Origin of the sequence: Crocosphaera sp. UHCC 0190, assembly GCF_034932065.1 — a bacterium.
Classification (GTDB): domain Bacteria; phylum Cyanobacteriota; class Cyanobacteriia; order Cyanobacteriales; family Microcystaceae; genus UHCC-0190.
In genome coordinates, this window is the sequence record NZ_JAYGHP010000003.1 from 171,782 (window position 1) to 284,413 (window position 112,632).

129 protein-coding genes, 2 tRNA genes and 2 pseudogenes (2 of these 133 only partly in view) are annotated in these 112,632 nt (G+C 39.4%); 85 read left to right on the forward strand and 48 right to left on the reverse strand.

All coding sequences use genetic code 11. The annotated features are described in order from the left end of the window. From VB715_RS06285 to VB715_RS06300, 4 genes are all read right to left on the reverse strand, one after another. Positions 1-1,048 carry the 5' portion of a polysaccharide pyruvyl transferase family protein gene (locus VB715_RS06285; protein ID WP_323300343.1) on the reverse strand. Its footprint begins 185 nt before the window's first position, so the window shows 1,048 of its 1,233 coding nt (coding positions 1-1,048); its start codon is at positions 1,046-1,048; its stop codon lies beyond the left edge, outside the window. A gap of 42 nt (positions 1,049-1,090) precedes the next feature. Beyond that, positions 1,091-2,578, reverse strand: coding sequence for a Coenzyme F420 hydrogenase/dehydrogenase, beta subunit C-terminal domain (locus tag VB715_RS06290; protein ID WP_323300344.1), 1,488 nt, complete (start codon positions 2,576-2,578; stop codon positions 1,091-1,093). Between the two features lie 36 nt (positions 2,579-2,614). Further along, on the reverse strand, positions 2,615-3,538 hold the full coding sequence (locus tag VB715_RS06295; RefSeq protein ID WP_323300345.1) for a class I SAM-dependent methyltransferase: 924 nt from the start codon (positions 3,536-3,538) through the stop codon (positions 2,615-2,617). A 107-nt stretch (positions 3,539-3,645) separates the two neighbouring features. After that, complete coding sequence (locus VB715_RS06300) at positions 3,646-4,857, reverse strand: ABC transporter ATP-binding protein (RefSeq protein WP_323300346.1); 1,212 nt, start codon at positions 4,855-4,857, stop codon at positions 3,646-3,648. Positions 4,858-5,070: 213 nt separating this feature from the next. Here VB715_RS06300 and VB715_RS06305 point away from each other — a divergent pair, with 213 nt between their 5' ends. Continuing rightward, positions 5,071-5,745, forward strand: a complete 675-nt coding sequence (locus VB715_RS06305; protein WP_323300347.1) for an acylneuraminate cytidylyltransferase family protein — start codon at positions 5,071-5,073, stop codon at positions 5,743-5,745. Positions 5,746-5,749: 4 nt separating this feature from the next. Beyond that, positions 5,750-6,997, forward strand: coding sequence for a lipid-A-disaccharide synthase-related protein (locus VB715_RS06310; protein WP_323300348.1), 1,248 nt, complete (start codon positions 5,750-5,752; stop codon positions 6,995-6,997). On the opposite strand, the gene VB715_RS06315 is transcribed toward VB715_RS06310, so the two are convergent. Then, entirely contained in the window at positions 6,981-8,144 is a 1,164-nt protein-coding gene (locus VB715_RS06315) for an NDP-sugar synthase (protein WP_323300349.1), read from the reverse strand. The genes VB715_RS06310 and VB715_RS06315 overlap by 17 nt on opposite strands. A gap of 88 nt (positions 8,145-8,232) precedes the next feature. Further along, positions 8,233-9,018 carry a segregation/condensation protein A gene (locus VB715_RS06320; protein WP_323300350.1) on the reverse strand — a complete coding sequence of 262 codons (786 nt, stop codon included), beginning with the start codon at positions 9,016-9,018 and terminating at the stop codon, positions 8,233-8,235. Between the two features lie 305 nt (positions 9,019-9,323). On the opposite strand from VB715_RS06320, the gene VB715_RS06325 reads away from it, so the two are divergent. Then, the gene (locus VB715_RS06325; protein ID WP_323300351.1) at positions 9,324-10,091 is read left to right on the forward strand and encodes a DUF642 domain-containing protein; all 768 of its coding nucleotides are present in this window, start codon (positions 9,324-9,326) and stop codon (positions 10,089-10,091) included. Positions 10,092-10,197: 106 nt separating this feature from the next. On the opposite strand, the gene VB715_RS06330 is transcribed toward VB715_RS06325, so the two are convergent. Further along, positions 10,198-10,578 (reverse strand): DUF4359 domain-containing protein, encoded by a 381-nt coding sequence (locus VB715_RS06330; RefSeq protein ID WP_323300352.1) that lies wholly within the window; start codon positions 10,576-10,578, stop codon positions 10,198-10,200. A gap of 109 nt (positions 10,579-10,687) precedes the next feature. Between VB715_RS06330 and VB715_RS06335 the strand changes: the two genes are divergently transcribed. Together VB715_RS06335 and psb29 are read left to right on the forward strand one after the other, a co-directional pair. Then, positions 10,688-10,760 (forward strand) — tRNA-His (locus VB715_RS06335). 200 nt (positions 10,761-10,960) lie between these two features. Then, positions 10,961-11,674 (forward strand): photosystem II biogenesis protein Psp29, encoded by a 714-nt coding sequence (gene psb29, locus VB715_RS06340; protein WP_323300353.1) that lies wholly within the window; start codon positions 10,961-10,963, stop codon positions 11,672-11,674. Between the two features lie 425 nt (positions 11,675-12,099). On the opposite strand, the gene nblB is transcribed toward psb29, so the two are convergent. Both nblB and VB715_RS06350 read right to left on the reverse strand, forming a co-directional pair. Next, entirely contained in the window at positions 12,100-12,759 is a 660-nt protein-coding gene (gene nblB / locus VB715_RS06345; RefSeq protein ID WP_323300354.1) for a phycobilisome degradation protein NblB, read from the reverse strand. Positions 12,760-12,796: 37 nt separating this feature from the next. Further along, on the reverse strand, positions 12,797-14,068 hold the full coding sequence (locus VB715_RS06350) for a cyclic nucleotide-binding domain-containing protein (protein WP_323300355.1): 1,272 nt from the start codon (positions 14,066-14,068) through the stop codon (positions 12,797-12,799). 163 nt (positions 14,069-14,231) lie between these two features. Between VB715_RS06350 and crcB the strand changes: the two genes are divergently transcribed. The 31 genes from crcB (at position 14,232) to VB715_RS06505 (ending at position 38,902) form a co-directional block, all read left to right on the forward strand. Beyond that, positions 14,232-14,609, forward strand: coding sequence for a fluoride efflux transporter CrcB (gene crcB, locus VB715_RS06355; protein WP_323300356.1), 378 nt, complete (start codon positions 14,232-14,234; stop codon positions 14,607-14,609). Between the two features lie 154 nt (positions 14,610-14,763). Further along, a complete protein-coding gene (locus VB715_RS06360) occupies positions 14,764-16,371 on the forward strand; it encodes a radical SAM protein (RefSeq protein WP_323300357.1) in 1,608 nt (535 codons plus the stop codon). 389 nt (positions 16,372-16,760) lie between these two features. Continuing rightward, positions 16,761-16,916 carry a hypothetical protein gene (locus VB715_RS06365; protein ID WP_323291634.1) on the forward strand — a complete coding sequence of 52 codons (156 nt, stop codon included), beginning with the start codon at positions 16,761-16,763 and terminating at the stop codon, positions 16,914-16,916. Between the two features lie 185 nt (positions 16,917-17,101). Continuing rightward, positions 17,102-17,953: a cyanophycinase gene (locus tag VB715_RS06370; protein WP_323300358.1), complete on the forward strand. Its 852-nt coding sequence runs from the start codon at positions 17,102-17,104 to the stop codon at positions 17,951-17,953. 89 nt (positions 17,954-18,042) lie between these two features. Then, complete coding sequence (locus tag VB715_RS06375; RefSeq protein WP_323300359.1) at positions 18,043-18,225, forward strand: CsbD family protein; 183 nt, start codon at positions 18,043-18,045, stop codon at positions 18,223-18,225. Positions 18,226-18,340: 115 nt separating this feature from the next. Then, a complete protein-coding gene (locus tag VB715_RS06380; RefSeq protein ID WP_323300360.1) occupies positions 18,341-18,757 on the forward strand; it encodes a YggT family protein in 417 nt (138 codons plus the stop codon). A gap of 107 nt (positions 18,758-18,864) precedes the next feature. Further along, positions 18,865-19,917, forward strand: coding sequence for a BON domain-containing protein (locus VB715_RS06385; RefSeq protein ID WP_323300361.1), 1,053 nt, complete (start codon positions 18,865-18,867; stop codon positions 19,915-19,917). 170 nt (positions 19,918-20,087) lie between these two features. Next, positions 20,088-20,867, forward strand: a complete 780-nt coding sequence (locus VB715_RS06390; protein ID WP_323300362.1) for a sterol desaturase family protein — start codon at positions 20,088-20,090, stop codon at positions 20,865-20,867. 649 nt (positions 20,868-21,516) lie between these two features. After that, positions 21,517-21,699 (forward strand): CsbD family protein, encoded by a 183-nt coding sequence (locus VB715_RS06395; RefSeq protein WP_323300363.1) that lies wholly within the window; start codon positions 21,517-21,519, stop codon positions 21,697-21,699. A 135-nt stretch (positions 21,700-21,834) separates the two neighbouring features. Beyond that, positions 21,835-22,743 (forward strand): hypothetical protein, encoded by a 909-nt coding sequence (locus VB715_RS06400; RefSeq protein ID WP_323300364.1) that lies wholly within the window; start codon positions 21,835-21,837, stop codon positions 22,741-22,743. Between the two features lie 68 nt (positions 22,744-22,811). Then, positions 22,812-23,000, forward strand: a complete 189-nt coding sequence (locus VB715_RS06405; protein ID WP_323300365.1) for a YqaE/Pmp3 family membrane protein — start codon at positions 22,812-22,814, stop codon at positions 22,998-23,000. A 55-nt stretch (positions 23,001-23,055) separates the two neighbouring features. Next, a complete protein-coding gene (locus VB715_RS06410) occupies positions 23,056-23,454 on the forward strand; it encodes a phage holin family protein (protein ID WP_323300366.1) in 399 nt (132 codons plus the stop codon). A gap of 38 nt (positions 23,455-23,492) precedes the next feature. Then, positions 23,493-23,675 (forward strand): hypothetical protein, encoded by a 183-nt coding sequence (locus VB715_RS06415; RefSeq protein WP_323300367.1) that lies wholly within the window; start codon positions 23,493-23,495, stop codon positions 23,673-23,675. A 33-nt stretch (positions 23,676-23,708) separates the two neighbouring features. Then, positions 23,709-25,112, forward strand: coding sequence for a PRC-barrel domain-containing protein (locus tag VB715_RS06420; RefSeq protein WP_323300368.1), 1,404 nt, complete (start codon positions 23,709-23,711; stop codon positions 25,110-25,112). A gap of 68 nt (positions 25,113-25,180) precedes the next feature. Next, entirely contained in the window at positions 25,181-25,888 is a 708-nt protein-coding gene (locus VB715_RS06425) for a general stress protein (RefSeq protein WP_323300369.1), read from the forward strand. A 66-nt stretch (positions 25,889-25,954) separates the two neighbouring features. Next, entirely contained in the window at positions 25,955-26,362 is a 408-nt protein-coding gene (locus tag VB715_RS06430; RefSeq protein WP_323300370.1) for a BON domain-containing protein, read from the forward strand. Between the two features lie 45 nt (positions 26,363-26,407). Beyond that, on the forward strand, positions 26,408-26,908 hold the full coding sequence (locus VB715_RS06435) for a CsbD family protein (RefSeq protein ID WP_323300371.1): 501 nt from the start codon (positions 26,408-26,410) through the stop codon (positions 26,906-26,908). Between the two features lie 33 nt (positions 26,909-26,941). Beyond that, entirely contained in the window at positions 26,942-27,097 is a 156-nt protein-coding gene (locus VB715_RS06440) for a lmo0937 family membrane protein (RefSeq protein WP_323300372.1), read from the forward strand. A gap of 110 nt (positions 27,098-27,207) precedes the next feature. After that, positions 27,208-27,735 carry a rhodanese-like domain-containing protein gene (locus VB715_RS06445; RefSeq protein ID WP_323300373.1) on the forward strand — a complete coding sequence of 176 codons (528 nt, stop codon included), beginning with the start codon at positions 27,208-27,210 and terminating at the stop codon, positions 27,733-27,735. A gap of 16 nt (positions 27,736-27,751) precedes the next feature. Continuing rightward, a complete protein-coding gene (petC, locus tag VB715_RS06450) occupies positions 27,752-28,288 on the forward strand; it encodes a cytochrome b6-f complex iron-sulfur subunit (RefSeq protein ID WP_323300374.1) in 537 nt (178 codons plus the stop codon). Between the two features lie 154 nt (positions 28,289-28,442). Continuing rightward, positions 28,443-28,595 (forward strand): lmo0937 family membrane protein, encoded by a 153-nt coding sequence (locus tag VB715_RS06455; RefSeq protein ID WP_323300375.1) that lies wholly within the window; start codon positions 28,443-28,445, stop codon positions 28,593-28,595. 127 nt (positions 28,596-28,722) lie between these two features. Beyond that, the gene (locus VB715_RS06460; RefSeq protein ID WP_323300376.1) at positions 28,723-30,375 is read left to right on the forward strand and encodes an alpha-amylase family glycosyl hydrolase; all 1,653 of its coding nucleotides are present in this window, start codon (positions 28,723-28,725) and stop codon (positions 30,373-30,375) included. Positions 30,376-31,086: 711 nt separating this feature from the next. Continuing rightward, entirely contained in the window at positions 31,087-31,497 is a 411-nt protein-coding gene (locus tag VB715_RS06465; RefSeq protein ID WP_323300377.1) for a CsbD family protein, read from the forward strand. A 201-nt stretch (positions 31,498-31,698) separates the two neighbouring features. Further along, positions 31,699-32,196: a signal transduction histidine kinase (STHK), LytS gene (locus tag VB715_RS06470; RefSeq protein ID WP_323300378.1), complete on the forward strand. Its 498-nt coding sequence runs from the start codon at positions 31,699-31,701 to the stop codon at positions 32,194-32,196. Between the two features lie 42 nt (positions 32,197-32,238). Continuing rightward, entirely contained in the window at positions 32,239-32,703 is a 465-nt protein-coding gene (locus VB715_RS06475; RefSeq protein ID WP_323300379.1) for a BON domain-containing protein, read from the forward strand. 190 nt (positions 32,704-32,893) lie between these two features. Continuing rightward, complete coding sequence (locus VB715_RS06480) at positions 32,894-33,394, forward strand: CsbD family protein (protein ID WP_323300380.1); 501 nt, start codon at positions 32,894-32,896, stop codon at positions 33,392-33,394. A 40-nt stretch (positions 33,395-33,434) separates the two neighbouring features. After that, complete coding sequence (locus VB715_RS06485; protein WP_323300381.1) at positions 33,435-33,590, forward strand: lmo0937 family membrane protein; 156 nt, start codon at positions 33,435-33,437, stop codon at positions 33,588-33,590. 163 nt (positions 33,591-33,753) lie between these two features. Beyond that, positions 33,754-34,134 (forward strand): low affinity iron permease family protein, encoded by a 381-nt coding sequence (locus tag VB715_RS06490; protein WP_323300382.1) that lies wholly within the window; start codon positions 33,754-33,756, stop codon positions 34,132-34,134. Positions 34,135-34,902: 768 nt separating this feature from the next. Beyond that, complete coding sequence (locus VB715_RS06495; RefSeq protein ID WP_323300383.1) at positions 34,903-35,220, forward strand: hypothetical protein; 318 nt, start codon at positions 34,903-34,905, stop codon at positions 35,218-35,220. A gap of 7 nt (positions 35,221-35,227) precedes the next feature. Next, the gene (locus VB715_RS06500; RefSeq protein ID WP_323300384.1) at positions 35,228-36,745 is read left to right on the forward strand and encodes an FAD-dependent oxidoreductase; all 1,518 of its coding nucleotides are present in this window, start codon (positions 35,228-35,230) and stop codon (positions 36,743-36,745) included. A 219-nt stretch (positions 36,746-36,964) separates the two neighbouring features. Beyond that, the gene (locus VB715_RS06505; protein WP_323300577.1) at positions 36,965-38,902 is read left to right on the forward strand and encodes a heavy metal translocating P-type ATPase; all 1,938 of its coding nucleotides are present in this window, start codon (positions 36,965-36,967) and stop codon (positions 38,900-38,902) included. 105 nt (positions 38,903-39,007) lie between these two features. On the opposite strand, the gene VB715_RS06510 is transcribed toward VB715_RS06505, so the two are convergent. Beyond that, entirely contained in the window at positions 39,008-39,871 is an 864-nt protein-coding gene (locus tag VB715_RS06510; protein WP_323300385.1) for a hypothetical protein, read from the reverse strand. Then, complete coding sequence (locus VB715_RS06515; RefSeq protein ID WP_323300386.1) at positions 39,868-41,454, reverse strand: AAA family ATPase; 1,587 nt, start codon at positions 41,452-41,454, stop codon at positions 39,868-39,870. The genes VB715_RS06510 and VB715_RS06515 overlap by 4 nt, the downstream gene beginning before the upstream one ends. 310 nt (positions 41,455-41,764) lie before the next feature. Between VB715_RS06515 and VB715_RS06520 the strand changes: the two genes are divergently transcribed. The 12 genes and pseudogenes from VB715_RS06520 to VB715_RS06575 all read left to right on the forward strand — a co-directional run bounded on the left by VB715_RS06520 (position 41,765) and on the right by VB715_RS06575 (position 51,323). Then, positions 41,765-42,049 carry a type II toxin-antitoxin system RelE/ParE family toxin gene (locus VB715_RS06520; RefSeq protein ID WP_323291668.1) on the forward strand — a complete coding sequence of 95 codons (285 nt, stop codon included), beginning with the start codon at positions 41,765-41,767 and terminating at the stop codon, positions 42,047-42,049. Between the two features lie 14 nt (positions 42,050-42,063). Further along, complete coding sequence (locus VB715_RS06525; protein WP_323300387.1) at positions 42,064-42,378, forward strand: HigA family addiction module antitoxin; 315 nt, start codon at positions 42,064-42,066, stop codon at positions 42,376-42,378. Positions 42,379-42,677: 299 nt separating this feature from the next. After that, the gene (locus VB715_RS06530) at positions 42,678-43,631 is read left to right on the forward strand and encodes a polyphosphate kinase 2 family protein (RefSeq protein WP_323300388.1); all 954 of its coding nucleotides are present in this window, start codon (positions 42,678-42,680) and stop codon (positions 43,629-43,631) included. A 90-nt stretch (positions 43,632-43,721) separates the two neighbouring features. After that, positions 43,722-45,293 (forward strand): oleate hydratase, encoded by a 1,572-nt coding sequence (locus VB715_RS06535; protein ID WP_323300389.1) that lies wholly within the window; start codon positions 43,722-43,724, stop codon positions 45,291-45,293. Continuing rightward, a complete protein-coding gene (locus VB715_RS06540; RefSeq protein WP_323300390.1) occupies positions 45,290-45,445 on the forward strand; it encodes a hypothetical protein in 156 nt (51 codons plus the stop codon). The genes VB715_RS06535 and VB715_RS06540 overlap by 4 nt, the downstream gene beginning before the upstream one ends. Continuing rightward, positions 45,442-46,257 carry a type II CAAX endopeptidase family protein gene (locus VB715_RS06545; protein WP_323300391.1) on the forward strand — a complete coding sequence of 272 codons (816 nt, stop codon included), beginning with the start codon at positions 45,442-45,444 and terminating at the stop codon, positions 46,255-46,257. The genes VB715_RS06540 and VB715_RS06545 overlap by 4 nt, the downstream gene beginning before the upstream one ends. A gap of 48 nt (positions 46,258-46,305) precedes the next feature. Beyond that, on the forward strand, positions 46,306-46,911 hold the full coding sequence (locus tag VB715_RS06550) for a DUF6920 family protein (RefSeq protein WP_323300392.1): 606 nt from the start codon (positions 46,306-46,308) through the stop codon (positions 46,909-46,911). Positions 46,912-47,052: 141 nt separating this feature from the next. Further along, positions 47,053-48,525 carry a 9,9'-di-cis-zeta-carotene desaturase gene (zds, locus tag VB715_RS06555; RefSeq protein ID WP_323300393.1) on the forward strand — a complete coding sequence of 491 codons (1,473 nt, stop codon included), beginning with the start codon at positions 47,053-47,055 and terminating at the stop codon, positions 48,523-48,525. Positions 48,526-48,583: 58 nt separating this feature from the next. Beyond that, positions 48,584-49,027, forward strand: coding sequence for an SRPBCC family protein (locus tag VB715_RS06560; protein WP_323291676.1), 444 nt, complete (start codon positions 48,584-48,586; stop codon positions 49,025-49,027). A 42-nt stretch (positions 49,028-49,069) separates the two neighbouring features. Further along, positions 49,070-49,645 (forward strand): annotated as a pseudogene (locus VB715_RS06565) (Uma2 family endonuclease). 248 nt (positions 49,646-49,893) lie between these two features. Then, entirely contained in the window at positions 49,894-50,943 is a 1,050-nt protein-coding gene (locus tag VB715_RS06570; RefSeq protein WP_323300394.1) for a Rieske 2Fe-2S domain-containing protein, read from the forward strand. Positions 50,944-51,053: 110 nt separating this feature from the next. Continuing rightward, positions 51,054-51,323, forward strand: coding sequence for a hemolysin XhlA family protein (locus VB715_RS06575; RefSeq protein ID WP_323300395.1), 270 nt, complete (start codon positions 51,054-51,056; stop codon positions 51,321-51,323). 37 nt (positions 51,324-51,360) lie between these two features. Here the strand turns inward: VB715_RS06575 and VB715_RS06580 are convergent. After that, positions 51,361-51,690 (reverse strand): annotated as a pseudogene (locus VB715_RS06580) (tetratricopeptide repeat protein); the annotation flags it as partial. Positions 51,691-51,992: 302 nt separating this feature from the next. Between VB715_RS06580 and VB715_RS06585 the strand changes: the two are divergent. Then, positions 51,993-53,042: a DUF3474 domain-containing protein gene (locus VB715_RS06585; protein ID WP_323300396.1), complete on the forward strand. Its 1,050-nt coding sequence runs from the start codon at positions 51,993-51,995 to the stop codon at positions 53,040-53,042. 73 nt (positions 53,043-53,115) lie between these two features. Here VB715_RS06585 and VB715_RS06590 read toward each other — a convergent pair whose 3' ends face one another. Both VB715_RS06590 and VB715_RS06595 read right to left on the reverse strand, forming a co-directional pair. Continuing rightward, the gene (locus VB715_RS06590) at positions 53,116-54,519 is read right to left on the reverse strand and encodes a sensor histidine kinase (protein ID WP_323300397.1); all 1,404 of its coding nucleotides are present in this window, start codon (positions 54,517-54,519) and stop codon (positions 53,116-53,118) included. Next, positions 54,510-55,181: a response regulator transcription factor gene (locus VB715_RS06595; protein WP_323300398.1), complete on the reverse strand. Its 672-nt coding sequence runs from the start codon at positions 55,179-55,181 to the stop codon at positions 54,510-54,512. The genes VB715_RS06590 and VB715_RS06595 overlap by 10 nt, the downstream gene beginning before the upstream one ends. Positions 55,182-55,295: 114 nt before the next feature. Between VB715_RS06595 and VB715_RS06600 the strand changes: the two genes are divergently transcribed. The 5 genes from VB715_RS06600 (at position 55,296) to VB715_RS06620 (ending at position 59,895) form a co-directional block, all read left to right on the forward strand. Further along, entirely contained in the window at positions 55,296-56,183 is an 888-nt protein-coding gene (locus tag VB715_RS06600) for a formylglycine-generating enzyme family protein (protein ID WP_323300399.1), read from the forward strand. A 163-nt stretch (positions 56,184-56,346) separates the two neighbouring features. Then, positions 56,347-56,658 (forward strand): DUF6679 family protein, encoded by a 312-nt coding sequence (locus VB715_RS06605; RefSeq protein ID WP_323291714.1) that lies wholly within the window; start codon positions 56,347-56,349, stop codon positions 56,656-56,658. A gap of 217 nt (positions 56,659-56,875) precedes the next feature. Beyond that, entirely contained in the window at positions 56,876-57,484 is a 609-nt protein-coding gene (locus VB715_RS06610; RefSeq protein ID WP_323300400.1) for a flavin reductase, read from the forward strand. Between the two features lie 114 nt (positions 57,485-57,598). Further along, a complete protein-coding gene (locus tag VB715_RS06615) occupies positions 57,599-58,774 on the forward strand; it encodes a M20 family metallopeptidase (RefSeq protein WP_323300401.1) in 1,176 nt (391 codons plus the stop codon). Between the two features lie 59 nt (positions 58,775-58,833). Beyond that, a complete protein-coding gene (locus VB715_RS06620) occupies positions 58,834-59,895 on the forward strand; it encodes a hypothetical protein (RefSeq protein ID WP_323300402.1) in 1,062 nt (353 codons plus the stop codon). A gap of 37 nt (positions 59,896-59,932) precedes the next feature. Here VB715_RS06620 and VB715_RS06625 read toward each other — a convergent pair whose 3' ends face one another. Beyond that, positions 59,933-60,718, reverse strand: coding sequence for a pentapeptide repeat-containing protein (locus tag VB715_RS06625; RefSeq protein WP_323300403.1), 786 nt, complete (start codon positions 60,716-60,718; stop codon positions 59,933-59,935). A gap of 135 nt (positions 60,719-60,853) precedes the next feature. Here VB715_RS06625 and grxC point away from each other — a divergent pair, with 135 nt between their 5' ends. From grxC to VB715_RS06645, 4 genes are read left to right on the forward strand one after another with little or no spacing between them, the layout of a single operon-like run. Next, complete coding sequence (gene grxC, locus VB715_RS06630; protein WP_323300404.1) at positions 60,854-61,126, forward strand: glutaredoxin 3; 273 nt, start codon at positions 60,854-60,856, stop codon at positions 61,124-61,126. Beyond that, positions 61,123-62,082 carry a glutathione synthase gene (gshB, locus tag VB715_RS06635; RefSeq protein ID WP_323300405.1) on the forward strand — a complete coding sequence of 320 codons (960 nt, stop codon included), beginning with the start codon at positions 61,123-61,125 and terminating at the stop codon, positions 62,080-62,082. Before grxC ends, gshB begins: the two co-directional genes overlap by 4 nt. Positions 62,083-62,106: 24 nt before the next feature. Beyond that, entirely contained in the window at positions 62,107-62,412 is a 306-nt protein-coding gene (locus tag VB715_RS06640; RefSeq protein WP_323300406.1) for a DUF2499 domain-containing protein, read from the forward strand. 15 nt (positions 62,413-62,427) lie between these two features. Then, a complete protein-coding gene (locus tag VB715_RS06645; protein WP_323300407.1) occupies positions 62,428-62,742 on the forward strand; it encodes a DUF3593 domain-containing protein in 315 nt (104 codons plus the stop codon). Between the two features lie 11 nt (positions 62,743-62,753). On the opposite strand, the gene VB715_RS06650 is transcribed toward VB715_RS06645, so the two are convergent. Next, on the reverse strand, positions 62,754-62,981 hold the full coding sequence (locus VB715_RS06650) for a type II toxin-antitoxin system HicA family toxin (RefSeq protein ID WP_323300408.1): 228 nt from the start codon (positions 62,979-62,981) through the stop codon (positions 62,754-62,756). Beyond that, entirely contained in the window at positions 62,981-63,199 is a 219-nt protein-coding gene (locus VB715_RS06655; RefSeq protein WP_323300409.1) for a type II toxin-antitoxin system HicB family antitoxin, read from the reverse strand. Before VB715_RS06655 ends, VB715_RS06650 begins: the two co-directional genes overlap by 1 nt. Positions 63,200-63,358: 159 nt before the next feature. On the opposite strand from VB715_RS06655, the gene VB715_RS06660 reads away from it, so the two are divergent. Next, positions 63,359-64,399, forward strand: coding sequence for an isochorismatase (locus tag VB715_RS06660; RefSeq protein ID WP_323300410.1), 1,041 nt, complete (start codon positions 63,359-63,361; stop codon positions 64,397-64,399). Positions 64,400-64,468: 69 nt separating this feature from the next. Here VB715_RS06660 and VB715_RS06665 read toward each other — a convergent pair whose 3' ends face one another. After that, positions 64,469-64,699: a type II toxin-antitoxin system CcdA family antitoxin gene (locus tag VB715_RS06665; RefSeq protein WP_323300411.1), complete on the reverse strand. Its 231-nt coding sequence runs from the start codon at positions 64,697-64,699 to the stop codon at positions 64,469-64,471. 151 nt (positions 64,700-64,850) lie between these two features. Next, a tRNA-Gly gene (locus tag VB715_RS06670) sits at positions 64,851-64,921 on the reverse strand. Between the two features lie 92 nt (positions 64,922-65,013). On the opposite strand from VB715_RS06670, the gene VB715_RS06675 reads away from it, so the two are divergent. The 4 genes from VB715_RS06675 (at position 65,014) to VB715_RS06690 (ending at position 66,272) form a co-directional block, all read left to right on the forward strand. After that, positions 65,014-65,250, forward strand: coding sequence for a hypothetical protein (locus VB715_RS06675; RefSeq protein WP_323300412.1), 237 nt, complete (start codon positions 65,014-65,016; stop codon positions 65,248-65,250). A 144-nt stretch (positions 65,251-65,394) separates the two neighbouring features. Then, complete coding sequence (locus VB715_RS06680; RefSeq protein WP_323300413.1) at positions 65,395-65,736, forward strand: hypothetical protein; 342 nt, start codon at positions 65,395-65,397, stop codon at positions 65,734-65,736. After that, the gene (locus VB715_RS06685; protein ID WP_323300414.1) at positions 65,733-65,957 is read left to right on the forward strand and encodes a hypothetical protein; all 225 of its coding nucleotides are present in this window, start codon (positions 65,733-65,735) and stop codon (positions 65,955-65,957) included. Before VB715_RS06680 ends, VB715_RS06685 begins: the two co-directional genes overlap by 4 nt. Positions 65,958-65,978: 21 nt before the next feature. After that, a complete protein-coding gene (locus tag VB715_RS06690) occupies positions 65,979-66,272 on the forward strand; it encodes a hypothetical protein (protein ID WP_323300415.1) in 294 nt (97 codons plus the stop codon). A gap of 157 nt (positions 66,273-66,429) precedes the next feature. On the opposite strand, the gene VB715_RS06695 is transcribed toward VB715_RS06690, so the two are convergent. The 5 genes from VB715_RS06695 to VB715_RS06715 form a co-directional block, all read right to left on the reverse strand. Continuing rightward, positions 66,430-66,768, reverse strand: coding sequence for a transcriptional regulator (locus tag VB715_RS06695; RefSeq protein WP_323300416.1), 339 nt, complete (start codon positions 66,766-66,768; stop codon positions 66,430-66,432). Positions 66,769-66,909: 141 nt separating this feature from the next. Further along, entirely contained in the window at positions 66,910-67,152 is a 243-nt protein-coding gene (locus VB715_RS06700) for a hypothetical protein (protein ID WP_323300417.1), read from the reverse strand. A 178-nt stretch (positions 67,153-67,330) separates the two neighbouring features. Further along, positions 67,331-67,588 (reverse strand): BrnA antitoxin family protein, encoded by a 258-nt coding sequence (locus VB715_RS06705; protein WP_323300418.1) that lies wholly within the window; start codon positions 67,586-67,588, stop codon positions 67,331-67,333. Further along, a complete protein-coding gene (locus tag VB715_RS06710; RefSeq protein ID WP_323300419.1) occupies positions 67,563-67,847 on the reverse strand; it encodes a BrnT family toxin in 285 nt (94 codons plus the stop codon). Before VB715_RS06710 ends, VB715_RS06705 begins: the two co-directional genes overlap by 26 nt. A 196-nt stretch (positions 67,848-68,043) precedes the next feature. Continuing rightward, a complete protein-coding gene (locus VB715_RS06715; protein WP_323300420.1) occupies positions 68,044-68,667 on the reverse strand; it encodes a type IV pilin protein in 624 nt (207 codons plus the stop codon). 501 nt (positions 68,668-69,168) lie between these two features. Between VB715_RS06715 and VB715_RS06720 the strand changes: the two genes are divergently transcribed. The 3 genes from VB715_RS06720 (at position 69,169) to VB715_RS06730 (ending at position 70,266) form a co-directional block, all read left to right on the forward strand. Then, complete coding sequence (locus VB715_RS06720) at positions 69,169-69,423, forward strand: type II toxin-antitoxin system HicA family toxin (protein WP_323300421.1); 255 nt, start codon at positions 69,169-69,171, stop codon at positions 69,421-69,423. After that, the gene (locus VB715_RS06725) at positions 69,420-69,758 is read left to right on the forward strand and encodes a type II toxin-antitoxin system HicB family antitoxin (RefSeq protein ID WP_323300422.1); all 339 of its coding nucleotides are present in this window, start codon (positions 69,420-69,422) and stop codon (positions 69,756-69,758) included. Before VB715_RS06720 ends, VB715_RS06725 begins: the two co-directional genes overlap by 4 nt. A 70-nt stretch (positions 69,759-69,828) precedes the next feature. Then, the gene (locus VB715_RS06730) at positions 69,829-70,266 is read left to right on the forward strand and encodes a DUF29 domain-containing protein (RefSeq protein WP_323300423.1); all 438 of its coding nucleotides are present in this window, start codon (positions 69,829-69,831) and stop codon (positions 70,264-70,266) included. A 146-nt stretch (positions 70,267-70,412) separates the two neighbouring features. Here VB715_RS06730 and VB715_RS06735 read toward each other — a convergent pair whose 3' ends face one another. Next, a complete protein-coding gene (locus tag VB715_RS06735; protein WP_323300424.1) occupies positions 70,413-70,985 on the reverse strand; it encodes a peroxiredoxin in 573 nt (190 codons plus the stop codon). 182 nt (positions 70,986-71,167) lie between these two features. On the opposite strand from VB715_RS06735, the gene VB715_RS06740 reads away from it, so the two are divergent. Together VB715_RS06740 and recN are read left to right on the forward strand one after the other, a co-directional pair. Beyond that, on the forward strand, positions 71,168-71,587 hold the full coding sequence (locus VB715_RS06740; RefSeq protein ID WP_323300425.1) for a Fur family transcriptional regulator: 420 nt from the start codon (positions 71,168-71,170) through the stop codon (positions 71,585-71,587). An 81-nt stretch (positions 71,588-71,668) separates the two neighbouring features. Continuing rightward, positions 71,669-73,429 carry a DNA repair protein RecN gene (recN, locus tag VB715_RS06745; protein ID WP_323300426.1) on the forward strand — a complete coding sequence of 587 codons (1,761 nt, stop codon included), beginning with the start codon at positions 71,669-71,671 and terminating at the stop codon, positions 73,427-73,429. A 320-nt stretch (positions 73,430-73,749) separates the two neighbouring features. On the opposite strand, the gene VB715_RS06750 is transcribed toward recN, so the two are convergent. From VB715_RS06750 to VB715_RS06795, 10 genes are all read right to left on the reverse strand, one after another. Then, complete coding sequence (locus tag VB715_RS06750; protein WP_323300427.1) at positions 73,750-75,912, reverse strand: hypothetical protein; 2,163 nt, start codon at positions 75,910-75,912, stop codon at positions 73,750-73,752. Positions 75,913-75,915: 3 nt separating this feature from the next. After that, positions 75,916-76,713, reverse strand: coding sequence for a hypothetical protein (locus VB715_RS06755; RefSeq protein WP_323300428.1), 798 nt, complete (start codon positions 76,711-76,713; stop codon positions 75,916-75,918). A gap of 125 nt (positions 76,714-76,838) precedes the next feature. Next, complete coding sequence (locus tag VB715_RS06760; protein WP_323300429.1) at positions 76,839-77,312, reverse strand: DUF4231 domain-containing protein; 474 nt, start codon at positions 77,310-77,312, stop codon at positions 76,839-76,841. Between the two features lie 238 nt (positions 77,313-77,550). Continuing rightward, positions 77,551-78,828, reverse strand: coding sequence for a proton extrusion protein PcxA (locus tag VB715_RS06765; protein WP_323300430.1), 1,278 nt, complete (start codon positions 78,826-78,828; stop codon positions 77,551-77,553). Between the two features lie 48 nt (positions 78,829-78,876). Further along, complete coding sequence (locus VB715_RS06770; protein WP_323300431.1) at positions 78,877-79,551, reverse strand: carbonic anhydrase; 675 nt, start codon at positions 79,549-79,551, stop codon at positions 78,877-78,879. Between the two features lie 34 nt (positions 79,552-79,585). Then, entirely contained in the window at positions 79,586-79,900 is a 315-nt protein-coding gene (locus tag VB715_RS06775; protein ID WP_323300432.1) for a P-II family nitrogen regulator, read from the reverse strand. 78 nt (positions 79,901-79,978) lie between these two features. Continuing rightward, positions 79,979-80,272, reverse strand: a complete 294-nt coding sequence (locus VB715_RS06780; protein ID WP_323300433.1) for a P-II family nitrogen regulator — start codon at positions 80,270-80,272, stop codon at positions 79,979-79,981. Positions 80,273-80,279: 7 nt separating this feature from the next. Further along, on the reverse strand, positions 80,280-81,260 hold the full coding sequence (locus VB715_RS06785) for a sodium-dependent bicarbonate transport family permease (protein WP_323300434.1): 981 nt from the start codon (positions 81,258-81,260) through the stop codon (positions 80,280-80,282). A gap of 226 nt (positions 81,261-81,486) precedes the next feature. Then, complete coding sequence (gene mutL / locus VB715_RS06790; RefSeq protein ID WP_323300435.1) at positions 81,487-83,145, reverse strand: DNA mismatch repair endonuclease MutL; 1,659 nt, start codon at positions 83,143-83,145, stop codon at positions 81,487-81,489. A gap of 176 nt (positions 83,146-83,321) precedes the next feature. After that, positions 83,322-84,062 (reverse strand): response regulator transcription factor, encoded by a 741-nt coding sequence (locus VB715_RS06795; RefSeq protein WP_323291686.1) that lies wholly within the window; start codon positions 84,060-84,062, stop codon positions 83,322-83,324. A gap of 304 nt (positions 84,063-84,366) precedes the next feature. Between VB715_RS06795 and VB715_RS06800 the strand changes: the two genes are divergently transcribed. Together VB715_RS06800 and VB715_RS06805 are read left to right on the forward strand one after the other, a co-directional pair. After that, positions 84,367-85,638, forward strand: coding sequence for a glycosyltransferase (locus VB715_RS06800; RefSeq protein WP_323300436.1), 1,272 nt, complete (start codon positions 84,367-84,369; stop codon positions 85,636-85,638). After that, positions 85,638-86,507, forward strand: a complete 870-nt coding sequence (locus tag VB715_RS06805) for an alpha/beta hydrolase (protein WP_323300437.1) — start codon at positions 85,638-85,640, stop codon at positions 86,505-86,507. The genes VB715_RS06800 and VB715_RS06805 overlap by 1 nt, the downstream gene beginning before the upstream one ends. A 5-nt stretch (positions 86,508-86,512) precedes the next feature. Here VB715_RS06805 and nth read toward each other — a convergent pair whose 3' ends face one another. From nth to VB715_RS06835, 6 genes are all read right to left on the reverse strand, one after another. After that, entirely contained in the window at positions 86,513-87,166 is a 654-nt protein-coding gene (gene nth / locus VB715_RS06810; RefSeq protein WP_323300438.1) for an endonuclease III, read from the reverse strand. A 52-nt stretch (positions 87,167-87,218) separates the two neighbouring features. Then, positions 87,219-88,304, reverse strand: coding sequence for an RIP metalloprotease RseP (gene rseP, locus VB715_RS06815; RefSeq protein ID WP_323300439.1), 1,086 nt, complete (start codon positions 88,302-88,304; stop codon positions 87,219-87,221). A gap of 315 nt (positions 88,305-88,619) precedes the next feature. Continuing rightward, positions 88,620-88,928: a YkvA family protein gene (locus VB715_RS06820; protein ID WP_323300440.1), complete on the reverse strand. Its 309-nt coding sequence runs from the start codon at positions 88,926-88,928 to the stop codon at positions 88,620-88,622. A gap of 195 nt (positions 88,929-89,123) precedes the next feature. Further along, a complete protein-coding gene (locus VB715_RS06825; protein ID WP_323300441.1) occupies positions 89,124-90,851 on the reverse strand; it encodes a succinate dehydrogenase/fumarate reductase flavoprotein subunit in 1,728 nt (575 codons plus the stop codon). Between the two features lie 82 nt (positions 90,852-90,933). Continuing rightward, on the reverse strand, positions 90,934-91,569 hold the full coding sequence (locus tag VB715_RS06830; protein ID WP_323300442.1) for a hypothetical protein: 636 nt from the start codon (positions 91,567-91,569) through the stop codon (positions 90,934-90,936). Between the two features lie 203 nt (positions 91,570-91,772). After that, entirely contained in the window at positions 91,773-92,204 is a 432-nt protein-coding gene (locus VB715_RS06835; RefSeq protein WP_323300443.1) for a hypothetical protein, read from the reverse strand. A 290-nt stretch (positions 92,205-92,494) separates the two neighbouring features. Between VB715_RS06835 and ileS the strand changes: the two genes are divergently transcribed. The 6 genes from ileS to VB715_RS06865 all read left to right on the forward strand — a co-directional run bounded on the left by ileS (position 92,495) and on the right by VB715_RS06865 (position 99,483). Further along, positions 92,495-95,374, forward strand: coding sequence for an isoleucine--tRNA ligase (gene ileS, locus VB715_RS06840; protein ID WP_323300444.1), 2,880 nt, complete (start codon positions 92,495-92,497; stop codon positions 95,372-95,374). 85 nt (positions 95,375-95,459) lie between these two features. Then, positions 95,460-96,647 (forward strand): AAA family ATPase, encoded by a 1,188-nt coding sequence (locus VB715_RS06845; RefSeq protein ID WP_323300445.1) that lies wholly within the window; start codon positions 95,460-95,462, stop codon positions 96,645-96,647. Next, on the forward strand, positions 96,644-96,871 hold the full coding sequence (locus VB715_RS06850; RefSeq protein WP_323300446.1) for a hypothetical protein: 228 nt from the start codon (positions 96,644-96,646) through the stop codon (positions 96,869-96,871). Before VB715_RS06845 ends, VB715_RS06850 begins: the two co-directional genes overlap by 4 nt. Continuing rightward, complete coding sequence (gene pcm, locus VB715_RS06855) at positions 96,856-97,338, forward strand: protein-L-isoaspartate O-methyltransferase (RefSeq protein WP_323300578.1); 483 nt, start codon at positions 96,856-96,858, stop codon at positions 97,336-97,338. Before VB715_RS06850 ends, pcm begins: the two co-directional genes overlap by 16 nt. Before the next feature lie 83 nt (positions 97,339-97,421). Continuing rightward, positions 97,422-99,182, forward strand: a complete 1,761-nt coding sequence (locus VB715_RS06860) for a vanadium-dependent haloperoxidase (RefSeq protein ID WP_323300447.1) — start codon at positions 97,422-97,424, stop codon at positions 99,180-99,182. Between the two features lie 103 nt (positions 99,183-99,285). Then, positions 99,286-99,483: a DUF6887 family protein gene (locus tag VB715_RS06865; protein ID WP_323300448.1), complete on the forward strand. Its 198-nt coding sequence runs from the start codon at positions 99,286-99,288 to the stop codon at positions 99,481-99,483. 18 nt (positions 99,484-99,501) lie between these two features. Here VB715_RS06865 and VB715_RS06870 read toward each other — a convergent pair whose 3' ends face one another. Genes VB715_RS06870 through VB715_RS06880 form a run of 3 tightly spaced genes read right to left on the reverse strand, consistent with a single transcriptional unit; the run spans position 99,502 to position 101,475 of the window. Next, complete coding sequence (locus VB715_RS06870) at positions 99,502-100,164, reverse strand: class I SAM-dependent methyltransferase (RefSeq protein ID WP_323300449.1); 663 nt, start codon at positions 100,162-100,164, stop codon at positions 99,502-99,504. A 57-nt stretch (positions 100,165-100,221) separates the two neighbouring features. After that, positions 100,222-100,440 (reverse strand): sulfur carrier protein ThiS, encoded by a 219-nt coding sequence (gene thiS, locus VB715_RS06875; protein WP_323300450.1) that lies wholly within the window; start codon positions 100,438-100,440, stop codon positions 100,222-100,224. Between the two features lie 3 nt (positions 100,441-100,443). Further along, positions 100,444-101,475, reverse strand: coding sequence for a thiamine phosphate synthase (locus VB715_RS06880; protein WP_323300451.1), 1,032 nt, complete (start codon positions 101,473-101,475; stop codon positions 100,444-100,446). Between the two features lie 93 nt (positions 101,476-101,568). Here VB715_RS06880 and VB715_RS06885 point away from each other — a divergent pair, with 93 nt between their 5' ends. The 4 genes from VB715_RS06885 to VB715_RS06900 all read left to right on the forward strand — a co-directional run bounded on the left by VB715_RS06885 (position 101,569) and on the right by VB715_RS06900 (position 103,783). Further along, entirely contained in the window at positions 101,569-101,856 is a 288-nt protein-coding gene (locus VB715_RS06885; RefSeq protein ID WP_323300452.1) for a DUF1778 domain-containing protein, read from the forward strand. Then, entirely contained in the window at positions 101,856-102,356 is a 501-nt protein-coding gene (locus VB715_RS06890; RefSeq protein ID WP_323300453.1) for a GNAT family N-acetyltransferase, read from the forward strand. Before VB715_RS06885 ends, VB715_RS06890 begins: the two co-directional genes overlap by 1 nt. Positions 102,357-102,670: 314 nt before the next feature. Continuing rightward, complete coding sequence (gene mauJ / locus VB715_RS06895) at positions 102,671-103,474, forward strand: methylamine utilization protein MauJ (RefSeq protein WP_323300454.1); 804 nt, start codon at positions 102,671-102,673, stop codon at positions 103,472-103,474. A 30-nt stretch (positions 103,475-103,504) separates the two neighbouring features. After that, entirely contained in the window at positions 103,505-103,783 is a 279-nt protein-coding gene (locus VB715_RS06900) for a BrnA antitoxin family protein (RefSeq protein ID WP_323300455.1), read from the forward strand. Between the two features lie 36 nt (positions 103,784-103,819). On the opposite strand, the gene VB715_RS06905 is transcribed toward VB715_RS06900, so the two are convergent. The 4 genes from VB715_RS06905 to VB715_RS06920 are packed head-to-tail and all read right to left on the reverse strand — an operon-like array spanning position 103,820 to position 107,063. Then, a complete protein-coding gene (locus VB715_RS06905; protein WP_323300456.1) occupies positions 103,820-104,611 on the reverse strand; it encodes a type 1 glutamine amidotransferase in 792 nt (263 codons plus the stop codon). A 7-nt stretch (positions 104,612-104,618) separates the two neighbouring features. Next, complete coding sequence (locus VB715_RS06910) at positions 104,619-105,803, reverse strand: LptF/LptG family permease (protein WP_323300457.1); 1,185 nt, start codon at positions 105,801-105,803, stop codon at positions 104,619-104,621. Between the two features lie 13 nt (positions 105,804-105,816). Beyond that, complete coding sequence (lptB, locus tag VB715_RS06915; protein WP_323300458.1) at positions 105,817-106,545, reverse strand: LPS export ABC transporter ATP-binding protein; 729 nt, start codon at positions 106,543-106,545, stop codon at positions 105,817-105,819. 8 nt (positions 106,546-106,553) lie between these two features. Then, entirely contained in the window at positions 106,554-107,063 is a 510-nt protein-coding gene (locus VB715_RS06920; protein ID WP_323300459.1) for an LptA/OstA family protein, read from the reverse strand. Positions 107,064-107,388: 325 nt separating this feature from the next. Here VB715_RS06920 and VB715_RS06925 point away from each other — a divergent pair, with 325 nt between their 5' ends. The 5 genes from VB715_RS06925 to VB715_RS06945 form a co-directional block, all read left to right on the forward strand. Continuing rightward, the gene (locus tag VB715_RS06925; protein WP_323300579.1) at positions 107,389-108,633 is read left to right on the forward strand and encodes an HhoA/HhoB/HtrA family serine endopeptidase; all 1,245 of its coding nucleotides are present in this window, start codon (positions 107,389-107,391) and stop codon (positions 108,631-108,633) included. Between the two features lie 127 nt (positions 108,634-108,760). Continuing rightward, positions 108,761-109,600, forward strand: coding sequence for an EI24 domain-containing protein (locus VB715_RS06930; RefSeq protein ID WP_323300460.1), 840 nt, complete (start codon positions 108,761-108,763; stop codon positions 109,598-109,600). A 24-nt stretch (positions 109,601-109,624) separates the two neighbouring features. Next, a complete protein-coding gene (locus VB715_RS06935; RefSeq protein WP_323300461.1) occupies positions 109,625-111,163 on the forward strand; it encodes an AAA family ATPase in 1,539 nt (512 codons plus the stop codon). Positions 111,164-111,318: 155 nt separating this feature from the next. After that, positions 111,319-111,873, forward strand: a complete 555-nt coding sequence (locus tag VB715_RS06940; protein ID WP_323300462.1) for a DUF3172 domain-containing protein — start codon at positions 111,319-111,321, stop codon at positions 111,871-111,873. Positions 111,874-112,253: 380 nt separating this feature from the next. Further along, positions 112,254-112,632: the 5' end (the start) of a TIGR04168 family protein gene (locus tag VB715_RS06945; protein ID WP_323300463.1), read on the forward strand. The gene runs 545 nt beyond the window's last position; the window shows 379 of its 924 coding nt (coding positions 1-379); it begins with the start codon at positions 112,254-112,256; the stop codon falls past the right edge of the window.

Sequence of the window (112,632 nt, forward strand, 5' to 3'; positions counted from 1 at the left end):
TTAATTCCGCAGAAATGCCTTTGGACTTAATTGAGTAACCCACAGCTACCGTACAAACACCACTAGATAAACCAGCGATCGCAGCATGGGTTCTTTCTGAAATTACCAACTCACATTGAGCAATTAATCCTTTGAATTCTGAAGCTGTATGATCACATCCTGCTAAGTGAACTCTAGGACTATAGTCTAATGCTCTCAGTAATTTAGTCGCTAAAATTCTATCATCATTTCCGGCTCTTATTTCCTGTACATGGGGAATCAATATTACCTCTGCCCCAAGTTCATTGATAATCATCTCAATAACTTTTTGCCAAGAAGTTATATGTTTTTCATAATCTAAACCCGATGAAGTATAACTACAAATTCCCTGGCTAGTACCAAGAGCAACTAAGGGGCGTTCCCCCGAAATACCATAACCTTTTAATAGGTTATTAATCTGCTCTTGAGGTGCGGGTGACAACAAAAAGGCGGGATCTGCTGTCAATTTAACTAACTCTGTAGACAAGCCTAAATCTTTGGTTAAATAGTTATACGTTAATTGCTCACGAACCGTAATTAGTTTAGCATGACGGGCAACTTCTAACCATTCCTCAGCATCTTCATCCTTCTTATAAGGGCTAATAGACTGAGCTAAAAACATTACAGGAGTTCCCACATCTAAGGCTAATTTTAGGGGTTTTAGATGGGGAGCTATAGGATATTCAGGACTAAAAATGTCTCCCCCAGAAGCAATTATAGCATCAGCTTTACGAATTAAGGGGGAGGTAGGAATAGGTTGAATTTTTGGCAATTTATAGCCAGGAAAAATCTTAGAAAGCAGCACTTTTTTGCGACTTTGTGGTGGGGTTTGGGTTCCTAGATGTTGGCTTTCTAAATGCAGCTTAACATCATAGGATTCTAGCCGAATTTGATCGTAATCTGGGCTTCTGGTTAACAGGTTAATGTTGATATCTGGTTGACGTTTTCGTAATTCTTGAATAGTAGGCACAATAATAGCCTCTACTCCTCGATTACGCATTCCTGTGATGCCAGTGATTACAACTTTCAAAAATTTATTCCTCCATTTTAGTTATGTTATTTTCTTAATTTATCATGATTTAAAAAGTTTAGTCAATTGCCCTTTTATTCGTTTCAAAACTCGTTTCCATAAAGGTTCTTTAAAAGTGACTTGAGCTTTTTGACTTTTAGGAGGAGCGACTAAGCTTTTATATTCCTCAACAATCGGCATCATTCGTTTTTCAAATATAGAAATATCATCTTTTTGATATGCTTCTTGAAAAGCTAAATGGCTTTCTTCCGCCATAATAGTCCTTAAATAGAATCGTTTTTGTTCTTTTTCATCAAGATGATTCTCTTGCGGTTTAATTCGTTTATTAGGTCGCCAAGTTCCCTGTTTATCAGCTAAATGCAACCGATAGGCTAAACCATCATGGCGATGTCGAAACCCTGCAGCTTGAGATTGCAATACTTGTTCTGGAGATAAACAATCTAGTTTTAGTTCGCCAGATTCTTTTCCCGCCTCGATTAAATTGTACAAAATAGGGTGGCGGACAATCACAATATTTGTTCCTTGGCTATCTTTTACATATTGAGGTAGCCAAGCGTCACCAATACTAATATCGGCGGTTTCACCTACTACATCATCACAATAATCACAAGCTTTATATTTAAAAAATCCCATCCCCCAATCTCCAAGAAAACCCCCAACCGAAAAATCTTGAACAGGACGAGCAATGGTAACAACTTCACCGTTTTTTATCCCAGTCACTTCAACTCCATATTTGTTAGCCTCAGCATCTAATAATTTTTTACGAAAATCTATAGACAGTAAATTATCGGGTTCAATTCCACATTGCCAAGCAAACATTTTAGCAAAAGCGGTACTTTTGAGATGTCCGCAAACTAAACCAATACAAAACTTAATCCGCTCCGCGATCACAGGATCTTGACGCACTAATAAACGAATAGATTTAATAAAACAAGGAATCCCCACAATAGCATAGCGGGCGGGTTTTTCTCGAATTATTTTAATAACTTCCGACATTTCCACCGGATAATATCTCGATTTTGCTCCTTTTTGTATATCTTCTAATGTTGTGGATAAATCATATTTGAATAGCCTTTTATCTTCTGAACTAGCAGCATTTTCTTTGACATGAATTACCCCATCCACCAAATTTTTACTTAATAACTGTGATATGATCCAGCTTCCCATACCACCAGAACTGCCATAATGACGATAATCACCTTCATTAACATATCCGGCATAAGTTTCTAAATAATATCCTAGCTTTTCATCATATTTACAGTCCTGACTAAATAATTCTTGCCCTAATTGATCTTCATTAAGACTTTTATCTGAAAAAGGGCAAATAGTTTGTACTGAAATATCGGGAGAAGATTGATCAGTAGCTTCAGAATCAATTAAGGTAGCTTGCAATTGCTCATATTTATTCATTTTGATTTGAATTTGTGGATTATTGATTGAAGCACAAGCCCCACAACCAATACAATATCCTCCATCTACTACTTTATCGAACAATTGTTCTAAATCTGAATTACCGTTATCTAAAAGCATTGTCATTCACCAAATTTTAATTATAAATAAATATGATTAACTAAATTTCTGGAATTTAATCCCTACTTGTCTTATGTTTGTGTCATGGGCATCTCTGGTTAAGTAATGGTATTGTTGTGAACAGTAACGATGAGAAATATAAGGAACGAAAGGAAGAGTATTATTGAATTTTTTGTAAATTTTATTTAAGGATTGGGATAAAGATAAGTCTTCTAAATAATACACATTATGTAGTAGCAGACCTTGATCATTAATTTGTGGCTTTTTTATCGGTTTTTCAGCTATATAAATAATATCTTTGATCTCTAATCCTAAATTCTCAAAACGCTTTTCAATGGCTGTCTCATCATACCTACGCTGAAAAAAGGATTCTCCTTGACTATTTGTCACTGTAGGCCAGGAAATTTTGGTATTTTTAAGCCATTCTTCCAGATAATTCTCATAGGCGGGTAAAGTAATTACAAAAATACCACCTGGTTTAAGAACTCTAGCCACATCCTTAACGATTTCCATATCTCCCGTGTCAGGGACGTGCTCAAGAACTGATACTGAAAAAACGCGGTCAAAGGTGTTTTCAGGATAGGGAATAGATTTTGCATCGAAAACAGCTATTTCAGGGGAAATAGCAAATTTTTTGGCGTATTTCTCGAAATCTTTAACAAAATAATCACTGATATCTGATATTGTCAGATTATTATAATTATTAGCACTTAGAAAAAGAGATAATAATTTTGGACTACTAATATCTAAAATTTTATGTTTTTGATCAGGCTCCAAAAGATACCAAGTAAGGGGTAACTCAATAATTCTTACATAGTTCATTGGCACTTTATGCCATTGTTTAAAATGAGAAGTTGTGCGAATTGATCGAAAGATAGAGCGAGGGAGCAAGGATAAAGCAACGAATTTTTCAATAGTTCTTTGCTTTTGTCTGACGATACGCATTAGTTCAGTTTCCATAATCATTAAACTTAGTAGATTTGAATTTAATATATTAGTTTGCCGACCGATATTGTCATATTACCAGTTTACACAACTATTCTTGTGAACAAACACTTTTTTGATGTTTATATAACTTTCCAATCAGCATCAAAATGTACAGGAGCAAAACAGAAGAAATCACCTTTAACTGTGAATTTTTTACAATTATAATGTTTGCACAATACCGCACCGACTCCTTTCGTTACTGTACTATCTGACATAACTGTTAAAGTTATTGAGTAAGTCCCTGGATTCAAAATTAATTTGTCAAAATTAACCTCTACTTTTGTCCTTTCTCCTGAATCTGATAAAACAAACCCGTTATGATAAGAATAGCACTGAGCAACCATTTGTAATTCTTGGTTAAGAATATCTATCGCTAGACTTGGGTAATGTATTTCAGGAGCAATGCTCAAATCTATATAAACTGAAAAATCGTCTAAATAATTTAGAGAATTTATCGGTTTTTCTCCCTTAGAGCCAAATTCAATTCCATGAATAACAGCTTGCTCACTTCCTGTGATAATTCCTTCTTCTTCTCCCTGAAAATAAGAATAAAACTGATCAATTCCTCTCGGAACATCTTTTCCTTGAAAGACACACTGACCATGATCCATTACCAAAATATCAGAACAAACTCGACTAATTTGAGGCATACTATGAGAAACTAAAATAACTGCTGCATTTTGCATCATTTTATAAATAGTATTAAAACATTTAGCTCGAAATCCTACATCCCCTACCGCTAACACTTCATCTAACAGTAAAACATCCGGTTCCATTTGAGCAGCAACAGCAAACCCTAACCGAACTTTCATCCCTGAACTATAATTAACTACGGGTGTATCAATAAAATCTTCTAACTCAGAAAATTGAATAATATCATCTAATTTTTTATCGATTTCTGCCTTAGTAAAACCTAAAACTGAACCTCGACTGTAGATATTTTCTCTTCCTGTTAAAATAGCATTAAATCCAGCACTCAGTTCAATTAATGAACAGATTCTTCCCCGCATTTCTATTCTTCCTTTATCGGGTTTAAATAATCCATTAAGTATCTTTAAAAGGGTACTTTTTCCTGCCCCATTAGGGCCAATTAACCCTAAACATTCACCCCGACGTAACTCAAAAGAAATGTCATTGACTGACCAAAATTCTCCTTCTCGTAATTGATGTTCATATTTGCGCCCAACTACTTCTGACCCAATATCTTGTACCCCATACCAGAGAGACTGTTTAAGATCACGACAAAACTTTTTTGAAACATTTTCTACTTTGACAAGAACTTCATCAGTCATCTAAATTTAATCTCCATAATATGTAACTATAAGATTGAAATATAAGCTAATTCACCTCAGCAAGACATTTTTATAAGGCTTTCCTTTTATTACCCAAAGATAGACAATGGGCTTTCCTTAACAAAATATCATATACCAAGCCAAACAGATTAACAATTCTTAGTGGTTTCGTTGTAGTCTAGCCATTATATACCTCAAATCTAGATGATTACTATGGTAACAGTTGCTATAATTCCGGCCCGTGGCGGCTCTAAAGGGGTTCCTCGTAAAAATATTCGTCCCTTAGCAGGGAAACCTTTAATTGCCCATTCTATTCTTGATGCCCAAGAAGCGCAATGGGTTGATCAGGTTTATGTTTCTACGGATAATGAGGAAATTGCCGAAATTTCAGCTACCTATGGGGCGCAAATTATCCCCCGTCCTCCTGAATTGGCCAATGATACCGCCTCTTCTGAATCGGCTTTAATTCATAGTCTACAATACTTAGAAACTCAAGGCATCCTACCAGAATTAATGGTTTTTCTACAATGTACCTCTCCTATTAGGACAGGGTTAGAAATTGATGGGGCGATCGCAAAACTTAAACAAGAACAAGCGGACTCCCTTTTATCTGTTTCCCCTTCTCATCGCTTTCTTTGGCAAGAGGTTGACGGAGTTGTCCAATCAATTAATTATGATTATCGTTATCGTCCCCGTCGTCAAGATATGAACCCCCAATATGTAGAAAATGGCTCAATTTATGTTTTTAAACCTTGGATACTGAAAGAAACCGGAAATCGACTAGGGGGCAAAATTTCGCTGTTTGTTATGAGTGAAATGGCCGCTTTAGAAATTGATTCTCTGGAGGATTTTGAGATGATAGACTTTTTGATGAATCGTTCTCAATAAATTTATGGAGATTTTAGTCTTAAGTAACGGTCATGGAGAAGATCAAATCGCTGCTCCTATTGTAGAGGCATTACAAACTTTTCCCACTGTTTCCCGTATTGTGGCTTTACCCTTAGTAGGAGAAGGTTATGTTTATCAAAAGCTGAATATTCCTATAATTGGAACGGTTAAAACGATGCCTTCGGGCGGGTTTAATCAAAATCCAGGACAACTTTGGCGCGATGTTCAAGGGGGATTATTAGCCCTAACTTATCATCAATATCAAACCATTCGTCAATGGGGAAAAACAGGGGGTAAAATCCTAGCTGTCGGGGATATTGTGCCGTTATTTTTGGCTTGGTTAAGTGGGGCTGATTATAGTTTTGTGGGAACGGCTAAATCTGAATATTATCTCAGAGATGAAACGGGGTGGTTGCCATCCACTTCAAACCTTTATCGTTGGTTGGGTTCGATGTATTTTCCTTGGGAACGTTGGTTAATGACTCGTCCTAATTGTCGGGGGGTTTTTCCCAGAGATACTTTGACGACAAAAATTCTACAACAGTGGAAAATTCCAGTTTTTGATCTGGGTAATCCGATGATGGATGGATTGTCTCTCAGTCAACCCCTAACTGTCAATTTAACCACTAATCCCCTGATTATTCTCTTATTGCCTGGCTCAAGAATGCCTGAAGCTCAACGCAATTGGCAAATCATCCTAGAAGGGGTTCAAGCAGTGATCAAGGCGTTTTCTAGTCAATCTATTATCTTTTTAGCTGCGATCGCTCCTAGCCTCAATTTAACCCCTTTTCAGCAAAATTTGATGGCTGATGGCTGGATATTTCAACCATCAGGAAGCATCCCCCTGGATCTTCAAGATGCTGAGGCCTTAACCTTTACTCAAAACAACGCAACCCTGATCCTCACTCAACAAGCTTATCGAAATTGTTTACAATTGGCTCAGGTTGGCATGGCCATGGCTGGAACCGCCACCGAACAATTTGTCGGCCTCGGTAAACCTGCCCTTACCTTTCCTGGAGAGGGGCCACAGTTTACCCCTAGATTTGCTAGATCTCAAAACTGTCTGTTAGGATGTTCTGTCACCTTAGTTGACACACCAAAGCAAGCAGGCAATATTCTCATGACATTGCTGAATCATCCCCAAAAATTACAACAAATTGCTGAAAATGGCAGAAAACGCCTAGGGAATCCAGGGGCAGGTGCGAGAATTGCTGAGTGTTTAGTTAAGCAGTGTTTTAGATATCTTGATTAAGTAACTCAGCGATCGCCTGTTGTTGATTATGATGTTGTTGGGGCAGGGTTTGACGAGCATCAGTAATTAACCAATCAAGGGCTGCCGCTTGAACATCAATAGCGGCCCCTGTTTTATCCACACAGTACCGCCCAAATACCAGTTTATCGACCAGACGAACCCCTGGCCCTAAACGAGAATATTCAAAAATAACGCTATTATCAACGGTAGCACCGCTACAAACCCAACAATTAGGGCCAATCATACTGGGGCCAATAATGGTCGCCCCATCTTCAATATGAGTCATTCCCCCAATGTATACGGGCCCTTGGATATTAACTTTATCCCAATTAACCGCCACATTTAAACCCGTATAAATCCCTGGTTTAACTTCGATGCCAGGAATTTGGACATTTTGGATTTCCCGTGAGAGTACCCCGCGAATGGCGTGCCAATAATCCGGTACTTTCCCAATATCTACCCATTCAAAGTCCATATTAACAGCATAGAAGGGCGCACCTTTAGCCACTAAGGTGGGAAATAACTCACCTCCAATATCATATTTTTGATTCGAGGGAATGTAATCAATAATTTCAGGTTCAAAAATATAAATCCCTGTATTAATATCGGTGCTAAGAGCTTCTTCAATGGAGGGTTTTTCTTGGAAAGTTTTGATTCTACCCTCTTCATCGCTGACAACCACACCATAACTCGATACCACTTCTCTCGGTACTGATTTGGTAATAATGGTGGCGATCGCCCCTTTTTCTTTGTGCCACTTTACCGCAGCCGTTAAATCTAAATCAATCAAAGCATCGCCACAAAGCACAATAAAAGTATCGTCAAAGAAAGGATTAAAATCTTGGATACGTCGCAGTCCTCCTGCCGATCCCAATGCTTCCCCAACTAAGTCACCATCGACGATGCGTCCTTCAAAGGAATAGGCGATTTGTACCCCAAACCGTTGTCCATCACGGAAATAACTTTCAATTTCCTCGGCGAGATGACTGACATTTACCATGATTTGGTCAAAGCCATGCTGTCGTAAGAGTTCTAGCAGAAACTCCATCACAGGTTTTTGAAGGATAGGGATCAGGGGTTTGGGGATCGTGTGGGTAATGGGACGAACACGGGTTCCTTTACCAGCGGCCAGAATCATGGCTTTCATGAATACTATTTCCTCAATCTTTGCCACAAGTGTTTAGGTTGACAATGCTTAGTCTACCATCTTGTCTCTAAAAATCCTGAAGAGAATTTTATTCAATTGTCGAAAGGACTTGAATTTTTAGATCTTGATAAAACTCTGATTGGGATAATTCCACCTTAGATTGGGAGGATAAGAGCAAAAGGGCCCAGAAAATGCCAACCCGATCCTGTTTACCTTCTCCGTCATGGGGCGGCTGAACTTGGTGCCATCGGTTTAATAACTCTTCGAGATCAAATTGAGATTGAGAGTTAGTCAATTCTAGTAACTGTTCCTGGAAAAATGTCTCTAGTTGGGCCGCTAATTCCGTTAAATTCTCTTGATGGGCCAATTGAGTCACAATTGCCATGGCCTCTCGTTGTGATTGAAGGCGAGGTGTCTGGCGGCGACGGGGAGAGGGGGTTGATTTTTCTAATTCTTCGGCAATTTCTTCAATCTGGGTGATGAGTTCTTGAAGAGTAACACGACGTTGACGAGTGGGGGGGGCCGCACTGCGACGACGCAAATGTTTTTCGAGATCAGAGCCGCGAAACTGTCTACGAGTCTCCTCCGTAATTTCCTCAAACTCTACTAAATTTTCTGTTTGGGGATCACTGCTCTGGAGTTGCTCTAAGGTATCGGCTTTAAAACGAACCAACATCGAAGCCCATAAGAAGGCTTGGCCCGATTTTGGTAGAGTTGCTTGTTGGTAGATATTATCTGAATATTGGGTTATTCCCAATTCATTTAAAAAACGATCAATTACGTCAATAACTTGAACATCCCAAGGATCAATTTCTCCCTGTTGAGCCAAGTTAATTAAGGTGGCGATCGCCTCGGTAGCTGAGGGTGAGGTCATTTGGAGAAATTCCGATTAATGCTGGTTCTTTACACCTTAACGGGCTAAGTTTCTTCTTTATAGTTATACCGTTTAAATGAGAAATTGACAACTTACTTTATCCTTTCCGTTAAATTACACAATTTAATTTTTAAAAATAAAGTATTTTTACGGAATACAAATAATCTAAACTTGGCTAATATAAAAGGGAAGTTATTGGTGAAAAATCAATGACAAAATGCCGCTTTTTAATATTGTTTCCTAAAAGATAAGATGATCTTTGATTGTCTTAATTATTGTCAAAAATCATTAATGTTATCGTCATCATGAAATACCTATCCTTATCACTGATTTTCACGGGAGTCGTTGTTCTCGGCCTAGAAAGCCCAGGACAAGCTGCTAATTTAATTAACAACGGAAGCTTTGAAGACTACCAAAGCGCGTTTGCTCCCAATCAGAGCTACAAAACCCTAAGTGCTGGATCTACAGAGATTAATGATTGGGAAGTTACCGGAGGAGGAATCAAATATTATTTAGGGGGAGGATGGACAGGAAGCAATAGTGACTATGTGCTTGATCTAAGTGCTTCTGGTTTAGGAGGAATTAGGCAAACCTTTGATACGATTATCGGCAATAAATATCGTTTGACCTTTGATTTATCCAGAAATATTGGCATCAATACTCCCCCAATTTTGAGAACGTCGGCGGCGGGAGAGTTTCAAGATTTTGCTTTTTCTCCCACTTCACCGATGGACTTTATAACAAAGAATGTACAATGGGAAACTCAAATTTGGGAATTTGAGGCAAAGGATACGACAACGACCTTGGAATTGTTCATGATAGATAATCAACCCCTTAATGGGACTATTGTATCTGCTAATACTTATAGTGGTACAGCATTGGATAATATTTCAATCATCTCTTTGTCACCGCCTTCCCCTCTAGAGCCAACTTCTAACCCTCTAGAGCCAACTTCTAACCCCCTAGATCCAACGGATGCGGAGGGAGTCCCCGAAACTCAAACAGTGATTGGTATACTGCTCTTTGGACTCTTAGCATTTCGTTCTCGAAATCAGACCAATCAAAGAGACTGAATCCAAACCTTGGTCAAAAAACAGTGTTTTAGGTGATCCCCTCTAACCTGTGGCTGAAAAAAGGGGAATGAGAAAAAAAGTTAGCTTGGAAAGCTAACTTTTTTGCCTAAAATTGGTCAGCTTGATAGGTATAAAATTGCTGAAAGGCCCCAATGGTTTCAAATTGATAACTCGGAACAGGGGAAGGTAAAAATAATTCTGTTTCATAAATACTGAATAGAACATAATTCTGGCGAATGGTTTTGTTAGCAATCACCTTTTGGATATGGGGTCTTCCTGTATCCACAAAGGTTTTACAATAACTAGAGAGAAAGCCCCCGAAGTTACCAGAAGCTTGAGAACAAACTTCTTGTTTCAAATAGGTGGTGAGGGCTTCTGTGGCATAGCTTTCGTAGTCGGTTTGTCCGGGGTTTGTGAGTACCATACAGGCTCCGATCCCCCCTAAAGCAACTCCGCTAAAAACTGTTACTAGATGTAACGCTTCCATGATCTTTGGTTAGGATTGACGATAGGTTTGAGATTAGCTTAGTGGAATCAACCTTAGTTTAACTAAACATCAAAGAAAAAAAACTGTGTTATGATAGACTATAGTTATGGCGAGCGTAGCCAAGTGGTTAAGGCAGCGGATTGTGGTTCCGCCATTCGTGGGTTCAAGTCCCATCGTTCGCCCTCATCCTTCTATTGGAATTATCCAAAAGACCAGATTTGACCCCGATAAAACAAGGGTTTTATCTTAATTTCTGGAGATGTCTAATAGAAGGAAAGAGATTTGAAGCAATACCCTAACTAAATCTTTTTTCTTGGCAAAGAAGTCTTTAAAGGGGACAATGGATTTTAGCTACTATCTAAATTTACTTTAAGTTTGTTTTGTGAATAATATTCGTACTGTTTCTGACACTAAGCGTGAGTTCTACCATTATCATATTCGACCGATTAATTCGGTTTATCGCCGATTTGTCGAAGAATTACTGGTGGAGATGCATTTACTCTCGGTAAATGTGGGTTTTCGCTATGATGCCATTTATGCCTTGGGAGTAGTCACATCCTTTGAGCGGTTTATCCAAGGATATCAACCAGAAACGGACAAAGGGTCGATTTTTAACGCCATCTGTCAAGCGGTTGGTGGCAATAGCGAACAATATCGTCACGATGCTCAAACCCTATTAAACCAAGGGAAAGGGATGTCTGTTGAAGACTTCATCAATCTTATGAAGGCAGCAGCTAGGGGTGAATCTGGAGACGGGAGCATATTTGGGACATTACAGGCGATCGCCCAAAATCCTCGATTCAAATATAGTCGATTATTTGCGGTGGGTTTATATACGCTCCTAATGGAGATTGATGCAGATTTAGTTAAAAACGAGGAAAATCGCAATCAAATCCTCGATCAAGTCTCTGAAGCATTAAATTTATCTTCAGACAAATTTCAAAAAGATCTCGATCTCTATCGCAGTAATCTCGATAAAATGCAACAATTATTAACGGTTATTGAGGAAACCCTAGAAGCTGATCGCAAGAAACGAGACTCAGCAAGCAGTGAGAAACTGAAAGAAATCTCAGACACTAAAGAATCAGCAAGTTAGGCTGTTTCATGCTCAGCTTCACCCTGAAGGGTGGAGCTATCCAGTTATTATGGGTCTTCATCGAGATTAATGCCTAATTCCTTTAATCTTGCGTTTATTTCTGTCAGGCATAGTAAATAGTAAAATTAATAAATGAATACAGGCTAAAGCCTTATTCTATCAGCACAAAGGCTGTCTACACAGCCTAATTTTAAGCCTGGGTAGCCAGGCTTAGTTCCTACAGCTTAACCCGATCGGGTTTAAGCCTGTAATTTTTAAATAAGGGAAGACTACTATCTATTTTAGCGTGTAAATTTGATGATTTGTAGGGGTTTAACACCGTTAAACCCATCAACATACCTAAAATGGGCATAAAAGATGGGCATAATGGTATTATGCCCCTACGATGAATAAAATAGAAAACGGGTTTCTTTAAGAAGAGGCTGTCACTTAAGATTATCTTGGGCTTCTTTTGCTACTTGTTCGAGGGGATCTTGAGCTAATTCTTGAAGCAGGGTTTGAGCTTGTTCGCCGCCTAATCTTCCTAAAGCTTGAACCAGTCGATAACGAATTTGCCAATCTTCATCTTTGACGAATGGACTTAAAATTGCAACCGCTTCAGGGTTCCCCAATTCTCCCAAGGCACCGACGGCTGAAACTCTCACTAAATCATTGTCAGATTTTAATGCTTCTTGGAGTAATTCTAAGGCTCTGGGTTCTCCCAATTCTCCTAGGGTAGCAATAATGCTTAATTGTAATAACCAATAAGTGGTTTGATGATAGAGATCTTTTAAGTCATCATAGGCTTGGGTTAATTGTAGTCCACCAATGACATCAGCCGCGGCGGCTTTAACATCGAGCTCGGTGTCATTTTGTATGCGATCGCGTAACAATTGTAAAGTAATGTCTAAATCTTGTTTCCCTAGGGTATCTAATTGACTCACCGCTGCATAGCGTACCCTTTCATTGGTATCCGTCACTAAAGGTTGGATTAGGGTAAAGGCCAATTTTGGGTCAATTTGACGTAATAAATTAACCCCTTTGAGGCGATCGCCAAGGTTTTCAGAAATTAACAAGGATTGTACATCAGCAGGGGTGAGATTCATAGGGATGATTTTGAATTAAATTAACCAAGCATTTTGTTTATTTAGAGATCATAGCAATTAAAAACCCTAATAAAAATCCGGCAATAGTCGAATAAGATACGGAACTACCGCCTAATTCATAAGCTTCTGGCATCATGGTACTGGCTAACATGGCTAAAATGGCTCCTCCGGCGATCGCTTGAGCCGTGCCAATCACCAATAAGGAAGTATTATCCTGTAAATAATAGCCTCCCATAGCGATGATACCGCTTAGCAGCACCACCCCAAACCAGAGCAGCAGAATTTGGCTTTTTGGGGTTCCAGCTTGTTTCATGCCAGCCGCACTGCTTAATGCCTCTGGAAAGTTAGAAATAAAGACGGCCAGTAAAAATGACCAGCCTAAATGTTGCGCCCCTGAATTCATGCCAATAACTGTGGCTTCAGGGATATTATCTAAGAGGGTTCCCACTAAAATGGCGAGGGGAGCAGAGCGTTTGACTAACCCTTGGAGGGTGTTGGTATCTTCTCGCAGTAGGCGATCGAGTTCCACTTGTTCCATTAATTGTTCTCGCCACCGATCTAAATTTTCCTGGGCAGCAATATGGGAGTCTACGGAATGGCGAAGTCGTCGCGCCAGGGTACGACTTAAGGCTAAGGCTAAATGAGGCGATCGCGTCAAAACTTGGCCAAAGTTCTCTTGATTTAATTGATACAATTCCATAGGAGTGCGGGAGATAACAGTGGCCGAGCGGCTTTCTCCGGTTAACAGGGACATTTCCCCAAAAATTTCTCCCGGCCCCAACACGGTGAGGATTTTTTTCCCTTTGATGACTTCTGCTTCTCCTTGGGCAATCATATAAAAGTAATCTCCTGGTTCCCCTTCCTGACAGATGACTTGTCCGGGTTTAATATGAATGGGGGTGACGAGGTTGGCGATCGCTTCTTTTTCGGTTTCGGGAAGTTGCTGGATGACTTCTACTTGGGAAAGGCGTTGTAAAACACTAGGTTCTTCTGCTTGTTCCTGTTGTTGTTCAAGTAAATAGCGACGACTAGAAGCAGGGTTGCGGAGAAAACCTCCATGTTCATCGATATATTGACTTAAAGTGGTAAATAAGACCCCACCGATGGCAAAGCCGATGGTTAGGGGCAAAAATCCCGTTTCTTCGTAGACTTTTCGCGCAATTTCAAAGGCGATCGCCGCGATTAATGTGCCACTACCAAAGGCCATAATGGCTGCTGAGAGGGTGCGACTGGGTTTTAAATATACCCCAACGGATGCGCCTATTGCTAAGCTTGAAGCCCCTAACATTCCTTGCAAGAAGGCAGACATGGCTATCAGTGCCGTTTGATTACTGGCAGAAATTAAAGTTTCAGTCTGTATTCTAGGATAAGGGAATATTCTCTGTTGTGGGGTAAAGAATAATTGCGAGTGTTTGGGTTATCTTGGGTTCTGAGGAGCTTAAAATTGTGGTAATTGAGGTTAAGAAGGCAAAATGCAAATAATGTCGTTATTATTAGTGTTTTTGGGTGGGGGTTTAGGGAGTTGTTCTCGCTATTTAATTAGTACAATTATTAATGAGCAATTGGAGACGATGTTTCCTTGGGGAACTTTAACGGTTAATGTGATTGGATGTTTAATTATTGGGGTTGTTATTGGTTTAATTGAACGGTTTACTATTCATCCTTATTTGGGACTGTTTTTAGCAACGGGTTTTTGTGGTGGGTTTACGACTTTTTCTTCTTTTTCTTTAGAGAATAATTTATTATTACGCAATAATGAATATTTGCTTTTATTTGTCTATACATTTATGAGTTTGTTTTGGGGTTTTGCTGCGACTTTTTTGGCGATTTTAATGGTTCGGAGACTTTAATCTTATAACATTGTGGGTGGCAATTCATGAATTTCCCCTACAATTAGCGTCCTTGGGTAAGTCCTGTTTATTCTACCTGAAAATCTCAATTTTTAAGATTATGCGCTCAATATTTGTTACCATAAACTAACTGAGTAATAATTGAACTGCTTTAATGACTCTATTTAACCAAGAACGTTTATTATTTAATCCTGTTTCTCCTAATTCAGATGCTATTCCCCTTATTTTTGCTTTTCCTAATGAGTATAGTGTGGGAATTACGAGCTTAGGATATCAAATTATTTGGGGAACGTTTGCCACTAATTCTGATATTTCTGTGAGTCGTTTATTTACAGATATTCAAGAACCTTTGCCCAGAAATCCTGAACTGTTAGGCTTCTCTTTTTCTTGGGAATTAGATTATGTCAATATTCTTAATATCCTTGAATCTTTAGATATTCCCCTCCACAGTAATCAACGCAATAATAATCATCCTTTGGTTTTTGGTGGTGGTCCAGTTTTGACAGCAAATCCTGAACCGTTTGCGGCTTTTTTTGACATCATTTTATTGGGGGATGGGGAAAATTTAATCAATACTTTTATTCTAGCATATAAAGAAGTTAGAAATGCAGATCGAGCAACAAAATTACGTCATTTAGCTACTATTCCAGGCATTTATATTCCTAGTTTATATGAAGTCACTTATCATGGTCTTGAGGGAGACATTAAATCGATTGATCCTCTAGATAATACAATTCCTAATATCATCGAAAAACAAACCTATCGGGGTAATATTTTATCTGCTTCAACTGTCGTCACAGAAAAAGCAGCATGGGAAAATATTTATATGGTAGAAGTGGTGAGAAGTTGCCCAGAAATGTGTCGTTTTTGTTTAGCAAGTTATTTAACTTTACCCTTTCGGACTGCTAGTTTAGAACAGTCTTTAATCCCTGCTATTGAAAAAGGCTTAACTGTTACTAATAGAATCGGTTTATTAGGGGCATCTGTTACCCAACATCCTGAATTTGAAAGTTTATTAGACCATTTATCTCAACCTAAGTATGATGATATTCGTGTTAGTATTGCCTCTGTCAGAACCAATACAGTAACAGAAAAATTAGCTAAAACCTTAGCAAATAGAGGCACAAGATCTGTAACCATCGCTGTTGAAAGTGGGTCAGAAAAAATAAGAAAAATTATCAACAAAAAACTAACTAATGAAGAAATAATTCAAACTTCTATTAATGCGAAACTAGGTGGTTTAAACAACATAAAATTATATGGAATGGTAGGAATTCCTGGAGAAGAAGACATAGATATTGAACAAACAATTATGATGTTAGATGCTATCAAAAAAGCTGCCCCAGGATTAAGATTAACCTTTGGATGCAGTACCTTCGTCCCCAAATCTCATACACCATTTCAATGGTTTGGGGTGGATGAAAAAGCCAAAAAGCGACTGAAATATTTAGAAAAACAGCTACATAAAAAAGCCATAGAATTTCGTCCTGAAAGTTATAATTGGTCAGTCATTCAAGCCTTAATTTCAAGAGGCGATCGCCGTCTCAGTCAACTCTTAGAATTAACTCGATATTATGGCGACACTTTAGGTAGTTATAAACGAGCTTTTAAAGAGCTAAAAGGAAAATTACCCCCCTTAGAATTTTATGTTCATGATAACTGGAAAACTGAGCAAATCTTACCTTGGCATCATTTAAAAGGCCCCTTACCCCAAACCACATTAATTAAGCATTTAGAAACAGCTATGTTAAATAATGACTAATTAAAATTAAAGCATTTCCTTGTCTTAGTAGTCGGACAGAAATAAACAATGCTATGTCAAGAAATATGACAAAGACTGAAACCCCTTTACTAATTTAACAAATATTTACAACAAACAACGTCTAATTATAGTTATATCGTCTAGGATAAAGGTATCAAGATGATGACATTGGGCAATGAGCCTAAACCGGTCAGTGTACATTAAATACCATAGCGTTTCTAGTTAAAAATAAGATTTCTGGAAATCATTTAAAAACAAAAATTTGGCTCATTTTGTCTAAGTTTTCGAGATAAAGGTAAGTCATCTAATTAGTGAACGGTAAACAGTGGAAAGTGAGCAGTGAATCAGAGTGACGGATAAATGTTAATGAGAAATGGAGAGTAAGTATTATGCACGATATGCACTTTAAACCCCTAAGCGAAAAAGATCGCAAAAGAAACGAATATTTGGAGAAAATGAATCATGCTCCTTACTTTACGATCTTCATGATTGTCATGGCGATGTTTTTGTTATTTACAACTGCTGTGTTAATGGGTGTTTTCTAGATTGTAAGCAATGTATGAGGGTGGGTAACAAGCTTCTAAATGTACAACAGCTTACTCACCTAAATACGGTTCAGCTAAACAATAAAATATTCTAGGTCAAAAACAAGGCAAAAATAACATCTAGCGTTAGTTTACAGCAACTTTTTAAATCTTAGTTTTCTTTCAATTTACCAAGGAGTTGTTATATGGAATCCACAAAAGGACGGGGGAAATTAGTTATCATTGGTGGAGCAGAGGATAAAGAAGGAGATTGTAAAATCTTGCGAGAGTTTGTTCGCGCTGCGGGGGGGACTGACGCTAAAATTGCCATATTAACGGCGGCAACAAGCGAGCCTCGTGAGTCTGGAGAAGACTATATCCGAGTATTTGAGCGACTCGGTGTCGAGGAGGTGACTGTCCTCAATACCATTCACAAGGATGATGGGGATGATCCCAAAAACTTAGAAATTCTTGAAAATGCCACGGGAGCGTTTTTTACAGGGGGAGATCAAGCTCGTATCCTTGAATACATCAAGGGAACTAAGCTAGATTCCTTACTTCACCAACGCCATAAAGAGGGAATGGTGATCGGTGGAACAAGTGCCGGGGCTGCGATGATGCCCGATCTTATGATTGTTGAGGGGGACTCCGAAACCAACCCACGCATGGACGCGATAGAGATGGGTGAGGGAATGGGATTTATACACTCAGTGGTGATCGATCAGCATTTTGCCCAGCGAGGAAGGTTAGGCCGCCTGGTTTCTGCCCTCTTACAGCAGCCAGCTAACTTAGGGTTTGGCATTGATGAAGATACAGCAATGATTGTGGACGGTGACGAGTTGACGGTGGTGGGGCGTGGTGCTGTAACCGTTGTTGATGAATCAGACGCAACTTATAACAATTTGGACGAACTGCTCAAAGATGAAGCGATGGCCGTATGTGGAGTCAAGTTACACATCCTACCTCAAGGATTCCGCTTTAACTTGAAAACCCGCAAGCCAATCTCATTAGAGATCTCTAAAAAAGAAGCTGAAAGCCCTGTTTTGCAAACCGCATAGACTTGATTTCTGTAGGGGCGCAGGGCCTTTCGCCCCTACTTCTGACTGGAACAGTTTTCAAACTTAACAAATTTAATTAGGAGTGCATCATGAGTTTAAAAGATAGAGCCAAGGCAACCGCCAAAAATATCGAAGGTAAAGTTCAAGAAGCAGTGGGTGATCTGACTGGTGATCCCAAAGCTCAAGCAGAGGGCAAGGAAAAACAGGCAGAGGCAAGAGTTCGTCACACTATCGAAAACGTGAAAGAGGAAGTCAAGAAAATGATTGACTAGGGAGACTTTGTTAATCTTTCGGGCTAAAAAAAGGTGAAAACCTTGCTGAACGGCGAATTTACCTCGCTCAAGGTGAATTCGCTCCCAACCTGAATCTATTGCTGAGCTAAAAACAATGAATCATAATCGCAATGATGAAACCAATCTTGAGCGACGACAGGAACTGCAACATGAGGAAGAGGCTTTCCGACTTAATCGAGAGGAGAAACGCCTACGCTCTGCCAGACGGAATGCTGTCTTTGTTTGGATAGTTAATAGCATTTTCTGGCTGACGGGAATGCTGGAAATATTGTTAGGAATTAAGTTTTTACTGCGTTTGTTTGGTGCTAATCCTCAAAACCAATTTGCCCAGTTGATTAATCGTCTATCTGAACCTTTCATTGCTCCATTTTCTACCTTATTCATTAGTCCTGTAACCGATGGTGGAGCCAACATATTTGATGTCAACATTGTGATTGCGATCGCAGCCTATGCTCTGTTGAGCTATCTTGTGGTTTCGGTAGTCAGACTCATCTTTTATCACGAATCGTAAATTTTTAGCACAAATTATACAATCCTGATAATCTTCAAACCCCCTAATAGACTTGATTTTAAACCCTCACATACCACACTTAAATAAAAAGAAAGGAAGATAAAATAATGAACGCCAAAGATCGCACAAAATCCACTCAGGTTATCCATCGGGAATATAAAGATCCTCAAGGGAATCTCCACACTGAATATAAAGATCCTCAAGGGAATCTCCACACTGAGTATAAAGATGCTCAAGGGAATCTCCACAATGAGTATACAGATGCTCAAGGAAATCTCCACAATGAGTATACAGATCATCAGGGGAATGTCCACACTGAGTATCAAGACGCTCAAGGAAATCTTCACACTGAGTATACAGATGCTCAAGGAAATCTCCACACCAAGTATAAAGATGCTCAAGGGAATCTCCACAATGAGTATACAGATGCTCAAGGAAATCTCCACACCGAGTATGAAGACTCTCACGGCAATATCCAGTCGGCAGAGGAGCATCGCCGAGATGTGCGGGAGTCCCATACCGATAACAATACAGCTAAAGGAATACTAATTGGTGTGATTATCGCCTGTGTAGCAGGCCTAAGCGCGGGGGCAATTTACTTTTTGACTCAGCAGAACAACCAACAGCCCGTATATATTATCAATGAGTCAATACCTGAAAAGACTCAAGAATCTACTCCTCCTCCTGAGAAAGTTCCGGTTGTTGAGCAACCTACCGCAACAGTTGCACCGGCACCCCAAGCTGAAACACCTAAATCAACGGAGAAAGCCCCTACTCAGCCTTCTGCATCCAATCCATCCTCTAAACCATCGCAGCAATCTGAGACATCCGCTCCCAAGCCGATAGTAGCCCCCTCTTCAGATGGCAGTATCACCAGTTCCAAGCCATCCAATGACTCTAGCGCATTAGTCCCCCCGTCTAATGGGAATGTCACTAATTCTACTGTTAGTAAAACGGATGGGGATCTCAAACAGGAAATCGTGACACAGTTTAACAACAACCTACCTAACAATCAATTGAAGGTTGAGGTAAAAAATGGTGAAGTGATGGTATCAGGTACTGTTGCGACACCAGAACAACTGCAACAAATTCAACCTTTGCTCAAGTCAATTAAAGGAATTGAGAAGGTTGATATGACGGCAACTGTCGAATCTAAGTAGGTGGTTCAAGGCAACAGGGAACGAGGAACAAATCCTAATATTTCACCGAAAATCTTGGCTGTTGCCGTTCGGCTGATCTCACCGTCGAAGCCTCACGGAAGCCTGTTCCCTGTTCTCTCTCCCGAAGGGAGATAAATAATTGAAAGATCAGGAATAATAAGGAGATTGAATTGATAGACCATTCATTTTGGTTCTACGGTATCGCGTTTTTTGGGATTATTCTGGCACGGTATTTTTTGGTGGCGGGGGGAACCTATTGGTTCTTTTATTCGCCCTTCAGTCAGTCCCTTGTCAATCAAAGTCCGCAGCATCTGTCTCCTTCCTGGCGATCAATTCAACAGGATATTAAACTCTCTGTTTTCTCCGCGGGGGTGTTTGCACTGGCAGGGGGGCTTGTTCTCTCAGCATACAGTTGGGGCATTACCCGCTTGTACAGCAACCCTCAACAGTATGGGCTGTGGTATTTGGCTGTTAGTTATGGGGCGGTGGTGGTTCTCCAGGATGCCTATTTCTATTTCACCCATCGCTTGTTTCATCACCCTTTACTCTTTCGGTGGTTACACCAGGGACATCATCGATCGCGCTATCCTACCCCCTGGACTTCTTTTGCCTTTGATCCACCAGAAGCAATCGTTCAGTGTGTCTTTCTGGTAGGTATTGTCTTTGTGCTTCCATTGCACTTTATCACGTTAATTGCCGTACTTACTACTATGACGGTTTGGGCAGTGTTAAATCATCTTGGGATTGATCGCTTACCCTTATCTTTTCCTCATCATTGGCTCGGTAAATGGTTTATTGGGCCTGCCCATCATTCTATTCATCATCTCAAGTACACTGTGCATTATGGTCTATATTTCACGTTCTGGGATAAAGTATTCGGCACTCAAGATCCCGATTATGAGCAGAAACTTGATGAGCGTCTGATGGGTAAAGTCGGTGATCATAATTAATTGGATAAAAACCGTAAGGTGGGCATTGCCCACCCTAAAATTAATTTAGCAAAAGCATTAGAATTGCTGATAGTTGATTTGGTTGTTTAAGGAAAAGCAAGATTTCGGTCAACAAAGGAATAATTGCCGGAATCTCACTAAAAATATTCCCGTATGGTCAATTTAAACCTAGAAAATTTCTTCTGATTTTTAGGGTACATTGCTACTTTTTTAACGAAAGTAAATACAACCTTCTTTGTTTATGTACGATTTCGTACAATAAACAACTTACCTAATTTAAAATATTTTTTATAAAACCATCAAAAATCAATCTTAGACAATAGCCATTGATAAAATCAAGCTTAAACGACTACTTTTTATGCTTTTACCGCCTTAAACTTCATAAATAGCATCAATAAATTACTTTTTATATCAGGAAAATGTCCATTATTGTCGATTTTTATATGTGATCTAAAATACTTAAATATAGTTGTTAAATTACCTTGGATTAGCCATCAATTTTAATTGTTCATTACTTATTGTAAATTCATGGGAAAAAACAAATAACTACGTTACGATAATAGCAGAAGAAAAAGTTATTAACTGGACTCAGGTAAGCAGTCCCAAAATTCGATAAATTTCCATAAGAAATATCAATCAGGAGCGCATCATGAGTTTAAAAGATAGAGCCAAGGCAACCGCCAAAAATATCGAAGGCAAACTTCAAGAAGCAGCAGGGGAAGTGACTGGCGATCCCAAAGCTCAGTCTGAGGGCAAGGCAAAACAGGCAGAGGCGAAAGTTCGTCACACTGTCGAGGATGTGAAAGATGAAGTCAAAAAAGTGATTGATTAATCGATTATTTGCCCGACTGCTTGGGCCTCTCCCAATATTGTTCGGTTAGAGACTTTTAGTGGGTTGGGTTGAAACCTAACCCCTAACCCTCATTGTTCCCAACAGTCTTGTCGTTCATAAATAAGGGTGAAATCTATGAAATGGCAACAATTGATCCTGGCTTTCATAGCAACCTTATGCTTAATATTTGCGGGCAATGTCCTGGCACAGACTGATATAAATGTCAACAATACCAACATCGTCCGCTTTGGTGGCAGTGTAACCGTACCAGAGAATCAAGTTGTCGAGAACGCCCTGGCTTTTGGAGGAAATGTTACGGTATCACCTAATGCCAGAGTTTTGGATACTGCCGTTGCCTTTGGCGGAGATGTCATATTGAAAACAGGAGCGCGGGTGGATGGTGATACTTACTCCTTTGGCGGCAAAATCCTAGAGGAACCAGGTGTGATCGTTGGTGGTGAGAAAGCCACATTTAGCGATCGACATGGCATGATGTATGGTTATGATCGAGGTCGAAGGAGCTTCTTCGCTTATTATTTTTTCAGTGCCATTTTTAGAGTTAGTGCCGCCGTAGTAGCAGCTATTCTCGGTCTGATTATTTTGCATACCAGCCCACGATTTTTGCCTAATTTGGCCACAAAATTGCGTCAGAACCCCGGTTTGACAGGTCTATGGGGTGTCGGGGCGATTGTCTCCTTTTTCTTTGCCAGCGTGTTTCTAGCGATAACACTCATTGGTATTCCTCTGATTCCACTCCTGAGTCTGACGGCGGTTATCACGGCTCTCGTCGGGTCATTGGGTGTAGCACTTTTTGTCGGTCAATACCTAATCAATAATAGGGACAGATCGTTACAGCAACAGTTCTTAGTGGGTTTAGGGATTCTGACAGTTTTGACACTAATTCCATTTTTCGGAGGATTAGTCGTTTTCCTGGTCAATCTGTTCGGTTTGGGTCTGATCTTGCTGTGGCGATTTGGTAGAGGCAATTTACTACCGATGGAACAGCTAACCCCCACAGAGAAAGAGCTCTCAAACAAAAATTAGAACAACTGTGGCACACCAGAATAAACAGATGAATACATATTTCTTATCTACACAGAGGATTAAAAACCATGAAATTACTGCACATAGCCCTCGGCATCCTGGTTCCGCCCGTCGGTGTTTTCCTGACCTTTGGGGTCAGTTCGACCCTGTTTATCAACATTGGGCTGACCTTACTGGGTTGGATTCCAGGTAGTATCCATGCAGTTTGGGCGATCGTTAAACAAGATCAAGAACTCAACCGCCCCGTTAATCAATAAAATTGGCATTTTTAAACCAAAACTCTTTTTTTCAAGTCTTTATTGAATTAAAAACATGAACAATACTAATACTATCATTGGATATCTCGTCACTACCTTAGCAACAGCATTGGGCTTACTAATCGTTGATTTAGTTGTGCCAGGAGTAGACATTGCTACTTTCACGGCAGCATTACTCGCAGGTGTTGCTATCGGAGTGGTCAATTCCGTCATTCGACCTGTCCTTTCTACATTATCCCTACCGATTAATTTCGTAACCCTAGGGCTATTTTCATTCGTGGTCAACGGCTGTTGCTTTTGGTTAGCCTCTCTCTTAGTCCCTGGCTTTGTGGTAAATGGCTTATTAGCCTTCATTTTTGGGCCGGTTATCCTATCATTTGCCAGCACTTTCCTGAATAACTATTTTGCTGAAAAAAAGATTGGTCAATCTCCTTCTTTAACTAGCAATAACTAAAATCTTCTGACCTTGAAAATATTAAGGGGGAAAAAATTATGCCAAGGCTAGTGGGAAAACAGTCAAATAGTAGCTGGTATGCTGGACTATTTCTGATTTTTGCGATCGCAGTAGCAGTTTCACTAGAATACTTTGGGGTCATTAATATGATACCCGGCTTCGGTCGAGATCCTGGACTAAGCGATCAGTCAGGACTACCACTTCATCTCAATGACGAGTAAATAACTTAGTCAATATACGGGAGTTGAAAGACAATGTACAAGGGCCGAGACATCATTGGCAAACCTGTTGTCTCCTATGACATGGGTGAAAAATTTGACATCGTTGAAGATTTAATTTTTGACCAAAATAGCAATCAACTGCTTGGGTTTGTTGTCACTGAGTCCAGTTGGTTTAGTTCCGCTCAGGTTTTGTTGTTAAAAGATGTTCAAGCCATTGGAACTGATGCCGTAATTACATCATCTAAAGATGCGATCGCTAGAGCAACTGAGATTCCAGAAATTCTCAACATCTTAGACCATAATAATATCCTCAAAGGGACTCGCATCCTGACGATGGATGGACGAGATTTGGGAGTCATGATTGACCTTTACTTCGATGAGAGGACAGGTGAGGTTGAAGGATATGAAGTTTCTGGGGGTCTATTTGCAGATGCCTATTCTGGACGTTCCTTTGTGCCAGCTATCCAAACCCTCAAAATTGGTAGAGATGTGATGTTTGTGCCGATTCAGACAGCCCAACTCATGGAAGAGCAAGTTGGGGGAATGAGAGCAGCTATGCAGACTGTCAGTGATAAGGTTCAGGAAACGGCTCAAGTCACAGGAGATAAGATCCAGGAATTTGGGCGGAGTGCAACCACCTCGATCGCCAATTCTATTATTGATCCAGAGGAGCAAAAGGCTTTTGTGGTAGGTAGAACCGCAGAGCATGAAGTTTTAGCACCCGATGGGCAGTCCTTTGTGCTTCGGGGGCAGACAGTCACTGAGGCGATCGCTAATTCGGCAGTCTATTTGGGTATTTTGGAGCAGTTGTATCGAGCAACAGGGGGCAGATTTTCGGACAAACTTGGTGAACAGTTTGGCAATGCAGTGGCTGGTTTAACCGTTGACCAGACACAAGGCAGACGAGTTCAACAATTCGTTCGCACCAATGGAGGCTCAATCATCGCTGCACCTGGTCAAATCGTCACGGCACGGGTGATTGAACGGGCTAAGAGCTACCACCAAGAGCAAGCATTACTACAGGCGGTTGCTTTATCGACAGGTGAAGCCGCACGGGACAGCACCAGTAGTATCATGACGATGGCAGGGGAGCAGATCAAGTCCACAACCCGACAGACAGGAGAGCAACTGCAAGCGGGAGCCAAAGATCTTTGGACACAAGTAAAAGAGACAGCCAGCGAGATACAGGCTCGTGGGACTCAGGCAATCGAGGAGCAACGCATTAAAGGTGCGCTAGGGCGTGCTGTGACCCGTGTTATTCTCGATCAGCGTGATCAGGTAATTCTTAATGTGGGTGAGTTAATTACTCATCAGGCGATCGCTGCTGCCCGTCAGTCTCAGGTTCTCGATCTACTGCTTAATTCGGTTTACAACGAAAAACCCAAACTATCCCTAGAAGATCTGCGGGCCCCCCAGGCTGGTAGAGCCGCGCTTTAGGTCAAGTCGATCAAGCTTCACTTATAGAAGTTCAACGAACAACAAATAATAAATTTTAGGAGAAAGCAATGATATTAACACAACGCGCTGTCGGCACATTCTCAAATTACGAAGCAACTGAAAGGGCCCTGCATGAATTAAAAGAAAATGGTTTTTTGATGGAGCAAGTTTTAGTTGTGGGGCGTGATATGAATCGCCAAACGGAGGAGACAGGAGCGAATACAACTAATCGACTGATAGATGTCGGCAACTTGGATACCAATGAACATGAAGTTGGACAAACCGCAGCAGAAGGATCAGTTGCTGGTGGTGCCGTCGGCGGTTTAGCTGGTTTATTAATCGGGCTGGGTATTGTCGCCATTCCTGGTGTTGGTCCAATCATGCTGGCCGGTGCTGCGGCCACTACTATCGCCACGGCTCTTTCCGGCACTGTCATCGGTGCGGCTGCGGGTAGTTTGGCCGGTGGACTTGTGGGCTTAGGTATACCAGCAGATCGCGCTAAAGTCTATAGTGATCGCATTTTGCGCGGTGATTATCTGGTCATGGTTGAAGGCTCAGAAGCTGATATTGACGTGGCTAAGTCAGTTTTAACAAGGCATGGCATTGAGAAATGGTACGTCTATGATTTGACTGATGATTCGGTTCAGACTCCGACAACAACATCTATCCATCAGACAAAAGTCCAAACAATGGAGAAATATCCCGAAAAGTCGCTCCATCGTGAGGAAAATCAAAGACCATATTTTTCGAGAGTTGACACTGAGAACTACCGTTAAGGAGGCAACATGAATAAGCTCACCAAAATCAACTTTACTCTGCCTTTACTACTCAGCGTTTTGCTGATGGCAACTATATCGGCTTGCGCTGGGGTTAAAACAACATCCGATGCTCCCAGTTCCACCGACAACAATGGGCAGGCTTCCACAACAGAAGAGACTAAAACCACTAAAGATGACGCTCAAGGTAGTATACGCAGAAAACAGCTAGATGCAGATATTAAAGCACGGGAGCAGCGCAATAATATGGGAGGCGACCCCCAAGAACGTGCTGAGGGAGATTTAGCCAGTGAAGTGCGTAGCAAACTAGAGGCCAATATCCCTCGTGGTCAGCTTACCGTCACCGCTAAAGATGCAGAGGTTACAGTATCGGGGGTAGTTCCAACACAGAATGAACTCGATAAAATTCAACCTTTAGCCATGGAAATCAAAGGGGTAAATAGCGTGATGGTGAAGGCTGTTGTGAACCCATAAAACGATTTCCTGTTACTCATTAATTCTTCTTTGGAGTTTAAAAAAATGATTTCATTTCAACAGATTCGTCGCTTTTTTGTCACCATGATTTTAACTATCATGCTGGCAATTACCATCGCTTTTGACTTTGGAACTACCAATAGTTGGGCGGCAACTTCTTCCATCTCATCTATCAGTCCCTCTAATACTCAGCTAATCGCTATCTGGGGATGGGGAAAAACAAAAGCACAAGCAAAAGATATTGAAGGCAAAGCCCAAGAAGCAGTGGGAAACCTGACTGGTGATCCTAAAGATCAGATGATGGGAAAAGCCAAAAAAATCGAAAGTCAGGCTCGTAATACAGCCGAAGATATGAAAGACAACATGAAGTTAACAGGGAGAGCTAAAGCCGTAACAAAAAACATTGAAGGCAAAGCTCAAGAAGCAAGAGGTAACGTTACGGGGAACCTTGGCGATCAAGTTGCTGGAAAAGCTAAACAAGCCGAAAGTCAAGCTCGTAATGCAGTAGAAGATGCGAAAGATACGGTTCAAAATGTCTTCAATTAAGCTCAATTTAAAAACATCTCAATGGAGGGAATTATGTCTAATCTTCTTTGGACTGTCGCTGTCATACTTGTTATCTTCTGGTTGTTAGGATTTTCAATGAACATTGGGGGTGGTTTAATCCATCTGCTTTTGGTTTTAGCGTTAATTGCCATTGTCTATAACTTGGTGACAGGGCGAACCATTGGCTAATAACTATTGTGACTTGTTTGTCAGCAAAAAAATCTGACTTGTTAACAAGTTGCGATAATTAGCAAACTCTTTTAAGGTTTCGTTCCAATGGTCCGTTTTGGGAAAAATCCATGATATTTAAGAAGTCAGTTAAGACTATATTGCTGGGATTTGCTCTCTGGTTTTGCCTTTTTGTTGGTATTGGACAAAACCCTGTCATAGCAATAACTCTCACGGAGACTGACTTGCTATCTCAAGAAAGGATACTTATACCAACTCTGCCCAAAGAACCCCTCAATCTAGAATCGGGAGTTGATCGCTTTCTCACGTCGATTCCACAAGGCTATTATACGATCGCCAGTGTCGAAAGCCTAAAAAGCCTGTTAGAAAACCCTCAAACCTTGTTGGTAGACGTGCGAGAACCCTCTGAGTATCAGTCGGGACATATACCCAACGCGATCAATATTCCCCTCCGAACCTTGACGCAGAATTTGGACAAAATCCCGCAAAATCGCCCTGTGGTTTTCTACTGTTCTTCCGGCTATCGGTCGGGAATGGGGGTGATGACCTTGCATCTGTTGGGATATGAAAATATTCAGGGATTTCCCCCAAGTTTTCTTGGCTGGAAAGCAGCCGGAGAGGCGATCGCCAAATCATGACATAAGGAGATTCATCATGGACAGTAATATTCCTCTGGAAAGTCCATCCCTATCAAGGCGGCAACTCATCAACTTTTTTACCGGAGCCACCATTGCTGTTCCTGCTGGTTACGCGCTTTACGTTGCCGGAAAATTCTTGATTCCTCCCCCAGAAAAAACCGGCCCTGGGGGTGCTATCCCTGCCAAAGATGTTTTAGGTAACTTAATTCCCGCCTCGCAAATCTTAGCAGAATCCCCAGGAACCCGTGCCTTGGTTGCGGGTTTAGCAGGAGAACCTACCTACCTAATTGTCAAAGAAGATAACACCCTAGACAGCATCGGGATCGTTGATAACTGCACTCACCTCGGTTGTACCTTTCCTTGGAACCCGATAGATCAGCAGTTTCAATGTCCCTGTCATGGTTCCCGCTATGCCCCTGATGGCTCGGTGGTAAGGGGGCCAGCCCCTCTGCCCCTCAAGATTGTCCAAGTTGCGGTGATCGATAACAGTATTTTAATCTCGCCCTGGACGGAAACCGATCCTCGCACGGGAGAAAAGCCCTGGTGGGCCTAATGATTCCCCATTGTCAATCAATTTGTTACTAATTAATTCTTTTTTGGAGTTTAAAAAAATGATTTCATGTGAAAGATACAGTTCAAGATATCTTTAATTAAAGATCGATTGGAATAATGTTTAAATCACTTTTATCTAAATAGAAGAGGGAATTATGTTAGATCTCGTTTGGACTGCTGTTGTTATACTTTTCATCCTCTGGGTGTTAGGATTCTCCGTTCACATTGGCGGTAGCTTAATCCACCTGCTTTTGGTTTTGGTGCTGATTGGTATTGTCTACAACTTACTGATAAGACGACGCATTTAATAACCATTTTGCCTTGTTTGCATTGCAAGCAAAAAGATTTTGACTTCCAAAGAAGCCATGATCTGAATACCATGGCTTTTTTCTAACAAATACTTAGAAATCAATCTTCCATTTAGGAACGAAAAATATGGCAACCAAGATCGAATTTCAACTCTTTGCTCCCTATAATAAGGCAGTCTCATTAATCGGTTCGTTTTCTAATTGGGAAGAAATCCCCATGGAAAAAAATGATCAAGGCAACTTCAAAATCCAAGTTGAACTAGCAGATGGTATTTATCAATATAAATTTCGTGTTCAGTCAAAAAGCTGGTTTTTGGAACCTGATCAATGGGTAGATATTGTTGATCCCTATGCCACTGATGTTGATAATGCAACCCAAAATGGTATCCTGCGAATCAAAGATGGTCAACCCATTGTTGATACTTATGTTTGGCAACACGATGACAAACCGTTACCTCCCGATCATGCTTTAGTGATTTATGAGATGCACATTGCCGACTTTTCAGGGGGTGAAACTGATGAGAAGCGGCGCGGAAAATTTAAACACGCTCTCGAAAAGCTCGATTATCTCTGTGATTTAGGCATTAATGCCATTGAACTCATGCCCGTGCAAGAGTATCCTGGTGATTATGGTTGGGGTTACAATCCGCGCCATTTCTTTGCCGCAGAAAATAGTTATGGTTCCACTGAAGATCTTAAACACCTGATTGATGAATGTCATGGCAGAGGCATTCGCGTGTTAATTGACGGCATTTATAATCACTCAGAATCCGCTAGTCCCCTAACTCAAATTGATCATGATTATTGGTATCGTCATGCTCCTAAAGATCCCGAATTTAGTTGGGGGCCAGAATTCAATTATGAACATTACGACGAGAACTTAGGCACTTATCCCGCTCGTAAATTTATTGGTGATAATGTGCGTTTTTGGATTGAAGAGTATCATACGGACGGTATTCGCTACGATGCTGCTCGACAAATTGGTAATTACGATTTCCTACGCTGGATTGTTGAAGAAACAAAACTTGTCGCGGGTTCTAAGCCATTCTACAATGTTGCTGAGTATATTCCTGAAGATAATAGCATTACTGGTTATGATGGCCCCATGGATGGTTGCTGGCATGAAAGTTTTTACAATTCCATTGTCGCGCATTTATGTGGCGATCGCTTCGATATTGAGGAACTCAAAAACGTACTCGACTGCAAACGTCAAGGGTTTATTGGTGTAACCAATGTAGTCAACTATCTGACTAATCATGACCATAATCATTTAATGACGGAATTTGCCAATCGAGAGATATTTGATGATTCAGCTTTTAAACGAGCTAAACTGGGAGCCGCACTGATGATGACGGCTGTTGGCGTACCGATGATCTGGATGGGTGAGGAATTTGGGGAATATAAGTCTAAAACCATTGAACCGTCTAAAATTGACTGGCGTTTATTAGAGAATGATGCCAATCGCAGCTTGTTTGAATATTATAAGGGTTTAATTGATTTACGGAAGAATAATCATGCTTTTTATCATGAAAACATCGACTTTTTTCACGAAGATTCAGATAATCGTGTACTTGCCTACTGTCGTTGGAATGAAGAAGGTTCCCGCATAGTGGTTATTGCCAATTTCTCAGATAATTTCTTGGCCGGCTATCAAGTGACTAATTTTCCCGCTAATGGTATTTGGCACGAATGGACACACAATTATGAGGTGGAGACGAATGATAACAATATCATGACTGATTTGTCAGAATATGAGGCTAAGGTTTTTATTTGGCAGTAAGTAGTCCATTTGACACTCCCTCGCCGTAGAAAGGCGGGGAGAATGTTGACTTTGATCCTTTTTTATATCCAAATGAAAACTGATATTAAAAAAAAGAAAAAGTAAAAAAAAAAGAAAAATTGTTAAAATCTAACTAAATTTACTTGCATTTAGTTAGATTAAAAAAGAAAAAGTCTGCCTAAAAATATCTGTGACATAATTAAAATTATATTAGACAAATATTGATATAGTATCTAATTGTGTCCAACCATATACAATCACAAGAATTACTCTGGATAAGTAGTGTTGAAGTAGTTACTATCCTTTTTTTCTTGTTTTTTGTCTATTTATCTATATTTTATGTTAAATTTAATTATTTTTTATAGCTGTTAAGTAAACCTAAATCAGCCATTAATTCTAATGGCTTGTTACTTGTTGTAAACTATTTGGCAAAATCAAGTAATTTCTCTGTTACAATAAGAGCATGAAATTAGTCAACTATTTGTCACATTTCTGTCAAAAGAATGCTTCGCACCCACCATTGCTGAGCAATAATTAGACCCCTCTCATTTAATTGGCTAACAACAAAAGGTAAGGGGTAGAAGATGAATAATAATGCTTTTTCCCTTTACCTTTTCTTCCTTCAATAATCTTGATGATTTAGGCTGGTTCAAAATCTGAGAATCAGTAAATTATCGTTGATATATCAAATTCTTTTTTGGAGTAAAAAAAATGATTTCATTTCAGCAAATTCGTCGCTTTTTTGTTACCATGGTATTAGCAACCATGCTCGCAATTACCGTAGCTTTTGATTTTGGAACTACCAATGCTTGGGCAGCAACTTCTTCCATCTCATCTATTAGTGCATCTAATACCCAACTAATGGCTATGTGGGGCGGGGGAAATTCAACAGCGAAAGAGATTGAAGGCAAAGCGCAAGAAACAATAGGCAACATAACAGGCGATCTCGAAACTCAATCTGCTGGAAAAGCCAAACAATTTAAAGCACAAACTCTAGAAGGACTCAATAACAGTATTGTTAATCCCGACTATGAACCTGGTGGAAAAACCAAGCAAGTAGCAAAAGAAGATCGTGAAGGAACAAAAGCTATAGAAGCTCAAGCTCGTGAGAGTTTCAACTAAGGCTCATTGACTTGAAAAATTGATTACTTCAATTGACAAATTCAACCAAAAACGAATAATAAATTTTAGGAGAAAGCAATGATTTTACAACAACAACGGGCCGCGGGTATATTTCCAAGTTATGAAGCAACTGAAATCGCCCTGCGTGAATTAAAAGAAAATGGTTTTTTGATGGATCGAGTTTCAGTAGTGGGGCATGAGATGAATCGCTATACTGAAGTTACGGGAGCTAGTACAAGTAATCGATTGAGAGATGTCGGTAACTTAGATAGCAATGAAAAAGAAGTTCCACAAACAGCAGCAAAAGGAACTGTTGCTGGTGGTGCTGTCGGAGGTTTAACAGGTTTATTAATCGGACTAGGTCTTGTTGCCATTCCTGGTATTGGCCCAATAATGTTGGCCGGTGCGGCCGCAACTGCGATCGCTACAACTATTTCAGGCACAGTCATCGGTGCTGCAGCTGGTACTTTGGCCGGTGGACTTGTCGGCTTAGGTATCCCCGCAGATCGAGCAAAGATCTATAGCGATCGCGTTTCTGATGGTGATTATCTGGTCATGGTTGAAGGCTCAGAAGCCGATATCGACCTGGCTAAGTCAATTTTCGATAAGCATAGCATTGATGATTGGTATGCTTACGATTTACCTAGCGAGTCGGTGCAGACTACGACAACAGTTTCTAATCGTCACTCACGAGTCTAGAAAATTGAGGAGTGAGTTGATACTAAAATGAAGGATGGCAATATGAATAGGCTCACCAAAATAACCTCTACCCTGCCCTTACTACTCAGCGTTTTGTTGATGGTAACTGTATCGGGTTGTGCAAGCACTAAAACAACATCCGATGCCCCCAATACCACAGACAAAAATGGGCCGGTTGCGACAACAGAAAATGTTAAAACCAACCAAGAAGATGCTCAAAGTGGAACGCGCAAAAAACAACTAGAGTCAGACATCCGAGCGCGGGAACAACGCAATGATCTCGGAGGTGATACCGAAAAACGTGCTGAGGGAGATTTGGCTAATGAAGTGCGTAGTAAACTAGAGGCAAATATCCCTCGTGGTCAGCTAACCGTCACGGCTAAGAAAAGCGATGTTACTGTATCGGGGACGGTTAAAACACAGGATGAACTCAATAAAATTGAACCATTAGCAATGGAAATTAAAGGCGTTAATACCGTTATGGTAAAAGCTGTTGTGAAACCATAAAACGAACATTCGTTTATTTATGACCGCCTACTTACTTACTAATGGCTAAAAAGTCAGTCATGAATATATTAGCATTTTCAAAAGTAAGTCTAACCCTTAGATTCATGACTGTCTCATAGTAATGAAACGATCCTGTATTTATGATCAATATATTATTGATCGATCAAATTCTTTTTTGGAGTTTTAAAAAATGATTTCTTTTACACAGATCCGTAAGTTTTTTGTTACCATAATTTTAGCTTTCATGCTGGCAATTACTATAGCTTTTGATTTTGGAACTACGAATAGTTGGGCAGCAACTTCTTCCATCTCATCTATCAGTCCATCTGATACTCAGCTAATAGCTCTATGGGGATTCGGAAAAGCCAAAGCAACAGGGAAAAATATTGAAGGCAAAGCCCAAGAAGCAGTAGGCAACCTCACTGGTGATCCCAAAGATCAGATGATGGGAAAAGCCAAACAAATTGAAAGTCAGGCTCGTAATACAGCCGAAGATGTGAAAGACAAAATGCAGTTACAAGGGAGAGCAAAAGCTGTTACCAAAAATATTGAAGGCAAAGTTCAAGAAACGAGAGGTAACGTTACAGGAAACCGTGGCGATCAATTTGCTGGAAAAGCCAAACAAACGGAAAGTCAAGCTCGTAATGCAGTAGAAGATGTGAAAGATACGGTTCAAAATGTCTTCAATTAAAGCTCAAATTTTCATTACTTTTATCTGAATGGAGGGAATTATGTCTAATCTAATCTGGACTGTCGCTGTTGTACTTTTCATCTTTTGGTTGTTAGGATTCTCAATTCACATTGGGGGTAGCTTAATTCATATACTTTTGGTTTTAGCCTTAGTTGCCATTGTCTATAACTTAATGACAGGGCGAACAATTGGCTAATAAATATTGTGGCTTGTCTTGCAAACAAGCTGCGATATCTTTACTGATTTGTCGTGTTCACCTAGTCTAAAATCCCCGATTTTTTGCGAAATATTAACGAGTTTATCAGGGTTTTAGGCTTTAAAAGTCAGGAATTTGTGGTTTTTTATTCCGGGATAATCTAATGCGAAAAGAGCGACACAAAAAAAGTTTATTCTACAAACTTACCAGCAATACTGCTGAAGCTGTTGGCTCTCCCGTTGCCTCAATCTTGGCATTTAGTGTGATTATTGTTTGGGCAATCACGGGGCCGCTTTTTAAGTTTTCTGATACATGGCAACTGTGCATTAACACAGGGACAACAATTGTAACTTTCTTGATGGTCTTTCTCATCCAAAACTCACAGAACCGTGATGCCAAAGCAGTTCAACTCAAATTGGATGAGTTAATTCGCTCTAGCAGTTCAGCCCACAATGAAATTATTGATGTGGAAGAATCGTCACAGGAAGAATTAGAACAACTGGCAAAGGATTATTCCAAACTGGCTAACAATTCCCAAAAATAAAGTCTCACAAGCAAGTAAAAAAGTTTGACCATTACTATAAATCAAGGAGATTTATCCTTGACATCCTCACGCGCCCTAAAAGGGCGGTGATTCCTAAACCTCACGATTTAGGTTTCTGATTCATTCACCGTTGCATTCCACAGTTAAAAACCATGTACCGTCTTACACAGAGTCCACAGACTTTTATCCCATTTCAGAGATCCGATCCCGATAGCCCATCGGTACGGTTTCAGCTTAAGCTTTTTGTACTTGTTGCTTAAGGTTTTTACCTGTACAAGCATTTCTGTACAGAACCCCCTAACCCTAGTTTTCAAGGTGCATTGCCTACTGCTTAGTTTTCGCTTTTCGGCAGTTCAACTATATCATAAAAAATATAAAGCCGTCCTATAAGGACGGGGTTTCTACCCAAATTTTCGATGATTTTAAGGATGACGGAACTGCTGACTTTCTCACAGGTTTGATGGAGCAGCATGAACAGATAGCTTGGATGCTGCGTTCTTTTATTGAGGGAGAAGCCGTTGAAGCAGACGGTTTGAAGCCGAAGGTTGACAAAAAGATGGTCGGGGTTTAGTCAATACTGCTCGGTTAACAAAAAAAGTCGGTTGAGGCAGGGATAGGGAAGGATGGGAAGGGGGGGAAGAAGGGGAAGATAAAAACCTGACTATTACAAGATTGCTCCCCACACCGTTCGGCTGACGCTCACGGCGGAAGCCTCCCACACCTCCCACACCCCCCATCTCCAGACTGAATCACTAAGGGAAACAAACAATGATATTAAATGTCGATTTATCTACAAGGCTTCAGGCACAGTATGCCCGTCTCAGAACATGGATTTCTGAATTAGATGAAAGACTGTCCTTGCGTTATGGCGATCGCTACGACAAAATCAAGCAGCAACTCAACGGCGCAAACAACTGGTATAAAAAAACCAAATCTGAGGCTGAAAGGACCAATACTATTCCCCTAGAGCAAAGGCAAGAGAAAGCTCTGGGTGAATTTGGTAAAACTGGAGCCGCCACTGCCCGCAAAGAAGGAGTTGTCAAGCAGAGATTAAAAGAACTGTGGCACACCATAACCAACACATGAAACACCCATGAATTCTTTAACTGGTAAACCGATTTCCTATTGGATTGACTCGACTCCAAAAACGAGCTTTCCAACTTTAAGCAATGATATCGCCGTCGATGTGGCAATTGTGGGTGGTGGGATCGCAGGGCTAACAACTGCCATTCTGCTCAAAAGAGCGGGTAAAACTGTTGCTATCATTGAATCCCAAAAAATGGTAACAGGAGTAAGCGGTCATACTACTGCCAAAGTCACATCCCTTCATCAGCTAATTTACGCTGATCTGCTCCAAGATCTAGGTATAGACAAAGCGCGGCTCTATGCTGAGTCTAATCAAGCAGCCCTAGAGCAAGTCGCTAAATTTGTGGCGGAAGAGAACATTGACTGCGACTTTAGCCGCCGCAGTGCTTATACTTTTGCTGAATCGGAACAGGGACTCAAAAAAATCGAGGACGAGGTTACAGCCGCCCTTAAACTGGGATTACCTGCCTGTTTTGTAAAAGAGACTTCTTTGCCATTTGCGATCGCTGGAGCAGTCAAGTTCGATCATCAAGCGCAATTTCATCCCCGCAAATACTTACTCCATCTGGCCCAGTGTGTTCAAGGTGATGGCAGCTATGTGTTTGAAGATACGAGGGTTTTGAATGTTGAGGAAGAAAAAACATCTTGCCAGGTTATTACCGATAAAAGTGTGATAACAGCACAAGAAGTCGTGATCACGACCAATCTACCCATCCTAGATAGGGGACTCTTTTTCGCTAAAACCTATCCCAAACGCTCTTACATTGTCGGGGCAAAAATCGACCCTGAGCAAGCACCAGAGGGGATGTTTATTGGCAGTGGGGAAAGATACTTCTCAATTCGTACCACTCCTGATCGCAATGGATTATTGCTTTTAGTCGGTGGTGGTGGGCATAAAGTGGGCGAAATCTCCAAAACAGAGGAACAATACCAGAAAGTGGAGGACTTTGCTCGTGTGCGCTTTGGCATTGATACCTTTGACTATCGCTGGTCAACCCAGGACATGGTGTCATTTGACAATTTGCCCTACATCGGCAAATTAACGCCCCTTAGTTCTCACATTTATGTGGCAACGGGTTTTAGTATGTGGGGAATGACAAAAGGGACGCTGTCTGGAATGCTGCTTTCGGACTTGATTTTAGGCATCAATAACCCTTGGGCAAATTTGTATGATGCCACTCGTGCGACACCATTTGCAACGTCAGAAGGAATCAAGCAGACGATTAGTGTCGGTATGCATTGGGTGGGTGATCGATTTCAAGGACTAGAAAAATCAACGCTTTCCGAGGTGGTTTCTGGTGAAGGAAAACTGGTGACGATCGATGGTGAAAAGCTTGCCGCTTATCGGGATGAACAGGGATCGATTCACGCTGTTTCTGCGGTGTGTTCTCATTTGGGTTGCATCGTTGCTTGGAACAGTGCAGAAAAGAGTTGGGACTGCCCTTGTCATGGTGCTCGCTTCGGCTGCGATGGAGTAGTGCTTCATGGACCGGCAGTGAAAGACTTGAAGGTTTATGAGCCGTGATCGAATAACCATCTTAGCTGGTTTTTAGGTTCCTTTATATACCTTATGTCTAGCTACCTAGAATCAAAATCCCATCTCAAGCTTTTATTCTGAAGAAAAACGATGTTAGATATTAATGAAACAAAAAAAAGAAATCTACCTAACCCCGATCCACACGGTAAACAGCCCAATCATAAGCAACACGCAGGACACGATAAACACGCAGGACACAGCCCAGCTATGTTCAAACGCCGCTTCTTTATTTGCCTCCTGCTCACCCTACCCGTCCTCTATTTTGCGCCATCGTTTCAGCAGTGGTTTAATTATCAAGCGATCCAGTTTCCTGGTTCAAATTGGGTAACGCCCATTCTCTCAACCGTTATTTATTTCTATGGTGGCTTGGTTTTTCTGAAGGGGGCTTACCACGAACTCCGCAGTAAAATTGGCATGATGACTCTGGTTGCCCTTGCCATCACCGTAGCGTTTGTCTACAGCGTGGCAGTGTCTCTGGGATTAGAAGGAAATTCCTTTTATTGGGAACTAGCAACCCTAGTCGTGATCATGTTACTCGGTCACTGGATTGAAATGGCATCTGTGCAAGGAGCCAGCCGCGCTCTAGAGCATCTCGCAGATCTAGTGCCGTCCCTCGCTCACAAAAAGGTCAATGGGCAGATCAAAGATGTATCTGTGAGTGAATTAGTTGAAGCCGATCGGATTCTCATTCGTCCGGGTGAACAAATCCCCATTGATGGTGAAGTTGTAGACGGTAACTCCAGCGTTAACGAAGCTTTTTTAACGGGAGAGTCGCGCCCAGTGGTCAAAAAAGCTAGTGATGAAGTTGTTGCTGGCTCGGTGAATGGAGAGGGTGCTTTGACCATCAAAGTCACTCGCACCGGAGATAAAACAACTCTGAGCCAGATTATGCGACTGGTTAAGGAAGCGCAAGCTTCTAAAAGTCAATATCAAAACCAAGCCGATAAACTTGCTGGTTGGCTAACTTATACAGCGATCGCCGTTTCTACGCTGACGTTCATTGTTTGGCTATCAGTGGGAACAGGCGGTTTAACTTTTGCCATTAATCGTGCGGTGACGGTGTTAGTAATTACCTGTCCTCATGCCTTGGGTTTAGCGATTCCCTTAGTCATTATTAACGCCACGTCAATGGCAGCTAAAAACGGGATTTTGGTACGAAACCGAGATGCTTTTGAACGAGCGCGAGGCATTAAAACCATCGCCTTTGATAAGACGGGAACCTTGACAAAAGGACAATTCGGCGTAGAGCGGATTTATGCTGACGGTATTGAGGAGTTACCCGCCTTAGTGATTGCTGCTTCTTTAGAATCCTTATCAGAACATCCTCTCGGACAAGCGATCGTTGAGGAAGCCCATAACCGTAACAGCCAGCTTTCTCAAGGGACTGACTTCAAAGCTGTACCGGGTCAAGGCGTTGAAGGTGTAGTTAATAATCAACGCTATCGGGTTGGCAGACCAGAATGGGTTGAGGAGTTGAAATTGCGGTTTCCTCCAACCTTAGAAAAAAAACTGCAAGAAAGTGAATCGCGGGGGGAAAGCGCGATCGCATTGATGGATGATCAGCAAGTCCTGGCAGTCTTTGGGTTAGCAGATCAAGTGCGCGAATCGGCACGAAAAGCGGTGAAAAAATTACAGAAAATGGGCGTGCAGGTGGTGATGATTACAGGCGATGCTGAAGCGGTTGCCAAGACCGTTGCTGAGGATTTGCACATTGATCGCTACTATGCCCGTGTTTTGCCAGAGGATAAAGCTGCGTTGATTCGTAAGCTCAAAGCTGAACAGCCGACCGCTTTTGTTGGTGATGGCATCAATGATGCACCTGCATTAACTGAGGCAGATTTAGGACTGGCGATTGGCGCTGGAACTAATGTGGCGATCGAGTCGGCTGATTTAGTTTTAGTCAAAAGCGATCCACTGGATGCCACCTATGCGCTGAAACTGGCAAAAGCCACCTACAACAAAATGATCCAAAATTTGTTTTGGGCGACTGGATACAACGTCATTGGCATTCCCTTGGCGGCAGGAATTGCAGCACCGTTCGGCATTATCTTATCGCCAGCAGTGGGTGCAGTCCTGATGAGCATTTCGACCGTTGTTGTTTCAATTAATGCCATGTTGTTACGGCGCGTGCGTTTGCATGATTAGATGCAAACGCACGCTATTCCTATGAGTCCTGATTTTTAGGCGATCGCTTATCAGTCTTTGCGATCACCTTGAACCTATCAAAAACTTCAAAACCAAGCCAATCATCTATAATTGAAAGCCACGATCACAATACCAATCACTTGCTACAAGAGCTTGATACATAGCTGTTTGCCAAGAGTTTTTATACAGAAGAGCATAAGATTTGGCTTCATTCGTTAAGTTTATTCTTATGCCATTTAGACCACATGATTCATGAAGAGAGATTAGTAAATACCTTAAACAAGCAAGTTGCTCGGCAGCCTCTACTGAATATCGTAAATCCAACTTAAAAGCGTTAAAGTGCGACTGAACTCGCTTTTGGGATATATCATCCCAGTGATCAGGAGCTTTAACAAAAAATCGAATACTTGCAGGTGTCTTTTCTATTACTTTCGCATGGAGCCATTGATCATCAATAAAGTTCTGATGATCAAAATAAGGATGTAGGCTTTGCCCTTCTGCTGTAGTCGCAATTGCCGTGCTTTTACCTGTATTACAATCTTTACAGGATGGTACTAAATTAAATGGGAGAACCGAGAATTGAGGATATTTAGCTTTAGGCAGGTAATGATCTAAAGTAGAAGCTTGACCAAACCCACAAAATGGACATTTACCTAAAGGAGACTTTGATAACAACGAGTCATAGATCGCTCTTGCTGGTTTTGATCTTCTCACCATATGTGAGCTATAAACATTTTTTAGCTCCTTTTTAGTCACTGTGCCTAAAGCGTGTTCATCCTCCTCGCAGTTATTTGGTGGAATGGAATAAAGCTGCTTAGCCTCTACTTTTTGCTTATAATTGGTTGCTGCAACCACAATCTCGTTAGTTACCAGATTGAGGCGTGTGCGTAAATGTTCATCTGTAATGCTATTGATGCATTTTTGATATACTTCTTGAGGATCGTCATTTGGTGTAGCTAAAGCCCTCATTCGATAGCTCCCAATTGCGAATCTCTAATCATTATCATCGAACGTAAAATAGTTTTCCCCTCAAAACCAAGTTGGTGCTGATATTCTTGTTCTATTTCTTCGTAGCTCTTACCTTCAGCGACAGAATTTGCCAATAAGTGGTGAAATCCAGATTTGGAAACTTCTAATCCAAAAACCTCTCGCGTTAAAATCCCCACATTCTCTGCAAATGTCTCATTTTCTGGTCTATCGACATTTGCAATGAGCCTAGTTCTTCGGAGGATCGAAACGCAAGATTTAGGTACTTCTTGTAACACGACTGGCGAATGGGTGGCGATGATCGCTACACCATTACGATTAACCAGCAAATCAGATAACGCTCGCGTAAATGCTGATAATAATGGTGGATGAAGATGGCTTTCAGGCTCATCAAGCAGAACTAAGGTTTTTTCTTCAACTGTTTCAACCAGTTTTGTAACAGTTAAAAGTACAATGGCGTGACCCGAACTCATTCGTTTGAAAAGTGCTGCTGCTCTTTCAGAAAAATCCTGTTGATTGTCGGATAGATCCGCATATACGTTAACAAGTTCACACAAATCCATTTCAGCAAAATTAAAATCTGACTCTAACGTCTTAACCGCATTTATCCAACGGGCTTTCTTCGCTGTTAACGCAAAACATATCTTTAAACTCTTTATGAAGTCTTGGCATAAATCAACCTTATTTTTTAGTCCCCAAAGATTCTGATCTTCTTGTTGAGCAAAACGCTTTTTTAGCCCTATATAGTGATAGCGCATCCCAGCATTAGCATCAGGCTGATCATTAGGAGGAGTAAAAGGATCAAAAGCACTAAATGAAACCGAAACAACACCAGCAAAGTAATCATTCCCGATTGGTTCGGCTTTATTCTGTGATGATGGAGTAGCAAAATAGCCTGTTTCTTCTACCGCACCACGCGCAGGAAGAAGAGCATCAATCATATTATTCAGAAGGGTTGTTTTTCCCACCCCATTACGACCAATTAGTATATGGATATTGGAAGAAGGTTTAGTATTTGGCTCAACAGAAAACTCGACTTTTATGCCAGAATAACGTTCATTGTTATCCTTCTCATAGAAGAAATTATATTCAGTAAGTTGTGCTTCATGGCGCAAAATTCTTCTGAACTGATGTTCAATAGACGAGCTGTTCACCGATCTTAGTAGAGAAACCTTAAAAGCGTGTTCATTTTCGGCGATCTGAAGCCGACTAGGATCATGTACGACATCGCCGAGAGCAGTTAAAACATTAATAGCCATTTCTCCAGAGAGACTTTTTACTACGTTTTCGTAATAATCAGCATCCTGTCCAAGAGAATAAAAATTTTCAGGCAACACCTCAAATTGCTGTGGAATTTCTTTTTCAGTCCATCCACTATTTTGACCAACAAAGCCTATTTTAATATTACCAATAGTCTGCTCATTACCTTGCTCGTCAAAGATTGTGAGGAGAAATAAGGTTTTATGACCGTAATCATCCCAATTATTGGGGCTTAGATAACCCGTGTTACGAGCCTGATCTGGGAAATCGGCTAATCTTGCTAACTTTTGAAAGGTCAGTGCCATTATAAGTTTCTTAATCGATTACATTGTAATTTTGGCGTTAATGATAAATTACTATAGATTTTAACTCTAATTCAAAGGCGATCGCCATTATTTATGAGTCGTGATTTCTGGGCGATCACTTAGTCATTATTGGTCTTGGCGATCGCCATTGTTATGAATCGTGATTTTTAGGCGATCGCTTTCTCTGGTGAAGCACAATATCCTCAATTATCTATCTGAATAAAGGGTTTGCGGTATTGCGATCGCTGGTTGATTTTTTGCGAAATTGCGATATAAATGTTATGCTTGACGTAATACATAACACTTGCCTATGCCTCAAAAATATAAAGACAAACGCACAGCCAAATTTGCTACTGGCGATCGTGTCAAAGAATTTCAGGCATTTGAAAGACAAGCATACAAACGCCTAGAAATCCTAGAAGCCGCACCTAACAAAGAATCTTTAATGGCTTTACCAAGTAACCGTTTTGAGGTATTAGGCGGAGATAGAAAAGGGCAGTACAGCATCCGCATAAATGACAAATGGCGTATTTGTTTTGAGTGGACAGAAACAGAAAATCGCCCATTTAATATCGAAATTGTCGATTATCACTAAAGGAGAAAACAACTATGGCAAGACCTGCAATTCACGCTGGCGAAATCTTATCTGATGAATTAGAAGAACTTGGAATTAGTGCGTCAGAACTAGCGAGATCGCTCCATATACCCACAAATCGGATTACGCAAATTCTCAAAGGGCAAAGAGGTATTACTGCTGACACGGCACTACGTCTAGGACGATGGTTTGGCACTGGTGCAGAACTATGGCTTAATTTGCAAAAAGCCTATGAATTACGCCTAGCCGAAGAGTTAGCGGGAGAAGAAATTCAAAAGACGATTCAACCTCGTTCATCTATAAACAATCAGCCGTTAGTTCAAGTTTAGATAGATAAATTTTGGGTATGGGGAATGCGATCGCTGGTTGTGAATATTAAAGGGCGATCGCTATTCCTGTGATTCGTGGTTTTTAGGCGATCGCCAATTTCTAGCATTACTTTAGTTAATAGACATCAAATTCTCAAAAGGATGACGATTTTTCTGGCGGTAAGTATTAAAGTCTCGAAAATCAACAGAAAGTAAATTTAATCTATTTCTGAAAAAACTATGTTAGAATTTCGATAGCATAGATAAAAATTATTGATCGCTTACCCCAGATATTAACTTGATATTTGAGAGTTAAAATCATGACCGATAAACATAACCACACTGATTTATCCTTAAACCCATTTCCAATCAAAAAACTTGATGATTTGATTCGTCCTTTTATTGTGCCACCAGAACAGATTTTTGTGCCACAAAAACGGAAAATTTCTCTTGCAAAAGACTATGATCCAGGCTACAAAGCTGATTACCTCAAAAAGTCAAAAGCTAAAGGTCATTTAAAGGAAGGTATTAAGGCGTTAGCTAAATATCAGGATATTCTCTATGCCGAAAACACCCATGCTGTGCTAATTATCTTTCAGGCTATGGATGCGGCTGGTAAAGACAGTACCATTAAACACGTTATGTCGGGTATTAATCCTCAAGGATGTCAGGTGCATAGCTTTAAAGCACCATCTACAAAAGAGTTAAATCATGACTATTTGTGGCGATGTTCTAAGGCTTTACCCGAAAGAGGACGAATTGGCATTTTTAATCGCTCTTATTACGAAGAACTTTTAGTTACAAGAGTACATCCAGAAATCCTAGAGCAGCGACCGCTTTCTGTTAGTTTAATTGATAATGATATTTGGAAGCGTCGCTTTGAAGAAATCAACAACTTTGAGAAGCATCTGGTTAATAACGGGACGATCATCCTTAAATTTTTCCTCAATGTATCCAAAGAGGAGCAGAAAGAACGTTTTCTTGAACGGATTAATCGCCCTGAAAAGAATTGGAAATTCTCTGTAAATGATGCGAAAGAACGTAGCTTTTGGGATGACTATATGAGTGTCTATGAGGATATGTTCAATCACACCAGTACAGAATATGCTCCTTGGTATATTATCCCCGCCGATCACAAATGGTTTACTCGTCTAGTTGTAGCTGGCATCATTTACACCCAGTTAAAGGAACTAAACCTCAAGTATCCAGATGTCAGCGACGAACAATATCAAGAGCTTTTGCAAGCGAAGGCAATACTTGAAAGTAATGAGTAAAGATTGCTGTTGCTTTTTACCTAAAGATCGGGTTTTTAACATCAGATACAAGCTCTAAATTAAACCAAACTCATCGGAGAATTAATTGACATGAATAAGGAATCTAAGGCCTATTTGTTGGGCGGTGGTATCGGCTCATTAGCCGCCGCAGCTTTCATGATTCGAGACGGTGGCTTCAGGGGCGACAATATTTTTATCCTAGAAGCAAAACCCGTCCTAGGAGGGAGTTTGGATGGAATAGGAAACCCTGTAGACGGTTATTCCATGCGGGGGGGGCGGATGTTTACGACTGACAATTACGAATGTACTTGGGATCTTTTCAAATCGATTCCCTCCCTGAATTCACCGGGTAAAACTGTATTTGACGAAACGATGGAGTTTAATGAGCAGCACCAGTCAAATTGTCTGGCGCGTCTGGTTGACAGTCGCAGGGCAATAGTCGCAGTGGGTTCGATGGGCTTTTCCATGGAAAATCGTCGGGAATTGCTAACACTAAGCCTTGCTGATGAGGATGAATTGGGGGCCAGTTGTATCACAGATTGGCTTTCCCCTGAATTTTTCGAGACAGAATTCTGGTATATGTGGTCTACTACCTTTGCATTCCAGCCCTGGCATAGTGCCGTTGAATTCAAGCGTTACTTGCATCGTTTTATGCTCGAATTCTCTCGCATTGAAACCCTTGCGGGGGTTAAGCGAACCATTTATAATCAGTATGATTCTTTAGTTCTGCCGATCCAGAGTTGGCTTGCAGCCCGCGATGTTCATTTTATCCTAGATTCTCAGGTGACGGATCTCGATCACAACACAGAAAAGGGTAAGTTGGTTGTGACAGGTATTCATTATCAGCAGAATGGTCAAAGTAAAACCCTCCCGGTTAAAGACGGGGATTTTGTTTTTCTGCAAAACGGTTCTATGACCGATGCTTCAAGTTTGGGGTCAATGACGAATGCACCCAAAAAGCTGACCAAACAGGATTGCAAAAGCTGGAGTGTGTGGGAAAAACTGGCGGCGGAAAACCCAGATTTCGGGAATCCTTCGGCTTTTAACAGCAGTATTGCTGAGTCTTGCTGGGAATCTTTCACTGTCACCCTTAAAAATCCCTCATTCTTCGACAAGATCACCAAATTTAGTGGCAATGAACCGGGAACTGGCGGACTCGTAACTTTTAAAGACTCAAATTGGCTCATGTCTATCGTATTAGCACATCAACCCCATTTTGCCAATCAGCCGGCCGATATCCAGGTGTTTTGGGGATATGCCCTTTTTCCCGATAAAGTAGGTAATTTTGTTCCTAAACCAATGAGCGACTGCAACGGAGAAGAAATTCTTCAAGAACTCTGCGGTCATTTACGATTTGATTTTGATGTGGTGGAATCGGCTAATTGTATTCCTTGCAGAATGCCCTACATCACCAGTATGTTTATGCCTCGTTTACGGAAGGATCGACCCTTGCCGATTCCTCATAGCTCGAAAAACCTAGCTTTGATCAGCCAGTTTGTGGAAATTCCTAATGATGTAGTCTTTACGGTTGAGTATTCGGTGCGGGCTGCTCAGATAGCAGTCTATCAATTTCTAAGTATAGATCACCAGATTCCTCCCATCTCGGCTCATGACAAATCACTGCGAGTGGAGTTTGAGGCTTTGATCAAAGCGTTTAATTGAGTAAGGATGAAATCTACAAATGGCCACAATTAATTCTGGCTTTTGGGGGGAATGTGACGGTATCCCCTAATGCCAGAGTTTTGGATACTGCGATCGCTTTTGGCGGAGATGTCATACTCAAAAAAGAACTTCATTTAACAATAAAAACATGAAACCAAAGAGGCGATCGCTAAAGCAAATCGGACTTTTTCTACTTTACACTTTTTCTATAACATGGTTTTGTTGGTTAACTATTATCATCGGGAACAGATATTTTAATGCTCTTTGGTATGGTGAGCCTTTATTTTGGATACCGAACTTAATTGGTGGGTTGGGTCCAGCAATTAGTTCTTATATTATTTATCGACAGTTCAAGGAAGATTTTGCTGAAGAATCTTTTGTTAGGTTTGTCTTTGGTAAAAAACTAGATAGAAAAGTGTGGCTGATATTTGGATTATTCTCATTCTGGCGTTTGTTTATGATTTGGATTTCTTTTGGAATCAAGAATCCTATATCCATTCTCTCTCTGGTTATTAATTTACCACTGCTTATCCTTTTCGGTGGATTAGAGGAATTAGGATGGCGTGGGATTTTGCAACCTAAATTAGAAAAGGTAATTAATTATTTACCTTCTGTCCTTATTGTGGGAATTATATGGAGTATATGGCATTTGCCATTATGGTTTATCAAAGGAACAGTTCAAACTTCATTCCCATTTGGATTGTATCTATTTTCGGTAATAATTGTAAGTTCAAGCTTTACAACTCTATATAAATACACAAATAACTTATTTTTCTGTATATTAAGTCATGCCTGGTTTAATGGATGTATTGGGTTAGCTTTATATATAGGTAATAATGGAGCCTTGCAGCTAAATTTGAATTGGAAAGTAATTATAGTTTTCTCCTTTGAGCTAATAGTATCTGTCATTTTGGGAATAGCATATACTCGTAAGAAATACCTTCTGTTTAACACCAGAAAATAGATAAATGATCTAGATTTGTCTTCTGAATTTAAAATACTAGAGGCAATAATGACTAAACAAATTTCTCTCAATACGCTTTGGAATTCAGCCATATCTAAAGATCGTGTATTCCACCCTTATGAATTCTCTCACCTACCAGAAACAGCAAGACAGTATCTTGAACACGCGATCGCTCCTGGAACTGCGATCGCTTCTGCGGTTCGATTACTTATGCACGGCGAGATAAAATTAAAGAAATGGATTCCCTTCAAAGCAGAGCAAGTCATTTGCTGGGAACGTGGGCTGATTTGGAGTGCTACGGCATGGCTGAACGGTTTCCCAATTTGGGGATCAGATCGCATCATAGACGGCGTAGGGGCTATGCAGTGGAAGCTTTTAGGGCTGTTCCCTGTTATGACGGCGACTGATTCTGATATTACGCGATCTACTTTCGGTCGTCTCCAGACAGAATCAACCTTATTGCCGTCTGTTTTCTGTGGTGATGATGTCTCATGGACAAAAATGGATTCATCGCACCTACATTCGAGTTTTGTCGTGCAGGGTGAGAGAGGGGAACTTGCTCGTCTACGCATTGGGTGGTACTTTGGCACTGAGCGGTTTGAGTCGGAGGGTGAGTTTTTCCGAGTCACCATTGATGACGCAATCTATCGGTGATCGCCTCTTTTGTTAAGTTTTGGCCGTTTAAATGAGTTTTGTTTCTTGACAAAATCTACAAAGTATGATCCAGTAAATCACCAGGAGAGAGTGTTCCTTGTCTATTACAATATGTAAAGAAAATGAGACAAGGAAAATAGAATGCGAGTTGCGATCGTTGGTGCAGGTTTAGCAGGAATGGCCACAGCTATCGACTTAGTAGATGCAGGGTGCGAAGTGGAAATCTTTGAATCTCGTCCCTTTGTAGGCGGAAAAGTCGGTAGTTGGGTGGATAATGACGGTAATCACATCGAAATGGGGTTGCACGTCTTTTTTGGTTGTTATTATAATCTTTTTGCCCTGATGGAAAAAGTCGGGGCGATCGATAATTTACGCTTAAAGGAACATACTCACATTTTTATTAATCGTGGGGGTAAAGTAGGAGAATTAGATTTTCGCTTCCTCACAGGTGCGCCTTTTCATGGCTTAAAAGCCTTTTTTACCACCTCTCAACTATCTACTATTGATAAAATGGCTAATTCCTTGGCATTAGGAACAAGTCCTATAGTTCGAGGGTTAATCGACTTTGAAGGGGCCATGAAAACCATCCGCGATCTTGATTCTATCAGTTTTGCTGATTGGTTTAGGAATCATGGGGGAAATAATGGCAGTTTGCAAAAAATGTGGAACCCCATCGCCTATGCGTTAGGGTTTATTGATACGGAGAATATTTCTGCCCGTTGTATGTTGACAATTTTCCTATTTTTTGCTACTAAAACCGAAGCATCTATCTTAAGAATGTTAGAGGGTTCTCCCCATGAATATCTCCATAAACCTATTGTTAATTATTTAGAAAGTCGTGGGGTGAAAATTTATACAAGGCGACGAGTTAGAGAGATTTTATATCAAGAAACTGAGGAAAAAACTCAAGTAAATGGCATAATTGTGGCCGATGGAGAAACGGAAGAAACCATTACCGCAGATGCTTATGTTTGTGCTTGTGATGTACCAGGAATTCAGCGATTAATTCCCGATGGGTGGCGTAAATGGGCGACCTTTGATAACATTTATAAATTAGAAGCTGTTCCGGTGGCAACGGTACAATTGCGCTTTGATGGTTGGGTCACAGAATTACAAGATGAAGCGAAACGGAAGCAATTAAAAGAAGCAGCAGGAATTGATAATTTATTGTACACTGCGGACGCTGATTTTTCCTGTTTTTCTGATTTAGCCTTAAGTAGTCCTGGGGATTATTACAAAGAAGGACAGGGATCACTTTTACAATTAGTTTTAACCCCTGGTGATCCATTTATTAAAGCCAAAAATGAAGACATTGCCAACCATGTTTTAAAACAAGTTCAGGAACTTTTTCCCTCATCACGGGAACTCAATATGACCTGGTATAGTGTGGTAAAATTAGCTCAATCTCTCTATCGAGAAGCCCCAGGAATGGACGTTTATCGCCCTTCTCAAGCAACCCCGATCACTAATTTCTTCTTAGCAGGAAGTTACACCCAACAGGATTATATTGATAGTATGGAAGGAGCAACTATTTCAGGGAAACAAGCGGCTAAAGTGATCTTAGCGCAAGCTGAAAATCTGAAAACTTCCCCCCAAGTTTCAACAATTCGCTAAAATAGCTAAGATGGTGGGCATTGCCCACCCTACCTTTTGATAATAACCCAATAATAATATGTCTAATTGGTTAGAACATAGCGTACAAATTGAAGTCGATGCCCCCATAGATTTAGTGTGGAGTTTATGGTCAGATCTCGAACAAATGCCTAAATGGATGAAATGGATTGATTCAGTTCAAATATTAGAGGAAAATCCCGAATTATCCCGTTGGAAATTAGCGAGTAGTGGCTTTGAATTTACTTGGTTATCGAAGATTTTAAAAGTAACTCCCAACCAAATTATACAATGGGAATCTGTTGATGGATTACCGAATCGTGGGGCGATTCGCTTTTATGATCGACAAGGTAGTAGTATTGTTCGTTTAAGTGTTGCTTATGGCATTCCAGGGTGGTTAGGTAAGTTAATGGATAATTTATTTTTAGGCAGAATTGTTGAGTCTACTATTATGGCAGACTTAGAAAGATTTAGGGATTATGCTATGAAAGCAAAACAACAGTAAGGGATTATTTGTTAATCAAAAATAACCAAGGAGACAACTAAAATGCTAGTGGAAACTGAGAATAAATATTACACCCCAGAAGAATATTTGAAATTAGAAGAAACTGCGGAATATAAAAACGAATATCATAATGGAGAAATTATACCGATGGTAGGTGGAACGACAAATCATAATCAAATTTGTCTTAATTTTTGTCGAAATTTTCCTTTAAACATTAATAATCAAGATTATTATATCTACATGGAGGGAGTGCGTTTATAGTTATCTGAACATAATTTTTATACCTATCCTGATATCAGGGTGATTAAAGGTGAACCGATTTATCATGGAAAAGGAACCTCAAATATAACCAATCCTCAAGTTATTGTTGAAGTGTTATCCCAATCGACTAAAGGTTATGAGCGAGTAGATAAGTTTCAATATTATCGTTCTCTTCCCACTTTTCAAGAATATATTTTAATTGAGCAATATAGTTATTCGGTAGACCAATATGTTAAGAAAACAGAAAATCAATGGTCACTAAACTTTTATACAGGAGAAAATGCTGTTTTAAAATTAGCTTCTGTTGAGTGGGAAATTTCCTTACAACATTTATATCAACGAGTTAACTTTGAATAAGCACGGAGTGATAAGCTGTTTTGCATTTAATCTTAATCTACAGATAAACCGAGATTAAGAGAATTGATCCGAAATTATCATTAATTTCCCCTTTTCTCCTGGGATGAGGACATAATGGTATTATGTCCCTACAATCAATTGTGGTAGGGGTTAAACCCCGTTAAATCCTGTATGATCTGACCTTAGTTGACTTGGCACAAAATCCAAGCCAACACCGTCAACAGCCTTGAAAGGAGGAAAACTGCTGCATGACAACCCTATTGCGTAACTGTTGGTATGTTGCCTTACCTAGCCAACAACTAAAACCAGGTAAAATGGTACATAAAAAAATGCTTGGTGAACCCGTTTTAGTGGGACGGCGTAAAGATGGGGAAGTCTTTGCCATGCGTGATATTTGCCCCCATCGAGGCATTCCCCTACAATATGGCTGGATGGATGGGGATGACGTATGTTGTCGTTATCATGGTTGGCAATTTAGTACCAATGACGGACGTTGTAGCGTAATTCCTTCCTTAACAGAATATGATGACCTAGATATTAGTCGCATTCGGGTTCCCACTTATCCCTGTCGAGAAGTACAAGGGAACATTTGGGTGTATTTTGCGGAAGACACCAAAAAAGAAATTGACCCCGCAACCATTCCCCCAGTGCCGACTATTCCTGATTTTGGTAAAGTTGAACCAGGAATCTCGGAAATTATCCATTTTGATTGTCACATGGATCATGCAATAATTGGATTGATGGACCCGGCCCACGGCCCCTATATCCATAGTTCTTGGTGGTGGCGTAGTGGCCGCCGTAAGTTTACGGTAAAAGAAAAGCTATATGAACCTGTACCCCAAGGATTTCGTCTCGTTCCCTATGATATGCCAGTCAGTGCGCGTCCTTATAAGATTTTAGGCAATAAAGTCTCGATTGAGATTGTCTTTGAGTTGCCCAGTGTACGGACAGAAATCTTAAGAGGCGATCGCTATTCTGCTTGTTTATTAACGACGATTACCCCCATTGATGAAACCCAATGTGAGGCGTTTCAGAGTATGTATTGGACAATTCCTTGGATGGGTGCATTCAAACCGTTATTAAGCTTTTTAACCCGTAAATTTCTCTATCAAGATCGAGATGTAGTCATTCAACAACAAGAAGGTTTGATGTATGATCCTGCCTTAATGTTAATTGATGATGCCGATACTCAAGCAAAATGGTATTTTCGTCTAAAACAAGAATATCAAAAAGCTCAAGCCGAAAACCGACCTTTTAAAAATCCTGTGGAACCCAGAATATTACGCTGGAGAAGTTAGTTTAAATCATTGCGTAGGGTGGGTTAGGTGGGGATGTGCTATGCAGCTAATGTGTTAATTAATTATCCACCGTAACCCACCATAAAATTTATCTAACAGGAGTTTAACTCATGAGTCAAACACCCATCACAGTAACTTACTCTTTAGAGGAAGTCTTAGGAGAAATCAAACAAAGTATCAAAGAGGTTAACCAGAAGTTAGAGAAACTTAATAACATTGAAGTGGAACTGGCAGAAATCAAAACAGAAGTAAAAAACCTCAAAGAAGATGTCAAGGAACTCAAAGGGTCAACTAGAGCGCAAATTTGGACTCTTATAGGCATTTTACTAACAGCAGTTGGTGGTTTTGTGCTGAGGTTCTTTTTTTCAGGTAATCCTTAACCTAATATCACTTAATTGATCAACAGAACAACTTTCCTCAAAATCCCTTTTCAAGTTTTTTGATATTTTCGAGGGCTTTAAGGTACCATTCCATATTGTTTTGCTGCGAGTAAAGTTGTGCTGCTTGATTGAAGTCAGCGATCGCACCTAGCTTGTCTCCTAAGTCATCCTTGGCATTCCCGCGATTGTAGTAGGCATTAGCATAGTCGGGTTTGAGGGAAATAGCTTGATTGAAGTCAGCGATCGCACCTAGCTTGTCTCCTAAGTCATCCTTGGCATTCCCGCGATTGTAGTAGGCATTAGCATAGTCGGGTTTGAGGGAAATAGCTTGATTGTAGTCGGCGATCGCACCTTGGTTATCTCCTGATTGCCATTTGTCCTAACCAAGATTAAACCACTCCTCGGCAGTCAATTCTACAGTTTTTGGGTTTAACTCTGGCTTCACTTGGGTAAGGCCCCACTCTAGATTTTGACAAGTATTTTAGTTTGGTCAAGCATTCTGTACTGCTTGATGAGTCCAAGAAAGGCGTGATTGTTCTGACTTTAACAAAATTATATATTAGATTTAGCTAAAAAAGCGTCAGTCCTTAATGTAATATAATGAACTTAGATTAAGAAAAATTAAGTCTTTTTCTTCAAACACTCTTTTAACAGGAGATCCAGAACCGAATGCAGCAACCTATGATTGCGGATAGGCCGCAACCCAAAGTCGTTGACCTTCCTTTTACCTTACAAGATGTCAAAGAAGCAATTCCCCCCCATTGTTTTGAATCTTCTCCTCTGAAGTCCCTCTCTTATTTTGTTTGGGACATTTTTATTGTTTGTGTCCTTTATGCGATCGCCCATAGTCTAGATTCTTGGTTTTTTTGGCCCATCTTTTGGGTGATGCAAGGAACCATGTTTTGGGCCTTATTTGTAGTCGGACATGATTGCGGCCATGGTTCATTTTCTCGCTACAAATGGTTAAATAATCTGATCGGACATTTATCCCATACTCCCATTTTAGTTCCCTTTCATGGTTGGCGTATTAGTCACCGCACCCATCATAAAAATACGGGAAATATTGATACTGATGAAAGTTGGTATCCTATTACTGAAGCCAAATATAATGAGATGGGATGGTTAGAAAAATTCGCCCGTTTTAAACTGGTTTTATTTGTTTATCCTCTCTACTTGTTTAAGCGTTCCCCTGGACGAAAAGGTAGTCATTTTGACCCTAATAGTGATTTATTTCGTCCCTCTGAAAAATGGGATGTTCTCACCAGTACCATTTGCTTAATTGGTATGGTTGGGTTACTAGGATTTTTGACCTATCAATGGGGCTTTTTATGGTTGCTTAAATACTATCTTGGGCCATATATTGTCTTTGTAATATGGTTAGATTTAGTGACCTTTTTGCACCACAGTGATCCTGATATTCCTTGGTATCGGGGCAGAGATTGGTATTTCTTGAAAGGGGCTTTATCGACGGTTGATCATGATTATGGGTTTATCAATGATATTCATCATAATATTGGAACCCATGTGGCTCATCATATCTTTTTAACCATGCCTCACTATCATTTAAAGACGGCAACAGAAGCCATTAAACCGATTTTAGGAGACTACTATCGTAAGTCGGATCGCTCCATTGTTGATGCCTTTATTCGGGGCTATGACAATTGTCATGTTGTGCCTGATGAGGGTGGTAAAGTTTACTATGAACCCCGACAATTTTAGTTAATTTTTTTCAGTAAACCTCATATCTTATCCTCTCAGGAAGTTGAGAAATTTGGGGTTTACTTGAATTACATTATTGGAAAGGCAAATTAACAGTGAAGGTTGTGATCTGATTTGGTTGACTATCAACGCTAATAAATCCTTGATGTAAACGGGCGATTTCATAAGCAATCGCTAATCCTAATCCTGCCCCTCCAGTTTGTCGAGAGCGAGCTTCTTCTACCCGATAAAATCGTTCAAAAAGATGGGGTAAATCTTGGGGAGAAATGCCCAAGCCTGTATTAGTAAAAACGATGTTTACTCCTTTATCTACTAGGGCTGTCGTTACCGTAATCATTCCCTGATTAGGGGTATATTTAATGGCATTATCTAAGAGATTTAAAAACAAACTGGTTAAATAATCAGCATGACCATAAACGATTAAATTAAGCTCAATATTTTGAATAATTTCAATATTTTTGGTTTCAGCTAAAGGGGCTAATTGTTCCACTAAAATCTCTAATAAATGACTTAACTCTACGGTTTGAGTGACTAAACTTTCTTGTTCTAAACGGGTTAAAAATAATAAACCATTAGCCAAGCGAATTAAGCGATCAACCTCTTGATCTAGCTGTTGTAAAGTGTTAACATATTCTTGAGGACTACGCAGACGACTTAAGGTTACGCCGATGCGTCCTTTGATTACTGTTAAGGGGGTACGAAGTTCATGAGAAGCATCAGCAGTAAATCGTCTTTCATGATCTAAAGCTGTTTGTAATCGATCTAACATTCGGTCTAAAGTATTCGCTAATCGTCCTACTTCATCGAGAGAACCTTGATAGTTAATACGGCAAGTAATTTCATCCTGATTAATGGCTTCTGCGGTGCGAATAATCCTTTCAATAGGACTTAAAGCGCGATCAGCTAAAAATAATCCCCCACAAGCAGCAATCATTAAAACCAGGGGAAAACTTAACAACATTAACGCTAATAGATGGTCTAAAGTTTTTGATACTGATTGCAAAGGTTGACTTACCTGTAACCAACCTTGAGTATTTAAAAGAGAGATTTTTAAACTATAAATTCGCCATAATTTATCTTGAGCTTTAATATTAGTAAAGCCTATTTCTTGAGAGACAAATTGCGGTAATAATTGATAGTGTCCAAACCCATCCCAAACATTACCATCTCTGGAAGTTAAACGCACCACAAAACCAGCTTCAGTTAGATTATGAATAACTGAATCTGATCCTAAAGTATGCTTAAGTTTAATTTTTCCTTGTTGCTCAATTAGAAGATTAAGGGTTTCCGAAACTGTTACTTCTAAAGTTCTGTCCATTTGCCGAGAAAGATTATGTTTTAACAGACCATATAAATAAACACTAAACAACCCTAAAGTTACCCCTAATAACAAAATATACCAAGCAGTTAAACGAACCCTTAAGGTCATTTTATTAAAGCGAGTCTGCTGCTGATTAATGATTCTGATTAAGGGCATTTTAAACAATAACCGACTCCTCGTATAGTATGTAATAAAGCTGTGTCAAAATCTCGATCAATTTTTCGTCGTAAATATCCCACATAAACATCGACGACATTGGATTCGCTATAAAAATCTAAATTCCAAACGTGTTCCCCAATTTGTGTCCGACTTAAGACTTGATTGGCATTGCGTAACAAATATTCTAACAGTTTAAATTCTAAGGGACTCAACTCAATTAATTGGCTTCCCCTTCTCACTTCTCTGGTGGGTAAATCCATGGTTAAATCAGCTAACTGTAAAAGGGTATTAACTTGCAAGGGGGGACGACGTTGTAAGGCCCGTAAACGGGCTAATAATTCAGAAAAAGCAAAGGGTTTTACTAAGTAGTCATCTGCGCCATAATCAAGGCCTTTAACCCGATCTTCAATGCGATCTCTAGCCGTTAGTAACAAAACAGGGGTTAAAATTTGTTGTTGACGAATTTCTTGAAGTAATTGTAATCCGTCAATTCTGGGGAGCATAATATCCAAAATAATGATGTCATACTCGGACATTTCTAGATAATCTTTACCTTCTTTCCCATCTTTCGCCACACTAACTATATAACCAATTTCTTTGAGTCCTTGACTAATAAATTGAGCAATTCCTGATTCATCTTCAATTAATAAAATTCGCATCTTTCTGTTTTCCTTTTACCTCTTGCCTTTTGCCTGTTACTCAACTGTGGTATTCTATCCTGAAAACTCCGATAAATAGAAAGCTTTTTAGTAAACTTCTCATCACCGAATTTCATGACAACTAAACTATCCTCCTATGAATTTGAGGTTGTCACAGTCAACCCCCAAGGCGAAATTACGCAACGCGATCGCCATACAACCCTTTATTTCCTGGAAAAATTAGAGCATGGTATCACCTTAGATATGGTAGCCATTCCTGGGGGAATCTTTTATATGGGTTCCGTCAAAACCGAGGAGGGTTGTTTATCCTCCCAAACCCCCCAACATCTCGTTACCCTCAAACCTTTCTGGATCAGTAAATATCCCATTACCCAAGGACAATGGCAAACTGTAGCAAGTTTCCCGACTGTTAAACAACCCTTAACCTCCTATCCGTCAAGTTTTGCGGGCCTTGATCATCCAGTAGAACAAGTATCTTGGTATGATGCCCTAGAATTTTGTGCCAGACTTTCCCAATATAGTAAGCGTTCTTATTATCTCCCCAGTGAAGCTCAATGGGAATATGCTTGTCGGGCTAATACTAACACCCCCTTTCATTTTGGCGAAACGATCACCACTGATTTAGCTAACTATTCAGGGATAGACTGGGAATATCAAGGGAAAATTTGTAGTCAGGGTTCTTATGGAAAAGGCCCTTTAGGAGAAGATAGACGCACAACAACTCCTGTGGGCTTTTTTGGTGTGGCCAATGGGTTTGGTTTATATGATATGTATGGTAATGTCCGAGAATGGTGCGAAGATGGTTGGCATCCTAATTATGAGAATGCCCCTGACAACGGAACCCCTTGGATCATAGCAGGGGATGAAACGAAACGGGTTGTTAGAGGAGGATCATGGAATAGCGGCCCCCGCAAATGTCGTTCCGCTTATCGGGATAAGTTTGATCCCTTTGCCTCTCTTTATGATATCGGCTTTCGGGTGGTTCATTATGGCGATCGCTAGTGAGATCAAACCTCTCTCATCGGGCAATTTTTCCCTCACCCCCAAGGAAGGAAGGGCCAAAACTGAAAAAATTCTCAAAAACAGCCTTCTTGACGTAGCATCTTGTGAATCTTTAATGTTAAGGTAAAGTCATAAACGAATGTTACCTGCGAAGGAGAGATCTATGCTACACCGCAAGATTTATCAACTCTGTACAGAAAACCGAGAGGTTTGTCTTTTCTTGCGGGATCAACAACGTTGGATCGAGGCAGCGACTATTGTTTCTTTGGAAGGAGACTTAGTCACCATTCGTTATGAAACCGAAGAAGACGACGAAATTAGTTCTTGGGAAGAAATGGTGAGACTTGAAAGTATTGGGGCAGTCAGTCAAAAGCTGGCCTCTGTTTCCCGATATAATTCTGATATTACTGTCTCTGATGATTGTCCCGAAGCAGAACAAATTCATCCCCGTTATCCTGAGTCAAACCAAGACTAAAGGAATAAACAAGATGAAGATGCTTAAAAAAAGACCCTGTTATTAGGGTGCCGGAACGATCCGGCCATTTTTTTGCATAATTATTTTAAGCTGTTAAGAAGTATCAAAAATTGGAGCAAATTGTAAAGTTAGGGGACAATTTTTGTTTTTCTCAGCTAATTTTATTTAGGATGAAAGTGGATTGAATTGTACTCCGAAGCGTTGAGAGGTAGGGGTGATGTCTCCTATTACTAGCGATCGCCTAATTAATCTCGATCTTAACCAACCTTTATGGGATCGTTTCTTTTCTGTTGCACCTTTGGTTATCATTGGCAGTAAGGAAGCAGATGGCAGTTATGATCTCGCCCCGAAACATTTGGCCATGCCCTTTGGATGGGATAATTATTTTGGCTTTATCTGTACCCCTCGTCATGGCACTTATCAAAATATTCGCCGCGAAACAGTCTTTACTGTCAGTTTTCCTCAACCTGATCAAGTTCTATTCGCTAGTTTAGCAGCCGCTCCCCGTTGTGACCATGATCACAAACCTAGCTTATCGGTTTTACCGACTTTCCCTGCTTCAACCGTTGACGGAGTGTTACTACAGCAAGGTTATTTGTTCCTAGAATGCCAATTAGACCGTATCATAGACGGTTTTGGGGAGAATAGCTTAATTGTCGGAAAAATTGCAGCCGCGCAGGTGCAAACAGCAGCTTTAAGACGTTGCGATCGAGATGACCAAGATATTTTACTCGATGTTCCTCTCTTAGTTTATCTGTCCCCTGGACGCTATACAACCATTAATCATAGCTTTTCCTTCCCCTTTCATGCCGGGTTTAAACGGTGAATAATCAATTAATAATTAATAGTCAATAATTATTAATTGATTATTGATAGTTGATAGTTGATAGTTGATAGTTAATAGTTAATAGTTGATAGTTAATAGTTAATAGTTACAAAAATGTTAACATCTACCCTAAATTCCCAAGTTTCTAAACGACTGTTAGACTATCTCCACAGTCGTCAAGGGGGAATGGTAGAACTTTTAAAACAGTTAGTTTTAGCAGAGTCTCCTTCAACGGTTCCCACTGCTCAAAAACAGGTCTTATCCTTACTCAAAAATGCCCTAGAAACCCGTAATTATCGGGTGCGTCTTATTCCTGGTAAAACTAACGGAGGACACCTCTTAGCAACTCCAAAACACCGTATTAAATCACAACCCAGACAACTCTTATTAGGTCATTGTGATACAGTTTGGCCCTTGGGAACCTTAGAAACTATGCCCTTAATACAACAAAATGGCAAACTTTACGGCCCCGGTGTTTATGATATGAAAGGAGGATTAATACAAACTATTTTCGCCTTAGAAAGTCTTTTATACTGTGATTTGATACCAACTGTAACCCCTGTTTTTTTGATCAACTCCGATGAAGAAATAGGCAGTAAAGAGTCTACCCCTTATATTCGCAAATTAGTCCAAGGATGCGATCGCGTCTTCGTCATGGAACCCTCTTTAGGGGAAACGGGACAGTTAAAAACCCGTCGTAAAGGGGTGGGACGTTTTACGATCAAAGTCGTCGGAAAAGCGGCCCATGCAGGGTTAGAACCGGAAAAAGGCGCGAGTGCTATTTTAGAATTATCCTTTGTCATTCAACAATTATTTGCCCTCAATAACCCCGAAAAAGGCATTACCGTTAATGTGGGAACCATTGACGGGGGTATTCGTTCCAATGTGATCGCCCCTGAAAGTCAGGCCGTGGTTGATGTGCGGGTACTCCATCAAAAAGATGCCCAATTTATTGAGTCTCAAATACTCAGTTTACAACCCACCACCCCAGGCACACAATTAATCATTACAGGAGGTATCGGACGACCCCCGATGGAAAAAACCCCAGAAAGCGAAAAACTCTGGCAACAGGCTTATAATATGGCTTCTGACTTGGGTTTAGACCTTACAGAAGCCACCGCAGGAGGAGGATCGGATGGTAATACCACTAACCGTTATGCCCCCACCTTAGACGGTTTAGGGGCAGTAGGAGACGCGGCCCATTCTCCTGGAGAATTTATCTATCTTGATACTTTAGCAGAGCGATCAGCTTTGTTGGCCCGGTTGTTACTTGATCCTCCTTTGTTGTGATGATGTAGGGGCGAGGGGCCCTTAGTCCCTACCAAAACTATAAATTAGGCAGAAAAATCATGAATACTAACCTTTTCAACCCTCCTTATTTATATAGTTCTTTAACCCGTATTTCTGATCTCAAACTGCAACCATTTGATGTGGTTTCTTTGCCCAGAAAACAATGGGAAACGGGTGATTATGTGGTAGGAGAAGTCTTGTCCCCTGTGTCCCCTAATGCTACAGTAGAACTGACCAATGGACGCTTAGCAAGCTTATTACCAGGCGATCGCATTATTGGGGCTTTTGGTGTCAGACGAGCGACTTTAGAAGCTGTGGGAGAATGGCAGTCCATTGGGGAAGATGGCCGTATGGACAATATGACTTGTGCGGGTTTGTTTGGTAAAGTTACCTCGAAATCTTATTTATTACCGTCGATCACCTCCCTTCAATATCGGGGCCATGTAATACGAAATCACCACAAAGTTTGTATGAAAGATTTTGTGCCAACTATTAGTAATATCCCTTATGAATGCCCTACCATCATGATTATTGGTACATCAATGTCAGCCGGAAAAACTACGGCGGCCCGGATTATTATTCATCAATTAAAACAGTTAGGCTTAAAAGTTGTCGCCGCCAAATTAACAGGGGCCGGACGTTATCGAGATGTGCTATCAATGGGAGATGCAGGGGCAGATCGCATTTTTGATTTTGTGGATGTGGGTTTACCCTCTTCTGTGGCCGCTCCCGAAGAATTTCGGGTGTCAGTGCGTCAGTTATTGAGTATGATGGCAGTTGAAAATCCTGATGTAGCGGTTGTAGAAGCGGGGGCCTCTCCCTTGGAGCCTTATAATGGGTCTGTGGTCTTAGAAGAACTGAAAGATCAAATTTGTTTTACTGTATTATGTGCCTCAGATCCCTATGCTGTCGTTGGTGTTTGTCAAGGGTTTGGGTTTATGCCAGATTTGATTACAGGGATCGCCACAAGCACCTCATCAGGGGTAGAATTAGTGGAGAAACTCACAGGTCTTAAAGCATTAACCCTATCAGAACCCAGTGCCTTACTGAGCTTAACTCAATTGTTACAAGATAAGTTATTGGACAAGATTAAGAGTCAAGTCTTGACGGGATGTTTTTAATCGTAATTGTCTCAAAATTAAACGAATTAAACTCAGATTAAATCCCGCCTTTCAGCAAAAATTGTAACATCAAACCCGCAACTCCCCTCACAATACTGTCTAATTGCGGATTGCCCTTATCTTTCTTTCTCGCCTCTTGAACAGCCTCAATATTTTTAACAAAATTATCAGAGGTTTCTTGCCCTTGAAGATTTTCTTGTTTCTCATACAATTGTGAAGCCGCTTTTGCATTCAGAATTGCCCCCTGTTCATTCCCTAACCGTAATAAAGCATAACCTCTGGCTAAATAAGCAGGAGCAAATTCAGGATTTAATGCCAGAGCTTTATTATGATTTTCAATGGCTTCTTGATAATTCCCTTCTTTCGTTTCAATTAATCCCCATCCATAAAATAATTCAGGGGTTCCTGCATTATTAGCAATGCCTTTTGCGCCTTGCACATAAGCTTGCCCTAAATTCGTTCCCATGAGATTAGCATTGGTTAAATAAGCTTCCCGTAAATCTGTCCCATTAAAGATCGCACTACCTAAATTGGCACCTGTTAAATTCGCCCCATACAAAGAAGTTCCTGTTAAATTTGCTCCCCTAAGATCGGCCCCCGCTAAATTGGCCTGAGAAAGATTTGCTCCGGCTAAATTTGCGCCGATCAAAGATGCTCCTGAAAGATCTGCCATCACTAAACCTGAACCAGTTAAATCACATAACTGACATTGTTTTGTAGACAATAACTGATTAAGATGGTTGAAATTTTCCGCTTGTGCAGGAAAGGATAAACCGACAACAGTTAATACACTGGTTAAACTCAGACAAGTAATTTTCATCATGACTTTTGATAAGAAGATATTGATGAGACAGTAGACGTTCGCCTATATTATGGCCGATCAAGTTGACTTTTAAGGTGACAATGGACGGTCTAAAAAGAGTACAATTGATACAAACTTTAACACTTGAGCCAAAAAATGACACCTAACGTTGAAATTTACACCTGGAGTACCTGTCCTTTCTGTATTCGGGCCAAGGCACTCTTAGTCAAAAAAGGGGTTGAATTTACAGAATATTGTATTGATGGAGACAACGAAGGGCGAGAAGTGATGGCAGAAAGGGCCAATGGCCGTCGTAGTCTACCACAAATTTTTATCAACAATCAGCATATTGGTGGCTGTGATGACATATATTCCCTAGAATCCCAGGGTAAACTAGATCCGTTATTACAAACATCGGTGGCCGGATGAAATTAGCCTTTATTATTGATCCTTTAGCCAAACTTGATCCAGGCCATGACAGCAGTGTGGCCATGATGGAAGCGGCCCAAATTTTGGGCCATGAGGTTTGGGTGACAGAAGTTCATCAACTCAGTGTCATTGACGGGAAAGGGTGGGGCCTATTGTCTCAAATACAACTAACACCTGTTGAATTGCAGGATGGACGTTGGGTTAGTTCCCCTAATTGGTATCAGGTTTCTGAGACTGTTTTAAGGTGTCTAGAAGACATGGACGCGGTGTTTATGCGGAAAGACCCCCCCGTGACGATTCGTTACCTCTATGCCACTTATATCCTGGAATTAATTGATCCTGAAAAAACTTTGGTGATTAATTCTCCTCAAGGGTTACGGGAAGCAAATGAGAAGATGTACACTTTACAATTTTACTCGGTGATGCCGGAAACGGTGGTGAGTCGAGATAAGGCAATTATTCGGCGATTTGTTGAGGAGAAAAAACAGGCTGTTTTGAAACCTTTGGGGGGTAAAGCAGGGGAAGGAATTTTGTTTTTAGAACCTAGCGATCGCAATTTTAATTCTATCATTGAAGTGAGTACCCACCAGGGCCAAGAACCTGTGATGGTACAAGAATTTCTGCCAGCAGCCAAGGACGGGGATAAACGGATTATTCTCTTAGATGGGGAACCAATTGGGGCGGTAAATAGAGTGCCAACGGGTCAGGAATTTAGGGGAAATATGGCTGTCGGGGGACGGGTTGAAAAGACAGAAATTACCCCCAGAGAGCAGGAAATTTGTGCCATTGTTGGCCCTAGATTACGTCAAAATGGTTTATATTTTGTGGGGATTGATGTCATTGGTGGTTACTTAACTGAGGTGAATGTTACGAGTCCGACGGGAATTAGAGAAATTGATCGTCTTGATGGCACAAATCTTGGTAAAAAGGTGATTGAATGGTTAGAATCTCGATAGTAAATTGTTATTAATTAATGGCTTATGAATGCACTTTCAATTCCAACCTGGATGGTTCATGTTTCTAGTGTCATTGAATGGACAATGGCCATTTGGTTTGTCTGGACTTTTGCTGAAGTTAGTGATAAGTTTTATTGGCGATCACTTTCTTGGGGAATGTTACCTGCTTTAATTAGTGCTATGTGTGCTTGTACTTGGCATTTTTTTGATAATGCTCAATCTTTGACTTGGTTGGTAACAGTTCAAGCGGCAATGACAGTGATAGGAAATTGTACCCTTTGTTTAGCTGCTTGGTGGATTTTTAGGTCTTCTCGTCAAAATGTTTCTTGATTTTCTGGGTTGATTATGTTATCCAAAGATACGTTATTTGCTGTTTCTTTATTTCCCTATCTTGGTTTTTTATGGTTTCTTACCCGTTGTCAAGAAACCCCTAAATTAGCGTTAATTGGTTTCTATGTTTTATTAATATTTGTTGGAGTAACAATTCCGGCAGGAATTTATGCTAGAATTCATTATGGGGAAGCCTTAGCTAATATTGATTGGTTACATGGTAGCGCAGAATCTTGGCTTAGTATCTCTAATATTTTAGTAGTTTTAGGGTTTCGTCAGGGAATTATTGAATATCAGAAAAAACAAGAAAAAACAAAAGTTGATGATTAGTTAATACTTGATTATTCTAGAAGTTTTATAAATTCTTCCTGAGTTAATTGTGCGTCTCGTAATATTTTTAGTAATAAACCTTTGCCAATCGTTTTTTTACTATGAACTGGAACAGTTACGAATCTTCCATCTTCATGTTTTAAGCGAATATGACTTCCTTTTTGTCGAACAACTTGAAAATTAATTTTGTTCAAAACATTGATGATTTCTTGACCTGTTACTGTGGGAAGTTTAGGCATTAAATAGATACCTTTTGAATACCAACAAACTTAGATAATGTGTTATTTTCTTCATCTTCTAAACAAAGTTCAATCACTTCTTTTATATTAATCATCAACTCATCGAGGGTTTCCCCTTGAGTGTAACAACCTTTTAACTGAGGAACTTCTCCAATGTAATACCCATCTTCGTCCCGTTCAATAATGACATAAAACTCTCTTAACTGACCTTTCATCATAACAACCCTAATGCTAGGCTATAGCTCTATGATATATCAATTTTTTCCCAATGAGTATTATTATATTATAAATCTTAGAAGCTATTCGAGCTTGTGATCATGCTATTATATCTAATGATGAAGAAATCCCTTTGAGGTAGCAATTGAAATTATAATACCATGAATCAATTACCTATTCCTTCATTTTTCGCTCCTCAAAACGTCCATAAAGTTTGGCGCGTTCCTTATCAACAAAGAGCGATTGAAGCTAAACAGTGGGCAAAACATCATAATATTAAACCCTCAGCAGAAGATAAAACTAAAATAATCCTCCTAATTATTGATGCACAAAATACCTTTTGCCTTCCTGATTTTGAGTTATTTGTAGCAGGAAAATCAGGCAATGGAGCCGTAGAAGATAATATTAGATTATGTGAGTTTATTTATCATAATTTAGATATCATTACCACCATTGCACCAACCATGGACACCCACACAGCAATGCAAATTTTTCACCCGATTTTTTGGGTTAATGATGCAGGAGAAAATCCTCAACCTGCTGTTACCATGATTCATCTAGAAGATATTAAACAAGGTATCTGGAAAGTGAATCAAAAAATTGCTAATAATCTAAATATTAAATACGAAAATTTACAAAAATATACTCAATTTTATGTTAAAAAGCTAACAGATGACGGAAAATTTCCCTTAACAATTTGGCCCTATCATTCTATGTTAGGAGGTATCGGACACGCCTTAGTTTCATCCGTCGAAGAAGCCCTATTTTTTCATAATATAGCTCGTCACAGTCAGACCCATTTTGAACTAAAAGGAAGTAACCCCCTAACCGAAAATTATTCTGTCTTAAGTCCTGAAGTTTTAACCAATGAACAAGGGCAAACCATTGCTCAAAAAAACACTCAATTTTTGCAAAAATTATTAACTTTTGATAGGATTATAATTGCGGGTCAAGCCAAAAGTCACTGTGTTGCTTGGACAATCGATGATTTGCTCAAAGAAATACAAATCAAAGACCCAAAGTTAGCCCAAAAAGTTTATTTATTAGAAGATTGTACTTCTCCCGTCGTCGTCCCTAATATTGTTGATTTTACCCCTCAAGCAGAAGCCGCATTTCAACGGTTTGCAGAGGCCGGAATGCACTTAGTCACATCAACTGACCTCATAGAGACTTGGAAAGACACAGAATTCCAGAGTTTTTAGGGACGCAAAATTTGCGCCCCTAAATTACTGTTAATTTCACATCACACCCTACTACTGACTAGAAAAGCTTTAATCGTTCCACTCTCCTCTCGGTGGGAGGGGGGGGTTACGGCGAAATGTGCGGGTCAAATCATCATCCCTATCACGCTCACCTTGTAGCCATTGTTTAATGGCTGTTTCTATAATACGACTGGGGTCGTTTGTCAGATGTTTAAGCTGTTCTAACACATCTGCATCGAGGTGAATCGATATTTCTACCTTATCAGCTGTACGCTGAGTAGACACCGCATTCTCGTTCATAGGTTTCTTTAGAATATTCCATTTACTATTGTACAGGGAAGTGAAATCTGCTACATACCATCTGCTTAAAGTTTCTTGACAATCCAAAAAATTAAGTTAATGCTAAGGGTTTGAGTTCACGCAAGTCCTTAGACTTACCATACATTGAGAAAGCGGGTGAGGGGAATCGAACCCCTATCATTAGCTTGGAAGGCTAAGGTTTTACCACTAAACTACACCCGCGTTTTTTTTTCACTTATACTAGGCTAACACAACTTCAAGAAATTGAAAAGGGTTTTGTCAGATTTTTTTTGACCTTGGCCTTTGTGCCTAGCGTGGGCCAACAACAAGGGCAACGAGAAACAGGCAAACATATCATAGCAGAAGTGCGTATTTGTGGCATTGTGGGCGCAAGCGTTGCGCCCCTACAGTGGGATGGATTCCGTTTTTGTAGGGGCGTATTGCATACGCCCTTTGCCTTTCTAAAAGGAAAAACAACAATTTTTCTGTCAATTAATTTTAAAGCGGCTTCTAATTGTAAGTTTTCCAATTCTTCAGTTAATCTTGTCTGAAAAACTATAATTGAAATCCGTAACTATAATATTTTATTGTCACCATAGATACGGGAGAGCCAACCGCCATAAAGTTGATGTATCTGTTCAAAGATTCCCCCAGATTCAGTTACAGTCGATCATTATAGTCAATTTGAAAAGAAAATGGCAGATTTATCAGATGAAACCTTGATTGCTGTAGCGAATTTACTTCCTGGATTATTTAAGGTGATCAATTTGGCGACAGCAACCGAATATCAGTTATTCGAGCAATATGGTGAGACGGAGGAAACTTTTTCTGAATTGGAAGAACTTAATAATGCTGCTGAACGAGCAAGATCCTTTTATAATAGGTTGTATGGTTTAGTATTGCAGGTGGCAGAATCTCAACCAATTGCTAATTCAACCCTGTTAAACTTATTGTATGAATCCCTTGAACAAACGCAAGCAACGGCTGATGCAGTTGAAGCAAGTATTTTAGAAATTAAACGAAGTTGGAGTTTATGATGGATACGGAAAAAAAGATTCCTGATGCAGAAACTAGAGCCAAAAATGTCGCACGTTTACGGGAAGTTTGTTTGCAATTTGATCAGCTTAACATGATCTTAGCTCAAGCCAGTGCGATCGCAGAAACAGAATTACAAAATAGTCCCCTCTATATCCATCGCAGGGAAAGAGTTAAAAAACAATTAGAACAGTTAAAATTGAATCGAGAAACTCAGACTTGAATACTATTAGGACTATAACTCATGAACGAACCCGTTACTGTTACTTATTCTCTAGAGGAGATGTTCTCTCGGTTAGAAAATAAAATCGACAACAACCATAAAGAAGTCACTCAGAAGTTAGATAAACAATCAGAAGAAATAACCACTATTAAGGCAACTCTACAGGCACAGCAGCCATTAATCCAGAAAATACCTGACTTAGCCGAAAAAGTAGGGGAGTTAAAAAACTGGAGACAGATTGTTTTTATTGTCTTAACCACCGTTGCTGGCGGGGTTATGGGTTGGTTTATTCGGGGGGGAACCCTTAAACCTTAGCCAAATCCTAGGAGTCAACATCCGTTGATCCCCAAAAAACACCTTTACAGTACAGGTGCGGTTGGGAGGTAATAGTTATCATATAACTATTAGGAAATCTTAATCTTTCTGTTGAAGAAAACTTTCACAATCCTCAAAAGTTCACTTAATTTTATTGTTATTCTCCTGAAACTGTAAAATATTGATGTATTTGAACTTCAAATTCTATTCCCTCAATTTTTTGAAGTTGTGCAATAATTTCTAAAAGGTTTTTCGCTTGAGGATTGCCAGTATCGCTTAACATTCTCATCAGACTTTTAGATGATTTGTGAGTGAGAGTTCCTAATTCTTTAAACCCAATAGTTGCATTTATATAATCTCGTAAAATTGCTTTTCCTATTGGAAATTCTCCCTGAATTAAACAATTAATGGCTTCAGTTAATAGAGATAAGCGAAATTCGGGATCGGTTTCTATTCTTTTCTGCACTGTTTCTTTAAATTGATGAGTTAAAGCCATATTTTAATCCTCTTTTGGTCTGAGAATATTAATCATTTTGGAGTAATAGGGTTTGAGTAGTCCAATCTAATTTTTGTGATATTATTAAATCTCTGCCTCGCTTTCTAAGTAGTTCAGCGACTAAGATATTTGTATCGACAACTAGACGCATGATTCCTCAACTGTACTCATAAACATAGATACATATTCTTCCTCTGTTAATTCTGTTTCAGTTAATACTTTTTCCATGATAACATCAAGTTCTTCCTTGGCTTCTTTGATGTCTTTGTATTCAGTAATTGGATAATAATAGCCAATTTGTTTGCTGTTATGCTCTATACATATCGGTTCTTTTTTGTTTAATAAATCTTGCTTTTCTAGGTTGTTAAATTTAATTGTTTTCATGAGATTTTTGTATGTTTTTGAGATGAATCATGACTTAAACTATTTTAACGTAAATATTTCCATTACGCAAAAAAAAAATAAAAACAGGTGGAAACTTAAACACTAACCACCTGTTATTATTAAGATTAAGCAAGAATTACTGATGAGGAGAAATCCTACTTGACTTCTTTACTTAGCTTTAATGGGTTTGATTTTGTTGGGTATTAATATAAGAGCGAAGCACAGAATTAATCAGTGTTGGATAGCTTTTTCCTTGTTTTTTGAACCATTCTAAAACATCGTTGTCTAAAGGAATAGAAACGGCAGTTTTAGCCATGGGTTTAACCACTTTTGCATTTTCCCAAAAAGTATCATCTAATTCGGGAATGTCTGATGTATCAATAGCAGAATCAGGAATATTTTGGATTTCTTCAAGTCGTTTTGGTGAGATACTCATAATATTGTCTCCTTTCTTTTGGGGTAGCTTTTCGGGCAGAAATTAGGCGAATTTTCCCATTTCTTTCCGTATGGGCAACGGTGACAATGACAAATCCTTGGATTGCCCCTATACTCACTTCTCTGATTTCACCATAATCAAATCGTCTGTCAATGTAAGTAAATGCGATGCCATCAAAAATTTCCTGAGCTTCTTCAAAACTAATACCGTGTTTTTGTCGATTTTGTCTATTCTTATTTTCGTCCCATTCAAATTCCATTATAGTTAAAATATTTTTTATATACAATTATGGATTTAATATTATAATTACGAGCATCTTGCTTGCTAATGATTTCAGCATAATGGAGCAATATGCTCCCAAACCCCCCCCAAAAAAAAATAAAAACAGGTGGAAACATTTAACACTAACCACCTGTCGATATTCAGATTAAGCAAAGGTTGCCTATTTCTTAAAGTTATCTGATGACTTCAGTATCAGTAGCACATTCAACTGCAGCATCATCAACGGCATCATTAGATCCTGTAGGTTTGTTAGTGTCAGTTAAAACATAACCGCCAGCTTTTAAAGCATTGGTTGCGCGACAAACAACGCTTGCAAAAGTGCGATTATTGGTGTCATAAGCGATACCAGAGATATAGTCACGAGTACCATTTTTCTGGTTGGCTGCTTTGGCATCTGCGGGCGCACCAGCAATAATCTCAGCTTTAGCATCGTCACTACCAGTGGCTAATTGAACCCCTGGTGATGTAACTCCGATCAAATAGTATTTTTCATTACCAGTAGGAACTTCAAGAGCTTCGGTTTTTTCTTGGAGGGAAGCACCATCTAATGTATCATCACCAGCAAATCGACCTTTTTCAGTAAAGAAGGATTGTTGAGCGCGGGTCATTGCACCGATGGTACTCTTAGCTTCGGACTCACGAGCTTTACCAACTTGTCCTAAGAGGTTAGGTAAGGCGATCGCTGCTAATACACCGATGATAATTACTACGACTAAAAGTTCAATTAAGGTGAAACCTTTGTTGCCTTTTTTGTTAGCGAGAGATTTGATGAGGTTAGCTTTAAATGTGTTATTCATTGGTTTAGTTCCTGTTTGGTAGAGGTTAGTGTTTTTTTGCTTCTAGATAAAACATACCCACATCGATCAGATTTCATATCACTTTGGAAAAACTTTTTTTTAACAGTAGGGTTCAACGGCCGTTAACCCCTAGGGAAAGGTTGATGGGATGGAGGTTTGGGGGTGATTCGTAGGGGCGGGTTTTTTCCAGAATTTTATGAGTCTCACCGATAGGTTAGATAAACCCGCCCACAGACTCATGTATATATAGATAGGGCGAGTTTTTGCAAAGATTTAGGGTTCTTAGCAGTGGGTTATAAATTTAATCCCCCCTAACCCCCCTTTCTAAAAGGGGGGGAGGTTTTTGGCTGATCGAGTTTTCTGACTAAACCCCCCCTAGGATGGATGGCTTACATTAATACATTTGTTTTTAATTGATTCTGACAAACAATTGAGCAACTAAAAATAGTTGCATTAAATTATTGAATAGCATCATAATGGAAAAAAGGGATAAAGGTTAACATGACCCGAAAAGAAAAGTTAATCAAGCGTCTCTTGAGTAAACCAAAGGATTTTACTTGGGAAGAACTAACAACCCTTTTAAATGGATTTGAGTTTGAGGAGAGAAAAACAGGAAAAACAGGCGGTTCTAGGCGAACTTTCCTCAATTTGTCGGGAGTGGTGATTAGTCTTCATAAACCTCATCCTCGCAATATCCTTAAAAGATATCAAATAGAACAAGTGATTGAGATTCTCCAACAAGAGGGACTACTATGAAAAATATGATGGAGTATCAAGGATATTATGGGTCAGTCAATTATAATGACGAAGATGAAATATTTTATGGAAAAGTTGAGTATATTCGCAGTTTGATTAGCTATGAAGGGGATGATGTACAATCTCTGAAAGCAAATTTTCAGGAAGCGGTTAATGATTACCTGGCAGTTTGTGAAGAAAAGGGGATGGAATCGGAAAAACCCTTTAAAGGAAGTTTTAATATAAGACCAGGTGCGGATCTCCATAGACGAGCAGCGATCGCAGCACAACAAAGAGGAATTAATTTGAATAAGTTGGTGACAGAAGCGATCGAGCAGTATGTTAAGGAAAACTAATTAAAAGCAGTCTCTCGGCCGCCACCAAGAGGATATCACAGAAAATGATTCTAAGCACGGAGTTTAACTCATGAGTCAGACACCCATTACAGTAACTTACTCGTTATATGAAACCGACTATCCTTTATGGCTGGAAAAGCAAGGGAATGCGCTTAAGAATCGTGACGTTAACGCTTTAGACTGGAATAATTTATTAGAGGAAATAGAGTATTTTGCTAATGAACAGATTCACGCGGTTAATAATCTTTTAAAACAAATTATTATCCATCGTTTAAAACTTGATTACTCTTTTGACATTTATTCTAGACACCATTGGCAATGTGAAATCAATGCTTTTATTGATAATTTAGAAGATAAATTGACCAATTCTATCCGAAATAAAATTGATCTTGAAAAGCCTTATAAAAGGGCTAGACGCACGGTTTTAGAAAAATACAATCTTGATTTACCACCTGATTGTCCTTACTCCCTTGAGGAATTAATCACCTATCTGGACGTGAATAATTGAAAATATTCCATTTTCATTAACTTGGACTACAGATGTGGATGTTGTAGGGGTCAACGCCAGCCCCCTTGCCCCGCTTAGTAAGGGGGGTTGGGGGGTTGGTCGCTGAATGGGGATAAATCGGGGGACTTTTCGCCGAAGAAAGTTAATTAGCCGACAAATGCTTTAACGGGTTCAGAAACACCTGCGGGTTCGGTTCCCTTGAGGTAAGCTAACATGGTGTCAGCATCAGAGACTTCAAAGGGGTCAATGGGGCAGTTGTCGCTGAAGTCGGGTTCAACAAAGATTTTTTCGATTTTGCAGTCATTGACGAACATGGAATAACGCCAGGAACGCATTCCAAAACCAATATTAGATTTATCAACTAACATCCCCATTTTACGGGTAAATTCGCCGCTTCCATCGGGTAATAAGAAGACATTTTTCGCTTCTTGTTGTTTGCCCCATTGGAACATCACAAAAGCATCATTGACTGAGATACAAACGATTTTGTCAACACCTAACGCTTTAAATTCATCATATAACTCTTCGTAGCGAGGTAAGTGGTTAGATGAACAGGTGGGGGTGAAGGCACCAGGTAAGGAGAAAACAACGACTTTCTTACCAGCAAAAATGTCTTCGGTGGTCAAATCTTGCCAACGGTAGGGGTTGGAACCGGGAACGGACTCATCACGAACACGGGTTTTAAAGACAACACTGGGTACAGTTTCGAGAACTGCCATATTTCACCTCTTGACGATCAGTTTTGTTTTAGCCTTTGCTATGGTAAATCAGAATAATTCTTATTTAAGAAAAAGTCAATAGTAATAAATACTTAGTTTATTGAGTAATTTTAAGATAAGTAATCATCTAAAAAACTCTAAATTATAATATAGTAAGGTCTTTATAAGAAACAGTTAAGGGAATGCAAAAGGAAGCCGCAGCCATCGTTAAACGCCTGAAAAAGAATAAATTACGGGTAACACCCCAACGTTTTGCCGTTTACGCCAATTTACTAGCTAGAACTGACCATCCAACGGCAGAACAAATTTTGAGCGATCTCAACCAAACGGCCCCTACTTCGTCCCAAGCTACGGTTTATAGTGCTTTACAGGCCTTACGTCAAGTGGGTTTGGTGCGAGAGGTTTTGTTAGAGGAAGGGGTTTCTCGTTATGATGCAAATGTGGATTCTCATCATCATTTTCGCTGTCGATGCTGTGGCGTAATTGAGGATATTCCCTGGAAAACCTTTCAATCTATTAATTTACAAGGGTTAAGACCTGGTATTCAACCAGAAAGATATGAAGTGACAGTACAGGGAGTCTGCGATCGCTGTCAAGATTAATGATGGATAGTTCGATACAGGAAATTTATACTACACTAAACAGAAGATAAACCCCTTTTCGTTGGCAGTATCGACAATTCCATGCTCTCTCTATTGCAGATCAAAAATTTTGCGTTAGTGGATCAGTTAACCCTCAAATTTGGCGGGGGTTTAAATGTGTTGACAGGGGAAACGGGAGCGGGAAAATCTATCATTCTTGATGCGATCGATATTGTTTTAGGGGGAAAGGTCAATAATCGTTTAATTCGTCAAGGAACCCAACAAGCGTCCTTAGAGGCAACGTTTCAAGGGAATGAAACCATCTTTAAATGGTTACAACAACAAGAAATTGAGTTGTTAGAGGATGGGACGGTGGTTTGTCTGCGGGAGTTGTCCGTGACGGGGGAAACCTTGCGATCGCGTTGCCGTGTTAATGGGGTTTTAGTCAATTTACCCTTAATGGCACAACTTAGGGAAAATTTAGTCGAAATTACGGCCCAAGGACAAACGGTACAATTGATGGATGCCATCCGACAACGGGAATTATTGGATCTTTATGGTGGCCAGGCTATTTTAAAACAGCGAAAATTGGTAGAATCGGCTTACGAAAATTGGAAAAATAAACAGCAAAATTTAGAAAAACGCCGTAAATCTCAACAGGAACGGTTACAACGCTTAGATTTATTGGAATATCAATGTAAAGAACTGGTAGAAGCCCAATTAACTGAGGCCGATGAACTTGAACAATTAGAACAAGAACGCGATCGCCTTTCCCATGTGGTGGAGTTGCAACAGTTGAGTTACCAAACCTATCAACTCCTTTATCAAAATGATAGCGATGAACCTGCGATCGCTGACCGTTTGGCAGAAGCCGAAATGCTCTTGACAGATATGGCAGAATATGATAGAGAAATTGAATCAGTATTAGAGATGGTCAAATCGGCCTTAACCCAAGTGGTAGAGGCGGGACAGCAGATTAATGGCTATGGGGACAGTTTAGAAGCCGATCCCCAGAGATTAACGGAGGTAGAGGAGAGAATTAACTTAATTAAGCGAATTTGTCGTAAATATGGCCCAAGTTTGGGGGAAGCGATCGCTTATTATGAGAAATTACAGGCTGACTTAGGGGAATTAAAAAATAGTGAACAGTCCATTGAGCAATTAGAAAAAGATTTGAAAATTGCTGAAGAAAAGTTAATCAAGCTTTGTCAAGAATTAACAGAATTACGACAAAAAGCTGCCACAAAATTAGAGAAACAATTAGTCAAAGAATTAAAACCTTTGGCCATGGATAAAGTTATTTTTGTCTGTCAAATTACCCCTTGTCCTCCCAGTATAACAGGGAGTGATAAAGTCGTTTTTTATTTTAGTCCCAACCCAGGAGAAAAGATACAACCCCTATCAAGTACCGCATCTGGGGGAGAAATGAGCCGTTTTTTATTAGCATTAAAAGCCTGTTTTGCTCAATCTGAAAAATGTTCAGGGACATTGATTTTTGATGAAATTGATGCAGGAGTTTCAGGAAAAGTTGCCCAAGCTATTGCTGAAAAATTACACAGTTTAAGTCAAGGTTATCAAGTTTTATGTGTCACTCATCAGCCTTTAGTTGCGGCGATGGCAGAGCATCATTTTCGGGTAGAAAAGCAAATAATCGAAGAATCTGCTATTATTAAACCTAACGGTAATGGTCAATTAAGTTTGCCAGAAATTCGTACAGTTGTCAGGGTTAAAGAATTAGAAAATTTAAAAACCAGACAGGAAGAATTAGCCCAATTAACAGGAGGACATTCGGCAGAAGATGCCCTTCAATTTGCCCAATCATTATTAGTCAAAGCTGAGGCTTATCGCTTGGGAAAGCAGTGATTTTAGCGGAAATCATCGACAATGCAGACCCCAAATTAATTAGTTTAATTATTATTATAAGCTTATTCATTGGTGTGTTAGGATGGGGTTTTTTTATTTTAGTTTATTAATAAAATTCCCTGGTTTGAAGATCCCCGTTTTAACAGTAAAATTAATAAATGAATACAGGCTAAAGCCTTATTCTATAAGCACAAAGGCTGTCTACACAGCCTAATTTTAAGCCTGGGTAGCCAGGCTTAGTTCCGATAGCTTAACCCGATCGGGTTTAAGCCTGTAATTTTTAATCGTTTTACATCCTAGGTTCGGTAGAGCCAACTTAATTAATTAAAGGTGATTTTAAATAGCCGCATGATGATGCCAAAAATAAACACAATAATGGCAGACAAAACGATGTAAAAGAAAGGATTAGAAAAGTCAACATAGGGAACATTATTAAGAGTCTCTTCAATAAAGTCTGGCAAAGCAAAGCGGACAAAGAAAGTTAAAAGCCAAGAAATAACCACAGCAGAAACTACCCAAATTAAGAGGCGAACGTTATTATAAACTTGAACAATAAAGGGTGTCGGCCATCCTAAAGATTTAGGGGCGGGTTGAAATGCTTCACCAGTCAATAACCAGTAACCTAATTGCTTAACTAAAGGAGTTTTTCGACCTGGTTTATAGTTTAAATATTCTACATGACTTAATAGATGAATAGCTTCTGCTTTATAGGCAATTTCTTGGGGTTGTTGTTTATCTCCAATGGTTTTAAAATTAAATAAAGCCGTTCTACCTGCCACTGGATCAGTAGGATCATAAACATTCAACCATTCAAACTTTGAGTTAAAGACACTGTTATCTTTATTAACAGGAACAATTGCAGGCCAAACCACACCAAATTTACTTAAGGGGGAACCATAGGTCATAAACCCTTGAAGATTTCTAAATAAGTCTGAACGGGACACAATATCATTATTATTTAACCAAGCAGGACGAGAAGGTAACATATTATTTATGTCGTCATCTGTTAGATCTTTTTTTGCTTTTGTTGGGCTAACATATTGCCATCTTCGCCATAAATCTTCATTCAAATAATTTGGTAATGCTTCTTCTGTTTCCATTAACCCATTAAAGGCAACAATGGTTCCTAAACTATGGGATAAAACATACCAACGATCATAATTTCTCAAACTCATCTCAACCAACCCTTTAACCATTCGTCGTCGAATGGAAAGACGGGGACGTTGACCTAAATCAACTAATGGGCCTTTTCCTTGCCTTCTTCCCTGTTGATAAAGTTTAATATCCCCTAAATATTGAACTAAAATATCAGGCCGTAAATCAAATCCCAATACCTTGCGTAAAATCACACTTAAAAATGACAGAACAGGCAACACTAATAAAATAACTAAAGATACCCAGAAAAACCTCAAACGACCATTGAAATCCATTTGCGGTTTATTTCCGTTAATATCTTGGGGAGGACTCATCTGATCACTGGTTGCCAAATTGATGTCAGCATATTGTTTTCGTGACCACAAAGATAGACCCCACCCCCAAAAAGTCATTTGAGTTTGTAGACTCGTCCGTTCCCCTAAATCAGCCCACCAAACCTCACTGAATGCTAATTGTGTGAGGTTATTTTGATCATCTCTAATTTCAATAATTACAGGTTCTTTATCATCATCAGCTTGCCAGGTTTGTTGACTAGCAGCATAAGCTCCGGTATTTTGTTCATTAACAATTATTCTCACCTTCAGGGTTTTATCTGCTTTTAAAGCGGTTGCTACATCCCTAACAATTTCTTCTACGGTTTCAAATTTGCGTTGTTCACCGATTCCGTGAACGACTAAAACCCCGACTCTCTCGTTTCTTATTGCTGTCATGATAATTTCTCCTGGAGAATTGAGGTTTAATCCCTCATTTTCACTCGGTGTGTTTTCTGGAGGATCTTTTGGCCATATTGATGATAATTTATCCCAAATCCACTTTACAAAGTAGACTAGAAAATTGACAAAGTAGACTAAAAAATTGTCAGATTTAGTAAAGAACTTAGCTCTTATCTCCTCAGAATATCCACCATTGATTAGAAAATTGTCACATTTTTTTGATTCGGCATCAATTACTTGACTATCTTTTGTAGGTTTTGCGAGAGAAAACCGAAAAAATGGATCGTCTTCAGAAAATTTTTCATCCTTTAACAGGGATTTGAAAAAGTCACTTTCTTTACTAGACATATATCTCATTACTTGAGTTTCTGAGATGGCAAAAAGTTTCTCTTTGCTGCAATCAAAATTAAACAGTGACTCTTTAAAATTACCTTCATAGCGAACAAAAACCGAATTTTCATCTATAGATAAAAAAGCAGGTTCTGACGTAGCAGAATCTAAGTATACCGCTACTAATTGATTATTTTTACGACCAATAGGAACTACTGGTGCTGGATAGCGTCCGAGGGGGCAGTCATGTCCTAATAACTCAAAATCACTGGGCTTCTGTATCATGCTTCAAGGCCAATCATAAAGTTTAATGTAACGTTTTTTAACAAGTTTACTAGCTTCCTCTTCTATTTTTGCTTCAATTTCAGATGGGGTGAATATCTTATGAGAGTCATAAGCATAATAATCAGGAACGCAGTCTCGAAGATACTTTTCACAAAAATCAACGAAATCCTTCATTAAGCCTTCGGGAAAGGCTACCCATGCAGGAGAATCAAATTTTAAATCAACCTGTTTTTCAACTTGACACTCAATTATACATTTTCGATGATCGCAACCTTCTTTTGTAAGATCGGACTCTAGAAAATTATATAATTCAGGAAGGGGGTCTTGTAAATCTGTTAGGTTGGACTTATGATCTCCTCTTAAATACTTTTTGTTAGAACCATAAATATAATGTATAAGTTTACAAGGTATCTCAAAGTTGTTTGGTTGATTAGAAACAGCATACCTATCAAAGTTTCTTAATGTTTGACTCCATGGTTCGCCATATCTTTCTGTCTGTGCCGCTCCTGTATCATAAGGAAAGTATCTAGCTACGTTATCAAGTAACTTGGGAGCGAACAAAAAGGCAACTGGTAATTCCGTCGGTTCTTGAGTCACTTTCTTCTTAGAACGATAGAAGGCTCCTCCATAAAAAAAGTATAGTAAATTTTGATGAAAAACGGGGCATTCTCCAGGTTGAAGAGAACCTTGTTCACAAATCTTCGGAAACCAACGAGCATTGCTCATATGAACAATTGGTAATGGTTTTGGTAAGTTGTCAGGATTTTTTAAATCCCTAATTGTATCATTGAGGGAGGTCATAGATGCTTATACACACTCATTATTCTTGGTTCTACCGAACTTGGCAATGATTTTGTTAACAATCAAACTATTAAAAACTCAAACACTTGCCAAATAATGCTTTAAGGATGTTAATCCGAATCGTTTCATGTGACAGGTTTGGTAGAACCTGATTTTTCGTCTTTTGGTAATCGATCAGATTTCCAGCTTTCATTAGTAACTTGAAGAATTTTTTTATATCTTTGATAAAATTCATCAACAGTTATATCTTCTAATGCTGATGCTTGACGACACTTTTGATATTTAATGTCAGAGTTGAGATCGTAAAGTTTCATGAGTGTTTCATTATTGTTAACCCATCTCGACCGATAATTAAACAAGCCATCCCAAGCATTAACAATCGTCATAGAAGAACTTACAATAAGAGCTATGACTGATAAAGGCTGCTGATCATATATTTGTCCTACACCAATTAAAACTGTCGTGGCTGCCGATAGACAAACTGATAGCATAGTGAACCTGACTGTATTTTTCCGATACAAATCAACTTTCTTTTTGAAAGAAGAAATTCGTTTATCAATTCCTTCTTCTAGAAACTGGAGTGCTTTTTGGTCACACATATATTCATTAATTCTAACATTCAACACTTCTGATCTATTACCCTTTAACCCTTGGCAAAGTTAATGATAAAAAGTTATTACGGCGTGAATTGGCTTAGTTATTATCATAGGGCAGAAATAATCAATCAATACATGAATTTTTATTAAGTTTTAACAAAAATGACAGAGAAAGGGTGGTTTTAGCCAAAACCACCCCCTACGAATTTTGTGTAATTAATTCTGTGTACTTACTTAACAATTATTCATTCATATTCTTTAAGGTTGCGACTGCTGACGGAGAAATTTGATTAAGATAACGAAAAATCCAATACTTAAAAACTGTATCGAGGATCACAGGAAAGGTAGCAATAAAGAGAAAAATCGCGCTATGATTAGCAGCAATTCCTAGATGATTGGCGATTCCTTCTAATAAAACTTCCCAACCATGAGGGGAGTGAAACCCTACAAAGATATCAGTAAATAGAATTAAAATAAAGGCTTTAGCACTATCACTAAGTCCATAAATAATATCGTTTAAAAATAGTTTAATTGCTACCATACCCTGAGAATTAAAGGCAACGACGACTAACAAAGCGGCTAAACCAGTTAAATCAGCAAAAACATTACTAATGGCATTCGTTCCTTTTTGATGAAAAGTTTCTTCAATTTCTTGGGCTTTTTTGGTAACTTTATTTTCTAATAATTCAGGAGAAAAATTAGGAATATGATGGAGTAACTTTTCAAATTTAAGTTCTTCTTCAAAAGCTTGTAATTCCCGCAAAGCTTCTTCTTTCATTTCTGAATTAATAAATATGGGAACTTCATGATGATTTCGGTAATTTTCAATTAAAGGAAGAAAAATGAATTCTTTGGAAATTTTTTGACAGAGTAAAGGAATAAGAATTAATAAGATTAATACACTAATTGCTTGTCGGGTAACACGACGAGAACTGCGGAATTTTTGAACTAATTCTTCCTCAGCTTTTGGACTCATATCAATTTGAATTTTCTTAAGGGTTTTGCCGATTGAACGGGGTAAAGCACCTGTTTTCTTGAAGTTTTCTGCGGGTTTTTCAAAGTCTAATAAGTTTACTTGAGATACATTTGAAGGTTTATTATTTGAGTTTTTTTGCGATGATGAATCATTATTATTTGAGTTAATGGATAGGATGTTTTTCTCTAACTCTTGATAGCGGTTTAGGGTTTCATCAATAAATTTAAGTTTATTGATGAATTCATAGTTTGAATGTCTTAAAAATAAACGACTGACTTTAAACTCAGTAATTTTGAGCTTGATATAAGTCAATTTATTGTCTACATCTTCGACAAAGCAATCAACAACATTTTTGGTATATTTGCCAGAACTTTCTGAAACAGTTTGGCCATTAAAATGTTCCTTTTCTATTTTTTGAATTTTCAAAGCAGCTTGATAAGCTTCTTCTAAGGATCTTTCCGGTGTACTAAAAAACCATTTATTTAGTTTTGTAAATTTAGGAGAACTGGAATTATTTTGAGAGGGAACTATAGAGGACTTCATATTGACTAAAGTTTAACAAAAAGATGATATTTGATCAAAAATGTTTATCTAGTTAGGTTGTAAACTAGAAAGGGGATCGGGAACAGGAAAGGCCTCATATCCTAATTTAACAAATTTTTTTTCTTGGGCATTATAAGCGGAAATTATTCCTAGTTCAATATCATAAACCCAAGCATGAAGGGAAAGCTTATTACTGTGTGATTTAGAACGAATTACGGGGTAGGTTTCGATATTTTCGATCTGGGTTAAAACATTTTCTTCAATGGCAATCCTTAAAAGCTTTTCACCATCATAGTGTTTATAATTATCCTTAAGAAGACGACGAGTTGATTCAGCATGATGTTTTAACCAAGTATAAACTAGAGGCATTTCTTCTGTTAAACTATTGAGTTGTAGTAACCCTTTCATACTCCCACAATCAGAATGTCCACAAATAATAATATGCTTGATATCTAAAGCACAGACTGCATATTCTATGGCAGCACCTTCACTATTATTTGTGGTTCCATGAGGGGGGATAATATTACCTAAATTGCGAATAATAAAGAGTTCTCCTGGTTTCGTTTGGGTTAAAAGATTGGGATCAATTCGAGAGTCAGAACAAGTAATAAATAGAATTTCTGGAGTCTGTCCCTGTGACAGTTGACGAAATAGTTCTTGATTAACTGTAAAATAGTTAGTTTGGAACTGATTAAGTCCTTGAATAATTCGATTCATTGGCATAAAGTTATCCATGTTCTTATAGATTAAAGTTTGACTAATGGTGTATCCATTTAGCTTCATTGACTAAACAGATACCCCCCACTTTGTTAAGTAAAGGTTTTAGAGTTTCTGTCAGGTTAAAAAGTTGCTTTTCATTGGTACAAACTGTCAGGATATAAGTACCATGATAGACACAGTTATCATCGGAACAAGATAACCCGCGATCGCCTTTTCCTGATGTGTCATTAATGATGGTGTAACCGGAAACACCAATGTTATCTAAAATCTTTAATGCGTCTTGAAGATGGGAATCACTGATAATGATTTCAACGCGCTTAACATCCTGCATAAATGAAATAATATTGTTCATGTTGTTCACCAAAAGAGTCCGATTAATTACTATTTTACAATTAAAATTATAGCAAAATAATTAATCGGATTACATCAATTAATGCACTACCCAATTAGAATCAGTCACTAAACATACTCCCCCAATACGTTTCAATAGTTTAACAACTTCTTCTACTAAAAAATCAAGCTGTTTTTTATCAGTACAAACTGTCATAATATAACTGTTACTAGAGGTTCGATCTAAATCATTGTAGGACATTCCTCTGTCACCTTTGCCCGCTATATTTTCAATCACTGTATATCCCGATACCCGAACTGAATTTAAAATGTCTAAAATTTCGTTCAATTCTAGGGTACTGATGATAATTTCTACCTTATTAACTGCTTGCATTTTGTCTTTAAGCTCCAATTCCAAGACGGTGAATAATTTCTAAATAAAGAGGAATTCCGATGACAATATTAAAGGGAAATGTTAATGCTAAGGCCATAGAAACATAGAGACTAGGATTAGCTTCAGGAACCGTCATTCTCATGGCAGCAGGAACCGCAATATAGGAAGCACTAGCAGACAAAACAGCAAATAAAAGGGCATTTCCTTCTGTAAATCCGAGAACTTTAGCAACGGAAATTCCCACCAAAGCATTAACCACAGGAGAGATGACAGAAAAGCCAATTAAAAATGATCCAGTTTTACCCAATTCTCGAATTCTTTTCGCGGCGACTAACCCCATATCTAATAAGAAAAATGTGAGGGCCCCGTAAAAAATTCCTTGGGTAAAGGGTTGTAATTTCTCCCAACCTTTTTCTCCCGTTAATATGCCAATTAATAAACTTCCAACCAATAGAAAAACTGAGCCATTTAAGAAAGCTTCTTGTAAAACTTTTCCCCAAGAAACTGCCCCATCACCCTCTTTTTTAGGAGCAAAAAGTCGCACTAAAATTAAGCCGACAACAATGGCCGGAGACTCCATTAAGGCCAAGGCAGCAACCATGTGACCTCCATAGGTAATATGGAGTTTTTCTAAGAAGGAACTAGCAGTAATAAAGGTAACAGCACTAATAGAACCATAGGCTGCAGCAATGGCAGCAGCGTTGTAATTATCTAATCGATAGCGAAGGATGAAATAAGAATAAATTGGCACAATTGAAGCCATAATAACAGCAGCAACTAAGGTTAAAATTATTTGAGTATTTAACCCACTTTCTGATAATTCATAGCCTCCTTTAAATCCAATAGCTATCAGTAAGTAAAGAGAAAATAGTTTCGGTAAAGGATGAGGAATTTCTAAATCAGATTTACAAAAAACAGCACACATTCCCAAGAAAAAAAACAAAACGGGAGGATTCAAAATGTTAAAGAGGATCAAACTTCCATCCATGAACTGACTTTCCTTGATTGTGTAAACTTTTAATAACCTCCTTTGAGAATACTTTACAATCTCTAAGAAAACGATGAGAAAATGCTAAGAATATTCTTATTTAGTTTTTAAACAAGGAAACATGAGCATGATTTCCTAATAGTTTGCTGAAAATTATCGAGTGAAATTCGTAATCATACATAAAATCACAGGTCTTGTGTTAAGATGGGCAGTCAAAAATAATAGTTTAAGAACCAAGACCATGACTTTTTCCAATCACCCAATGGCGACGGAAAAAGCGAGACAAAGAAGACTCTTCTAAGGACAAATAAATCGGTCTACCGTGGGGACAAGTTCGAGGATTCCGAGTTTTTTTCCAACTATCTAAAAGGTCTTGCATTTCAGATACATTAAGGGTTGTTCCGTTCCGAATTGCACTCCGACAAGCGGTAGCAACTTGGGCTGTTTCTAAATCGCCTCCTAAACTTAATTCTAACAAAGCTGCCGCACAATCATCCCGCTGTGATAATATTTGAGGAACCGTCCGTACTGCCCATATATGTTCCCCAAATAGCTCAATTTCTAAGCCAATACGTTGTAATTGTTCTACTTGAGATTGGGATAATTTGGTTAAAATAATAGGACTGTCTAGAGGAATTAATTGCCAATTATCTTGTAATTTTTCATATAAAACCCGTTCATGAGCAATATGTTGTTCAATTAACCATAACCCGCTCGAATGTTCTGCTACAATATAAGTCTGATTTACTTGCCCTACTGCCCGTAATGTAAAGACTTCTAACTGATTAACTTTCTTTGAATTAACTTGATAACTACCCTTATCTTCTGATACTTTCAGTAACTTTTTCACCCGTTGATTTTGACCATAAGTGTCCAAGGTAACAGAGGATAATCTTAGGGTTTGTTCAATAATTTTTGTTACATTTTCTTGCCAAAAATCAAGGGACTGTAAATAAATTTCCGTTTTGGCCGGATGACGATTCCAGTCAATTTGATTAGGAGGTATTTTTAAATGAATAAAACAGATAGGAAAACGATTTTTTGGTAAAGTACGACTAAAAGCAGCCAAAATAGTTTGTTCTAATTGCGGCGATCGCACGACACGGCCATTCACCCCGACCTTAACCCAATCAGGACGACCCCGATGAGTGCGATCGGGTAATCCTAACACCACTTCAATCCTACCTTGCGTCTCTATATCTTGGCTAAGATACTGTAAATCATGAAAATGAACCCGTTTGAGTAATTGGGGTAAAATCTGCTGTGGTGTCCTTCCTGGACTAATATTGAAGCAAGATTGATTATTTTGCTGGACTTGCCAAGTAATCTGGGGATGACACAGGGCCAGGTTCTCAATAATGCTCTGAATTGCCTTTAATTGCTGCGAGAAGGCGGGTAAACCTTGACGACGGATGGGAATTCGCCCAAACAAATTAGATACGGTAATAATAGTTCCTGGGGCAATAGGCGCAGTTTCTTCTGTTTTAGCGTCCCCATCAAGATTATAGCGAAGACACCAGCCACTTCCATCCTCATCAGCCTGGCGACTGATCACTTCCAACTCAGCGACTTGGATAATACTATGTAACGCTTCCCCACGGAACCCTAAGCTGGTAATTTTCCAAAGATCATCAAGATCACAAATTTTGCTCGTACTGTGAGGTTTCCCACAGTTACGCAAGTCTTCTAAGGACATCCCCTGACCATTATCTGTCACCTTGACCTGCCAAATCTCAGGATAAAGGGAGATAACCAAACGAGTTGCCCCCGCATCAAGGGAATTTTCTACTAATTCTCTGACCACAGCTGCAAAAGAATCAATGACTTCTCCTGCAGCGATTAAATTGATGAGATGAGGAGAAAGAGGTTTAATGGGGGGTGACATGAAGGGAAGTCGATACTTTTCCTATGTTCTCACAATTGGATTCACCATGTTAAGGGTTTTGTCCTCAATGGTGCATTGAGTGACCTGTTTTTTCGGCGAATTTCGGCAATAATGCCCCCCACTTCCACTTTTAGATAGAGACGGTTAAATCCTATCTCCCTAATGTCGGGAACCATTTAGACAACAGCAACATCAGGAGTCATAATTAGCTGTTCACTGCTAGGCAATTCTAAACAGTAACCAGCCCCATAGACCGTCTTAATGTAGCAAGGATGTCTGGGATCGGGTTCTAATTTAGTCCGTAAATGGCGAATATGAACCCGAATGGTTTCAATATCGTCATCAGGATCGTAACCCCACACTTCTTTAAGAATTTCGCTAGGGGAAACTGTTTGTCCATGACGTTGCAGTAAGCAGTGTAATAACTCAAATTCTAAATGAGTTAACTTGACTGTTCGATCAAACCAGATAGCCTCAAATCTTTCGGGAATTAGGGTTAAGGGCCCATAATTCAAGATTTCCGAATGTTTAGCCGCTTGGGGAATACGATCAGTTCGTCTGAGTAAGGCCCGTACCCTGGCTAACATTTCCTCGACTTCAAAGGGTTTGGTGAGATAGTCATCGGCCCCCGCATTGAAACCTTCTACTTTGTCTTTGGTTTGTCCTAGGGCCGATAACATCAGCACCGGAATATCAGAGGTACGATCATCTCGGCGAAGTCGTTGGCACACAGTAAACCCATCTACTTTGGGCAGCATGAGGTCAAGCATGATTAAATCGGGCTGCAGTTGGACGGCTAAGGCCTGTCCTTTAATTCCGTCTTCCGCTTGGTTGATGTCATAACCCGCCATCTCTAGATTGATAGCGACGAGTTCTGAAATTGCGGCATCATCATCGATTACGAGTATTCGAGGCATTGCAACAAATTGATAACTAAATGTAAACGTTTACGAAGAAGTATGTTCGGATGATAAAGAATCCTGTCCCGATTATAAGCATGATTTCTCAAATGGTTGTAAATTTGTTAAATTTTCCAGATAAAATATCCGGTGCAAGGGCTTTAATGTTAAGATTTATTACAGAAATTCAAGCCATTTTCAGGGTAATTGGGGTTAAATTAAAGATTAAGGGAGTTTTAATCTAGGAGAAAAGATAATTAAAATTTATGTTATCCGCGTTTATTCGCTATTTTTCAGATATATAGTATATTAATGCAGTAATATGGCTCATTTTGGACTAATTTGCCCAGTAGAAACCGGACACCTCCATACCATGCTGCCTTTGGGAAAAGAATTAAAAAGGCGTGGTCATCAGGTTACTTTTTTTGGCATTGTGGACGCTGAGGCAAAAATTAAGGCCGCGGGGTTAGAATTTCAGGGGATTGGCGAGAAAGTGTTTCCTTTGGGGTCTACGGAACAGGGGTTTGCTGAACTGGCTAAACTCAGGGGCATTCCTGCCTTGCTTTATACAATGAATTGGTTTCGGGGGTTAGCGGACACATTTTTACAAGAAGCCCCGACTATTATTAAATCAGCTAATATAGATACTTTATTGGTAGATCAAATTTCTCCTGAAGGGGGAACAATTGCGGAATTTTTAAAGATTTCTTTTATCACGGTTTGTTCTGCTTTACCTTTTAATCAAGAATCGGGTATTCCTCCCTTTTTTACGACTTGGCAATATGATTCAGTTTGGTGGGCCCGTCTTCGTAATCAAATAATTTATGCTTTAGCAAATCCCTTTGGAAAATCGTTAAAACAATTAAGAGCGAAATATCGTCAAAAGTGGAATTTACCCCCAGAATCTTCCGTTGATTCCTCCTTAGCAATTTTATGTCATCAACCAGCACCATTTGAATTTCCTAGGGAAAAGTTGCCCCAATGGTTTCATTTTACGGGGCCTTATCATACCAGTATGGAACGTCCGATGATTCCCTTTCCTTGGGAAAAATTAACGGGACAGCCTTTGATTTATGCCTCAATGGGAACCTTACAAAATGGCATGATTGATGTCTTTGAAAAAATCGCTCAAGCTTGTGTAGGCTTAGAGGCTCAATTAGTGATATCTTTAGGAGGAAAAAATAAGTTTGAATCCTTACCAAAATTACCTGGTAATCCTTTGGTAGTCGAATATGCAGCCCAATTAGAATTATTGCAAAAAGCGGTATTAAATATTACTCATGCGGGGATGAATAGTACCTTAGAATCTTTAACCTATGGGGTTCCCATGGTGGCTATTCCTATTACAAATGATCAGCCAGGTATTGCTGCCCGTATTGCCTGGACAGGAACAGGGGAGTTAATCCCTTTGTCTCAGTTAACGGTTTCTAAACTTCGCGCTACAATTCAAAAGGTATTAACTGAAGATTCCTATCGCAATAATGCGTTAAGATTACAAAAGGCGATTCATCAGGCAGGAGGTGTTCAACGAGCAGTTGATATTATCGAAACAGTAGCTTTGACAAAACAACCTGTTTTAAAGACAAAATTTTAATGATGGAAAAACAAACAATTCAACTCGAAAAATATCAAGCAGCTTATACCAGTGTTGGTCAAGGAATTCCGGTAATTTTATTACATGGCTTTTTTGGGGATGGTTGGACACTTAATCCGATTATTCAAGAATTAAAAGATGACTATCATTGTCTTGGGTTGGATTTATTAGGGTTTGGTGATTCTTCTAAGCCAAAAATCAATTATTTGATTGAGTATCAAGTTAGCTTTTTACGGGAATTTATTCAAGCTAAAAACATAAAAGAATTCTATCTAATTGGGTATTCCTATGGTGCGTGGGTAGCCTCTGCTTATGCTATTTCTCAAGAAAAACTATCTTCTTTTAATAATTTAACGATTAATAAATCTGATACTATTGGTTTAGTAAGCCAGGAAAAATCTACTTTAAAAAAAATGGTTTTAATGGCTCCTGCGGGTATTCGAGATGATAAGTTTGTCGGCCGATATAATCACCTTAAACCCTTACTTTGGGAAAGTCCATTAGTTGATTTTGGTTTAGATATAATTTCTCCTATTGCTAAATTAATTGGGCAGAAAAAGCAGTTTGATTTTATTCGAGAAGTTCGTCAATCTTTAATCAATCAACCCGTTGCTAAAGCCATGCTTACTAATCGTTTAAAACCAGAAGATGCGGTTGATACGGTTGACAAAAACATCCATAAAATAACTATTCCAACTATGGTTATTGCTGGGGAACAAGATCAAACGATTCCCTTGTGGCATTCCCAAACTTATGCTAACAATATTCCTCAAGCTGCTTTAGAAATACTTCCCGATGCTGATCACAATTTAATACATACTCACAGTAAAAAAATTGGACAATTAATTAAAAAATATTGGCAAAAATAAGATTATTATACTTGAACAGAAGGACATAAATGAGCTAAATCACAATCTGCACAAATAGGTTTTCTCGCTTTACAAATTGCCCGACCATGATAAATAATCCGAATTGAAAAATTTTCCCAATCTGCTTGAGGAAATAAGGGCATTAAATCTCTTTCTATTTTAATGGGGTCGGTTGCTTCTGTTAATCCTAATCGTTGACTTAAGCGTTTAACATGGGTGTCTACTGTTACCCCTTCATTAATACCAAAACCGTGCGCTAAGACCACATTAGCTGTCTTTCTCGCTACTCCTGATAAACTGAGTAATTGTTCCATTTGTTTCGGAACATTACCCCCAAACTCATCGACAATTTTTTGACAAGCACCTTGAATATTTTTAGCCTTATTACGATAGAATCCAGTAGAACGGATTAAGGTTTCTAATTCTTCCCTGTCTGCTGAAGCTAAAGAAGGCGCATCAGGAAATCTAGCAAATAATTCTGGTGTAACTTTATTAACCCTTTCATCCGTACATTGGGCCGATAAAATTGTGGCGACTAATAACTGTATAGGAGTTTCATAAGTTAAACTACAAGTGGCATCAGGATAAAGACGTTTGAGAATAATTAAAATTTCTAAAGCCCGTTGTTTTTTACTAGCACGTTTTCGAGTAAGACTCATCTAATTCGTCAATTAAAGGATATGGGTGGGCAATGCCCACCCTACGGTTTACTTATAAGCCAATTTGTTGAATAAAGTCCTGAAAGACGGTCAAATTAACCGTATCACGCACAATTAAAAACACCCCTAAACTTAATAACAAGACTAAACCTGTTTGCATGATTCCTTCTTGCAGTTTTAAAGGTAAGGGTTTTCCGAGTAATCCTTCAAACAATAAAAAGACGAGTTGTCCCCCATCTAAGGCAGGTAAGGGCAAAATGTTAATAATAGCCAAATTAATGCTAATTAAAGCCCCAAATTGAAACAAATTCCCGGCATTATTCTGAGCAATACTTGCCCCATATTCCACAATTTTGACAGGCCCTGCTACTTGTTTAACATTTTCCTGAAAATTACTAATCAGTTGCCAAAAGCCCTTAACCGTCAAAGTCGCTAAATTTTCATAAGCTTCTGCACTATAGGTAAAAGCTTCGATGAAATTTTTGGACTGATTTAACTTTATATTGGGAAGCAATCCAACCCCAATTTTTCCCTCTCCTTCTTCATTACTTTGGGGAATTACTGTCAGATTTAAGGTTTGATCGTCTCGTTTTACCGTTAAATTTAAGGGCTGATTCACCGAATTTTGCACCTTTTCAATGAAGATCGTTGTTGCTTCTGGAAATTCACCCAAAGGTTGATCATTCAAGGCAATTACAACATCACCCCCTTGCATTCCTGCTGTCATCGCTGGGGAAGCGGGATCTACTTGAGGAATCACTAACCCTGCTTGAATATCTTGAATGCCAATGGTTGCAACTTGTCCCACCAACAGAAAGTAAGCAAAAATAAGATTAGCAATGACTCCCGCACTAATCACAATAGCGCGATCAAAAATCGGACGATTACGGAGTAAATTAGGATCATCAGGGGTAATATCACTATCAGGATCATCATCAGGAAAACCCACAAATCCCCCCAAAGGAATGGCACAAAGGGTATATTCCGTCTCAGGGCCTTTATATTTGGCTAAAACGGGGCCAAACCCGATGGAAAATCGGTTAACATGAATCCCTTGTAACCTAGCTGCGGCAAAGTGGCCTAATTCATGAACAACAATTAAAATAACCAAGACTGCGATCGCGGCCAAAACTGACATAATAAACTAAGATGGATGATCTAAAATGGCTTGAGGAAAAGATCCCCATTTAAAAATCTTATCAAAATTCCCTGATAATTCCCACTTTGGAAGAAGTAAAAAGTAAGAAGTTAGATGATGTGGAGTGCTGCACGACGAAACGAGAAGGCAAATTAGCGTCTTGAGATGATTATCAAGTAATTTGGCAGAGATTTGGGGGTTCACAAAGAATTAAGGTAAACCCTTTATTTGTAAAGCTTTAAACCAAAAACTAGCTGACGAATAATTCAGCTAGTTCTTAAATCAGAAAAACCGAGACTTTAGGCTAGTTTCTTGTTAACGAATCGGTTCAACATCAATGGTGTTTCCCTGAGATAAAATATCTTTTTGCTGTATATTCCCTTCGCTGTTTCCCTGAGTATTCTTTTTGGGACGATTTTCTAAAATCAAACTAGATAATTCAGCCACTAATAAAGAAATCAGCAACCCATCGTCAATCCAGCCAATAATTGGGATAAAATCTGGGGCAATATCAATGGGACTTACCAAATAAAGAACTGTTCCAATAATCACAAACCAGCGATACTTGGGATGCTTGATTTTTTCTCTATACCAATTGTAAAACGCTTGAATAATTGAATTCATGCTGATTCCTTAAAAGTTTAACTAATAACAGTTTGACCGAAATTGACTCTGATCAACAAGGGGAGATTTCCGCCCAAATGATTCGGGTTTATTCGGTAAGCTTAGAGACAACTTATTCTAAAACTTAAGTTTTTTTAAAGAATTTTAAGGGGATGGTTTAGGGATCAACAATTGTTGACCCCTAAATTAAATCATCTAATATTTCCGTTCTTTCGGTTCAAACATATTGATAACTACAGGCATATATTGAACATCAATACCAGCAGCAGAATAATAGGCTAAAGTATGTTTTAAGAAATTGGGATCATCCCGTTTTGTATAATCTTCCCGTGAATGGGCCCCGCGACTTTCTTGGCGGTTTAAGGCAGAGGTTAAAATCATTTCTCCTACTACCATAATACTCTGTAATTCCATCGCTTCGATTAATTCTGTATTCCAACAACTTCCTTGATCATCAAGATAAGCTTGCTCATATTGTGCTTTAAACTCTTGGATTTTTTCGAGTCCTTCTTTCATTAATGCTTCCGTCCGAAACACCCCACAATGTTCGGCCATAGAGTCTTGAAATTGTTGTCTTAATGCCCCCAACCGAATCGTTCCTTTTTTATTTAAAAGACTTTCAATGCGTTGTTTTGCCCCATCTAAATAAGCTTGAGCATCAAAATCAGAAAACTTACGATCTTGCACATAACTAGCAATATTTCGCCCCGTAATTCTGCCATAAACAACACATTCTAATAAGGAATTACTGCCTAAACGGTTGGCCCCATGTACCGACACACAAGCACATTCTCCGGCCGCAAAAAACCCTTCCGTCAAGCGATCGCCACTCAATCTAACCCGACCTTGGGTATTCACCGGAATGCCTCCCATGCAATAATGGGCAGTAGGACGGACGGGCATGGGTTCATAAACCGCATCAACCCCGACCAAACGATGGGCTTCTTCCCAACAAAAAGGAACCCGACTCATGATTTTTTCTTCGCCCATGTGACGCAAATCTAGGTACACAAAGGGCCCTCCTGGGCTACCATCAAGATGAACACCCCGGCCGGCCCGTATTTCGAGGGTAATGGCGCGAGAGGTGATGTCACGAGGGGCTAATTCCATGCGGGAGGGGGCATAATCTTCCATAAATCGCCGGCCTTCGCTATTAATAAGATAGGCTCCTTCTCCCCTAACAGCTTCAGAAATTAAGACACCGACGGGATATAATCCAGTAGGGTGAAACTGCACAAATTCCATGTCTTCTAAAGGAACCCCTGCGATCGCAGACATAGCTAACCCGTCCCCAGTGGAAGCATAATCATTAGAGGTGGTATTAAAAACCCGTCCATAGCCTCCTGTGGCAAACATTACCACCTTACTGCGAACAATCTCAAGCTTGCCATCTTCAATGCGATACATGAGAATGCCTTTAGCTTCCCCATCTTCGAGGATCAATTGCATCACATACCATTCATCATAAATTGTTACCCCATTGCGGCGTAGGTTATTAACTAATTCATGAAGGATAGCATGGCCTGTTTTGTCAGCAGCGTAACAAGTCCGGTTATGGGTATGGCCTCCAAAAGCCCGTTGAGCAATTTTCCCATCTTCTAAACGGGAGAATAAAACCCCCATGTGTTCTAAATCAATAATAACATCAGGGGCTTCTTGGGTGAGGAGAGCGACGGCATCTTGATCTGCCAGATAGTCTGATCCTTTAACCGTATCAAAGGCGTGGGCCTCCCAGCTATCTTTGGGATCAACATTTTTTAAGCTGGCAGCAATACCCCCCTGGGCCGCGACGGAGTGGGAACGAATGGGATGGGTTTTGGCCACGACAGCAACATCGACAGTCGGGGTGAGGCGTTTAATTTCTAAGGCGGCGCGACATCCTGCTAAACCACCACCAATAATGACCACATCGTGTTGTAACATCTTCCATCAGGCTAGAGCATTTATATTTCTGACTCTAACTTATTCACGAGCAAATACCCCCGAAGCAAAGTTAAAGATTTCATTAGGAGTTAGCTCCTGAAAGGGGAAGATCAATATCCCACCGCGTTTCTGCTAACAGGAGGAGACTGGCTAACATGATGAGGCCTGTGGCTAAAAATTGCCAACCGATCACGTAGGGTAAGATAGCGATGCCAAGAAAATGCAATAATCCTGTTAACAACAAGGCGCGGGAGTTTACACCCCATCCTGTGATCAGATATCCTAACCCACATAACCCTAACCAAAGGTGAGAAAGATTGGCTAAAATATGAACCCACCCTAAAAAAATACCGCAGTCGGTGAGAATTACGCCACCAACCATGATGATTACCCAGGTGTAGAGTATCCATTGAATTTGTTTAACTTGCACCCAGAAATAGGTGAGAATGACCATGGCCAGGGTTCCCGCTAGGGTTAAGATTGACCAGATGATGGCTTGGGTTGTCCAGCTAATGGGGGAAAATTGGGCTGTAATGAAAATTGCGGCGGAAATTAGTCCCCAAATCACGAAAACTTGGTCAAGACAACTATAAATGCCAGAATATATTGTTTTTCCAGCTATTTTTAAATAAAGGCTGAGGAATCCTTGAAATTCCTGGCAATAGATTTCCCTTTGCTTCGATTGAAGAATGGGCTGTGTTCGATTTAATAAATTCATTGAAAGTGAATGAATGCCTATATTAAGTTTTTAAATTAACCTGCTTCTCATAAACTTTACAATAATATACACTTTTTTTCAAGCTCCAGCCCAAAATCAGTATTTCTCGTTAAATTCAGATTTTCATGAAGAAAACATTATAATTTTACGGTTTTTGTCTTTTGTATGGTATGTTTTTTTATTCTATTTTTGATAGTTTAGCCCTAATTATAGATGGGATCTCTGCTTGTTTCTTGCCACAAAAATTGATGAGAATCAACTATTTTATATTCACCAAAAATTTCTGTTGGTAATAATATTGCGACACCCAAAACATCAATAGAGACTCCATCTTCTACGAAAATTTTAATAATTTCTTGTCCTTGGTTAATTAAACTAATTTCTAAATCGATGACTTGACCTTCTTCCGTTAAAATCTGCAACAATTCAGCAGAAGACAAAAGCAGTGTTTCTTCATTGTTAATACACTGAGTTAATTGATTTCCCATCTTTCCGGTGGCATCAATATCTAATATATTCCATTGATCATTAGGATATATTTTATCTAAATATTGGATGATTACAGCAATCCTATCTTCTAATTTTTCTGTTTGTTTATAACAGAGAGTAACTGCCCATTTTTCTCTAATACTCATAATAATTCTGGTTCCTTATCTTTTGGGTTTTTGGTGTTTATATACTGGTGTTCCATCTGCATACCCCGCAGATATTTTTTGAGTCACTTGATACCTCTTACTTAAATAATATCTATAAATTATTGAAATAGTATCTTAAAAATTCCTTCTTCTTTTACTCCTTAGTTAAAAAAACTACTTACAGACGCAGGATGTTATTTTGAACAACTTAGGATTTTATAAAATAAGAAACCTTGTCCTTGTAATATCATGAGAGAGAGTAAACCTACACAGAAATTCCTATTACCACAGTGACAGAATCCAAAAGCTACAAGGACACCGTTAACCTACCCCAAACTAATTTTAGTATGCGGGCCAATGCCGTGAATCGAGAACCAGAATTACAGCAATTTTGGGCAGAAAATCAGATTTATGAGAAATTATCCCAAGAAAATCCTGGGGACTTGTTTATTCTGCATGATGGACCTCCTTATGCTAACGGGTCACTCCACATGGGTCACGCATTGAATAAAACCCTCAAAGACATTATCAATAAATACAAATTATTGCAAGGTCACAAAGTCCGTTATGTACCTGGTTGGGACTGTCACGGACTCCCCATTGAACTCAAAGTTTTGCAAAGTATGAAGTCTCAAGAAAGGGAGGGTTTAACCCCCATCAAATTACGTCGCAAAGCGCGAGATTTTGCTCTTAAAACTCAACAAGAACAGTGTGAGGGTTTCAAACGGTTCGGAGTTTGGGGAGACTGGGAAAACCCCTATTTAACCCTCACTCCTGAATACGAAGCGGCCCAAATTGGGGTATTTGGAGAAATGGCCCTCAAAGGGTATATTTATCGAGGTCTTAAACCTGTTCATTGGAGTCCTAGTTCTCAAACTGCCTTAGCTGAGGCAGAATTAGAATATCCTGAAGGTCATACTTCCCGTAGTGTTTTTGCTGCTTTTCCTATTATTAAATCCTCCAAAGAAGCAGAAAAAACTTTAAAACCTTTCTTATCTAATTTAGGGGTTGCTATTTGGACAACTACCCCCTGGACATTGCCTGGAAATTTAGCAGTTGCCCTTAATCCTGATCTCACTTATGCTGTAGTAGAACAGACTTCTAAGCTTTGCAACTATCAATATTTAATTGTAGCAGCCGATTTAGTGGAGAAGTTATCAGCTACTTTTGAAACATCTTTAAAGGTTAAAGCAACTCTCCCAGGAAAGGATTTAGAACATACAATTTATCGTCATCCTTTGTTTGATAGAGAGAGTGAAATTCTCATCGGTGGCGATTATGTTACCACAGAATCAGGGACAGGTTTAGTGCATACGGCTCCTGGTCATGGACAAGAAGATTATATCGTCGGTCAACGCTATGGTTTGCCAATTTTGTCTCCCGTTGATGCGAAAGGAAACTTTACGGAAGAAGCGGGACAATTTGCAGGGTTAAATGTTCTCAAAGATGCCAATGAAGTCATTATCAATGAACTGAAAGAAAAGGGAGCATTATTAAAAGAAGAACCCTATCAACATAAATATCCTTATGATTGGCGAACCAAAAAACCGACTATTTTTCGTGCAACAGAACAATGGTTTGCCTCAGTAGAAGGGTTCCGAGATGCAGCATTAAAAGCGATTAAAACAGTCAATTGGATTCCCTCTCAAGGAGAAAATCGTATTACTCCTATGGTCAGCGATCGCTCAGATTGGTGTATCTCTCGTCAGCGTAGTTGGGGTGTGCCTATTCCTGTTTTTTATAATGAAGAAACAAACGAACCTTTACTAACCGCAGAAACTATAAATAATGTAAAAAAAATCATTGCAAAAAAAGGTTCTGATGCTTGGTGGGAGATGTCTGTAGAGGAATTACTACCTAAGAAATACCAGAAAGATGCTCATAAATACCGCAAGGGAACAGATACAATGGATGTGTGGTTTGATTCTGGTTCTTCTTGGGCCGCAGTAGCAAAACAACGACCGGAATTAAAATATCCTGTTGATATGTATTTAGAAGGAACTGATCAACATCGGGGATGGTTTCAGTCTAGTTTGTTAACCAGTGTCGCGGTTAATGATATTGCCCCATATAAGACAGTATTGACTCATGGTTTCGTCTTAGATGAAAAAGGACGAAAGATGAGTAAATCAGAAGGAAATATCGTTGATCCTCAAATCATTATTAATGGGGGTAAAAATCAGAAACAAGAACCGCCTTATGGGGCAGATGTGTTACGATTATGGGTGTCATCGGTAGATTATTCTTCAGATGTTCCCGTTGGACAAACCATCTTGAAGCAATTATCAGATGTTTACCGCAAAATTCGCAATACAGCGCGATTTTTATTAGGCAACTTACATGATTTTGATCCGAAAAAGCATACAGTTGCTTATGAGGAATTGCCGGAATTAGATCAATATATGTTACATCGCATCACCGAAGTTTTCACAGAGGTAACAGATGCGTTTGAAACTTATCAATTCTTCCGTTTCTTCCAAACTGTCCAAAATTTCTGTGTGGTAGATTTATCTAATTTCTATCTAGATATTGCCAAAGATAGACTCTATATTTCTCATCCTGAGTCTATCCGTCGTCGCAGTTGTCAAACAGTATTAGCAGTCGCTGTAGAAAGTTTAGCTAAAGCAATTGCTCCTGTATTATGTCACATGGCCGAAGATATTTGGCAATTCTTACCCTACGAAACCCCTTATAAATCAGTTTTTGAGGCAGGATGGGTCAAAACATCAAAACAGTGGGAAAACCCAGACTTAGGGGCTTCCTGGGCAAAATTACGGCAAATTAGAGCAGAAGTCAATAAGGTTCTTGAACAGGCCAGAAATGAGAAAGCGATCGGGTCATCTTTGGATGCAAAAGTGTTACTTTATGTCTCAGATAAAGACTTGAGAAAACAACTCGAAGCATTCAACCCTGATGATAGTTTAACGGGGAATAAAGTGGATGAATTACGCTATTTTGTCTTAGCTTCTCAAGTGGAATTAGTGGATAGTTTAGAAAACCTTAAAAAGGCAGACTATCAAAGCGAGTCTGACTTAGTTTCTGTGGGGGTAATAAAAGCAGAAGGAGAGAAGTGCGATCGCTGTTGGAACTATTCTACAAAAGTCGGAGAATTTAAAGATGATCCGACAATTTGTGAACGGTGTAATGATGCTTTAGTGGGTGAATTTTAGGGACTATTAAGGTGCGTTAATAGCGCACCTTTCCCTTAATATGAAAAGAATAAAATAGTTTTGTGTTTTAAATCAATCAATAATCATGCAAATCACTTCCTTGACTATTAAAAATTATAAGGCTTTTCAAAATATTACTATTAGTAATATTCCAAGATTTTGTGTATTTGTTGGTGCAAATGGTACAGGGAAAAGTACGCTTTTTGATATCTTTGGTTTTTTAAGAGATTCTCTCAAAAATAATGTTCGTCAAAGTTTACAACTTAGAGGAGGATTTAAAGAAGTAATTACACGAGGACATGAAGACGAAGAAATTTATTTTGAAATTAAATTTAGGATGGAAATTCTTGACAAAGAAAGATTAGTTACCTATGTTCTAGAAATTGGTTTAGAAAATAATAAACCTATAGTAAAAAGAGAAATTCTTCGTTATAAACGTGGTAGTCAAGGATCTCCTTTTCATTTTCTAGACTTTAAGAATGGTAAAGGTTATGCTATAACAAATGAAGAAGATTTTGATAAAACAGAGGAACAACTAACTCGTGAAGAACAAACACTTGACGCAAAAGATATTTTAGCGATTAAAGGACTTGGACAATTTCAACGCTTTAAAGCTGCTAGTGCATTTCGACTTTTAATCGAAAATTGGCACGTATCTGATTTTCATATCAGTGCTGCTAGAGGTAGTAAAGATGCTGGATATGCAGAACATTTATCCACAACAGGAGATAACTTACCTTTAGTTGCTCAATATATTTATGAAAATCACAAAGATATTTTTGAGCATATTTTAGAAAAAATGAAGCAAAGAGTTCCTGGAGTTTCTAAAGTAGAAGCAAAAGAAACTGACGATGGACGTTTAATTCTAAAGTTTCAAGATGAATCTTTTCATGATCCTTTTATTGCTCGTTATGTTTCTGATGGAACCATTAAAATGTTTGCCTACCTTGTTTTATTGCATGATCCGAATCCCCATCCTCTTTTATGTGTCGAAGAACCAGAAAATCAATTATATCCTTTATTATTACAAGAATTAGCTGAAGAATTTGAAGCTTATACCCGTTCAGAAGGACAGGTTTTTGTTAGCACTCACTCTCCTGATTTTCTTAATGCTGTTGATTTGAATAATATATTTTGGTTAGAAAAACATGAAGGAATTACAAAAGTTTATCGTGCTTCTGAACAAGAATTATTAAATAATCTATTTCAAGAAGGAGATCTACCTGGGTATTTATGGAAACAGGGACTTTTTGGAGGTATTGATCCAACATGAACGATGACTATGATTTAGTTTTTTTACTGGAAGAAGCTTCTATGAAAGCACTGTTAGATATTTTGTTACCTAGAATTATTCCAAAATTGGTTAGTAATTATCAGCAAATAAGTGGTTCAAGAAAAATAGGTCAATATCTAGAAGTGGACAAGTTAGAAAAAAATACATCTCACAGCTTTAAGATTTTTATGAAGGGATTGCAGAAAATATTAGCAGAACTGTAGAAACAGACTTAAAATATCAGACCATTTCTCAACCTTATATTGTGGCTGCCATGACCGAAGCGGCTGAGATTTCGCCTCAAGATAAGGTGCTAGAAATTGGCACAGGCTCTGGCTATCAAACAGCTATTTTAGGGGAATTAGCCCAAGAAGTCTATACTATTGAAATCATCCCCGAATTAGCCGAAATAGCGAGTCATATTTTACAAGAGCTTGGCTATCATAATATTCATAGTAAAGTCGATGACGGTTATCTCGGTTGGGCAGAATATGCGCCTTATGATGCCATTTTAGTGACTGCTGCTCCGCCAAATATTCCCCCTCAATTGAAAGAGCAACTCGCTACAAACGGGAGGATAATAATTCCCGTTGGTACCTTCTCCCAAGAACTATTAATCCTCAAAAAAACCGTTGATGTATGGGTTCAGCAGTCAATGTTCCCCGTGAGATTTGTGCCACTGACTCGGTAAATTTCCGGAACCCGATGCCCACTTAATGAAGTACCCCTTGTTGTCAGTATGAACCTAGCACCCTGAATCTTTAGGAGAATTTTATGGACGATCGCAGAATAGAAGCCCTCAGAATTCGCCGTGATGCTGCTGAAGTTGCTAGTGAACGCCCCCATCCCCTTCATATTAGCAATGGGGAGGAGTTTCGCTATCGCAACAGTGAGAATAAACCCACCCATCTGGCCAACTATAGCAAAGGATTACCCCATTGCGAAAAAACAGGTGTGATCGTTAATGCTGAGGACTATCAACAGTTTGTACGGGGTATTGATTCAGGGGATGTGCGTGACTTCCGGGATACTCCCCTAGGCCCACCTAACCAAGATGGAGTACCCTTTCCTAAATGGCAATCCCACATTGCTCAAACCAGCAAAGGGTGCAAAGTTCCTGTTCGAGCTTGGGAAAGTGCGGGGGCCGGTTCTACCTTTGATTTACAAGGGCCTGATTCTCAATCTTTGACTATGCCTCCTGCTCCTGAATTGGACAGTGAAGAATTAATCACAGAAATGATTGAAATCTATGGCATGGCTCTTTTAAGAGATGTTCCCTTTGCCAATTTTAATAGTTCTACTGAAGTTCAAAAAGTTGTTGATTTACTTAACCAGTCTCCTTGGATTAAAAATCAAGCCACTAATTACATTCATTTAACCGATGCTGAGCAAAAACGGTTACGGGGCCCCTTTACCAAGCAAACAGTATTCCGAGGTATTGCACCTGGGGATAATGTAGGGCCATACTTATCTCAATTTCTTTTAGTCGGAAATCAAGGACTAGAAAATATACAGTCTCTCAGTGATGGCTATATTGCCTATGGTGCTATCCGCGTCGATCAACGAATACGGGTAGCTGAACCTCTAAAAGATTATATGACAACTTGGGAAGCTTGGGTGGATGTCCAAAATGGGGCAGATTTACGAGGCATAGAAACTTATTCTGAAACGCCCGCCCCTTATCGTTTTATGGCTACACCCCGTGATTTAGCCACCTACGTCCATTATGATGCTCTCTATGAAGCCTATTTGAATGCTTGTTTAATCATGTTGGGGCTAAAAATTCCCTTTGATCCCGGTATTCCCTTCCAAGGGGCTGATTTTAAGGATAAACAACAAGGGTTTGCTCAATTTGGTGGCCCTCATATCCTGTCTTTAGTAACAGAAGTGGCAACCCGCGCCCTCAAAGCGGTACGTTTCCAGAAGTTTAATGTCCATCGTCGTCTGCGGCCTGAAGCTGTTAGCGGTTGGGTGACACGGTATGTTAATGATGATACCAAAGGCATTGAAGCCATTAAACCCCTAGTAGATGGTTTAGGGGAAGGTCTTTTGAAGGCAGTGGCTGACCATAACTGCAAACAAAACCAGAAATTTAGCGATCGCACCAGTGATGCTAATAATTGTTACAAGGCTTCTTATTTGCTGCCTATGGCTTTTCCTGAAGGTTCCCCCATGCACCCGGCTTATGGTGCGGGTCATGCCACCGTTGCGGGTGCTTGTGTTACCATTCTCAAGGCATTTTTTGATGCGGGTGCTACCTTAAATTTTGCTTTTCAACCTAGTGCCGATGGTAGTAAATTAGAACCCGTGACCTTAGATAAACCTTTAACAGTTGAAGGGGAATTAAACAAAATCGCCGCAAATATTGCTATTGGACGGAATTGGGCCGGGGTTCACTACTTCACAGATTATATTGAATCTCTCCGTCTTGGGGAACAAGTTGCGATCGGTATTCTCCAAGAACAAAAGTTAACCTATGGGGAAAACTTTTCCATGACAATTCCTCTGTTTGATGGGGGCAGTATTCGCATCTAAGTTTGATTTTTCCGATTGCTGAGTTCGTATCATTTCGATACGTCCCCCGTCAAAAGACGGGGGTTTTTTATGTTATATTAAATTTTTTTAGAGATAATGGATCATGAGTAAACCCAATTTCGAGGCCATGAGTCGTGAGGAGTTAGCACGCTTCATGGTGTCTCATCGAGATACCCCGGATGAAATCGAAGCAAGAAGCGTCTATATCCGTCGTATGGCTGAAAATGCTAAACGTTGTGGGATTGAATTTTATAAACCCCATTTACAACCAAATTCAGTAGAAAATAACAGCGATCGCTGATCAATAAAACCTGTTTTTTTATTTTTTTAAGGCTAAGGTTAACCCATCAGCAATAGGAACTAAACTAAGGTTAATTCTGGGATCTTGGTGCAGTTTTTCATTAAAAGCACGAATTTTTTGGGTTCGATTATCTTGTATCTCAGATTCAGCAACTTTACCCCCCCACAACACATTATCAACGGCAATTAATCCCCCTTCTCTGACTAACCATAAGGCTTTTTCGTAATAATTATCATAATTGCTTTTATCGGCATCAATAAAGGCAAAATCAAAGGTGTTACTTTGTCCTTCTCCTATCAGTTTATCTAAGGTTTCTAATGCGGGTGCTATGCGTAAATCAATTTTATTGGCGACTCCTGCTTTTTCCCAATAATGTTGGGCAATTTTTGTCGTTTCTTCATCAACATCACAGGCAATTATTTGACCATCTGGCGGTAAAGCTAAGGCAACAACTAAGGCACTATAGCCTGTAAATACCCCAATATCTAAGGTTTTTTTTGCTCCCATTAATTGCACTAATAAAGCCATAAATTGTCCTTGCTCTGGGGCAATTTGCATCATGGCCATGGGATGTTTTGCTGTTTCTTGTCGCAGTTGTTTAAGTATTTCTGATTCTCTCACAGAAACAGTCTGAAAATATTGGTATAAATTGGGTGCAAGTCCTAGAGTTTGATTCGCCATATTGTTTAATTATTATTAGATATTTTTTTCATTCTGACTTCTGACTTCTGACTTCATTTACCCTCCGCCAACAATGGTGACAATTTCTAAGCGATCGCCTGTTTTTAATTCGGTATTTTCCCAATATTGTCTGTGTAAAATTTCTCCATTGTATTCGACAGCAACTAAACGAGGATTTAAACCCAAATTTACTAAAAATTGGGGCAAAATAGTTTGAGGGGAACAGGTTTCTGGTTTTCCATTGACTTGTAAACTGATGGTTTCTCTTGTATTCATATTCTAATTTATTGTGAGTTTAGTTAACAATTCTTCGGTGATTTTTTGGGGATCTTCTGCTTCCATAATTGCGCGAACAACTGCCATTTGTTTCGCCCCTGCTGCCATGACTTCATTAATATTAATTGTATCAATTCCCCCAATGGCAAACCAAGGAACCGGAGACTTTTTTGCTGAATAATTAACATAGTCTAATCCTGCGGGTTTTTTACCTGCTTTGGTTGGGGTTGCATACACTGGCCCAACCCCAATATAGTCTGCTCCTTCTGCGATCGCTTTGGCCATTTCTTGCTCATTTGTAGTGGAACGTCCGATAATTCTATTAGGCCCTAATATTTGTCTAGCTAAGGCAATGGGAATGTCTTGTTGTCCTAAATGTACTCCATCTGCTTTAACAGCTAGAGCGATATCAACCCGATCATTCATAATAAATAGGGCATCATATTGATGACATAATTCACAGAGCTTGTGAGCGATTTCTAGGCGAATAATATCATTCGCATTTTTCTCTCTATATTGTACTAATTTTAAGCCTCCTTGTAAAGCAGCTTCAACAATTTTTAATATATTTTCAGAAGGAGATGTTACCAGATATAAATTAGCATTTGTTAATTTTTGGTAACGGTAACATTGTAATAAATCACTTTCTAAAGTATAGACTTTATAGCGCATTTGTTTAAACGTAATTCCCATGTTAGGATTATAAAGTTTGCCATATTCTTCTAATACCCGTAAAGCTTCTTGAACCCGACATAAATTAGCTTGTAGTAGTTGATCAATACTGCTTCTTTTTTCCTCTTGTGGATGAGATAATTCTGTTCCTGGATCATTAGGAGTATCTCTCGCCATGCGTAAATCTGAACCATGCCAATTAGCAATTTCTTGACGCATTTGCTTACATTTTTCGGCGAGGTTACTATTTTCCAGACCAAAGCGACACCATTCTTCTATTATTCTTAATCCTTCTCTAGCGCGATCAAGGTTAGCATCTAAAATACGGGGAATTGATAAACTGGTATGATTTTTTTGAGTCATAATTATTTTACGACGGCTCCAGAGTTGACATACGGCAAATTGCCGTATAGTATGAAAGTTGTAATCCTTTAATAATATATATGGTTCGTCGATATGGCTAATGTGAATCATTCAAAACAAATGGCCAGACTTGAGGCTCGTATCACCCCAGAAACTAAAGCTCTCTTTCAGAAAGCTGCAAATCTGGAAGGGCGTACTTTGACAGATTTTGTTGTTGCAAGTGTTCAAGCAGAAGCTAGTCGAGTCATTCAGAAACACCAAACACTTAAGCTGAGTGTTGAGGATAGCGAAGCTTTTGTCGATGCACTCCTTAATCCTCCAAAGCCTAATGATTCTCTGAAATCAGCCGCTATACGCTATAAGCAAGTAATGTCAGATTGATGGTTGTAAGGATCGAGCCGCTTAATGCTCGTAAGCATATTCGTAAAGGGTTTTCCTGTGGAAAGGATAGCTTAGACAATTACATACGTCAGCAGGCATCTCAAGATCTCAAAAAGCGAGTTACAACTGTGTTCGTTTTATTTGATGAGCCTAATTTTAACATATTGGCATATTACACGCTCTCTTCATTCACTCTTGATATTACAGATCTAGACGAAGCTTTTGCAAAACGCCTGCCCCGTTACCCACGATTGCCAGCTACACTGTTGGGTCGTTTAGCTGTAGATTATAAACATAAGGGCAAGGGATTCGGGGAGTTGATGTTGTTGGATGCTCTTAAAAAGTCGCTGGATGTCTCTAAACAAGTGGCCTCTCTAGCTGTGATAGCTGAAGCTTTAGATGAGCAAGCCTTAAATTTCTATAAAAAGTATGGCTTTCAACAATTTAAGCAAAATCCTATTAAGCTATACTTTCCAATGAAATCTATTGAAGAACTATGAAAGACAAAGAGTTGAGCAATACCTCTCGCACTAATTGGGAAGTATTAGTCGAATAGTAGGCCTAACTTGATTGAGGAAAGGAGATTCAGAGGGGGAATAGGAAGAAGTGGACATTTATCCGTGATTTGCCTTATTATAACCTCATACGAGATATTGTACAGCAACTGCGATACAATTATAAGTTAGGCTGCTCAATCCTCGATGGTGACAGTAATTAAAAATTATGTGTTGTGTGTTTAAGGTTTAGAAAACCTGTGACTTTCCGATTTCAGGGTGAGTAGAATTTGACTAGCTATGAAAATTCTATTAAAGCTATGCCGGAAATACCTATTTGGGAAGTAAGACTCACTGTATACGGTTCAATTACAGTTGAGAAAACGCTGCGTTTGAATGAGTTAAAGGGCTTTCGATTGCCTGATCCCTTCTACAGTGACATTGAAATTCGACGAAATCGATCAACTTCAGGAGTAGGAGCAACTGTTACAGCTTATGCACCAACAGAACAACTTGCTCGTGAGGCAGCAATTTTATTTTTCGGTCAAATGCTCGATGCACTCGCAGTCCAAATCAATCAACCACTCTATTTAAACTTTCGTGATCGCCAAAACATTAGCAATGCAACTCATAAAACCTTAAGAAGGGTCAGAAAAGAAGAATGGCAAGAGGCATTTAAAGAAGCGCGGCTTTTGGCTTCAACCGAGACGACTTTCTTGAGAGCCTTGGGGTGGTATGGTAAGGGTTTACATACCGAAGATCCCTTTGACAAGTTCTTGGCTTTTTGGAACGCAATTGAAATAGTGGCAAGCAAATATCATCCTCAGATACCTGAAGGAAAAGCAAAGGGTTCAAAAAGCCAAACTTGGGAAAGCTTCAAAGCCTTGTGGGGTGAATGTGAAGATTGGGAAATTATTAAAGGACAAACACAATGGATTGATGATAATTATGAAGTTCGCAAAACAATTGCTCATGGTACGCAGCCGATAGACATTGAAACAGTTAGGGAAGTTGCTCAAAGAATCGATACCATAGAGCGGGTAGCACACAAATTTCTTCTTGAGTGGAGGCAGCAAAAGCTTAATCCACAAGTTCCTCCAGAACTTAGAGAGATGTTGAGATAATTGTCATTTCAGCAAGAAGGGCAAATCGATATGAACGACAAAGACTTAAGCAATACCTCTCGTACTAATTGGGCAGCACTAGAGGCAATAGATGATGAAACAATTGATTACTCTGATATTCCACCATTGACAGAGGAGTTTTTTGAAAAGGCTACTTTAAGAATTCCTGCATCCCAAGCACAGCAGTTAGTTCAGATTGAACCTGATGTGTTGGAGTGGTTCCAAGCTCAAGGTGGTGAATACAAAGCTTTAATCAACTCAATTTTGCGTCATTACATTGAAAGTCAAGGTGAACAGCCAGCAGTGTAACCGGATTTGGTATCACCACCTCATTACTATCTCACCTTAAGCAGCCATTTCTAAGCGTTTTAACATAGTTGCTCTAGCTTGATAGGCTAAAGTATCATCTAGGGGACTTAAAGTAACTTCAGTTTGATATTTTTTTTGTAAAGCTCTTTTAATTAACCAATCAGCCAGAAAAGGATTTTTGGGTAATAAGGGGCCATGGGAATAAGTAGCGATCGCCTGACGATAAAAAGCCCCTTCATAACCATCTTCCCCATTATTACCATAACCTTTAAGCACCTTTCCCAAAGGTTGAACATCCCCTAAGTAAGTCCGTCCCCCATGATTTTCAAACCCAATAATTATCGGAGGTTTTCCTAACATTTTGCTTAAATCTTCAGCTAAGGGAGAAGCCGTAATTTCAAAGACCACATTACCAATACAACGGGAAGCGTCGGGGCCCGGATGTTTACTAACTAAATCTAATAATCCTAACCCATCAATGCGTTGTCCTAAAGCGGGTTCATAATAATGGCCCAATAATTGCGGGGAACCACAAGTAAACACCCCTGGGGTTCCCTCATCTAATTTAGCCTTTAATGCTGCTGCTTTTGCCCCTTTTAAGTCCCGCATGACTAATTCTTGTTGACGATCTTGGGCCCCACCCCCGACAATTAAATCAACCTCAGAAAATTGAGACACTTCCGCTTGTTGATCTAGAGGTTTGATAGTTACTGGAATACCACGCCATTGACAACGCCTTTGTAGACAGATAACGTTACCGCGATCGCCATAGGTACTCATCAGATTAGGATAAAGCCAACCAATAATCAAGGTTTGGGTTTGGGACATAAACAGATTATCGTAAACTTGCTGATTGAACTAATAATAAACCACCTGCGCCCAATCCCAAAAGATTAGGCAACCAGGCCCCGAAAAATGGATTTAAAATGCCCCAAATACCGAGGGAACTAGCCACGAAAGAGAGCAGATAATAGGCAAAAATCAGGCCAACACAAATCCCAAAACTGGTCGCTTTATTAGTATTTTGGGGTCTGACTCCAATCGCTGCCCCTACCAGGCCAAAAACTAAACAAACAAAGGGCAAAGCATACTTTTCTTGTAAACGCACCTGGACTTTTCGTACCCGTTTTTCATCCCCACTCAATTTCATCGCTTGGAGATATTCTCTTGTTTCACTGATGGTCATTTCTGTGAAATTTTGGCGACGATTTGCCAAATCTAAGGGGGCGCGAGGTAAGGCTAATTGTTGATGTTCAAAGCGTACAATATTACGATAGGAACCATCGGGAGCAATAATATAAACCGTCCCATTAAAAAAATCCCAGGTATTCGTTGAAAGATTCCAAGTAGCTGATTCGGCAGTGACAATTTGGTTAACATCTTCTTGGGTACGATCCAAAATAGTCAACCCTGTCATATTTTCCCCATTGTATTCTTCAGCATAAAATAGCCTGGTTAATATAGATAAATCTTGACCATCTTCATCTTGAATCGTTTTATATTCAGGATAGACAATATTGCGTTCTTTAAAATCGGGACGTTCCTGATTAACTGCTTTTTCTAAGGTAACAGCAGCTTCATGGGTAGCGGCCGGGGCCACCCAGTCATTAACCACAAAGGCAAATCCTGTCACCACTAAACTAAAGAAAATCGCCGGAATCACCAAACGATAAACACTGATCCCTAAACTTCTGAGGGCAATCAGTTCACTATCACTAGATAAACGACTATAGGCCATCAAAGAAGCGAGTAGCATCCCCATCGGAAAGGCCAAACTAATAAATCCAGGCATTTTTAATAAGAGGATTTTTAGGGCCACAGAGAGGAGAAGTCCTGATTCAGTAACACGACGTACCAGATCGAATAATGTCCCAATGGAAAGGCCCAGAGAGGTAAAAATCCCCATCCCAAACAAAAAGGGTAGAAGGAGTTCAATAAACAGGTAACGATCCATGATCGAGAGGCCGGGGATCTGGGGTTTCAACTTGATTTTAACGGGGTTTGCTTGACCGATATCCATGAGATGTGTGGGTTTAGAGTTGGAAGTTTTCCCCTAAATAATACTGTCGCACTAGGGAATTGTTATAAAGTTCTTCGGCACTACCGGCCGCTAAAATTTGACCATCCCGCATAATATAGGCGCGGTTGGTAATGGCCAGGGTTTCTCGCACATTGTGATCCGTGATCAAAATTCCCATTTTGCGATCGCGTAATTGGGCGATCATGGTTTGAATTTCTGAGACAGCAATGGGGTCAACTCCGGCAAAGGGTTCATCTAATAATAAAAAATCTGGCCCGTCTTGGCCCACCGCTAAAGATCTGGCTAATTCTGTCCTGCGTCTTTCTCCCCCTGAGACTTGAGAACCTTGGGTATTAGCGATTTTTTCTAGGCGAAACTCTCTCAAGAGATCATGGAGGCGTTGGGTTCGTTGTCGAAAGGGGACATTAGTTTGTTCGAGGGCTAATTGAATATTTTCTAGGACACTCAAATGACGAAAAATGCTGGCCTGTTGAGTCATATAACCAATGCCTAAGCGGGCCCGTCTATTTAGGGGTAAGCGAGTAACTTCTTTTTGGTTAAGCCAAACTTTGCCTTTATTGGGTTTGACGAGGCCGGTAGCAATATAAAAGGTGGTGGTTTTGCCGGCCCCATTAGGGCCAAGGAGTCCCACAATTTCACCAGGGGCCACTTTGATGTTGACTCGGTTGACAACTTGGCGTTTTCCGTAGACTTTATGAATGTTTTCTAAAATGAGCGTCATAGTTTAGGTTAGAAGTCGGGGGTAGGCAAGGGAGTATCGAAGACAGGAGGGGGAGCAACGGGGGTGGGTTCTGGGGGACTGTCTTCCGCTTCGGTGACTAAATATATTGATTCTACCTGTTGAGCAGATTCTGGGGTGGCAATAAAGCGGCCTTCGTCAATTAAATAGGTCATGGTTTCGGCCCGCATACTGTTTCCCTCTTGGAGAACATAAACATTACCTGTGAGAACTAAACGGCGTTCTCGGCTAAAATATTGAGCTTGGGCTGAGGTTCCTTGAATATCACGGGAAGGATAGAAGATTTGTACGTTTCCTCTTGCGGTGACGACTCCGGTTTCTGAGTTGGCTTCTTGGATGTCGGAACGGACGGTTAGGGGACTATTGGGAGGTGGGGGTGCAGTTTGGGCCTGGGCGGTTTTGGGGATGCCTTTGAGGGCGATGATACTCATGATGACGGCAAGGGTACAGCCGATGGTTCCGAAGGTGCTTTTAATGACTGGGACGGGAATGGATAACATGATTGATCTTTAAGGAGGGATTCAAATTTATTCTAATGTTTAGTTTACTCAATCCTCTGACTAATGGTTAAGGCCAGTTGATTCTAGAAATTTTAACGCAAGAAGATTCGAGAATTGTTTGAATATCCTAAATTAGCCAAAGCAATATCTGAGTAGTTCACCAGTTTACCCTCTATTTTTGACACCAAAATGTCATAACAGTGTCACAGGGTTGTCATCTCCCCAGTTTATATTAAAAATGTCAGTCCAAAGCTGTTTTCCGATCAAGTCGCTCCTCACTGGACTGACTTTTCTTCCTATTATTAACCTTAAAATAACGACAATGATGAAAGACGACACTTTAAACTCCTCTTATCTACAACCTAACCTAAAAAAATCTCAACCTTCCTTTTGGCAAAAACCCATCACTTCTTTGTCCTTGGTATTATTAGGAATGGGGGTGGGTATTGGGGGAACTGTCGCTTTTAGTTATCCCAATCTCTTGGCAGAAGCAAGCAAAAATATAACTGGTTCACAACCCGCATTTGCTCAAAATCAATTAGCGGCTATTCCTCCTTTAAGTTCGGAAAATTTTGTTACCGATGTGGTTAAGGAAGTGGGGCCGGCAGTAGTGCGAATTGATGCTTCTCGTACAGTGAAAGCTGAAGTCCCACCGATGCTTGAAGATCCGGCTTTTCGTCGCTTTTTTGGCTCACAAATGCCTAATGTTCCTGATAGTCAAATTCAACGGGGAACGGGGTCAGGTTTTATTTTAAGTCAGGATGGGAAAATTTTAACTAATGCTCATGTGGTTGATGGGACTAGTGAAGTGACAGTCACTTTAAAAGATGGCCGCTCTTTCACAGGCAAAGTATTAGGAACTGACCCGGTTACTGATGTGGCTGTGATTAAAATTGAAGCTGATAATTTACCTACCGTTAAAGCTGGTAATTCTGACAATCTTCAGGTGGGAGAATGGGCAATTGCTATCGGTAATCCATTAGGGTTAGATAATACGGTAACGACGGGAATTGTTAGTGCTACAGGACGGTTAAGTTCTCAAGTGGGAGTCGGAGATAAAAGAGTTGAGTTTATTCAAACTGATGCAGCCATTAATCCTGGAAATTCAGGTGGCCCACTTCTCAATGCAAGGGGTGAAGTGATCGGAATCAATACAGCTATTATTAAAGATGCCCAAGGAATTGGTTTTTCTATTCCCATTAATAAGGCTGAACAAATTGCCAAAAAATTAATTGCTACTGGTAAAGTAGAACATCCTTATTTGGGAATTCAGATGGTAGAAATTACCCCTGAAATTAAAGAAAAATTGCAAGAAACTGAGGGCATCAAAGTTAATGCTGACTCAGGAGTCTTAATTGTTAAGGTTATGCCAAATTCTCCAGCAGATCGCTCAGGTTTAAAAGCGGGAGATGTCTTACAATCAATTGAACAACAACCTCTAAAAAATCCTGGAGAAGTACAACAAGCGGTTGATAAAGTAGAGGTTGGTGAAACATTACCCTTACAAATTGAACGCAATGGCAATTCCCTAAATCTTAATGTTAAAGTTGGACTATTGCCCAAGCAATAACGAAAATTTTAAGAGTTTGGTAAGTTTGGTACTTCGGTAGAGACGTGAATTTTTACGTCTCTATTTTCTATTTTAAAATAAAGTCAAGACATGATAAAATATTTTTGCTAGAACCAAGAGAATTACTATGTTACAAATTCTGACAGGATTTGGGTTTTTATCAGGAATGAGTTATCCTTTTCGACTGTTGGGAGTCTTTAAGTCCCATTCTCGTCTTTTATCCTATATTATTGTTCCTATTCTCCTTAATTTTGTTATTGCTATTTTTCTTGATGTTGGGTTATTTTTGTTTGGTTGGGAATTAACTCAAGTCTTAACTGACACCATTATTCAACGTCTTGATCTTTTCTTAGTTAACCTTCCTAGTTGGTTAGGAGGTTTAGATTATTTAATTGTTGTTTTGGGATTTTTATTACGAATAATATTTGGGATTTTATTATTGGTTTTAACGGGATTTTTGTTGGTTCAATTTGGGGTGATTTTAGGTGCGCCTTGGTATGGTAAGTTATCAGAAGAATTAGAAAAAATTACAACAGGAAATGTTCAAGTTATTGAAGTTGGATTTATGGGAGATATTTGGCGAGCAATTCTTTTTGAAATTAAAAAATTAGTATTAATTATTAGTCTCGGATTTTTATTGTTTTTCTTAAATGTTTTACCAGGGTTTGGGACTTTACTTTCTCCTATGGGTGGAATGATCTTAACAGGAACAATTCTTTGTTTAGATTTTTTTGATGCACCATTAGAAAGAAGACGACTTAAATTTAGAGAAAAATTAGGAATTATTTGGAAAAGTTTGCCAGCAAGTGCAGGATTTTCTCTAGTTTGTTTATTCTTAATTGCTATTCCTTTTGTTAATTTATTAACGATTCCTTTTTGTGTTGGTGGAGGGACATTATTTGTCTGCGATCGCATTTTACAAAAAGGGTTACTCCCCTCAGAAAATCAATCATTTATTCCTCAATAATTGTTCGTTGACTTTATTAATAATATGGATATTTCGACCTTAATAAAAAAACTTCAAAATCCTGAATTTTATCCCCATTCAGTTAAAACACCGATTGAAGTTATGCAAACCCATTCATCAGTTGTTTTTTTAACGGGAGATTATGCTTATAAACTCAAGAAACCTGTTAATTTTGGATTTCTCAACTATTCAACTCTCGATAAACGGCAACATTTTTTAACCCAAGAGTTGAACATGAATCAAGTGATCGCACCAGATATTTATTTAGAAGTTTTACCAATTACTGACGATAATAAGCAATTAAATTTATCAGGCGAGGGAGAAATTATTGACTATATTTTAAAGATGAATCAATTTCCTCAAAACTGTTTATTAATTAATCTATTTGAAGCCGGAAAATTACAAGAATATCATCTAAAAGAACTTGGAAAAACCATAGCAGAATTCCATAAAAACACTAAAACGAATGATTATATTCGCAGTTTTGGTGACATTGAAATAATCAAAAAATCCATTGATGAAAATTATCAGCGCACTGAAAAATATATCGGCATTGCACAAAGTAAACAACAATATCAGGAAACTAAACAATTTACAGATCGCTATTTTTCAGCCAATAAAAAACTATTTGAAAATCGAAGAAAGCATGATAAAATAAGAGAGTGTCATGGAGATTTACATCTAAAAAATATTTGTTTATGGCATGACAAAATCCAACTATTTGATCGCATTGAGTTTAACGAAGAATTCCGTTTAGTTGATGTGATGTTTGATGTAGCATTTACTGTCATGGATTTAGACGCAAGAAACCGTCAAGACTTCAGTAATATTTTTCTCAATACCTATCTAGAATATACCGGAGACTGGGAAGGTTTGCCAGTCTTACCAGTTTATCTTTCTCGTCAAGCTTATGTAAGAGCAAAAGTCAATTCAATGTTGCTTGATGACCCCAATATTTCCCAAAAAGAAAAACAAGAAGCAACCCAAACTGCCGCTAATTATTATCATCTTGCTTGGCAATATACCCAACAACATCAAGGGCAAATTATCCTAATGTCAGGGTTATCGGGTTCCGGTAAAACCACCATTGCAAAATACCTTGCTAAGCAGATCAATGGTATTTTAATTCGCTCTGATGCTCTCCGTAAACACTTAACAGGAATTCCCTTAAACCAAACTGGGGGCGATGACATTTATACTCAAGAAATGAATGAAAAAACCTATAATCGCTTAATTGAATTGGGCCAAATTCTAGCACAACATGGGTTTTCTGTGATTTTAGATGCTAAATTTGATCGTCATATTTGGCGGGAACTTGTAATTAATTGGTCCAAAAATAATCAGATTCCCCTGACAATTTTATACTGCGATGCCCCCAGAGAAGTCTTAATTGATCGCCTTTGTAAACGAACTGATGATATTTCTGATGCCACTCCTAATTTATTAGAAGAACAAGCAAAAAAAGCCGAATTATTTAATGAAATTGAGCAAGAATATGTTAAAATAATAGATACAACAACTGACTGGGAAAAATCTTTAAATTCTCTATTTAATACAAGGTAACAGGGAACAGCATTAACAACAAATATTTGTAGTCAATACTATATTTCTTAACCTTGGCCTTGCCAACCATAAGCAATATATAGCATCCCCAAAAATTCACCGCACGATTGTTCAAGAAAAAAAGTACACTAGAGGAATATCAAGCAATAAAGATTATGGCCCGTAGACCCCCACCTCGTTACTCTGACCCCCGTTCCAACCCTTCCCGTTACCCAGATCCAGAACCAAAAGTACCTAAGTTTAATTATGGGGCGATCGCCTTATTTGGGGGGATTTTCGTCTTAGGGATTGGAGTAGGGATTGGTGTCAGTTCTAGTGCGAGTTTTGACCCCCAAAATGTAGCCTCACGGGAAGTAATTGATAAAAGTGCGCCCAATGCGGAACTATGTGTACAATATGGTGCTAGTGCTATTGTGAGCGATTTGCGGGTATTTATCACCTTAAACCCCTTTAGTGTTTATGTGACTCAACCTGCGATGCAACCTGGTTGTGTGTTACGTCAGTCTAATATGACCTTATTGGAACAAAAACGCTTAATTACAGCAGAACAGGTCAGAGATTGTCGAAATCGGATGAATACATTCGGATTTGTCGGTACTTTGGAGAGTAAACCCAGAATTGACTGTATTTATTCTAATGATGCTGCAGGAAATTTATTTCTTAATCCTCCAGGATCGGTTAATCTTCGTTCAGAAGGGGAGAATTTTTAGATGATGAAAACATTAATAAATTATCCGTTAGTTGTTACCTAAGATCACACTCTAAATCTTGATTAAGAGGGGATTAAAGAAGGGTTGACAAATTATTATAGCAGATGGCTTTTTTTTCGGTTAGTTCTTTCTTTAAAGTTGCCTTAGAAAATTAAATTAACCAATAAATATTATATCGATAGTCCATTGATAAGTGTTTCGGGTCATCGTTAAGTCAAGTTTTGTAAAGGCGATCGCTATCAGAATTATAGGTGATACATTACAGAATTTTCAAGCTTACCCATTACTTATTTCTCTGTTGAAGCAACCAGCCTATTGCTGAATGAGGCTAACTCCGTTTATGCTATTAAACGAGAGAAAATATTTATAATAAAAGCAGCATGGCTATTCATCACAATCAAACCCTGACCATTGCCGTTATTGGAGACATTCACGATCAATGGGATGAGGAGGATAATTTCGCATTAGAACAGTTAAACATTGATCTTGCTTTATTTGTGGGAGATTTTGGCAATGAATCTGTCCCTATTGTTCGCTTAATTACGGAATTATCAATTCCGAAAGCGGTGATTATGGGGAATCATGATGCTTGGTATACTGCCTCTGCTTGGGGACGAAAACAATGTCCTTACAATCGAAATACAGAAGATTGGTTACAAGATCAATTAGATTTATTAGGAGACATTCATGTTGGTTATGATAAGCTAGATTTCCCTGAATTTAATTTATCCGTTGTCGGGAGTCGTCCCTATAGTTGGG

Coding starts and splice junctions, on each gene's coding strand:
- VB715_RS06290 (WP_323300344.1), bottom strand. CDS start 2,578: ATGCTTTTAGATAACGGTAATTCAGATTTAGAACAATTGTTCGATAAA.
- VB715_RS06295 (WP_323300345.1), bottom strand. CDS start 3,538: ATGGAAACTGAACTAATGCGTATCGTCAGACAAAAGCAAAGAACTATT.
- VB715_RS06300 (WP_323300346.1), bottom strand. CDS start 4,857: ATGACTGATGAAGTTCTTGTCAAAGTAGAAAATGTTTCAAAAAAGTTT.
- VB715_RS06305 (WP_323300347.1), top strand. CDS start 5,071: ATGGTAACAGTTGCTATAATTCCGGCCCGTGGCGGCTCTAAAGGGGTT.
- VB715_RS06310 (WP_323300348.1), top strand. CDS start 5,750: ATGGAGATTTTAGTCTTAAGTAACGGTCATGGAGAAGATCAAATCGCT.
- VB715_RS06315 (WP_323300349.1), bottom strand. CDS start 8,144: ATGAAAGCCATGATTCTGGCCGCTGGTAAAGGAACCCGTGTTCGTCCC.
- VB715_RS06320 (WP_323300350.1), bottom strand. CDS start 9,018: ATGACCTCACCCTCAGCTACCGAGGCGATCGCCACCTTAATTAACTTG.
- VB715_RS06325 (WP_323300351.1), top strand. CDS start 9,324: ATGAAATACCTATCCTTATCACTGATTTTCACGGGAGTCGTTGTTCTC.
- VB715_RS06330 (WP_323300352.1), bottom strand. CDS start 10,578: ATGGAAGCGTTACATCTAGTAACAGTTTTTAGCGGAGTTGCTTTAGGG.
- nblB (WP_323300354.1), bottom strand. CDS start 12,759: ATGAATCTCACCCCTGCTGATGTACAATCCTTGTTAATTTCTGAAAAC.
- VB715_RS06350 (WP_323300355.1), bottom strand. CDS start 14,068: ATGTCTGCCTTCTTGCAAGGAATGTTAGGGGCTTCAAGCTTAGCAATA.
- crcB (WP_323300356.1), top strand. CDS start 14,232: ATGCAAATAATGTCGTTATTATTAGTGTTTTTGGGTGGGGGTTTAGGG.
- VB715_RS06360 (WP_323300357.1), top strand. CDS start 14,764: ATGACTCTATTTAACCAAGAACGTTTATTATTTAATCCTGTTTCTCCT.
- VB715_RS06365 (WP_323291634.1), top strand. CDS start 16,761: ATGCACGATATGCACTTTAAACCCCTAAGCGAAAAAGATCGCAAAAGA.
- VB715_RS06370 (WP_323300358.1), top strand. CDS start 17,102: ATGGAATCCACAAAAGGACGGGGGAAATTAGTTATCATTGGTGGAGCA.
- VB715_RS06375 (WP_323300359.1), top strand. CDS start 18,043: ATGAGTTTAAAAGATAGAGCCAAGGCAACCGCCAAAAATATCGAAGGT.
- VB715_RS06380 (WP_323300360.1), top strand. CDS start 18,341: ATGAATCATAATCGCAATGATGAAACCAATCTTGAGCGACGACAGGAA.
- VB715_RS06385 (WP_323300361.1), top strand. CDS start 18,865: ATGAACGCCAAAGATCGCACAAAATCCACTCAGGTTATCCATCGGGAA.
- VB715_RS06395 (WP_323300363.1), top strand. CDS start 21,517: ATGAGTTTAAAAGATAGAGCCAAGGCAACCGCCAAAAATATCGAAGGC.
- VB715_RS06400 (WP_323300364.1), top strand. CDS start 21,835: ATGAAATGGCAACAATTGATCCTGGCTTTCATAGCAACCTTATGCTTA.
- VB715_RS06405 (WP_323300365.1), top strand. CDS start 22,812: ATGAAATTACTGCACATAGCCCTCGGCATCCTGGTTCCGCCCGTCGGT.
- VB715_RS06410 (WP_323300366.1), top strand. CDS start 23,056: ATGAACAATACTAATACTATCATTGGATATCTCGTCACTACCTTAGCA.
- VB715_RS06415 (WP_323300367.1), top strand. CDS start 23,493: ATGCCAAGGCTAGTGGGAAAACAGTCAAATAGTAGCTGGTATGCTGGA.
- VB715_RS06420 (WP_323300368.1), top strand. CDS start 23,709: ATGTACAAGGGCCGAGACATCATTGGCAAACCTGTTGTCTCCTATGAC.
- VB715_RS06425 (WP_323300369.1), top strand. CDS start 25,181: ATGATATTAACACAACGCGCTGTCGGCACATTCTCAAATTACGAAGCA.
- VB715_RS06430 (WP_323300370.1), top strand. CDS start 25,955: ATGGCAACTATATCGGCTTGCGCTGGGGTTAAAACAACATCCGATGCT.
- VB715_RS06435 (WP_323300371.1), top strand. CDS start 26,408: ATGATTTCATTTCAACAGATTCGTCGCTTTTTTGTCACCATGATTTTA.
- VB715_RS06440 (WP_323300372.1), top strand. CDS start 26,942: ATGTCTAATCTTCTTTGGACTGTCGCTGTCATACTTGTTATCTTCTGG.
- VB715_RS06445 (WP_323300373.1), top strand. CDS start 27,208: ATGATATTTAAGAAGTCAGTTAAGACTATATTGCTGGGATTTGCTCTC.
- petC (WP_323300374.1), top strand. CDS start 27,752: ATGGACAGTAATATTCCTCTGGAAAGTCCATCCCTATCAAGGCGGCAA.
- VB715_RS06455 (WP_323300375.1), top strand. CDS start 28,443: ATGTTAGATCTCGTTTGGACTGCTGTTGTTATACTTTTCATCCTCTGG.
- VB715_RS06460 (WP_323300376.1), top strand. CDS start 28,723: ATGGCAACCAAGATCGAATTTCAACTCTTTGCTCCCTATAATAAGGCA.
- VB715_RS06465 (WP_323300377.1), top strand. CDS start 31,087: ATGATTTCATTTCAGCAAATTCGTCGCTTTTTTGTTACCATGGTATTA.
- VB715_RS06470 (WP_323300378.1), top strand. CDS start 31,699: ATGAATCGCTATACTGAAGTTACGGGAGCTAGTACAAGTAATCGATTG.
- VB715_RS06475 (WP_323300379.1), top strand. CDS start 32,239: ATGAATAGGCTCACCAAAATAACCTCTACCCTGCCCTTACTACTCAGC.
- VB715_RS06480 (WP_323300380.1), top strand. CDS start 32,894: ATGATTTCTTTTACACAGATCCGTAAGTTTTTTGTTACCATAATTTTA.
- VB715_RS06485 (WP_323300381.1), top strand. CDS start 33,435: ATGTCTAATCTAATCTGGACTGTCGCTGTTGTACTTTTCATCTTTTGG.
- VB715_RS06490 (WP_323300382.1), top strand. CDS start 33,754: ATGCGAAAAGAGCGACACAAAAAAAGTTTATTCTACAAACTTACCAGC.
- VB715_RS06495 (WP_323300383.1), top strand. CDS start 34,903: ATGATATTAAATGTCGATTTATCTACAAGGCTTCAGGCACAGTATGCC.
- VB715_RS06500 (WP_323300384.1), top strand. CDS start 35,228: ATGAATTCTTTAACTGGTAAACCGATTTCCTATTGGATTGACTCGACT.
- VB715_RS06505 (WP_323300577.1), top strand. CDS start 36,965: ATGTTCAAACGCCGCTTCTTTATTTGCCTCCTGCTCACCCTACCCGTC.
- VB715_RS06510 (WP_323300385.1), bottom strand. CDS start 39,871: ATGAGGGCTTTAGCTACACCAAATGACGATCCTCAAGAAGTATATCAA.
- VB715_RS06515 (WP_323300386.1), bottom strand. CDS start 41,454: ATGGCACTGACCTTTCAAAAGTTAGCAAGATTAGCCGATTTCCCAGAT.
- VB715_RS06520 (WP_323291668.1), top strand. CDS start 41,765: ATGCCTCAAAAATATAAAGACAAACGCACAGCCAAATTTGCTACTGGC.
- VB715_RS06525 (WP_323300387.1), top strand. CDS start 42,064: ATGGCAAGACCTGCAATTCACGCTGGCGAAATCTTATCTGATGAATTA.
- VB715_RS06530 (WP_323300388.1), top strand. CDS start 42,678: ATGACCGATAAACATAACCACACTGATTTATCCTTAAACCCATTTCCA.
- VB715_RS06535 (WP_323300389.1), top strand. CDS start 43,722: ATGAATAAGGAATCTAAGGCCTATTTGTTGGGCGGTGGTATCGGCTCA.
- VB715_RS06545 (WP_323300391.1), top strand. CDS start 45,442: ATGAAACCAAAGAGGCGATCGCTAAAGCAAATCGGACTTTTTCTACTT.
- VB715_RS06550 (WP_323300392.1), top strand. CDS start 46,306: ATGACTAAACAAATTTCTCTCAATACGCTTTGGAATTCAGCCATATCT.
- zds (WP_323300393.1), top strand. CDS start 47,053: ATGCGAGTTGCGATCGTTGGTGCAGGTTTAGCAGGAATGGCCACAGCT.
- VB715_RS06560 (WP_323291676.1), top strand. CDS start 48,584: ATGTCTAATTGGTTAGAACATAGCGTACAAATTGAAGTCGATGCCCCC.
- VB715_RS06570 (WP_323300394.1), top strand. CDS start 49,894: ATGACAACCCTATTGCGTAACTGTTGGTATGTTGCCTTACCTAGCCAA.
- VB715_RS06575 (WP_323300395.1), top strand. CDS start 51,054: ATGAGTCAAACACCCATCACAGTAACTTACTCTTTAGAGGAAGTCTTA.
- VB715_RS06585 (WP_323300396.1), top strand. CDS start 51,993: ATGCAGCAACCTATGATTGCGGATAGGCCGCAACCCAAAGTCGTTGAC.
- VB715_RS06590 (WP_323300397.1), bottom strand. CDS start 54,519: ATGCCCTTAATCAGAATCATTAATCAGCAGCAGACTCGCTTTAATAAA.
- VB715_RS06595 (WP_323300398.1), bottom strand. CDS start 55,181: ATGCGAATTTTATTAATTGAAGATGAATCAGGAATTGCTCAATTTATT.
- VB715_RS06600 (WP_323300399.1), top strand. CDS start 55,296: ATGACAACTAAACTATCCTCCTATGAATTTGAGGTTGTCACAGTCAAC.
- VB715_RS06605 (WP_323291714.1), top strand. CDS start 56,347: ATGCTACACCGCAAGATTTATCAACTCTGTACAGAAAACCGAGAGGTT.
- VB715_RS06610 (WP_323300400.1), top strand. CDS start 56,876: ATGTCTCCTATTACTAGCGATCGCCTAATTAATCTCGATCTTAACCAA.
- VB715_RS06615 (WP_323300401.1), top strand. CDS start 57,599: ATGTTAACATCTACCCTAAATTCCCAAGTTTCTAAACGACTGTTAGAC.
- VB715_RS06620 (WP_323300402.1), top strand. CDS start 58,834: ATGAATACTAACCTTTTCAACCCTCCTTATTTATATAGTTCTTTAACC.
- VB715_RS06625 (WP_323300403.1), bottom strand. CDS start 60,718: ATGATGAAAATTACTTGTCTGAGTTTAACCAGTGTATTAACTGTTGTC.
- grxC (WP_323300404.1), top strand. CDS start 60,854: ATGACACCTAACGTTGAAATTTACACCTGGAGTACCTGTCCTTTCTGT.
- gshB (WP_323300405.1), top strand. CDS start 61,123: ATGAAATTAGCCTTTATTATTGATCCTTTAGCCAAACTTGATCCAGGC.
- VB715_RS06640 (WP_323300406.1), top strand. CDS start 62,107: ATGAATGCACTTTCAATTCCAACCTGGATGGTTCATGTTTCTAGTGTC.
- VB715_RS06645 (WP_323300407.1), top strand. CDS start 62,428: ATGTTATCCAAAGATACGTTATTTGCTGTTTCTTTATTTCCCTATCTT.
- VB715_RS06650 (WP_323300408.1), bottom strand. CDS start 62,981: ATGCCTAAACTTCCCACAGTAACAGGTCAAGAAATCATCAATGTTTTG.
- VB715_RS06655 (WP_323300409.1), bottom strand. CDS start 63,199: ATGATGAAAGGTCAGTTAAGAGAGTTTTATGTCATTATTGAACGGGAC.
- VB715_RS06660 (WP_323300410.1), top strand. CDS start 63,359: ATGAATCAATTACCTATTCCTTCATTTTTCGCTCCTCAAAACGTCCAT.
- VB715_RS06665 (WP_323300411.1), bottom strand. CDS start 64,699: ATGAACGAGAATGCGGTGTCTACTCAGCGTACAGCTGATAAGGTAGAA.
- VB715_RS06680 (WP_323300413.1), top strand. CDS start 65,395: ATGGCAGATTTATCAGATGAAACCTTGATTGCTGTAGCGAATTTACTT.
- VB715_RS06685 (WP_323300414.1), top strand. CDS start 65,733: ATGATGGATACGGAAAAAAAGATTCCTGATGCAGAAACTAGAGCCAAA.
- VB715_RS06690 (WP_323300415.1), top strand. CDS start 65,979: ATGAACGAACCCGTTACTGTTACTTATTCTCTAGAGGAGATGTTCTCT.
- VB715_RS06695 (WP_323300416.1), bottom strand. CDS start 66,768: ATGGCTTTAACTCATCAATTTAAAGAAACAGTGCAGAAAAGAATAGAA.
- VB715_RS06700 (WP_323300417.1), bottom strand. CDS start 67,152: ATGAAAACAATTAAATTTAACAACCTAGAAAAGCAAGATTTATTAAAC.
- VB715_RS06705 (WP_323300418.1), bottom strand. CDS start 67,588: ATGAGTATCTCACCAAAACGACTTGAAGAAATCCAAAATATTCCTGAT.
- VB715_RS06710 (WP_323300419.1), bottom strand. CDS start 67,847: ATGGAATTTGAATGGGACGAAAATAAGAATAGACAAAATCGACAAAAA.
- VB715_RS06715 (WP_323300420.1), bottom strand. CDS start 68,667: ATGAATAACACATTTAAAGCTAACCTCATCAAATCTCTCGCTAACAAA.
- VB715_RS06720 (WP_323300421.1), top strand. CDS start 69,169: ATGACCCGAAAAGAAAAGTTAATCAAGCGTCTCTTGAGTAAACCAAAG.
- VB715_RS06725 (WP_323300422.1), top strand. CDS start 69,420: ATGAAAAATATGATGGAGTATCAAGGATATTATGGGTCAGTCAATTAT.
- VB715_RS06730 (WP_323300423.1), top strand. CDS start 69,829: ATGAGTCAGACACCCATTACAGTAACTTACTCGTTATATGAAACCGAC.
- VB715_RS06735 (WP_323300424.1), bottom strand. CDS start 70,985: ATGGCAGTTCTCGAAACTGTACCCAGTGTTGTCTTTAAAACCCGTGTT.
- VB715_RS06740 (WP_323300425.1), top strand. CDS start 71,168: ATGCAAAAGGAAGCCGCAGCCATCGTTAAACGCCTGAAAAAGAATAAA.
- recN (WP_323300426.1), top strand. CDS start 71,669: ATGCTCTCTCTATTGCAGATCAAAAATTTTGCGTTAGTGGATCAGTTA.
- VB715_RS06750 (WP_323300427.1), bottom strand. CDS start 75,912: ATGATACAGAAGCCCAGTGATTTTGAGTTATTAGGACATGACTGCCCC.
- VB715_RS06755 (WP_323300428.1), bottom strand. CDS start 76,713: ATGACCTCCCTCAATGATACAATTAGGGATTTAAAAAATCCTGACAAC.
- VB715_RS06760 (WP_323300429.1), bottom strand. CDS start 77,312: ATGTGTGACCAAAAAGCACTCCAGTTTCTAGAAGAAGGAATTGATAAA.
- VB715_RS06765 (WP_323300430.1), bottom strand. CDS start 78,828: ATGAAGTCCTCTATAGTTCCCTCTCAAAATAATTCCAGTTCTCCTAAA.
- VB715_RS06770 (WP_323300431.1), bottom strand. CDS start 79,551: ATGCCAATGAATCGAATTATTCAAGGACTTAATCAGTTCCAAACTAAC.
- VB715_RS06775 (WP_323300432.1), bottom strand. CDS start 79,900: ATGAACAATATTATTTCATTTATGCAGGATGTTAAGCGCGTTGAAATC.
- VB715_RS06780 (WP_323300433.1), bottom strand. CDS start 80,272: ATGCAAGCAGTTAATAAGGTAGAAATTATCATCAGTACCCTAGAATTG.
- VB715_RS06785 (WP_323300434.1), bottom strand. CDS start 81,260: ATGGATGGAAGTTTGATCCTCTTTAACATTTTGAATCCTCCCGTTTTG.
- mutL (WP_323300435.1), bottom strand. CDS start 83,145: ATGTCACCCCCCATTAAACCTCTTTCTCCTCATCTCATCAATTTAATC.
- VB715_RS06795 (WP_323291686.1), bottom strand. CDS start 84,062: ATGCCTCGAATACTCGTAATCGATGATGATGCCGCAATTTCAGAACTC.
- VB715_RS06800 (WP_323300436.1), top strand. CDS start 84,367: ATGGCTCATTTTGGACTAATTTGCCCAGTAGAAACCGGACACCTCCAT.
- VB715_RS06805 (WP_323300437.1), top strand. CDS start 85,638: ATGATGGAAAAACAAACAATTCAACTCGAAAAATATCAAGCAGCTTAT.
- nth (WP_323300438.1), bottom strand. CDS start 87,166: ATGAGTCTTACTCGAAAACGTGCTAGTAAAAAACAACGGGCTTTAGAA.
- rseP (WP_323300439.1), bottom strand. CDS start 88,304: ATGTCAGTTTTGGCCGCGATCGCAGTCTTGGTTATTTTAATTGTTGTT.
- VB715_RS06820 (WP_323300440.1), bottom strand. CDS start 88,928: ATGAATTCAATTATTCAAGCGTTTTACAATTGGTATAGAGAAAAAATC.
- VB715_RS06825 (WP_323300441.1), bottom strand. CDS start 90,851: ATGTTACAACACGATGTGGTCATTATTGGTGGTGGTTTAGCAGGATGT.
- VB715_RS06830 (WP_323300442.1), bottom strand. CDS start 91,569: ATGAATTTATTAAATCGAACACAGCCCATTCTTCAATCGAAGCAAAGG.
- VB715_RS06835 (WP_323300443.1), bottom strand. CDS start 92,204: ATGAGTATTAGAGAAAAATGGGCAGTTACTCTCTGTTATAAACAAACA.
- VB715_RS06845 (WP_323300445.1), top strand. CDS start 95,460: ATGCAAATCACTTCCTTGACTATTAAAAATTATAAGGCTTTTCAAAAT.
- VB715_RS06850 (WP_323300446.1), top strand. CDS start 96,644: ATGAACGATGACTATGATTTAGTTTTTTTACTGGAAGAAGCTTCTATG.
- VB715_RS06860 (WP_323300447.1), top strand. CDS start 97,422: ATGGACGATCGCAGAATAGAAGCCCTCAGAATTCGCCGTGATGCTGCT.
- VB715_RS06865 (WP_323300448.1), top strand. CDS start 99,286: ATGAGTAAACCCAATTTCGAGGCCATGAGTCGTGAGGAGTTAGCACGC.
- VB715_RS06870 (WP_323300449.1), bottom strand. CDS start 100,164: ATGGCGAATCAAACTCTAGGACTTGCACCCAATTTATACCAATATTTT.
- thiS (WP_323300450.1), bottom strand. CDS start 100,440: ATGAATACAAGAGAAACCATCAGTTTACAAGTCAATGGAAAACCAGAA.
- VB715_RS06880 (WP_323300451.1), bottom strand. CDS start 101,475: ATGACTCAAAAAAATCATACCAGTTTATCAATTCCCCGTATTTTAGAT.
- VB715_RS06885 (WP_323300452.1), top strand. CDS start 101,569: ATGGCTAATGTGAATCATTCAAAACAAATGGCCAGACTTGAGGCTCGT.
- VB715_RS06890 (WP_323300453.1), top strand. CDS start 101,856: ATGGTTGTAAGGATCGAGCCGCTTAATGCTCGTAAGCATATTCGTAAA.
- mauJ (WP_323300454.1), top strand. CDS start 102,671: ATGCCGGAAATACCTATTTGGGAAGTAAGACTCACTGTATACGGTTCA.
- VB715_RS06900 (WP_323300455.1), top strand. CDS start 103,505: ATGAACGACAAAGACTTAAGCAATACCTCTCGTACTAATTGGGCAGCA.
- VB715_RS06905 (WP_323300456.1), bottom strand. CDS start 104,611: ATGTCCCAAACCCAAACCTTGATTATTGGTTGGCTTTATCCTAATCTG.
- VB715_RS06910 (WP_323300457.1), bottom strand. CDS start 105,803: ATGGATATCGGTCAAGCAAACCCCGTTAAAATCAAGTTGAAACCCCAG.
- lptB (WP_323300458.1), bottom strand. CDS start 106,545: ATGACGCTCATTTTAGAAAACATTCATAAAGTCTACGGAAAACGCCAA.
- VB715_RS06920 (WP_323300459.1), bottom strand. CDS start 107,063: ATGTTATCCATTCCCGTCCCAGTCATTAAAAGCACCTTCGGAACCATC.
- VB715_RS06925 (WP_323300579.1), top strand. CDS start 107,389: ATGAAAGACGACACTTTAAACTCCTCTTATCTACAACCTAACCTAAAA.
- VB715_RS06930 (WP_323300460.1), top strand. CDS start 108,761: ATGTTACAAATTCTGACAGGATTTGGGTTTTTATCAGGAATGAGTTAT.
- VB715_RS06935 (WP_323300461.1), top strand. CDS start 109,625: ATGGATATTTCGACCTTAATAAAAAAACTTCAAAATCCTGAATTTTAT.
- VB715_RS06940 (WP_323300462.1), top strand. CDS start 111,319: ATGGCCCGTAGACCCCCACCTCGTTACTCTGACCCCCGTTCCAACCCT.